Source organism: Blautia sp. HA8986 (assembly GCF_056504635.1).
Genome location: NZ_JBWLUQ010000001.1, coordinates 1,847,991 through 1,963,333, shown reverse-complemented (window position 1 = coordinate 1,963,333; position 115,343 = coordinate 1,847,991). Strand labels below are relative to the sequence as shown.

105 protein-coding genes, 7 tRNA genes, 4 pseudogenes, 1 riboswitch and 1 other annotated feature (2 of these 118 cut by a window edge) are annotated in these 115,343 nt (G+C 44.6%); of the genes and pseudogenes, 96 read left to right on the top strand and 20 right to left on the bottom strand.

The window, feature by feature from the left end:
• Positions 1 to 262: the 5' portion of a helix-turn-helix domain-containing protein gene (locus tag AC04Q4_RS09230; RefSeq protein WP_055057438.1), read on the bottom strand. Its footprint begins 92 nt before the window's first position; 262 of the gene's 354 nt are visible here — the first part of the coding sequence; it begins with the start codon at positions 260 to 262; its stop codon lies beyond the left edge, outside the window.
• Positions 263 to 422: 160 nt separating this feature from the next.
• Between AC04Q4_RS09230 and AC04Q4_RS09225 the strand changes: the two genes are divergently transcribed.
• The 20 genes and pseudogenes from AC04Q4_RS09225 to AC04Q4_RS09130 all read left to right on the top strand — a co-directional run bounded on the left by AC04Q4_RS09225 (position 423) and on the right by AC04Q4_RS09130 (position 17,897).
• The gene (locus AC04Q4_RS09225) at positions 423 to 602 is read left to right on the top strand and encodes a MerR family transcriptional regulator (RefSeq protein WP_117628465.1); all 180 of its coding nucleotides are present in this window, start codon (positions 423 to 425) and stop codon (positions 600 to 602) included.
• The gene (locus AC04Q4_RS09220) at positions 595 to 1,260 is read left to right on the top strand and encodes a response regulator transcription factor (protein ID WP_014081151.1); all 666 of its coding nucleotides are present in this window, start codon (positions 595 to 597) and stop codon (positions 1,258 to 1,260) included. Before AC04Q4_RS09225 ends, AC04Q4_RS09220 begins: the two co-directional genes overlap by 8 nt.
• 84 nt (positions 1,261 to 1,344) lie before the next feature.
• Positions 1,345 to 2,265 carry an ATP-binding cassette domain-containing protein gene (locus AC04Q4_RS09215; RefSeq protein WP_015533989.1) on the top strand — a complete coding sequence of 307 codons (921 nt, stop codon included), beginning with the start codon at positions 1,345 to 1,347 and terminating at the stop codon, positions 2,263 to 2,265.
• Positions 2,258 to 3,064, top strand: a complete 807-nt coding sequence (locus tag AC04Q4_RS09210) for an ABC transporter permease (protein WP_055057437.1) — start codon at positions 2,258 to 2,260, stop codon at positions 3,062 to 3,064. Before AC04Q4_RS09215 ends, AC04Q4_RS09210 begins: the two co-directional genes overlap by 8 nt.
• A 14-nt stretch (positions 3,065 to 3,078) precedes the next feature.
• On the top strand, positions 3,079 to 3,993 hold the full coding sequence (locus AC04Q4_RS09205) for a sensor histidine kinase (RefSeq protein ID WP_014081148.1): 915 nt from the start codon (positions 3,079 to 3,081) through the stop codon (positions 3,991 to 3,993).
• A gap of 685 nt (positions 3,994 to 4,678) precedes the next feature.
• Positions 4,679 to 4,915 (top strand): MerR family transcriptional regulator, encoded by a 237-nt coding sequence (locus AC04Q4_RS09200; RefSeq protein ID WP_015533395.1) that lies wholly within the window; start codon positions 4,679 to 4,681, stop codon positions 4,913 to 4,915.
• Positions 4,842 to 5,120, top strand: a complete 279-nt coding sequence (locus AC04Q4_RS09195; RefSeq protein ID WP_081026366.1) for a winged helix-turn-helix domain-containing protein — start codon at positions 4,842 to 4,844, stop codon at positions 5,118 to 5,120. The genes AC04Q4_RS09200 and AC04Q4_RS09195 overlap by 74 nt, the downstream gene beginning before the upstream one ends.
• Positions 5,121 to 5,392: 272 nt before the next feature.
• Positions 5,393 to 5,833 (top strand): ECF-type sigma factor, encoded by a 441-nt coding sequence (locus tag AC04Q4_RS09190; protein ID WP_055057436.1) that lies wholly within the window; start codon positions 5,393 to 5,395, stop codon positions 5,831 to 5,833.
• Positions 5,834 to 5,889: 56 nt separating this feature from the next.
• Positions 5,890 to 6,390: a DUF3846 domain-containing protein gene (locus AC04Q4_RS09185; protein ID WP_015533396.1), complete on the top strand. Its 501-nt coding sequence runs from the start codon at positions 5,890 to 5,892 to the stop codon at positions 6,388 to 6,390.
• Between the two features lie 524 nt (positions 6,391 to 6,914).
• On the top strand, positions 6,915 to 7,640 hold the full coding sequence (locus tag AC04Q4_RS09180) for a DUF4240 domain-containing protein (RefSeq protein WP_055153011.1): 726 nt from the start codon (positions 6,915 to 6,917) through the stop codon (positions 7,638 to 7,640).
• Positions 7,641 to 7,661: 21 nt separating this feature from the next.
• Positions 7,662 to 9,638: an ATP-dependent DNA helicase gene (locus AC04Q4_RS09175; protein ID WP_055057433.1), complete on the top strand. Its 1,977-nt coding sequence runs from the start codon at positions 7,662 to 7,664 to the stop codon at positions 9,636 to 9,638.
• A 169-nt stretch (positions 9,639 to 9,807) separates the two neighbouring features.
• On the top strand, positions 9,808 to 10,926 hold the full coding sequence (locus tag AC04Q4_RS09170; protein WP_015533399.1) for a tyrosine-type recombinase/integrase: 1,119 nt from the start codon (positions 9,808 to 9,810) through the stop codon (positions 10,924 to 10,926).
• A gap of 12 nt (positions 10,927 to 10,938) precedes the next feature.
• Entirely contained in the window at positions 10,939 to 12,690 is a 1,752-nt protein-coding gene (locus AC04Q4_RS09165; protein ID WP_055153009.1) for a tyrosine-type recombinase/integrase, read from the top strand.
• Positions 12,683 to 14,200: a tyrosine-type recombinase/integrase gene (locus tag AC04Q4_RS09160; RefSeq protein WP_015533402.1), complete on the top strand. Its 1,518-nt coding sequence runs from the start codon at positions 12,683 to 12,685 to the stop codon at positions 14,198 to 14,200. Before AC04Q4_RS09165 ends, AC04Q4_RS09160 begins: the two co-directional genes overlap by 8 nt.
• Entirely contained in the window at positions 14,166 to 14,549 is a 384-nt protein-coding gene (locus AC04Q4_RS09155) for a DUF6262 family protein (protein ID WP_015533403.1), read from the top strand. Before AC04Q4_RS09160 ends, AC04Q4_RS09155 begins: the two co-directional genes overlap by 35 nt.
• A 286-nt stretch (positions 14,550 to 14,835) precedes the next feature.
• Positions 14,836 to 15,258, top strand: coding sequence for a cupin domain-containing protein (locus AC04Q4_RS09150; protein WP_015533404.1), 423 nt, complete (start codon positions 14,836 to 14,838; stop codon positions 15,256 to 15,258).
• Positions 15,259 to 15,283: 25 nt separating this feature from the next.
• Positions 15,284 to 15,598: pseudogene (locus AC04Q4_RS09145) on the top strand (carboxymuconolactone decarboxylase family protein); the annotation flags it as partial.
• Positions 15,599 to 15,725: 127 nt separating this feature from the next.
• Positions 15,726 to 15,998, top strand: a pseudogene (locus tag AC04Q4_RS09140) (cupin domain-containing protein); the annotation flags it as partial.
• 10 nt (positions 15,999 to 16,008) lie between these two features.
• Entirely contained in the window at positions 16,009 to 17,013 is a 1,005-nt protein-coding gene (locus tag AC04Q4_RS09135) for an aldo/keto reductase (protein ID WP_476388870.1), read from the top strand.
• A 20-nt stretch (positions 17,014 to 17,033) separates the two neighbouring features.
• Positions 17,034 to 17,897, top strand: coding sequence for an aldo/keto reductase (locus tag AC04Q4_RS09130; RefSeq protein ID WP_118513265.1), 864 nt, complete (start codon positions 17,034 to 17,036; stop codon positions 17,895 to 17,897).
• A 322-nt stretch (positions 17,898 to 18,219) separates the two neighbouring features.
• On the opposite strand, the gene AC04Q4_RS09125 is transcribed toward AC04Q4_RS09130, so the two are convergent.
• The 3 genes and pseudogenes from AC04Q4_RS09125 to AC04Q4_RS09115 form a co-directional block, all read right to left on the bottom strand.
• Entirely contained in the window at positions 18,220 to 18,429 is a 210-nt protein-coding gene (locus AC04Q4_RS09125; protein WP_118513264.1) for a DUF6219 family protein, read from the bottom strand.
• Between the two features lie 250 nt (positions 18,430 to 18,679).
• Positions 18,680 to 19,111 (bottom strand): annotated as a pseudogene (locus AC04Q4_RS09120) (transposase); the annotation flags it as partial.
• A 67-nt stretch (positions 19,112 to 19,178) separates the two neighbouring features.
• Positions 19,179 to 20,051, bottom strand: a complete 873-nt coding sequence (locus tag AC04Q4_RS09115) for an AraC family ligand binding domain-containing protein (protein WP_476388869.1) — start codon at positions 20,049 to 20,051, stop codon at positions 19,179 to 19,181.
• Positions 20,052 to 20,370: 319 nt separating this feature from the next.
• On the opposite strand from AC04Q4_RS09115, the gene AC04Q4_RS09110 reads away from it, so the two are divergent.
• Positions 20,371 to 21,630: a glycoside hydrolase family 27 protein gene (locus AC04Q4_RS09110; protein WP_117569647.1), complete on the top strand. Its 1,260-nt coding sequence runs from the start codon at positions 20,371 to 20,373 to the stop codon at positions 21,628 to 21,630.
• A gap of 156 nt (positions 21,631 to 21,786) precedes the next feature.
• Here the strand turns inward: AC04Q4_RS09110 and ilvN are convergent, their stop codons facing one another.
• The 3 genes from ilvN to AC04Q4_RS09095 all read right to left on the bottom strand — a co-directional run bounded on the left by ilvN (position 21,787) and on the right by AC04Q4_RS09095 (position 25,770).
• Positions 21,787 to 22,296, bottom strand: coding sequence for an acetolactate synthase small subunit (gene ilvN / locus AC04Q4_RS09105; RefSeq protein WP_476389089.1), 510 nt, complete (start codon positions 22,294 to 22,296; stop codon positions 21,787 to 21,789).
• A gap of 12 nt (positions 22,297 to 22,308) precedes the next feature.
• Positions 22,309 to 24,027, bottom strand: a complete 1,719-nt coding sequence (gene ilvB, locus AC04Q4_RS09100) for a biosynthetic-type acetolactate synthase large subunit (protein ID WP_476388868.1) — start codon at positions 24,025 to 24,027, stop codon at positions 22,309 to 22,311.
• A gap of 100 nt (positions 24,028 to 24,127) precedes the next feature.
• Positions 24,128 to 24,369 (bottom strand) — a binding site (T-box leader).
• Positions 24,370 to 24,483: 114 nt separating this feature from the next.
• Positions 24,484 to 25,770, bottom strand: a complete 1,287-nt coding sequence (locus AC04Q4_RS09095) for a CNNM domain-containing protein (protein ID WP_476388867.1) — start codon at positions 25,768 to 25,770, stop codon at positions 24,484 to 24,486.
• Between the two features lie 231 nt (positions 25,771 to 26,001).
• Between AC04Q4_RS09095 and AC04Q4_RS09090 the strand changes: the two genes are divergently transcribed.
• From AC04Q4_RS09090 to AC04Q4_RS09070, 5 genes are all read left to right on the top strand, one after another.
• On the top strand, positions 26,002 to 26,700 hold the full coding sequence (locus AC04Q4_RS09090) for an ABC transporter ATP-binding protein (RefSeq protein WP_195455843.1): 699 nt from the start codon (positions 26,002 to 26,004) through the stop codon (positions 26,698 to 26,700).
• 9 nt (positions 26,701 to 26,709) lie between these two features.
• Complete coding sequence (locus tag AC04Q4_RS09085) at positions 26,710 to 29,025, top strand: FtsX-like permease family protein (RefSeq protein ID WP_476388866.1); 2,316 nt, start codon at positions 26,710 to 26,712, stop codon at positions 29,023 to 29,025.
• Positions 29,026 to 29,290: 265 nt separating this feature from the next.
• Positions 29,291 to 29,668, top strand: coding sequence for a diacylglycerol kinase family protein (locus AC04Q4_RS09080; protein WP_173755531.1), 378 nt, complete (start codon positions 29,291 to 29,293; stop codon positions 29,666 to 29,668).
• A 41-nt stretch (positions 29,669 to 29,709) separates the two neighbouring features.
• Positions 29,710 to 30,135, top strand: coding sequence for a hypothetical protein (locus tag AC04Q4_RS09075; RefSeq protein ID WP_243251449.1), 426 nt, complete (start codon positions 29,710 to 29,712; stop codon positions 30,133 to 30,135).
• 69 nt (positions 30,136 to 30,204) lie between these two features.
• Complete coding sequence (locus AC04Q4_RS09070; protein WP_476388865.1) at positions 30,205 to 31,806, top strand: AarF/UbiB family protein; 1,602 nt, start codon at positions 30,205 to 30,207, stop codon at positions 31,804 to 31,806.
• Between the two features lie 134 nt (positions 31,807 to 31,940).
• Here AC04Q4_RS09070 and AC04Q4_RS09065 read toward each other — a convergent pair whose 3' ends face one another.
• The gene (locus AC04Q4_RS09065) at positions 31,941 to 32,759 is read right to left on the bottom strand and encodes an AraC family transcriptional regulator (RefSeq protein WP_173755530.1); all 819 of its coding nucleotides are present in this window, start codon (positions 32,757 to 32,759) and stop codon (positions 31,941 to 31,943) included.
• Positions 32,760 to 32,782: 23 nt separating this feature from the next.
• Entirely contained in the window at positions 32,783 to 33,427 is a 645-nt protein-coding gene (locus AC04Q4_RS09060; RefSeq protein ID WP_173755529.1) for a YesL family protein, read from the bottom strand.
• Between the two features lie 726 nt (positions 33,428 to 34,153).
• Here AC04Q4_RS09060 and AC04Q4_RS09055 point away from each other — a divergent pair.
• The 12 genes from AC04Q4_RS09055 (at position 34,154) to larE (ending at position 47,819) form a co-directional block, all read left to right on the top strand.
• Positions 34,154 to 35,407 (top strand): ABC transporter substrate-binding protein, encoded by a 1,254-nt coding sequence (locus AC04Q4_RS09055; protein WP_092070268.1) that lies wholly within the window; start codon positions 34,154 to 34,156, stop codon positions 35,405 to 35,407.
• Positions 35,408 to 35,506: 99 nt separating this feature from the next.
• Complete coding sequence (locus tag AC04Q4_RS09050; RefSeq protein ID WP_021650445.1) at positions 35,507 to 36,409, top strand: carbohydrate ABC transporter permease; 903 nt, start codon at positions 35,507 to 35,509, stop codon at positions 36,407 to 36,409.
• A gap of 15 nt (positions 36,410 to 36,424) precedes the next feature.
• Positions 36,425 to 37,264: a carbohydrate ABC transporter permease gene (locus tag AC04Q4_RS09045; protein WP_173754591.1), complete on the top strand. Its 840-nt coding sequence runs from the start codon at positions 36,425 to 36,427 to the stop codon at positions 37,262 to 37,264.
• 116 nt (positions 37,265 to 37,380) lie between these two features.
• Positions 37,381 to 39,600 carry an alpha-galactosidase gene (locus AC04Q4_RS09040; protein ID WP_476388864.1) on the top strand — a complete coding sequence of 740 codons (2,220 nt, stop codon included), beginning with the start codon at positions 37,381 to 37,383 and terminating at the stop codon, positions 39,598 to 39,600.
• A gap of 151 nt (positions 39,601 to 39,751) precedes the next feature.
• The gene (locus AC04Q4_RS09035; protein WP_173736829.1) at positions 39,752 to 40,672 is read left to right on the top strand and encodes an AraC family transcriptional regulator; all 921 of its coding nucleotides are present in this window, start codon (positions 39,752 to 39,754) and stop codon (positions 40,670 to 40,672) included.
• 311 nt (positions 40,673 to 40,983) lie between these two features.
• Positions 40,984 to 42,309, top strand: a complete 1,326-nt coding sequence (gene melA, locus AC04Q4_RS09030) for an alpha-glucosidase/alpha-galactosidase (protein ID WP_119238936.1) — start codon at positions 40,984 to 40,986, stop codon at positions 42,307 to 42,309.
• A 165-nt stretch (positions 42,310 to 42,474) separates the two neighbouring features.
• Positions 42,475 to 44,079, top strand: coding sequence for a xylulokinase (locus tag AC04Q4_RS09025; RefSeq protein ID WP_173736830.1), 1,605 nt, complete (start codon positions 42,475 to 42,477; stop codon positions 44,077 to 44,079).
• A 70-nt stretch (positions 44,080 to 44,149) separates the two neighbouring features.
• Entirely contained in the window at positions 44,150 to 44,509 is a 360-nt protein-coding gene (locus tag AC04Q4_RS09020; RefSeq protein ID WP_243873768.1) for an inorganic diphosphatase, read from the top strand.
• Positions 44,510 to 44,548: 39 nt separating this feature from the next.
• Positions 44,549 to 45,673 carry a DUF362 domain-containing protein gene (locus AC04Q4_RS09015; RefSeq protein ID WP_173736831.1) on the top strand — a complete coding sequence of 375 codons (1,125 nt, stop codon included), beginning with the start codon at positions 44,549 to 44,551 and terminating at the stop codon, positions 45,671 to 45,673.
• A 112-nt stretch (positions 45,674 to 45,785) separates the two neighbouring features.
• The gene (locus tag AC04Q4_RS09010; RefSeq protein WP_264292053.1) at positions 45,786 to 45,908 is read left to right on the top strand and encodes a hypothetical protein; all 123 of its coding nucleotides are present in this window, start codon (positions 45,786 to 45,788) and stop codon (positions 45,906 to 45,908) included.
• A gap of 232 nt (positions 45,909 to 46,140) precedes the next feature.
• The gene (locus AC04Q4_RS09005) at positions 46,141 to 46,941 is read left to right on the top strand and encodes an MBL fold metallo-hydrolase (protein WP_173736832.1); all 801 of its coding nucleotides are present in this window, start codon (positions 46,141 to 46,143) and stop codon (positions 46,939 to 46,941) included.
• A 50-nt stretch (positions 46,942 to 46,991) separates the two neighbouring features.
• Entirely contained in the window at positions 46,992 to 47,819 is an 828-nt protein-coding gene (larE, locus tag AC04Q4_RS09000) for an ATP-dependent sacrificial sulfur transferase LarE (protein WP_173736833.1), read from the top strand.
• A 143-nt stretch (positions 47,820 to 47,962) separates the two neighbouring features.
• On the opposite strand, the gene AC04Q4_RS08995 is transcribed toward larE, so the two are convergent.
• Positions 47,963 to 49,927: an oleate hydratase gene (locus tag AC04Q4_RS08995; protein ID WP_119238941.1), complete on the bottom strand. Its 1,965-nt coding sequence runs from the start codon at positions 49,925 to 49,927 to the stop codon at positions 47,963 to 47,965.
• Between the two features lie 157 nt (positions 49,928 to 50,084).
• Complete coding sequence (locus AC04Q4_RS08990; RefSeq protein ID WP_119238942.1) at positions 50,085 to 50,669, bottom strand: TetR/AcrR family transcriptional regulator; 585 nt, start codon at positions 50,667 to 50,669, stop codon at positions 50,085 to 50,087.
• Between the two features lie 141 nt (positions 50,670 to 50,810).
• On the opposite strand from AC04Q4_RS08990, the gene AC04Q4_RS08985 reads away from it, so the two are divergent.
• From AC04Q4_RS08985 to AC04Q4_RS08940, 10 genes and pseudogenes are all read left to right on the top strand, one after another.
• Positions 50,811 to 51,839 carry a sugar ABC transporter substrate-binding protein gene (locus AC04Q4_RS08985; protein ID WP_119238943.1) on the top strand — a complete coding sequence of 343 codons (1,029 nt, stop codon included), beginning with the start codon at positions 50,811 to 50,813 and terminating at the stop codon, positions 51,837 to 51,839.
• On the top strand, positions 51,817 to 53,325 hold the full coding sequence (locus tag AC04Q4_RS08980) for a sensor histidine kinase (protein WP_173736834.1): 1,509 nt from the start codon (positions 51,817 to 51,819) through the stop codon (positions 53,323 to 53,325). Before AC04Q4_RS08985 ends, AC04Q4_RS08980 begins: the two co-directional genes overlap by 23 nt.
• The gene (locus AC04Q4_RS08975; protein WP_119238945.1) at positions 53,303 to 54,901 is read left to right on the top strand and encodes a response regulator transcription factor; all 1,599 of its coding nucleotides are present in this window, start codon (positions 53,303 to 53,305) and stop codon (positions 54,899 to 54,901) included. Before AC04Q4_RS08980 ends, AC04Q4_RS08975 begins: the two co-directional genes overlap by 23 nt.
• Positions 54,902 to 54,906: 5 nt before the next feature.
• Complete coding sequence (locus AC04Q4_RS08970) at positions 54,907 to 55,986, top strand: sugar ABC transporter substrate-binding protein (RefSeq protein WP_244092489.1); 1,080 nt, start codon at positions 54,907 to 54,909, stop codon at positions 55,984 to 55,986.
• A gap of 308 nt (positions 55,987 to 56,294) precedes the next feature.
• Positions 56,295 to 57,323 carry a multiple monosaccharide ABC transporter substrate-binding protein gene (gene chvE, locus AC04Q4_RS08965; protein WP_227588556.1) on the top strand — a complete coding sequence of 343 codons (1,029 nt, stop codon included), beginning with the start codon at positions 56,295 to 56,297 and terminating at the stop codon, positions 57,321 to 57,323.
• Positions 57,324 to 57,408: 85 nt separating this feature from the next.
• The gene (gene mmsA / locus AC04Q4_RS08960) at positions 57,409 to 58,947 is read left to right on the top strand and encodes a multiple monosaccharide ABC transporter ATP-binding protein (RefSeq protein ID WP_044960730.1); all 1,539 of its coding nucleotides are present in this window, start codon (positions 57,409 to 57,411) and stop codon (positions 58,945 to 58,947) included.
• Between the two features lie 4 nt (positions 58,948 to 58,951).
• Positions 58,952 to 60,127, top strand: a complete 1,176-nt coding sequence (gene mmsB / locus AC04Q4_RS08955; RefSeq protein ID WP_178773916.1) for a multiple monosaccharide ABC transporter permease — start codon at positions 58,952 to 58,954, stop codon at positions 60,125 to 60,127.
• Between the two features lie 228 nt (positions 60,128 to 60,355).
• Positions 60,356 to 61,147 (top strand): ParA family protein, encoded by a 792-nt coding sequence (locus AC04Q4_RS08950; protein ID WP_092070221.1) that lies wholly within the window; start codon positions 60,356 to 60,358, stop codon positions 61,145 to 61,147.
• On the top strand, positions 61,134 to 61,568 hold the full coding sequence (locus AC04Q4_RS08945) for a hypothetical protein (RefSeq protein WP_476388863.1): 435 nt from the start codon (positions 61,134 to 61,136) through the stop codon (positions 61,566 to 61,568). The genes AC04Q4_RS08950 and AC04Q4_RS08945 overlap by 14 nt, the downstream gene beginning before the upstream one ends.
• Before the next feature lie 238 nt (positions 61,569 to 61,806).
• Positions 61,807 to 61,881: pseudogene (locus AC04Q4_RS08940) on the top strand (DUF6783 domain-containing protein); the annotation flags it as partial.
• Between the two features lie 106 nt (positions 61,882 to 61,987).
• On the opposite strand, the gene AC04Q4_RS08935 reads toward AC04Q4_RS08940, so the two are convergent.
• Positions 61,988 to 63,709, bottom strand: a complete 1,722-nt coding sequence (locus AC04Q4_RS08935) for an ABC transporter transmembrane domain-containing protein (protein ID WP_476388862.1) — start codon at positions 63,707 to 63,709, stop codon at positions 61,988 to 61,990.
• Positions 63,710 to 64,153: 444 nt separating this feature from the next.
• On the opposite strand from AC04Q4_RS08935, the gene AC04Q4_RS08930 reads away from it, so the two are divergent.
• The 4 genes from AC04Q4_RS08930 to AC04Q4_RS08915 are packed head-to-tail and all read left to right on the top strand — an operon-like array spanning position 64,154 to position 67,475.
• Positions 64,154 to 66,007: a PTS transporter subunit EIIC gene (locus AC04Q4_RS08930; RefSeq protein ID WP_476388861.1), complete on the top strand. Its 1,854-nt coding sequence runs from the start codon at positions 64,154 to 64,156 to the stop codon at positions 66,005 to 66,007.
• Positions 65,976 to 66,407, top strand: coding sequence for a glucose PTS transporter subunit IIA (locus tag AC04Q4_RS08925; protein ID WP_476388860.1), 432 nt, complete (start codon positions 65,976 to 65,978; stop codon positions 66,405 to 66,407). The genes AC04Q4_RS08930 and AC04Q4_RS08925 overlap by 32 nt, the downstream gene beginning before the upstream one ends.
• Positions 66,408 to 66,442: 35 nt before the next feature.
• Positions 66,443 to 66,676 (top strand): hypothetical protein, encoded by a 234-nt coding sequence (locus tag AC04Q4_RS08920; protein WP_173736838.1) that lies wholly within the window; start codon positions 66,443 to 66,445, stop codon positions 66,674 to 66,676.
• On the top strand, positions 66,648 to 67,475 hold the full coding sequence (locus AC04Q4_RS08915) for a PRD domain-containing protein (RefSeq protein WP_173736839.1): 828 nt from the start codon (positions 66,648 to 66,650) through the stop codon (positions 67,473 to 67,475). The genes AC04Q4_RS08920 and AC04Q4_RS08915 overlap by 29 nt, the downstream gene beginning before the upstream one ends.
• Positions 67,476 to 67,503: 28 nt before the next feature.
• Here the strand turns inward: AC04Q4_RS08915 and AC04Q4_RS08910 are convergent, their stop codons facing one another.
• Positions 67,504 to 68,382, bottom strand: coding sequence for a LysR family transcriptional regulator (locus AC04Q4_RS08910; protein ID WP_195455782.1), 879 nt, complete (start codon positions 68,380 to 68,382; stop codon positions 67,504 to 67,506).
• A gap of 166 nt (positions 68,383 to 68,548) precedes the next feature.
• On the opposite strand from AC04Q4_RS08910, the gene AC04Q4_RS08905 reads away from it, so the two are divergent.
• Entirely contained in the window at positions 68,549 to 69,196 is a 648-nt protein-coding gene (locus AC04Q4_RS08905) for a YoaK family protein (protein ID WP_173736935.1), read from the top strand.
• A 15-nt stretch (positions 69,197 to 69,211) separates the two neighbouring features.
• Positions 69,212 to 69,967, top strand: coding sequence for a DUF4866 family protein (locus tag AC04Q4_RS08900; RefSeq protein WP_173736841.1), 756 nt, complete (start codon positions 69,212 to 69,214; stop codon positions 69,965 to 69,967).
• Positions 69,968 to 70,062: 95 nt separating this feature from the next.
• On the opposite strand, the gene AC04Q4_RS08895 is transcribed toward AC04Q4_RS08900, so the two are convergent.
• The gene (locus AC04Q4_RS08895; RefSeq protein WP_226843619.1) at positions 70,063 to 71,391 is read right to left on the bottom strand and encodes a threonine/serine exporter family protein; all 1,329 of its coding nucleotides are present in this window, start codon (positions 71,389 to 71,391) and stop codon (positions 70,063 to 70,065) included.
• 321 nt (positions 71,392 to 71,712) lie between these two features.
• Between AC04Q4_RS08895 and pckA the strand changes: the two genes are divergently transcribed.
• The 8 genes from pckA to AC04Q4_RS08855 all read left to right on the top strand — a co-directional run bounded on the left by pckA (position 71,713) and on the right by AC04Q4_RS08855 (position 78,664).
• On the top strand, positions 71,713 to 73,317 hold the full coding sequence (gene pckA, locus AC04Q4_RS08890; RefSeq protein WP_173736843.1) for a phosphoenolpyruvate carboxykinase (ATP): 1,605 nt from the start codon (positions 71,713 to 71,715) through the stop codon (positions 73,315 to 73,317).
• Between the two features lie 218 nt (positions 73,318 to 73,535).
• Positions 73,536 to 73,665, top strand: a riboswitch (NiCo riboswitch).
• Positions 73,666 to 73,866: 201 nt separating this feature from the next.
• On the top strand, positions 73,867 to 74,796 hold the full coding sequence (locus AC04Q4_RS08885; protein WP_476388859.1) for a cation diffusion facilitator family transporter: 930 nt from the start codon (positions 73,867 to 73,869) through the stop codon (positions 74,794 to 74,796).
• Positions 74,797 to 75,115: 319 nt separating this feature from the next.
• Complete coding sequence (locus tag AC04Q4_RS08880) at positions 75,116 to 75,307, top strand: hypothetical protein (protein ID WP_173736844.1); 192 nt, start codon at positions 75,116 to 75,118, stop codon at positions 75,305 to 75,307.
• Between the two features lie 183 nt (positions 75,308 to 75,490).
• Complete coding sequence (locus tag AC04Q4_RS08875) at positions 75,491 to 75,823, top strand: rhodanese-like domain-containing protein (RefSeq protein WP_119238954.1); 333 nt, start codon at positions 75,491 to 75,493, stop codon at positions 75,821 to 75,823.
• Between the two features lie 87 nt (positions 75,824 to 75,910).
• A complete protein-coding gene (gene yfcE / locus AC04Q4_RS08870) occupies positions 75,911 to 76,453 on the top strand; it encodes a phosphodiesterase (protein WP_476388858.1) in 543 nt (180 codons plus the stop codon).
• Positions 76,450 to 77,604, top strand: a complete 1,155-nt coding sequence (locus tag AC04Q4_RS08865; RefSeq protein WP_173736847.1) for a THUMP domain-containing class I SAM-dependent RNA methyltransferase — start codon at positions 76,450 to 76,452, stop codon at positions 77,602 to 77,604. Before yfcE ends, AC04Q4_RS08865 begins: the two co-directional genes overlap by 4 nt.
• On the top strand, positions 77,604 to 78,188 hold the full coding sequence (locus AC04Q4_RS08860; protein WP_178773619.1) for an XTP/dITP diphosphatase: 585 nt from the start codon (positions 77,604 to 77,606) through the stop codon (positions 78,186 to 78,188). Before AC04Q4_RS08865 ends, AC04Q4_RS08860 begins: the two co-directional genes overlap by 1 nt.
• A complete protein-coding gene (locus AC04Q4_RS08855) occupies positions 78,185 to 78,664 on the top strand; it encodes a YfcE family phosphodiesterase (RefSeq protein ID WP_476388857.1) in 480 nt (159 codons plus the stop codon). Before AC04Q4_RS08860 ends, AC04Q4_RS08855 begins: the two co-directional genes overlap by 4 nt.
• 274 nt (positions 78,665 to 78,938) lie before the next feature.
• On the opposite strand, the gene AC04Q4_RS08850 is transcribed toward AC04Q4_RS08855, so the two are convergent.
• Positions 78,939 to 79,712 carry a hypothetical protein gene (locus AC04Q4_RS08850; RefSeq protein WP_476388856.1) on the bottom strand — a complete coding sequence of 258 codons (774 nt, stop codon included), beginning with the start codon at positions 79,710 to 79,712 and terminating at the stop codon, positions 78,939 to 78,941.
• A gap of 247 nt (positions 79,713 to 79,959) precedes the next feature.
• Here AC04Q4_RS08850 and AC04Q4_RS08845 point away from each other — a divergent pair.
• The 7 genes from AC04Q4_RS08845 (at position 79,960) to AC04Q4_RS08815 (ending at position 80,774) form a co-directional block, all read left to right on the top strand.
• Positions 79,960 to 80,034 (top strand) — tRNA-Pro (locus AC04Q4_RS08845).
• 27 nt (positions 80,035 to 80,061) lie between these two features.
• A tRNA-Gly gene (locus tag AC04Q4_RS08840) sits at positions 80,062 to 80,132 on the top strand.
• A gap of 18 nt (positions 80,133 to 80,150) precedes the next feature.
• Positions 80,151 to 80,224, top strand: a tRNA-Arg gene (locus tag AC04Q4_RS08835).
• Between the two features lie 5 nt (positions 80,225 to 80,229).
• A tRNA-His gene (locus tag AC04Q4_RS08830) sits at positions 80,230 to 80,303 on the top strand.
• Positions 80,304 to 80,313: 10 nt separating this feature from the next.
• A tRNA-Gln gene (locus AC04Q4_RS08825) sits at positions 80,314 to 80,385 on the top strand.
• A 7-nt stretch (positions 80,386 to 80,392) separates the two neighbouring features.
• Positions 80,393 to 80,465: transfer RNA gene (locus AC04Q4_RS08820), tRNA-Lys, on the top strand.
• 229 nt (positions 80,466 to 80,694) lie between these two features.
• A tRNA-Leu gene (locus AC04Q4_RS08815) sits at positions 80,695 to 80,774 on the top strand.
• Between the two features lie 63 nt (positions 80,775 to 80,837).
• On the opposite strand, the gene AC04Q4_RS08810 is transcribed toward AC04Q4_RS08815, so the two are convergent.
• From AC04Q4_RS08810 to AC04Q4_RS08800, 3 genes are all read right to left on the bottom strand, one after another.
• Positions 80,838 to 81,884 (bottom strand): transglutaminase domain-containing protein, encoded by a 1,047-nt coding sequence (locus AC04Q4_RS08810; RefSeq protein ID WP_119238959.1) that lies wholly within the window; start codon positions 81,882 to 81,884, stop codon positions 80,838 to 80,840.
• A 264-nt stretch (positions 81,885 to 82,148) separates the two neighbouring features.
• A complete protein-coding gene (locus AC04Q4_RS08805; protein ID WP_195455862.1) occupies positions 82,149 to 84,035 on the bottom strand; it encodes an ABC transporter ATP-binding protein in 1,887 nt (628 codons plus the stop codon).
• Between the two features lie 11 nt (positions 84,036 to 84,046).
• Positions 84,047 to 85,798 (bottom strand): ABC transporter transmembrane domain-containing protein, encoded by a 1,752-nt coding sequence (locus tag AC04Q4_RS08800; protein WP_476388855.1) that lies wholly within the window; start codon positions 85,796 to 85,798, stop codon positions 84,047 to 84,049.
• Positions 85,799 to 86,199: 401 nt separating this feature from the next.
• Here AC04Q4_RS08800 and AC04Q4_RS08795 point away from each other — a divergent pair, with 401 nt between their 5' ends.
• Positions 86,200 to 86,592: a metal-dependent transcriptional regulator gene (locus tag AC04Q4_RS08795; protein WP_173736852.1), complete on the top strand. Its 393-nt coding sequence runs from the start codon at positions 86,200 to 86,202 to the stop codon at positions 86,590 to 86,592.
• A gap of 98 nt (positions 86,593 to 86,690) precedes the next feature.
• Here AC04Q4_RS08795 and AC04Q4_RS08790 read toward each other — a convergent pair whose 3' ends face one another.
• Both AC04Q4_RS08790 and AC04Q4_RS08785 read right to left on the bottom strand, forming a co-directional pair.
• Complete coding sequence (locus AC04Q4_RS08790; protein WP_456298179.1) at positions 86,691 to 87,632, bottom strand: DMT family transporter; 942 nt, start codon at positions 87,630 to 87,632, stop codon at positions 86,691 to 86,693.
• 132 nt (positions 87,633 to 87,764) lie between these two features.
• Entirely contained in the window at positions 87,765 to 88,997 is a 1,233-nt protein-coding gene (locus tag AC04Q4_RS08785; RefSeq protein ID WP_015526007.1) for an argininosuccinate synthase, read from the bottom strand.
• A gap of 430 nt (positions 88,998 to 89,427) precedes the next feature.
• Here AC04Q4_RS08785 and argC point away from each other — a divergent pair, with 430 nt between their 5' ends.
• The 26 genes from argC to AC04Q4_RS08655 form a co-directional block, all read left to right on the top strand.
• Positions 89,428 to 90,468 (top strand): N-acetyl-gamma-glutamyl-phosphate reductase, encoded by a 1,041-nt coding sequence (gene argC / locus AC04Q4_RS08780; protein ID WP_119238962.1) that lies wholly within the window; start codon positions 89,428 to 89,430, stop codon positions 90,466 to 90,468.
• 64 nt (positions 90,469 to 90,532) lie between these two features.
• Positions 90,533 to 91,756: a bifunctional glutamate N-acetyltransferase/amino-acid acetyltransferase ArgJ gene (gene argJ, locus AC04Q4_RS08775; protein ID WP_173736854.1), complete on the top strand. Its 1,224-nt coding sequence runs from the start codon at positions 90,533 to 90,535 to the stop codon at positions 91,754 to 91,756.
• Between the two features lie 310 nt (positions 91,757 to 92,066).
• Positions 92,067 to 92,963 (top strand): acetylglutamate kinase, encoded by an 897-nt coding sequence (gene argB, locus AC04Q4_RS08770; RefSeq protein WP_173736855.1) that lies wholly within the window; start codon positions 92,067 to 92,069, stop codon positions 92,961 to 92,963.
• On the top strand, positions 92,950 to 94,140 hold the full coding sequence (locus tag AC04Q4_RS08765; protein WP_173736856.1) for an aspartate aminotransferase family protein: 1,191 nt from the start codon (positions 92,950 to 92,952) through the stop codon (positions 94,138 to 94,140). Before argB ends, AC04Q4_RS08765 begins: the two co-directional genes overlap by 14 nt.
• 368 nt (positions 94,141 to 94,508) lie before the next feature.
• The gene (locus AC04Q4_RS08760) at positions 94,509 to 95,948 is read left to right on the top strand and encodes a sodium:proton antiporter (RefSeq protein WP_173736857.1); all 1,440 of its coding nucleotides are present in this window, start codon (positions 94,509 to 94,511) and stop codon (positions 95,946 to 95,948) included.
• Positions 95,949 to 95,963: 15 nt separating this feature from the next.
• A complete protein-coding gene (locus tag AC04Q4_RS08755; RefSeq protein WP_119238967.1) occupies positions 95,964 to 96,968 on the top strand; it encodes a cytidylate kinase-like family protein in 1,005 nt (334 codons plus the stop codon).
• Positions 96,969 to 97,237: 269 nt separating this feature from the next.
• The gene (locus tag AC04Q4_RS08750) at positions 97,238 to 97,450 is read left to right on the top strand and encodes a FeoA family protein (RefSeq protein WP_118062708.1); all 213 of its coding nucleotides are present in this window, start codon (positions 97,238 to 97,240) and stop codon (positions 97,448 to 97,450) included.
• Positions 97,451 to 97,696: 246 nt separating this feature from the next.
• A complete protein-coding gene (locus tag AC04Q4_RS08745) occupies positions 97,697 to 97,921 on the top strand; it encodes a FeoA family protein (protein ID WP_118062707.1) in 225 nt (74 codons plus the stop codon).
• A gap of 56 nt (positions 97,922 to 97,977) precedes the next feature.
• Positions 97,978 to 100,161, top strand: a complete 2,184-nt coding sequence (feoB, locus tag AC04Q4_RS08740; protein ID WP_173736858.1) for a ferrous iron transport protein B — start codon at positions 97,978 to 97,980, stop codon at positions 100,159 to 100,161.
• Between the two features lie 218 nt (positions 100,162 to 100,379).
• Positions 100,380 to 100,577, top strand: coding sequence for a FeoB-associated Cys-rich membrane protein (locus tag AC04Q4_RS08735; RefSeq protein WP_173736859.1), 198 nt, complete (start codon positions 100,380 to 100,382; stop codon positions 100,575 to 100,577).
• A gap of 18 nt (positions 100,578 to 100,595) precedes the next feature.
• Entirely contained in the window at positions 100,596 to 100,952 is a 357-nt protein-coding gene (locus AC04Q4_RS08730; protein ID WP_173736860.1) for a heavy-metal-associated domain-containing protein, read from the top strand.
• 471 nt (positions 100,953 to 101,423) lie between these two features.
• Positions 101,424 to 102,254, top strand: coding sequence for a nucleotide-binding protein (locus tag AC04Q4_RS08725; RefSeq protein ID WP_173736861.1), 831 nt, complete (start codon positions 101,424 to 101,426; stop codon positions 102,252 to 102,254).
• On the top strand, positions 102,251 to 103,549 hold the full coding sequence (locus tag AC04Q4_RS08720; protein ID WP_173736862.1) for a nitrogenase component 1: 1,299 nt from the start codon (positions 102,251 to 102,253) through the stop codon (positions 103,547 to 103,549). Before AC04Q4_RS08725 ends, AC04Q4_RS08720 begins: the two co-directional genes overlap by 4 nt.
• Positions 103,546 to 104,583, top strand: coding sequence for a nitrogenase component 1 (locus tag AC04Q4_RS08715; RefSeq protein ID WP_476388854.1), 1,038 nt, complete (start codon positions 103,546 to 103,548; stop codon positions 104,581 to 104,583). The genes AC04Q4_RS08720 and AC04Q4_RS08715 overlap by 4 nt, the downstream gene beginning before the upstream one ends.
• A gap of 22 nt (positions 104,584 to 104,605) precedes the next feature.
• On the top strand, positions 104,606 to 106,990 hold the full coding sequence (hypF, locus tag AC04Q4_RS08710; protein WP_476388853.1) for a carbamoyltransferase HypF: 2,385 nt from the start codon (positions 104,606 to 104,608) through the stop codon (positions 106,988 to 106,990).
• Between the two features lie 11 nt (positions 106,991 to 107,001).
• Positions 107,002 to 107,211, top strand: coding sequence for a HypC/HybG/HupF family hydrogenase formation chaperone (locus AC04Q4_RS08705; RefSeq protein WP_173736865.1), 210 nt, complete (start codon positions 107,002 to 107,004; stop codon positions 107,209 to 107,211).
• Positions 107,211 to 108,254 (top strand): hydrogenase formation protein HypD, encoded by a 1,044-nt coding sequence (gene hypD / locus AC04Q4_RS08700; RefSeq protein ID WP_173755502.1) that lies wholly within the window; start codon positions 107,211 to 107,213, stop codon positions 108,252 to 108,254. The genes AC04Q4_RS08705 and hypD overlap by 1 nt, the downstream gene beginning before the upstream one ends.
• 24 nt (positions 108,255 to 108,278) lie before the next feature.
• Complete coding sequence (gene hypE / locus AC04Q4_RS08695) at positions 108,279 to 109,286, top strand: hydrogenase expression/formation protein HypE (RefSeq protein WP_178774310.1); 1,008 nt, start codon at positions 108,279 to 108,281, stop codon at positions 109,284 to 109,286.
• Positions 109,287 to 109,417: 131 nt separating this feature from the next.
• Positions 109,418 to 109,687 carry a TM1266 family iron-only hydrogenase system putative regulator gene (locus AC04Q4_RS08690; protein WP_173736937.1) on the top strand — a complete coding sequence of 90 codons (270 nt, stop codon included), beginning with the start codon at positions 109,418 to 109,420 and terminating at the stop codon, positions 109,685 to 109,687.
• On the top strand, positions 109,684 to 110,451 hold the full coding sequence (locus AC04Q4_RS08685; RefSeq protein WP_173736868.1) for a nitrogenase iron protein NifH: 768 nt from the start codon (positions 109,684 to 109,686) through the stop codon (positions 110,449 to 110,451). The genes AC04Q4_RS08690 and AC04Q4_RS08685 overlap by 4 nt, the downstream gene beginning before the upstream one ends.
• Positions 110,445 to 111,788, top strand: a complete 1,344-nt coding sequence (locus AC04Q4_RS08680; protein WP_476388852.1) for a nitrogenase component 1 — start codon at positions 110,445 to 110,447, stop codon at positions 111,786 to 111,788. Before AC04Q4_RS08685 ends, AC04Q4_RS08680 begins: the two co-directional genes overlap by 7 nt.
• Positions 111,785 to 113,068 carry a nitrogenase component 1 gene (locus AC04Q4_RS08675; protein ID WP_476388851.1) on the top strand — a complete coding sequence of 428 codons (1,284 nt, stop codon included), beginning with the start codon at positions 111,785 to 111,787 and terminating at the stop codon, positions 113,066 to 113,068. Before AC04Q4_RS08680 ends, AC04Q4_RS08675 begins: the two co-directional genes overlap by 4 nt.
• Before the next feature lie 90 nt (positions 113,069 to 113,158).
• Positions 113,159 to 113,590 carry a DMT family transporter gene (locus tag AC04Q4_RS08670; protein ID WP_476388850.1) on the top strand — a complete coding sequence of 144 codons (432 nt, stop codon included), beginning with the start codon at positions 113,159 to 113,161 and terminating at the stop codon, positions 113,588 to 113,590.
• 108 nt (positions 113,591 to 113,698) lie between these two features.
• A complete protein-coding gene (locus AC04Q4_RS08665; protein ID WP_476388849.1) occupies positions 113,699 to 114,475 on the top strand; it encodes a helix-hairpin-helix domain-containing protein in 777 nt (258 codons plus the stop codon).
• Between the two features lie 10 nt (positions 114,476 to 114,485).
• A complete protein-coding gene (locus AC04Q4_RS08660; RefSeq protein ID WP_173736872.1) occupies positions 114,486 to 115,175 on the top strand; it encodes a response regulator transcription factor in 690 nt (229 codons plus the stop codon).
• 3 nt (positions 115,176 to 115,178) lie between these two features.
• Positions 115,179 to 115,343: the start of a sensor histidine kinase gene (locus AC04Q4_RS08655; RefSeq protein WP_173736873.1), read on the top strand. It continues 1,266 nt past the right edge of the window; 165 of the gene's 1,431 nt are visible here — the first part of the coding sequence; it begins with the start codon at positions 115,179 to 115,181; its stop codon lies off the right edge, out of view.

Below are 115,343 nucleotides of genomic sequence, written 5' to 3'. Positions count from 1 at the left end.
CAAGCTGCCGCCGCTTTGTGTCTTTCTCCGGCTGCGTATCTAAAAGAAACTGGTCTACGGATATATGATAGCGCAGCATAAGCTCAAAGAAAATCTGTAAACTTGGGTGCTGCCCGTTGTTCTCAATGTTTGCAAGGTAACGCGGGGAAATATACATTTCGTCGCTTACTTTCTTGCGGCTCTCTTTGCGCTCTTTCCGCGCGTTCTTTATTGCTTGCCCAAAAGCCTTGAAGTCGTACTTTTCTACTGGTCTTTTTGCCATATTCATTCACCCAGTTACATTTTACTGTTCCCCTTTCTTCTTGGATATGTCTATATACTTCCTATAACGAACCTAAATAATGCCTATTTCCGCACTTGCTATTATTCGCCATACCGTATATAATTATACTGATAAACTTTGAAGAAAGGACGGGTGGCTTATGGAATATATGTCTTGTGCAGAAGCAGCGGGCAAATGGGGCATTTCAGAAAGACGGGTGCAGAAACTTTGTGAGGGGGAGCGCATACCGGGCGTTTCAAAATTTGGCAGTATGTGGCTGATACCAAAGGACGCGGAAAAGCCGACTGATAGACGCAGAAAGGAGTTTCAACATGAATAATGTTTTAATTATCGAAGATGATAAAGAAATTTGCGTTATGATAAAAGACCATCTGGAAAAGTACAATTATCAAGTCTTCTTCACACTTACTGGTGCAAATGCGATTGAACGTATAAAAGAATTATCCCCGGATTTAATTATTTTAGATTTAATGCTTCCTTTTATCAGTGGAGATGAGTTAATTAGAAATATCAGAAAATTTTCAGACGTACCTGTAATTGTTGTTTCTGCAAAAAGTTTAACATTCAACAAAGTCGAACTGCTACGCTTGGGTGCTGATGACTATTTAACAAAGCCGTTTGATTTGGACGAATTACTAGCGCGAATTGAACGCAATTTGCTAAGAAGTCAAAAAGATACTCCCAATCTTTGTTTGACCTTTGGAGAACTTTCCATTAATACATCTTCAAAAATAGTTACTGTTGCAGACGAAATTATTGTGCTTACAGCAAAAGAGTATCAACTTGTAGAACTACTGGCGAAATATCCTGATAAAGTTTTTTCTAAGCAAAATCTTTATGAAAGTATTTGGCAAGAACCATTTGCAAGGGATAATGATGTCATTAACACACATATAAGTAACTTACGAAAAAAATTAAAGGGCGAAGGCTGCCGAATTAAGACCATATGGGGCTTGGGTTACCGATTTGCAAAGTGAGCTTTAGATAATCTTTAGCTTTACCTTTAGATTATTCAAGGAATTGTCTGCGATACTAAATAACAAGAAAGGAGCTGTGAAAAAATGAACGTAACAGTTTTTGAAGCTATCAACATCACAAAAAAGTATCGCAATACACTAGCCCTAAATCAAGTATCTATGTCTGTAATGCAAGGAGATATTTATGGGTTTATCGGAGAAAACGGTGCCGGTAAAACAACAATGATTCGTTTACTAACCGGACTGGCAGAACCTACTACTGGCAAAATTGCTTTATTCGGTGAAAGCAATAAGAAACTTGCAAAGCAGCGTGAGCGCATTGGCTGTATTATTGAAAGCCCTTCTCTTTATCTTGATATGACAGCCTATGAAAATTTGGAGGTACAACGTTTGCAACGCGGTATTCCAGGAAAAGGTTGCATTGATAATGCTTTAGCATTAGTTGGTTTGAAAGATACCGGAAAGAAAAAAGCAAAAGATTTCTCTTTGGGTATGCGGCAGAGACTAGCTCTCGCAATCGCTTTGCTTGGGAATCCTGAATTTCTCGTACTAGATGAACCAATTAACGGACTAGACCCTACTGGAATTATCGAATTAAGAAACTTACTCAAAAGACTAAATAAAGAACGTGGAATCACTATTTTGATTTCAAGTCACATTCTCACGGAACTTCATCAATTAGCAAATAGATATGGTATCTTACATGAGGGGAAACTTTTACAGGAAATTACCGCTACAGAGTTAGACAAACGCTGCAAAAAGCATTTGTTGTTGCAAGTGAATGATGTAGCTGCTGCTAGTGTTTTATTGGAAAGCAAACTGAATACTTCAAATTTTTCTGTTATGCCAGACAAAAGTATTCATCTATATGATTATGTTGAAAATGCCGGAAAAGTATCAGCGTTGCTAAGCGCAAATAACATTACGATTTATCAGTTAGCACAATCTGGAGATAGTCTTGAAACTTATTACACTAATTTGATAGGAGGGTGCCAAAATGATTAACCATTTTAAAGCTGAATTTTATAAATTGCGTCACTCAAAGATATTGATAACTATATTAGGCGTATGTGCGGCGGTTATAATGGTCTCTTTTGCACTTGGTGACATGACTTTTTTTGGAGCCGGAGATGGAACAGAAAGTGTAATCGGATTTCAAGCTAAGTGTTATCTATCTAGTGAAATACCAACGTTTCAAACTGTTGCCCGCTCATCTCTTGCATATACAGCCTTTTTCTGGATTATTGGCATTTTATTTGCAACCATATTTTTTACAAAAGAATATAATACGGGTACAATCAAATTATCTGTTGCATACGGCACTAAACGAACTATTCTCTACTACACCAAAGCGATTACAATATTGGTGGTGTCTCTGATAACGTATCTAATTTTTGTAGCTACATTTTTCGTTATTGAAATCATACAATCCGGTTACATTCCAACTGCGAGTGAAGTAATAAACCTTTTGGGATGGGCTCTTGCTTGCGGAACGGTTTTATTAGCATTAGAAAGCATTTCTATTTTTTTATGTGTCGTTATTCAAAATACAGGGATTGTAACAGGGATTTGCTGCTTATATGTATTCAGTGGAGCGTCTGTTTACTTAATGCTATGGAGTGATATGGAGACGGTTTCAATACCCTTAAAATTTTTTGTATATGGAAATCCTATGTACTATTGGATGAATTTCAGCTCTTGTCGCACAATGGGTATTATTGAGCATTTACCATTCTATTTCATAGGGTGCATTTCTCTTTTGATTGTTGGCGGTCTTATTATGATTAGAAAAGAAATCAAGTAAAAGGGAGGTAGAATATGGGTTGGGCGATTATGTTTCTTGTTCTGATAGCATTGGTCATTATCCTTTCAATTTCTTTAATTAACTGGAAAATACAGATATATAAAGTAATCGTCCAACTAAATGCTATTCTGAATAGAAAAACGAAAAAGTTAGTTACAGTGTCTTTATCTGATAGGCGGTTAGAGCATTTGGTTGAAATCATAAATCAGATTGTATCAAAAGATAATATTTATCTGGGCGAAATTCAAAAAAAGGAGAATGAATTAAAAGAGAATATTTCTTGCCTTTCTCATGATTTACGGACACCACTAACTTCCATTCGCGGATATTTGCAACTTCTATCAAGTGCGCCTGATGAAAAAAGAGCGGAATATATTTCAGCATTATCCGGAAAAGCATTGAGATTAGAACGTCTCATAGATGACTTTTATCAAATCTCTCTTTTAGAAGCAGGACAATATCCATTTTACTATGAAAAGGTTGAGCTATGCTCATTGCTTACTGAAATCCTGCTAGACAATTATTCGATTTTCAGCGTTAATGGAATTGAACCCCAAATAGAAATACCTAATATGGACATCTATCTTAATGCTGACAGAAAGGCGTGTATTCGCATTATACAAAATCTTATATTCAATGCGGTAACATCCACTACAAATAATGTTGTAATTCAACTAATTAATATTGCAGATTCTGTACAACTCTGTATTAAAAATCCTGTTGCATCTATTCCTACAGAAGAATATTCAAAACTGTTGGAACGCTTTTATGTAGCAGATGTTTCAAGAAGTAATGGTACGTCTGGACAAGGACTTTACATTGTGAAAAAGCTATTACTTATGATGAATTGTACAAATCCAATAATTGAAATACATGACCATAATTTTATGATTACGATTGATTTTTCGCCCTTACTCATAAAAAAATAATCTGCCGGACGACGGCAAAAGAAAAAAAGCCGTCGCAAAGCAGAGGTATTTTCACGCGCCATTTCTAAATTACGGCGGCTTTGATTTTCAGAGCCGCCGCTTCTTTTTGCCTATCGGCAAGTCTACGACGACCCTAACACCGTAAAAACGGCGGCTAATGGAGGTAGCCGCCATGATATATAGAGCGTATCGACAAAGTACGGCACATTTCAGCTTATCAAAAAAAGCTCGTCCACCGCCGGGGACACTTCTACCCTCATATATGAACTGTCAAATCATCTAACCCCTTTTCCGTTTCGTATCAATCCGCAGCAGCCCCGTATGTTCCTTGACAAAGAAAGCGACGCAAGATAACGGCGACGCAGTATAGGGCAAACCGGGTACGTCCTTTTTGCGCCGAGCCATACAGAGGGTGCGCCATGACGCTATTTCCTTATCGGGAAAAGCCGAGCGAAAAACACCGCGACGGGAAGCAAGTTAGCAGCTTGCGGGCGACGACACGCATTGAGGGAAGATAAGCCTTTACATCCACAGTCCGAGCGTTCAGAGCGTCGCAGGCAATGGGTAAAGCTGCCTTAAATGAGCAGGGGTGCAATTCCCGCGAGGTTGTGCTAACAGCCGCCCGGTTAAAGCCCACTTTTTGTAACTTGACTTTTTAGCCATTTATGAAAGGGGGTATTTTCCTATGGCAAAAAAGGAAACAACAAGCCCCGCTATCCCTGTATTCCCTATGTTAAAGACCGTTGAGCAAATGAGCAAGATTAGCGGTATCGGGGAAAATAAGCTGCGCGAGCTTATGGATAGCGGCGAGCTTGAATATATACAGAATGGAAACCGCCGTTTGATAGCTGACGCTGCAATCTGGGACTGGTATCACAGGGCAAAGACGACAGCGAAGCCCCCAGCACGACAGGGAGGTTAAGCTATGGCTATACACATTTGAACAGATTTACCAGCTTGTATGGAAAGATTATTCTGTTGGTGATATTAAAAATATCATCTGGTGTCTGGTAAAGCGATTGAGAAAAAAGTTGAATGTCGTTGAAGACGGTGCCGGGAATTGCATTGTCAGTGTCAGGGATATAGGTTACAAATTTGAATTGAATAATGAAAACGAACAGCAGTAAGGCGAATAATCCGTAAAAAGATTGTTCGTCTTATTTTATTTGTGCTGGAAAGAAGGTGATAAAAATTGACCGTCAATTGACAGGTTTCTGACCGTTAACTGACAGGTGCATCCGATACACTGTGCCTTTGTAAAGATATGATTACAAAGGAGATCCGTGTTTGCAGGGAAACAGCAGAGATGCCGGACATTCCTGTGGACAGGAAGAACGAGCCAGATCACCGCCACACTCCGATTTGATTTCACAAAAATTCAGATCGGAGGAAAAGATAAGTGGCTTATAACAAAGCAAAAGAAGAATATAGATGGAACCAGTGGAAAGCAGAGGAAGAGAAGATCCTGCGTGAGCAGGGTGTGGATGAAGAGACGATCCAGAAGCTCCGGGAGTATGACTGGAACGATTTTAACGCAGAGCGGAGATTCCGGGAACATCAGACCTCACTTCTGGACTGTATGGAACTGCTTCTGGAAGAAAAAGAATCAGGAGAGTCTCAGCCAGAGAGTGTGGAAGCCCTGCTCGATACCGTGGAGAATGAGGAATTGCTCCAGATCCTGTTATCGACTGACAAGAAAACTCTTCAGATGGTTGTTCTGAAGATGATGGGATATGCACCAAAGGAGATCAGCCATCACATGGAACTGCCGGAGCAGACTGTTTATACAAGACTGCGGAGGTTACGGGAGAAAATCAAAAAGTCCATGAAATTTGAATAAAACAAAAGGCTCTCATCGGCTGATTATCAGAACGAACAGACAGGAGGATTGATACGATGGATGAGAAAGAAGTGTCCGAAATGCAGGAAGAAATGATGACGGTGCTGGTAGTCGAGCCGATGAAAGCACCCTATGTCAAGAACATCCCCAATGAGCTGGAGGATCTGCAGCAGGCGGTAGGCGGTGACATTGAAATGACCTATCCGTTTGATGATAAAGTTGGAATCCTTTTAAACGGCAATGGAAAATTTGAGGGGCTGCCGTTAAATCGGGCATTGTACGATGACCGAGGACAGGTCTATGATGCCATTGCCGGAACATTCCTTGTAGTAGGACTGACAGAAGACGATTTTACTTCGCTGACACCGGAGCAGATTGAAAAGTTTAAAGAAAAATATCAGTCACCGGAAATTTTCACCCTGTTTAACGGGGAACTTCATGTGATGAAGATGCCGCCGGAAGAAGCCAAAGAGCAGAAAGAAAAGCAGAAGAAAGATGCACAGCAGAAGAATCCGGCAAAAGGAAAAAAGAAAAACAGATCCGGGGAATCACGATAAAAAATTTTTTTGTGAAGTGAATAAAAAAATACACTGCCATCGGCTAGTAAGCAGAGGGACATCCCTCGGCTGTTCTTTGGCAAGTGAATATCGGCACTACAGGTACGTTCCCAACCGTAGAAGCGTGACAGTATGAGCGCCATGATTAAGTATAGGGTAAAGATTCTTAGACTTGGAGCGAGAAAGCATAGCTGTGAATAAGGCGGTGGCAGCCTTTCGCCAAGATCACGGATGGGGGATAATGATACACGTTACCAGCCAGAGAGCGGAAGATGGACTCCGGGTTGTAATCAGAAAGACCCCCAGGACATCTGTGAGCGGCGGCAGGCCAGCCGCCCGCCTGTAGTGTCCCCTTTCCCAGAAGAAATACAGGGATAGTTCCGGGGGTGCGAGGTCAAATGCGGAACAGCAAGATAAAAAAGAAATCAATGAAGAAGTGTGTCGTTGATATCAGATACCATGCGGCTGTGGGAGACTACAGCCGTATTCTTGTGGTATTAACGTCACATCAAGGGGAGAGAAAGATGGAAGAAACAAAAAGAAGTGGGATGAGCAAGGATCAGTTCTGGAATCTGATTGAAAAAGCAAAGGAAGTGTGCGGCACCGATCTGGATGCTTCGGCGGTGTGGATCAAGCAACAGCTTTTCTATATGACACCGGAGGATGTTCTGCAATTCCATAATCTGGTTTACAGTTACCGGGATGCAGCTTATAAGTATGGCTTATGGACAGCGGCAGGTATTCTGATGGAAACAGGGTGCAGTGATGACAGCTTTTCCGATTTTCGGATGTGGTTGATCGCCCAGGGAAAAGATGTATATCTGAATGCCTTAAAAGATCCGGATTCCCTTTCCGGTGTAACTCCTTATGGATACTGTAGTTTTGAATCATTGGGATATATCTCATCGCAGGTCTACAGTGCCATGAAAGGAAAAAATATTTACCAGGATAGTACAGCCAGAATGCAGATGGAAAGCTATGAGCAGGTGATCCGGGATATTGTGTACCATCCCATGATCGAGTATCCGTTGGAATTGCCAGAAGCCATGGTGGTTTATCCGAAACTCTGTGAAAGGCATTTGTCCGAGCAGGTAAGGAATGCTCCACAGAAGGTAAGGACATGGAATGTTTCCCGGACGGATATCCGAAGGATGATGGCACGGGGAAATGCTGCCATAAAGAAAATGCAGGAGCAGGGAGCAAAAGCACCGGAAGCAGTCAGATCCGTCCGTAAGGGTACGGTAAGATAAGCTTCCCGGCAAGGAGAAGTAATGTGTTATAAAAATGAATATCAAAAAAGGGCGCATGGCGAAGTGGAAAGAATCTTTCGGGAACTTCTACCGGAAGTCGGGCTTCACGTAAGAGAAGAACAGATCCGTCTCTGCCATGAAATGCTGGATGCCCTTATGAAAAATGAGATCACGCTCTGTGATGCAGGAGTGGGCATTGGAAAAACCTATGCCTATCTGACTGCCTGCATCCTGATGCGGAAATATAGTGTACTGCATTCCGGTTATTCGGGATGTGACAGGCGGCCTGTGGTGGTATCCACTTCCAGCATTGCCTTACAGAAAGCTATCATAGAGGAATATGTTCCTTTTTTATCGGATGTACTGTTAAAAGCAGATCTGCTTCAGGGAGAATTAAAGGCAGTTGTCCGCAAGGGAAAGGAACATTTTGTATGCGATTACAGGCTGGCCCAAAGACTGGAGGCAGTCCGGGATAAGAATAAAAATCAGGCACAGATGGAGGCATTGAAGTCCCTCCGGCATAACTTTGATTTAGATTCCGTACATAACCTGAGCGGTTTTGACCGCAGGCTGGTGTGCGTACCGAAATTCTGCCCCAGGGAGTGTCCGGGGAAAGCAGGATGCCGTTATCAGAAATATTTGGATGTTTCCAAAAAAGAGGAAGTTTTTATACAGATATGCAATCACAATTATCTTCTGGCAGACGCCATGCACCGGATGAATGAATACCGGCCTCTGCTGGCGGATTACAGAGCATTGGTAGTAGATGAAGCACATAAGCTCCCAGAAGCTGCCAGCCAGATGGATGGGAGAAGTATTGGAAGAGAGGATGTGCAGGAAATCTCGTATTTCTTAAACAGGGAGCATAAAAGTTCGGAAGGTAAGAGACTACAGGATTGGTTTAATACACTTTCAATGGAAATCCGTAAGGATCAGGCCGGGATGGGAGATGACATAGCTGGAAAAGAAAATTTCTATTTTCCGGCAAAGTGCCGATCTTCTCTGGAGCAGGTAAGGGGGAATCTCAGTCTTATGCTTAAAAGACTTGCTGGAAATGTCCCTTACTGGATCTTCCGGCGGCTGGAAGAGATGGAAGAGCTGTTCGGCTGGTTTCTGAAGAAGGATACCAGATACGTTTTATTTCTTCAGCCAGACGGCAGGGGAGATCCTGTGTTTATGGCTGTTAGCAGAGAGATTCCAAGGTTTCTCCATGATTCCTTATGGGACAGGGGATTTCCCTCGATTCTCACCAGTGGAACTTTAAAAGCCGGAAATGGGTTTGTAAGGACCAGACAGATGACCGGGCTGGAAAAGAAAAGCAGAGTCCGGGAGTGTGTAGCAGAATCCCCATTTTGTTACAGAGAGAACTGTCTGCTCTATATTCCTGAGAATTTAAAAGCGACGCTCAAGGGAAGCCGGGAAGAGGTCGAGCAACTTGCAGGCCAGATCCGTGATCTGGTGTGTTCTACTTTTGGGCATACACTGGTACTGTTTACATCTTATACCCTGATGGGAAATGTGCAGCAGCTCCTGCGGGATCAGATCCCGTTCCCGATGGTGCAGGTATGGAGAAACTCACAGGAAGAAATCGCACGGTTTAAGAAGATGGAAAATGCCGTTCTGTTTGCAGCCGGCTCCTGTTGGGAAGGTGTGGATTTTCCGGGGGATATGGTATCGTCCCTGATCATTGTAAAATTGCCGTTTGCTGTACCGGACCCCATCCATGAAGCACAAAGGGAACAATACCGATCACTGGAATCCTACATTCAAAATGTTGTTGTTCCAGATATGCAGAAGAAACTGCGCCAGGGATTCGGACGGGCGATCCGGACGGAGCAGGACACCTGTGTAGTGTCCATTTTAGACCACCGAGCGGCAAAGAAAGGAAAGTACCGGGGAGATGTTCTGGACGCCCTGCCAAAGTGCCAGATGGCAGAAAAAATCGATGAAGTAGAGGACTTTATCCGAAGCCGGAAAGTGGAGCGTTACTACAGCTGATAACATCCGTGGTGTTGTTGGTTCTGCCCAGATCTGGACAGAAAATAAGACAAAAAGTTTAGTGGTATTTCAGGAGCGGTTTTGACCGAATTGGTGGTATTTGTGATAGCTTTATCGGCATGAGTTGGGTATACTGTGTATAGCGTTAGAGGAAAGGAAGTGAGCAGGAATGAGACGATATGAACTGGAAAAAGAAAGAGAGGGTTCCACCGTTTATTTCTTTATCAGAGATGTGGAAACACTGGATATCGTCCTGCTTCCAACCAAATATCTGATGCACAAGATACGGAGTAAATGTTCACCGAATACGGTGCGGCGCTCCGCACTTGCAATCCTGTACTATCTGGAATACATCCATGAAAAGAAAAAGGAATTGACAGACGTATATCAAATGCCTTATGTTGAACAGACAAATCACTTTGTGGAATTTTTATACTGGCTGAAAGCCGGGAAGCATACCAGAGATAAAAATCACAGATCTCCAAACAATGGAACCTGCAACGCATACTTAAGAGATGTGTTCAGGTTCTATCTTTTTATAGAAGAAGAGTACCAGCAGTTCGGGGAGCTGAAAGTCCTGTCCTATAATTATTTTGTAGCCGTGGATGCAGTAGGCGTAAAGAAAAGCATACGATCAAAGAGTTTCAAAGGCTATTTAAAAGAGGAAGAGCATAAGGCGAGAGCAGCAAAGAAAGATGAAATTGTGGAAATCTTGAAAGCGTGTACCAATATAAGAGATCGGCTTCTCATGCTGCTTCTGGCAGAGACAGGCTACCGAATCGGTGAGATCTTAGGAATTGATTACAGTAAGGACATTGATTATCAGAACCACATAATCCGGGTATATTTCCGTGAGGACAATGAAAATGGAGCGAGAGCAAAGAATGCAGAATACCGAAGTGCGAAGATCAGCAAAGATACCTTCGGCTTTTTAAATCTGTATATCGCAGAGTACCGAAAACTACTTCAGCACCAGACAAGCCTGTTTGTGAATATTTCCGGGGATAATATCGGAAAACCAATGAACGTGGAAGCAGTATACTCCATGCTAAAAAGAATGGATAAGAAAACAGGGATTAAGATCACGCCTCATATGCTCCGGCATTACTTTGGAAATGAGCGGAGAAAAGCAGGATGGTCGCTGGAACTGATACAGCTGGCCTATGGACACCGCCACATCCAGACAACCATCAATTATCTGGACATTGTGGATGATGAACTGCTGGATGCCAGCCAGGAATTCTACGAGAAACACTCCTCCCTGTATGGGATTGAGGAATTGCTATAGGAGGTGGTTTTTATGCCTGCGTTTTTACAGTCTTTTATAGAGGCAGAACAAGAACGGAGCAGGCGGATTGAGCAGCTACGAAAAGAAATCCGGGAGTTTGCAAAAGAGGAAGCAGGAAGTTCCATTACAGAACAGATTCTGCTGTTTCTGGCAGATGAGATGGTAGAACATCTTTCGGAAATAGATTATGAACTGCGAATGAAATTTGAATTATACATAACACCGCTGATAAAGCGAAATTACATTTACCGATATACCGGAACGTTCGACCGGATACGGCAGGCGTACATCCGGGAACGGATGAAAACTCCGGCTGGACAGAGGGAATGTGAATGGAAATATAAAAATGAAATACTTTTTGTTCCATACCACTCAGATCCTGTAATCGTAAAGAGTGTGGAAACGGTACGGTGTCGGAGCAACATGGTCTGGAATTTTAAAGCGGCAGCCAGTGAGAAACTGAAACGTCAGATTTTTACCGTGCTGGAATATATTCTGAAGAATTATGAAATTTCCAGACTGAGGGAATATAAACTGACCGGGCTACAGCTTTTTTACGAATTTTGCATCCGGGAGCAGATTACAGATATCCAGCTTCTGGAGCTGGAACAGGAAACAGCATTTCAGGACTACCTGAAGCAGAAAGTCGAGAAAGAGCAACGGCGAAAACGACTGAAGAGCATTGTGGAAACTGCCCGTAAAGTGATTTTTATAGAAACTGATGAAACAAGATGGGATGCTACCATCTGGTATTTAGAGCGGTTTCGTATTGCCAAAGAAAGAATAAACCAGAGTGACAGTATAGAAAAAATATCATTTCAGGAAGTTCTACAGCCCAAGAATCGATTGCTGCTTCAGGAATATATGAAGTACGAAATTGGAATCGGAGAACTGGCGCTCAGCACGGTGTACGAAAGATTCCGAACCATTCGAAATTTTTTGCAGGAGATCAGCGAACTGGAAGTTACCAAGTGTGATGCCAGCCTGATTGATGTATATTTAAAGAATTTGCAGAATGGTGCTATGGGAGCAAAGACATTTAATACCAATGTTTCGGGAATACAGTTTTTTATGAAATTTCTGGAAGTAAAGGGGTATATAAAAAAGGTTCCGTTTTATGCATCGTATTACTTGGAAAAACAGATCCCAGTCCACCATGACAGAAGTGTGGAAGAGGATGTGTATATGGAAATTATCCAAAACCTCTCACAGTTTCCTGAACACCTGAGAATGATGTTTTTACATCTCTGGTGTGTGGGACTCCGGATCAGTGAGGTCTGCACCTTAAAAGGGGATGCGTATTATATCCAGAATGGTGACTGCTGGATGAAGGTCTACCAGGTGAAAATGAAAAATTATAAAAGGGTTCCCATTCCGGTAACATTGTATCGTCTGATGCAGGTTTATCTGAAAAAGCACCCTACCAAAAAAGAAGCATACATTTTTCGGAATCGGAAAGGTGGAGCATTTTCCAAAAGCACCTTCATGGGGCAGATGAAAAAATACTGCTCCCAGATAGGCATACAGAATGGAGAATATATTTTTAAGTCTCATGATTACCGACATACCGTAGCAACCAATTTTTATGAGCATGGCGTATCAATCCAAAGCATCCGGGACTATCTGGGACATACGTTTGAGGAAATGACCATGCAGTATATAGATTATATGCCAAGAAAAATTGCTAAAGAAAATGACGCATACTTTGAGGAAGAGGAAAACAGCCTGCTTGCCTGTATGCAGAAAGGAGAGAAGCATGGATAATAAACTGAAATTCCAACAACTGGAATGTTATAAGCTGGCTACCGATGAGCAAAAGGAAAAGCTGAATAAGGAACAATATTTTGATCTGGATAAACTGCCGGAAAACCAGCTTCAGACAGAATTTGTCGAATACATTTACTACCGTGGAACGCAGGTATCCATCCTGACCATAAAAAGGGAAAGGCATTATTTTAACAGCTTATGTGAATTTTTTCAGAAGTCATCCCATCAGGAAAACAGCCTGCTTGACAGAGAAAAAGACTTCTGGATAAAGCAGTTGAAAATGTGGATGATACAAAACGGTAGGGCTTTGACGAAGCATAAAGTGACGAACATTCAGACTGAATCGGTGGAAAAAGCTGCCCTGATCCGGTATTTTGAAAGCCTTCTGGAATTTACACTGGACCGATCAGAAACCAATGAGCTGGCAAAGGATATCTGGCATCTGGAAAGGCTTCCGCTTATCCTGCGGACAAATCCGATTGTCAACCATAAGACACTAAATTTCAGAGGAATCCGGCAACCAGATATTCGGGAAGAAGTAAAAAAAGCAATTTACCATCATCTGAAAACCGAAGCCCTTGGCAGTATAAAACGTGAACTGTCCGCCATGAATAAATTTTCAAAGTATTTGGATGAAAAGCATTCCAAGATCAGCACCTGCGAAGAGATTGACCGGGAGATCATAGAACAATTTTTAATCAACATCAAGGTAGAATCAAACGGAGGGAATGGCATCCGGGATGACCTGCTAAAGCTTCGAAATGTGCTGGAAACAATCGGAAAAATTTATGATTTTCCACATCTTACAAAACTGTTTTTAAAATCTGATTTTCCGCCAGAACGGAAAGCAGAATTCAAATCTTATTCGGACAGTGAGCTGAAAAGACTGAATGCCCAGATTGTAAAAATGGAAGAGCAGATAGCAAGGGCAATGATCATCCACCAGATGCTTGGAACCAGAATTTCCGACACGCTGACCTTGCGGAAAGACTGCCTTTATAAACATGACCGTCAGGATATGATTATCATATACCAGCCGAAAACAAGAAGATATGAAAAACCGATCAGCCGGGAGCTGGCACAGCTGATTGGAAAGGCAGTCAGTTATGCAAATGAGCATTATCCTGAAAGCATTTATATCTTTGCGGACGAGAACAAACCGGAGAGACCAATCAGTTACCAAACCTTGCAGGATAAAGTGCTTCGAATGATCTATGAAAAAGATATCCGAGATGACAGCGGGAAATTATTCGGATTTGGAACGCATATGTTCCGGCACTGTTATGGGGTAAAGCTGACAGAACTCCATGTGGATGATTGGACCATAGCAAAGCTCCTGGGTCATAAAGGAGTGAAAAGCGTCCAGTACTACCGGAAAATGAGCAATCAGAGACTGGCAGATGAGACAAGGGAAGTAAGAAATCTTATGTCACAGATTATCTTAGCAAATCTGGACGGATGGGGAGAAGAATATGAGCAAATACGACAAGATGCTGGAATTGAATAAAAGAAAGAGCGAAGAAAAAGTGGAACGGGCAGTCCTGACAATACGGACAATGGTGTTGGAGAGAGAAAAGGTGTCCGTACCAGCACTGATGCAAAAGACTGGTTTATCTAGAGGATTCTTTTACAAGAATCCGATTGTAAGAGGTGAGATTGATGCAGCAATGGAACAGCAGGCTGGTATGGTGGATCCAAGGAGAAACATTATCAGTCAGGCGATGGAAGCGGAAATGAATCTGCTCCGGCAACAGCTACAGAAACTGAAAAGCGAAAATGAGAATCTAATAAAGGAAAACCAGAAGTTAAAAAAAGCACTATCCAAGAAAGAGTTGAATCTTATCAAACAGATTTAAGCTATATCATAATGCAAAGTAGGTCTGCCAGAATACAGCAGATCTGTTTTGCATTGTGATATAGAAACAGATTATGCTTAAAAGGCATTAAGCAACCCATAATAATGGGTATTGGACATAGAAAGCAATATGGGAGTATGATGATACCGATAAGAAATAGAGTGTACCTGAAATGCAAACTGTCACAGAAAAATTATGAACTTTATGTAAAAAGTTGCAAAATCTATTGACCTAGAGCTTACTTCAGGTTGTACCATAAAATAAAAAGAGCAAGGAGGAATTTTTTATGGATATCGAACAGATGAAAAAAGACTTAGGTGGAGGTAACGTATTTCCAATCGGTGAAGAAAACGTAGCATTCGCAAAGTATTTTACAGGTGAATGCTATTTGAATATGCTTACAACAGAGAGAGTACCAGTTGGTCTGGTTACTTTCGCTCCGGGAACAATCAATGCATACCACATCCATCATAAAGGTGGACAGATCCTTCTGGTTACTGGTGGAAGAGGATGGTACCAGGAAGAAGGAAAACCAGCTCGTGAATTGAAAGCTGGAGATGTAGTAAATATTTCACCAGAAGTAAAACACTGGCACGGGGCAGCGAAAGACAGCTGGTTCCAGCATCTGGCTGTTGAAGTTCCAGCAGAGGGAGCTTCCAATGAATGGCTTGAGTTTTTACCGGAAGAAGAGTATGACAAATTACCATAAATAAGAAAGATGGAGGTTTGATATCATGGCAAAGATCACACAGATAGCAGGAAGAAATGCTCTGGGAACATTTGCACCAGATTTTGCACATTTTAACGATGACATTCTTTTCGGAGAGAACTGGAATAACGAAGATATTGATTTAAAAACAAGAAGTATCATCACAGTTGTAGCACTGATGGCACAGGGAATCACAGATTCCTCTTTGAAATTCCATTTACAGAATGCAAAGGATCATGGGGTAACACAGAAAGAGATCGCAGCAATCATCACTCACGTAGCATTCTATGCAGGCTGGCCAAAAGGCTGGGCAGTCTTTAATCTTGCAAAAGAGGTTTGGAATGAGGACGAAGCAGAGAAATAACCTGGCAGAAACTGCTCGTCATGAAAGGGTCGCACAAAACACAGACGTGTATGCCGTTAAAGCCCGTAACTATAAGGGATTGCGGAGGGGTAGTCCAGTTTTATGCAGAAATAACTGGCATATTCATCATGCAAAAAGCGGTGGCGGACAGATTTTAGTATGTGTAGCCGGACGTGGATTTTATCAGGAGGAAGGCAAAGAAGCGGTAGAAATGAATCCGGGTGACTGTATAAACATTCCGGCAGAAGTAAAACACTGGCATGGAGCGGCTCCGGATGAGTGGTTTTCCCATCTGGCAATTGAGGTACCCGGGGTAGACTGTTCCAATGAGTGGTGCGAGGCAGTATCAGAAAAAGAGTATGCCAGGTTAAAATAAGGAGTGGACTATGGAATACAGTAAACTTGGGAATACAGATATAGAAGTGTCAAAATTATGTGTGGGCTGTATGAGTTTTGGAAAAGCCGGAACCATGCATGACTGGACGCTGGATAAATCTGAGAGTGAGAAAATTATCAAACATGCACTTAATCTGGGATATAACTTTTTTGACACGGCAAATGGGTATTCTGCCGGAACAAGTGAGGAGTATTTGGGAAGAGCGCTGAAGAAAAATATAGCGAGAGATCAGGTAGTGATTGCATCCAAGGTTTATTTTAATGAAGGGCGTTTATCAAGAAAAGCAATCATGAGGGAGATAGACGGCAGCTTGTCACGTCTTGGAACCGATTATCTTGATTTATATATCATCCATAGATTTGACTATGATACGCCGATAGAAGAAACCATGGAAGCATTGAATGAACTTGTAAAATCAGGAAAGGTCCGGGCACTTGGTGCATCTGCGATGTATGGATATCAGTTTTACAATATGCAGGTGGCTGCAAGGGATCATGGATGGACACCATTTTCGGCGATGGAGAATCATTACAATCTGCTTTACAGAGAAGATGAGAGAGAACTGATACCGATTTGTAAGCAAATGAATGTTTCCCTGATGCCATATAGCCCTCTTGCAGCCGGACATCTGGCAAGACCGCAATGGAAGTCAGATTCTCTTCGTGGAACCACGGATCGGGTTGCTATGGGAAAATATGATAAGACAGAAACAGAAGATATGAAGATTGTAAAACGTGTAGCGGAACTTGCAGAAAAGTATGACTGCAAAATGTCGCAGATTGCTATTGCATGGCAGTGGGCAAAGGGGATTATATCGCCGATTATAGGGGCTACAAAAACAAGTTATTTAGATGATGCAGCCGGAGCATTTAATATAAAATTAACTGCCGAGGATATTGCATATTTGGAAGAGCCATATGTTCCCCATAAGATCATTGGTGCAATTGATAAAAATCTCAAGCAGGGAGTTGTTTTGCTGGATGAAAAGAAATAATGGGAAAAGGAGAAAATGCGATGATTCATAATGTATTGACATTGAACAACGGAATAGAGATACCTCAGTTAGGACTTGGTACATGGTTCATTCGTGATGATATAGTGGCAGATGCGATAAAAGAAGCAGTTAATATCGGTTATAGACATTTTGATACTGCACAGGCATATGGAAACGAGCGTGGAGTCGGTGAAGGAATCAGGAACTGTGGTATTCCAAGAGATGAAATATTTGTAACTTCAAAAGTAGCTGCAGAGCATAAGACATACGATGAAGCCATGGCTGGTATTGATGAAACTATCAAAAAGATAGGACTTGATTATCTTGATATGATGATTATTCATAGTCCGCAGCCATGGGAAAAAGTGAATCAAAGTGAAGACCGTTATGTGAATGGAAACCGGGAGGCATGGAAGGCTCTGGAAGATTCATATAAAGCAGGAAAACTGAAAGCAATCGGTCTTTCAAATTTTCGGATTGGTGATATTGAAAACATTCTTGAGGTATGTGAGATTAAGCCAATGGTAAATCAGATACTTCTTCATATCAGTAATACACCGCTTGAACTTGTAGAGTATTGTCAAGGTAAAGACATTATTGTTGAAGCATATTCTCCAATTGCACATGGAGAGATATTACATCAGAGGGAAATCGCAGTTATAGCAGAGAAATATGGGGTTTCCGTTCCCCAGCTCTGTATTCGATATACTTTGCAGTTAGGTGCAGTCAGTCTTCCCAAAACAGGAAATCCGGAACATATGAGGACAAATGCAGAGGTGGATTTTGAAATATCCCCAGAAGATATGAAAATGCTTAAGAATTTTAAACATATTAAGGATTATGGACAGAGCAGTCACTTTCCAGTATATGGTGGAAAAATGTAGGGGGTGAAAGCCATGAAAAAATAAAAATCTAAATAAGTAAAATAATCAAAGTAGATATTTCAGAAGAGTATTTCGGAAAGAGTAAATTCAAAGGAATAACTCAAAATAGATAAGGGCTTTAGTACCATTTTTAGGAAAAGTTCTGGCAATAAATATCGGCGGGCAAAGATGTCCGCCGTATAATTATGTCAGTTTATTATTTGAGCCTAGGATGGCTCTTGCCAGAGAAATGCCGATTTGTGGGTACAATTCCTGGATTTCTTGATATTTCTCAACAGAATCTTTTCTATTTCTTTACACGTGGAAAAACTCCTTTTTCTGATTATTCAGCAGATTCTTCAGAAGTAGAGTCTTTCTTTTTTCGGGACTTTCCCGAAATCATTTTATGACCGGAGTAGATAGCCATAATCATACAGAGAAGAGAGCTGCAAGCAAAATATTTGTGAGCTGATTTCATGTTTTTATAGCCGGTATAAAAGGTTCCAATCATGGCTGCCAATGCACCAAGTGACCAATATTTATGTGCTTTCATTTGAATATACCTCCTGCGTTTTTTTATATAATACCTCTTTTTAGAAAGCATGAAAACAGGAAATTTATATTGTCCGGTAAAATGTATTTGCTCGTTCACATCTTTAAGTTGCTGTTCTGTATCCTTTAAAGATTTTCTGGCGGCACTGGTCTGATCGGATGCCTGGTCAAGTGCAATATGGAAATCTTCAAGAGAGTCATATCCACATTCCTCTCTGTCTTTTGGGTCAAAGCTGATAATATGGGACCATTATTTTTATCGTATTTCCATAAACGATTTTTATATCATAAAGCAACTCACACTCAGCTACAAAATCAGCAAGTTTCTGCAAAAGTTTTGCCTGGTTTTTTGTTACTGCCTTCTTCCAGACGAAAGTATACTTATTGGCACTGGCTTCAATTTTTGTACCATCAATAAAAATGGTTTCTCCGGAAATTTCTCCCATATCAAACAATGCATTAGACATTTCTGCAAGGATACGTTTAGAACAGGGAGCAAAATGGATACTTCTAAATCTTGCAAATGTTGCATGATCAGGAGCTGGGGAACCTTCTAGAAGAAACATAAAATTGATATCTCTTTTACAATTTAGTTCCATGGAACGAGAGGAGTAATCCCCATTCATGTAAGAATAAAGCACAATCTTCAAAAGTGTTCTGGGCGATACAGAATTTATTCTTTCGAGGTCTGGCAGTTATTTTTTTGCACAAGAAAAGGAGCTACGCACTAATACTTAGTGCGACAGCCCCTTATTTTACCAGAACAATTTGGCGTTCGCGTTTGTGACGGTTTTTTCTATATTCTGTAGGAGAAATTCCGTGGTATTCTTTAAATACTTTTGAAAAATAAGAAGGCGAACTGAATCCACAGATCTGACTGATATAGTCCACGGACCAGTCAGAAGTAAAAAGAAATTCTTCACTCTGGGTGATGCGAAAATCCAGTATATATTTTTTCAATGGAACACCCATCTGCTTTGAAAAGATTTCTGAGAGATAGGATCGATTCAGATTCAGTTTGTCTGCAATATACTGAACTGTCAGGTCTCGTCCGTAGAAATCTTCTACAATAGAAATTGCTTGCTGTACATGACTTTCTGAATTCTGACGACTTTTTCTTTCGGGAAGCTCTTTGGAGTTCTCGATAAAAGTACCAACTTTTGAAAGAAGAAGGAGAAGAATGCCATTGGTATACAGATCATTTTTTGTACTATCATTTTTTATGGAAATCAGAATCTCAAGGAGATCCTTGATTTCCTCAAAGACTTCTGTAGAAAGTCCTTTTGTGAGGGACGGATAACCGAATCCAAGACGATGAATGAAGTATGGAGCGAGTTTGCCATTGAAGCCAACCCACGAATAAGTCCATGGATTCTCCTTATCGGCCTGATAGAAGACCATCTGATCCGGTTCAATCAAAAAAATCTGTTTTTCTTCAATAAGATATTCTGTTTTATTAACAACAAGACGTCCCTTCCCGGAAAGAACAAAATGCATGAGATAATAGGGTCTTGTTCCAGGTCCGTAGGAATGAAGCGGCAGACATTCTGAATGACCGCAGAAACGAAGTTTTATATCATTCCAGCTGGTGTCTCTGTACAGATTCAATTTTTCTAATTCCATAGGATTTCCTTTCGGTAGTTTGTATATTTATATTCGATAGATACAAAATTCTTGCTTTTATTAAACTACAATTTCCGACAAAATTTATAAGTTACCCAACAAAAGTGACTAACATGGTAATAAGATTATAGTATATGATATCAATGTAGACAAGAGAAAGAAAAGACAAAAATAATCTAAAAATTCAGACAGGAAACGAATCGATTCAAATTCACAGAAAAGTAAAAAGCTATAGTTATTAGAAGAAAGAAGTCAGTTTGTAAAAGGTGACCTGTATTTTGTGCACCCTAAAATAAAATGGAAAGGTAAGGAAAGAGATATGTTAGAATTTGCAAAAACACCACCAAAAGGATGGAACAGCTGGGATGTATATGGAGCGTCTGTTACAGAAGAAGAAGTAAAAAGAAATGCAGATATTATGGCAGAAAAGCTTAAGAAATATGGATGGAACTATGTGGTTGTAGATATTCAGTGGTACGAGCCAGGAGCTGAGTCAGCAGCATATCGCAAGTTTGCGGATTTGAAGATAGATGAATATAGTCGTGTGCTTCCGGCTGAAAATCGTTTTCCAAGTTCAGCAGATGGAGTTGGGTTTGCACCACTTGCTGAATATGTACACCAATTAGGGTTGAAATTCGGTATTCACATTTTAAGGGGAATACCAAGACAGGCTGTTCATGGAAGAATGCATATCAAAGGAACGGATAAGACAGCAGATCAGATTGCAATAAACAGTATCTGTCCATGGAATTCAGATATGTATGGAGTGGATATGTCAATTCCAGAAGGACAGTTATATTATGATTCGCTTATGGAATTGTATGCTTCTTGGGGAGTTGATTTCATTAAAGTTGATGATATCGCATATTCAACGATTTACAGAGATTCACATAGAAAGGAAATTGAAGGGATTCGAAAGGCTATCGACAAAACGGGACGGGACATTGTACTTTCCCTTTCGCCGGGACCGGCAAGACTGCAGGATGGAAGTTTTCTTCAAAAAACTGCAAATATGTGGAGATTGACAGATGATTTCTGGGATGAGTGGGAATTGCTGTATGATATGTTTGACCGCTGTAATTATTGGTCACCATTTATTCGTAAAGGAAACTGGCCTGATTGTGACATGCTTCCATTGGGGCATATTGGAATCCGCTCAGGTGAACGTGGAAAGGCAGACCGTATGACCTGCTTTACAAAGCCAGAACAAAAGACAATGATCACATTGTGGTCTATCTTTCAGTCACCATTGATGTATGGCGGAGAACTAGCTGATTTGGATGAGTGGACGCTCTCATTGTTAACAAATACAGAGGTAAACGAGATGCATCGTACACTGGATGGACAGAGACAAGAGTACAGAGACGATGAATGGATTGTCTGGTCAGGAGAAAACGAAGAGAATACATATATTGCAATATTTAATGTATCGGATAAAAAGAAAGAAATTCCTGATAAATTAGCAGAAATATATATCAAAGAGGATGCAAAAGAAATCTGGTCCGGCAAAAAAGCAACTGAAGCAGCAGAAGAAGTAGATAGTCATGGTTGTGTGTTGTATCAGATGAAAAGAATGTGACGAATGTCGGATAGGAGGAATGAAGTGATGGATACAATAGGAAAGAAACTTGCCCTAAAAGAAAAGATGGCTTATGGCTCCCCTCCGCAGCAGCTGGCGCTGTTTGCGGAAGGGATCATCTTCTTGTTGTTTTTATATCGTGGTATTATTCAGCTTTTATCTCTCCATCATACTGATAGACTCAATTCCGACACTTCCGCCGCGGACAACTTCGATATGTTTGAACTCTTCTTTGATAAGCTTGATGACCGCGTCATTTTTGGTTGCGGTCTGGACGAATTCCAGAAGGAGACTGTCTTTTCCATAGTCGATGACACGTGCCTTGAAAGTCTCAGCAATCTGGAAAAGTTCCGCTTTATCTTCCGGGGAGCAGTCCTTTACCTTGATGTAAAGGATCTCCTTCATTCGAACGAACACATCTGTAAAATCAATAACCTTGATCACCTCGATCATACGGTTCAGCTGTTTTTTGATCTGCTCAAAGGTTTCATCATCGCTGACTGTGGCGATGGTCATTCTGGAAACTGTGGGATCCTCCGTAGTTCCAACCGTAAGACTGTCCAGGTTATAGGACTTTCCGGAAAAAAGCCCGGAAATCTTGGAAAGAACACCGACCTGGTTTTCAACGTAGAGAGAGATCCATCTTTTTTTCATTCCTTTATTCATCATTCATTCCTCCTAACAATCCATGATCAGATCAGCCAGGGTGCCGCCCGGCTTGATCATCGGGTAAACCATTTCCTCCGGATCAATGATAAATTCGATGATCGTAGGAGTTTTTGTATTCTTCTTAGCCTCTTCGAAAGCAGCCGCGATCTGATCCTTCTCAGTTACACGGATACCCTTTGCCCCATAGCTTTCTGCAAGACGGATGAAATCCGGTGTGTATTCCGGATACTCCCGGCCTTCTGTACGGCGGGAGAGGGCGCCGGCTTTTAAGTTTGTCATGGCGTAACGTTTTCCGTAAAAAAGCTTCTGCCACTGGCGGACCATTCCGAGATATTCATTATTGAAGATACAGCAGATGATTGGAAGCTCCTCCAGAACTGCGGTAGCCAGCTCCTGAATATTCATCTGCATGCCGCCGTCACCAGAAACGGAGATGACCGGTGTGTCTGGATTACCAATCTTGGCACCGATAGCACCTGGAAGGCCGTAACCCATGGTTCCAAGTCCGCCTGACATGATCAGCTGACGGTTCTCGGTGATGTCCACATACTGGCTCACCAGCATCTGATGCTGACCTACATCGGTAACAAGAATGGCCTTGTCAAACTGGCGGTTGATCTCGCCGATGATATCCAGCGGTCCCATAATACCACGGTCCTTCATGGTAAGAGGATGCTCTTCTTTCCATTCCCGGATCTGCTTCAGCCATTTGCCGGTATTACATTCCTGCACATATTCAGCCATTTTTGTGATAGCCTCTTTTGCATCGGCAACAATGGGGATATCTACATGGATGTTTCTGGAAATGGAAGCGGTGTCAATATCAATGTGGACAATCTGTGCATGTGGAGCAAATTCATGGAGCTTGCCTGTGATACGGTCGTTAAAACGGGTTCCGATGGAAAACAGAAGATCGCATTCATTCACTGCCATATTTGCGGCATAAGCGCCGTGCATACCAAGATTTCCGATAAACAGAGGGTTCTTTGTGGAAATGGCGCCACGTCCCATAACGGTTGTGACAACCGGGATCTGAGTTTTCTCAACAACCTGGGTAAAAATCTCCTGCGCGCGGGAAATGATCACACCGCCGCCGGCAAGAAACAGAGGTTTTTTGGCCTTCTGCAGCATTTTGAGGGCACGCTTCAGCTGTCCGATATGCACGCTGGTGTTAGGCTTGTAGCCACGGATATTGACAGTTTTCGGATACTCAGCACTTCCCAGCTCGGCCATTACATCCTTTGGAAGGTCGATGAGAACCGGGCCTGGGCGTCCGGTGCGTGCGATATAGAAGGCTTCCTTGATGATACGTCCAAGATCCTCACGGTTGCGGACGGTAACACCGTATTTTGTGATGCTTCTGGTGATCCCGACAATATCAACCTCCTGAAACGCATCGTTTCCGATGAGGTGACGGGCAACCTGTCCGGTAAAGCATACAAGCGGAACGCTGTCATAGTTGGCAGTTGCAAGACCTGTAACAAGGTTGGTAGCTCCGGGACCGCTGGTAACGAGACATACGCCAACCTTTCCGGTAGTTCTGGCATAAGCATCTGCTTCGTGTACAAGGGCCTGCTCGTGACGTGGCAGAATGATGTCAATGCCGCTCTGTTTATATAATTCATCGCTGATATCGATGGTGCAGGCACCAGGATAGCCGAACAGAACATCAACGCCTTCTTCTTTTAAGGCTTTTACAAGCAATTTGTTTCCGGAAATCTGTTTCATGAATTGGTTCCCTCCTTTGATGATGTGAAAAGTTAAGCAGATAAGGGCTGTCGCGAGAAATTTTTCCAATAAAAAAGTCCCGGCATATCGGATAAAATATGCTCAGGACGGATAATTCCGCGGTACCACCTGTTTTCAGAGGTAAAACTCTGCTCTCTGTCAGTACAAAATTATACTGCCTCCCTGTAACGTGGGAATGACGATGAAGCCTACTGCATGAAGATTCATGGTTCAGTCCACTGCTCGAGGGCTACTTCCATAGCTCTGTCACGAAGATTCTCACCGGCCATCTTCTCTCTGGGCATCCGGAGACTATGTACTACTCCCTGTCATTGCATTTAGTAAATATAGATAAAAATTTTATATTATTATAATATAAAATATCGGAACTGTCAATCGCAGAAATCGCATATTGCGGTGCGAATGACAGTTCCGATGTCAGAGTATTATTTGCTTTTATGTTTCCGGATTTTCCTCTGTTTCCGGAGCTTTTTCCGGAAGGTAAACATGAACCTGCTCAATACGGTTTTTATCCAGTTTTTCCACAATAAGACGGATACCTTCCTCTGTGATCACTTCATCACCTGCAACAGGCAGGCGGTCCAGATGTTCAATGATAAATCCGCCAAGGGAATCATAATCCTCAGAATCCAGCTCTGTGTGAAGATGGTCGTTCACATCATCCAGATGCATGGAACCTTCAATGATATATTCACGGTCGCTGATCTTCTGGACAAGCTCGTCCTCTTTCTCATCGTACTCATCATGGATCTCACCGACGATCTCCTCCAGGATATCCTCCAGTGTGATAAGACCGGCCATATCACCGTATTCATCCAGCACAATGGCAATGTTAAAGGTGGAATCCTTCATTTCAACAAGCAGATCGGAAATACTCTTGCGCTCGTATGTGAAGTGCGGTTTCCGGAGAAAATTGTCTATTACGAATTCTGTGTCCTTGTCGTAGAGAAGAAGATCCTTCATATTGATAATTCCCACGATATTATTCTGGCTGTCTTTATAAACAGGGAGACGTGTGAATTTGTCTTCACGGAAAATATCGATCAGCTCATCATAGGTGGAAGCCACATCTGCAAAAGTTACATGAACTCTCGGTACCATGATATCTTTGGCTGTGGCATCGCCCAGATCAAACACATTGTAGATCATTTCTTTTTCGTCGGATTCAATGACACCGTCCTCGTGGCTGACGTCCACGATGGTACGAAGCTCCTCCTCGGTCATGGCCTTGCTGGCTGCATCCGGGTCCACACGCATCAGGCGCATCACACCTCTTGAAAAGAGGTTGATGATGAAGATCACCGGTGTCATGATGGTCATAAGAAATTTAAAGACCGGGATATAGCGGAGGGTGATCTTTTCAGAGTTAATGGTTGCGTAGTTCTTGGGGGTGATCTCGCCGAAGATCAGGATCAGAATCGTCAGGATCACCGTTACGATGCTGACCATATAGCCGCCAAAGCTGTATGCAAGTGTGGTTGCAAGGGAAGAAGCCGAAATGTTCACAATGTTGTTTCCGATGAGAATCGCACTGAGAAGCTTGGGCGTCTGGTTCTCCAGGATATCGAGAGCCATGGCTGCGCGCTTGTTTCCTTCGTCTGCAAGAGAGCGGAGACGGATCTTGTTTACCGACATCAGCGCGGTTTCGTTAGATGAGAAAAAGGCTGACAATGCCAGCAGAATAAGTAATATGATTATCTGGTAAGTGTCGCTGGGGTCCACTTTCAATATTCACTCCTTTAAAAATAAAATTATTTGGTTAAAAATATACAGATACTCCCACATTATATACGTTTTACTGGATTTTGGCAAGAGCCGGACCAGTACAGCGGATATAGATATATGAAAAAATACGAAAATAAGTCTGCTTCTTGACAAAAGAGTAAGTTCAGACTAACATATATGTGTATTCATACATAAAGAAGAAATGTATAGAAATGGAAGGAGAGGTTTATGTTTCTGGAGATAAAAGGAATCAAAAAATCCTTCGGGGCAGGAGAGAGCCATGTAGATGTTCTGAAGGGGATCGATCTTGAGATTGAAAAGGGAGAATTCTGCGTTCTTCTGGGACCGTCCGGTTCCGGAAAATCCACACTTCTGAACATTATCGGAGGCATCGACGGGGCAGATTCGGGAAGCATTACCATTCAGGGTGAACGTCTGGAGGATATGAAAGAAAAAAAGCTTTCTCTTTACAGAAGAAAGCATCTGGGATATATATTTCAGATGTACAATCTGATCCCGAACCTGACAGTACGTGAGAATATTGAGGTTGGCGCATATTTAAGTGACAGACCTCTGGATGTGGATGAGCTGCTGGAAACACTGGGACTCTATGAACATCAACGGAAACTTCCGAACCAGCTTTCGGGAGGCCAGCAGCAGAGAACCGCCATTGGCCGTGCCATTGTAAAAAATCCGGATATTCTGCTTTGCGATGAGCCTACCGGCGCATTGGACTACAACACCTCCAAGGAAATCCTGAATCTGATCGAAACAGTCAATCACAAATACGGAAATACTATAGTCATGGTTACTCATAACGATGCCATCAAGGATATGGCAGATCGTGTGGTAAAGCTTCGTGACGGTATGATCCGCAGAAACTATCAGAATGAGCAGAAGATTCCGGCTGCTGACCTGGAATGGTAAGGGGGCATTATGAAGAATCCTTTACGTAAACGTATCCCCAGGGAACTGAAGGGGGAATTTGGAAAATATCTGGTGGTTTTTCTCATGATGGTGCTGACCATCGGATTTGTATCCGGTTTTCTGGTTGCAGACGGAAGCATGCTGAAAGCCTATAATGACAGCTTTGACAAGTACAATATTGAAAACGGAAATTTCCGCACAGCAGAGAAGGTTTACAAATCCCAGTGGAAAGATATCGAAGCTGCCGGTGTTAAGCTTTATGCGAACTACTATATAGAAGAAGATCTGGATAACGGAAGCACCATGCGTTTTTTTAAAAGCCGTGAGAAGGTGAATAAGGTCTGCCTGATGAAGGGAGAAATGCCGTCAGGGCAGGGCGAGATCGCCATTGACCGTATGTATGCGGATAACAACAGTCTTAAGGTAGGAGATACCCTGATCAGGGGTGAAAAATCCTGGAAGATCACAGGCCTGGTGGCACTTTCGGATTACAGTGCCCTGTTTCAGAATAATAATGATTCCATGTTTGATTCTGTAAAGTTTGGTGTGGCGATTGTAACTCCGGAGGAATTTGAAACCCTGGATCAGGAAAAACTCCGGTATAATTATGCCTGGATCTACGATCATCAGCCAAAGGATGAAAAAGAGGAGAAGAAGATTTCCGAGGATCTCGTGGAAGATATTGGCAAAGTGGTAACTCTGGAGGCCTTTGTCCCACGTTATCTTAACCAGGCGATCATTTTCACCGGCGATGATATGGGTGGAGACAGGGCAATGGTCATCACGCTTCTTTATATTGTGATCGTGATCATGGCTTTTGTGTTTGGAATTACCATTAGCAATACGATCCGAAAGGAAGCCGGTGTTATCGGTACGTTACGTGCATCTGGTTATACCAGACGGGAGCTGATCCTTCATTATATAACGCTTCCGGTTTTGGTCACGCTGGCCGGTGCCCTGATCGGAAATATTCTTGGATATACCGTATTTAAGGGTGTATGTGCAGACATGTATTACGGGAGCTATAGTCTGCCGACTTATGTGACGGTATGGAATGCAGATGCATTTCTTCTGACAACAGTTGTGCCGGTTGTGATCATGGTCCTGATCAATTATGCAGTGCTCCGTTACAGGCTGCAGCTTTCTCCGCTTAAATTCCTTCGAAGGGATTTCTCCGGAAAAAAACAGAAGCGTGCGGTATATCTGAGTCCGAAGATCGGAATCTTTTCCAGGTTCCGCCTGCGTGTGATCTTCCAGAATACCAGCAATTATATTGTGCTGTTTATTGGAGTTGTTTTTGCCAATCTTTTGTTATTTTTCGGGATGCTCCTGCCGTCTACGCTGGATCATTATCAGATGGAGATCCAGGAGAACATGCTGGCGAAATACCAGTACATACTTTCGGTTCCGGCAAGTGCCTATTCAGGAAATAAAGCGGATGCCATGAGTTCTCTTATGGAATATTATATGGATACCAGAACGGATAATAAGGATGCAGAAAAATTTTCTGCATATTCCCTGAATACCATGCCTGGTAAATATAAAAGTGAGGAGATCACTCTCTATGGTGTAGAGCCGGATAGCAAGTATATCCGTGCAGATCTTTCGGGAGAGGGTGTTTATATTTCCAGTGCTTATGCAGATAAATTCCGGATCAAGGAGGGGGATACCATAACTTTGAAGGAAAAATACGAGAAGGATGAGTATTCCTTTAAAGTAGATGGGATCTATGATTATGCGGCAAGCCTCTGTGTATTTATGGAACGTGATAAGCTGAATGAGGCGTTTGATCTTGGGGATGATCACTTTGGAGGATATTTTTCCGATACAGAGATCAGGGATATCCCTTCAAAATATATCGGTTCTGTCATTGACCTGGAAGCTCTTACAAAAATATCCAGGCAGCTGGATGTTTCCATGGGAGATATGATGGGAATGATGTATGGATTTTCCGTGATCATTTTTCTGGTGGTGATCTATCTGCTTTCCAAGGTTATCATCGAAAAAAATGCCCAGTCGATTTCCATGACCAAGATCCTGGGTTATACAAATGGCGAGATCAGTCGTTTGTATATACTTTCTACATCATTTGTGGTGATGTTCTGCCTGTTGTTAAGCCTTCCGGTTGAACGGCAGATCATGGAAGTGCTATTCAGAGAGATGATGCTTTCCAGTATTTCGGGATGGATCACTATGTGGGTGGATCCCATGATCTATGTGAAAATGACAGCGATCGGAATCGCAGCTTATGGGGTGGTAGCAGTGCTGGAATTCCGGAGGATCCGTCATGTGCCCATGGATGAAGCACTGAAAAATGTGGAATAATATGTGACATCTGTATATATATCCGGAAAAATAATTCAGGATATCCGGAAATCTTACAGAATATGCAACAGGATCAGGAGTATGTGTGGTTTAACTGAATGCGGATGCTTTTATCCGCTCAAACAGTTATCTGTGAATAGCCACATATACTCCTTAAATATTCATAAATTTTTCGGAATACTGGAAATATTACTACAAACTTGTTATAATAATCCCATACTTCCAGTTGGAGGGAATAATTCAAACAGGAAATCAGGTGAGGAACATGGCAGGCAGAAAGAAGGATCCGCTGTATAAAAGCTTCGGATATGCATTTCAGGGGATTTTTACCTGCATCCGCAAGGAAAGAAATATGAAGATCCACTGTATGGTGGCAGCACTTGTGGTGATCGCAGGACTGATCCTTGGGCTTTCCGTGACAGAGTGGTGCATCTGCCTGGGACTGTTCGGAATGGTGATGGCGCTGGAACTGGTGAATACGGCAGTGGAAGCTGTGGTGGATCTGGTCACAGAGGAACGTCATCCTCTGGCAAAGATCGCCAAGGACACAGCGGCCGGGGCAGTACTGATCGCAGCGATCATGGCAGCAATCGTCGGACTGATCATTTTTGTTCCCAAGGGACTTGCTTTTCTGGGAATATGACAGGAACAGAAAACTTTTGTTTCAGGAAAGGAGAAAATATTATGGAATTAGGTGAAGGACTGAAGAAAATTTTACTGGTGGGTATTGGTACAGCAGCAGTGACAGCAGAGAAATCCAAAGAAATTCTGGATGAACTGGTAAAAAAGGGTGAGCTTACGGTTGAACAGGGTAAGGTTCTCAATCAGGAGCTGAAGCATAACATCAAATCAACGGTTAAGACAGCTGCTGATTCTGTAAAGGAATCTGCAGCCAGAAAGAATGATCAGGAAGAACTGAAGGCAACGATTTCCAGGCTGACACCGGAGCAGCTGGCTGCTGTGAAGACGCAGATCGAGCGCATGCAGGCCGAGGCTGCTGAGGAGAAAGCCGAGACAACAGAAGAACCGGCAGAGGAAGTTGTACAGGAAGCTTCTGCGGAAACAGAAAATGCAGAAGATACCGGGAGCGAAGAACAAGCAGCAGAGTAACCGACTGCGGATCGTAAATATCCGATTGACTAAACGACAACGCAGACGAAGCAGTAAACGGAGAAGCTTATGGGCAGAGAAGAACAGGAGAAGAAAGAAAATAACGGATATGGAGAACGGCTGAGAGAGATCACAGCCGTTCTGAAAAAGCATGCAATCACCCGGGGCGTTTCTCCTGAGAAGCTCCGGCTCATACTGGAAGATCTGGGCCCAACTTATATCAAGTTGGGTCAGATCATGTCCCTCCGTTCTGATATTCTTCCAAAGAGATACTGTGACGAGCTGATGAAGCTCTGCTCTGATGTACCGCCGATGCCTTTTTCCCAGGTGATCGAGGTACTGGAAGAGTCCATGGGCTGTCCGTGGCAGGCAGAATTTCAGTATATTGAGCAGAAACCTCTGGGAGCAGCATCGATTGCCCAGGTGCATCGGGCCACGTTGAAAACAGGCGAAGAGGTTGTGATCAAGGTTCAGCGAAAAGGAATCTATGAGACCATGGCCAGGGATATCGGTCTGATGCACAAGGCTGTACGTCTGATGCCTCCGGTGAGCATTAAGGGCATGGTGGATCTGAACATGGTCTTAAGTGAACTGTGGACTGTGACCCAGGAGGAGATGAATTTCCTGACGGAAGCTGCAAACATGGCAGAATTTGCAAAAAAGAACAAAGATGTGGCTTTTGTGAAAGTGCCGATCCTATACCGTGAGTATATTTCGCCGCATATTCTTGTGATGGAATATATTGACGGTTTTGCTGTCAATGACAAGGCTGCTCTTCTGGCCAATGGTTATGATCTTAATGAGGTCGGAACGAAATATGTGGATAATTTCATCAAACAGGTGATGGAGGATGGCTTTTTCCACGCAGACCCTCATCCGGGAAACGTAAGGATCCAGGAGGGAAAGATCGTCTGGATCGACATGGGAATGATGGGACGTCTGACGGAGCGTGACCGCCAGTTGATCAGCGAAGCCATCGAAGGTGTTGCCATGAACAATATCGGCAAGATCCAGGATGCAGTCCTGGCTCTTGGTGAGTTTAAAGGAAAACCGGATTCCAGCAAGCTTTATGAGGATATCCGTGGACTTATGGATAAATACGGTACTGCAGATATGGGAAACATTGATGTGGCAGAAGTTATGGTGGATCTGATGGAGGTCATGAAAGAAAATAAGATCATGATGCCGCACGGACTGACTATGCTTGCAAGAGGACTGACTCATGTGGAGGGGGTCCTGGCTGAAATCTGTCCGGAGATCAATATGACACAGATTGCCGCAGCAAGGCTCAAGGAGCAGTTGTTCAGCAACGGGAACTGGAAGCGTGAGATCAAAAAAGAAGGAAAAAATCTTGCCTGGTCCCTGAAACGTGCAGTGGATATTCCCTCTTTGGCAGCAGATTTCCTTCAGGGCTGTATGAAAGGGCAGACGAAGATCAATCTGGATCTTCATGCCTCGGATGATCTGGCGTGGCTTTTGCGCCGGCTGGTGCGGAATATTGTGATGGGGTTGTGGGTGATGGCACTTCTGATCAGTTCCAGCATTATCTGTACTACGGATATGAAACCAAAGCTGTGGGGGATTCCGGCGTTGGGCGCCTTTGGTTATGTGTTTGCTTTTATTATTGTTTTGTATGTGTTTATCAAGCATTTCTTTTCAGGAAAAAAATAAAAGACGGAGATCATTTGCAGAGTCTGCAGGATGGTTTCCGTCTTTTTTGCTGTTATGAAATTGTTCCGGACTGTCTGCAGTTAAGAGATATTATCTTTCATCAGGCAGAAAAATGACGGAGTGCAGGTATCTGGTCAGATGTAGATAGTTCCGCTGTAGGCTTTGCGGAATTCCTTTGGAGTGTAGCCGGTTCCCTGTCGGAAATAGTTGCAGAAGGATGGGGCGTCCCGGAAACCGCAGGAGAGTGCTGCTTCTGTGATTGTGCAGGAGGAAGAACAGAGAAGCTGGGCTGCCATCTGGAGGCGGTGTTTCAGGAGATATTGTTTTGGTGATGTGTTTTCGTGTTCCATAAAGATACGGTAAAGGTAGGAACGTTCGATTCCTACGTAGCGTGCCACGTCAGAGATATGGATAGGGTAGGCGTAATTGTTCCTGATGTATTCGGAAGCTTGCTGAAAGTAGAGGGTTGAGATGTCGGTTCTGCTTTCGGAAGGCTTTTTTTGCATGACGGATAGCATCAGGAGGAGGTTTCCTGCGGAGGCAAGGCCGTTTCCGTTGTTTTCGGAAAAGGTGTCAAGGAGGTTTTGCATGTGGGTAAGGAGGCTGTTTTTCAGGGAGGGTGTTTCCGGGGTGAAGATGAGAGAGTCGGAAAATATGGTTTGTTTCAGGATTTCTTTGCAGGTAGAGCCGTCAAAGCCCGCCCAGGCATAGCTCCAGGGTTCGGAGCTGTCAGCGCGGTAGTAGATGGAGTCCATTGGACGGATGAGAAAAGCATCACCTGCTTTCAGATGGTAGGTGTGGCCGCTGCACTGGTAGATGCCTTTGCCGTGGAAGATCACGTGGAGGAGGTAGTGTGGGCGCATGGCCGGACCGAAGGAGTGGTTCGGGCCACAGTCTTCCTGACCGCAGAAGTAGACGGAAAGAGCGTGCTGGGGGTTGGGTTCTTTTTTCATTTGACTGGGCCTCCTGTTTTTTGTCACAAAAGTGTAATATCCTCCTCCGGAGGAAGCAGTTTCTTAAAAAAACGATACAAAAGCATCGAATTGATAAAAGCTACAAGTCCAAATCCGAAGAAAAACCAGCAGCATACGTAAAGTGGCTGCAGCTTTACATCAAGATAAGTCATATATAATGGAAAGATCGTGATCACTGCAATGGCAATCGTTGTGGGAAAATGCATAAATGCCAGCAGAAATGCATTTCTGCAAAGTGCTCCCAGCGTATTGGCAAAGGTTGCGATCACCGGGAAGATGTATAAAGTAAAAATAATCAGCAGAGTCAGGACTCCCACAGAAAGATAAAAGAGCATATGTGCAGCACTTCCTTCTGCATGGAGCAGGAAACGTATATTCAGGATGATCACGGCTCCGGCAGCAAGGATCAGCAGCCATACGATCAGTGACTGTTTGAAGTTTTCCTTAAAAGCTCTGAAAAATGTTTTCGTCGTGCCGTTGTTATTCCCCTTTACTGTACGCATCATGCAGTGATAAAGGGCAGTCAGTGACGGCCCGATGGTGATCACCGGAATACTGAAGAGAATAAAAAGAAGATTGGCGATCACGATGTCGCCCAGTTTGTTAAGAAATACATGAACAACATTATCTTCATTCAAAAGATTCATAACGAAATACCTCCTTATATAGAAATATAAAAATGAAAAACAGACCACAGTTGTAAAGTCCGATACAGGTAATCTTAGCACAGTTTTCGACTGTGTGTAAAGAGAGGGAACACAGATAAGTATCCTGTGCATTATAAAGTGTGTTCTGGTCACAGAGTGAACAGTAATACGCTTCGCAGCGAATATGGATCGTAAATACCCGTCTGACTGTGAGAAAACCGGTGTGGCTGAAAATCTTTTGAGGGAAACCGGAGGATACAGCACATTTTATGGGACTGAATAAAAAACATGGAACTTTGCGTGCATATGTAGAAATAATGGCACGCATGGAATTATGTTAGGAACGGGAAAACAATTTTTTCGTCAAATGACATTTGTACATGTTTTGAGTTAGTAAAAACATACAAAAACAGACATGTAAAAATGTTGGTTTTGCCATAAAGAAACAAAATGGTTTCAAAACATACTTAAAAATAGTGGAAATTATGGGAAAATATAAAAAAACATAAAAATACAGGAAAAAATGACGGATAATTAACAAAGTATGAACAAAAAATAGATAAAATGAACAAATAATAACATTTTTCCATATTGAAATGACAATAATCCATTTATCATTTTTCCATGTGCAATTATAATAATATCAACGGTCAGGGACGTGAAAAAATATAAAAACTGACCAAAGAAAGAGGGAAAATAAGAAAGATTTAAAAGGAGGAAGAAGTTATGAATTTTAAAAGAGTAGCAGCATTATTGTTAGCAGGTGCCATGGTAATGACAGCAGTTCCTGTATATGCAAAAGGTGACGATGTTACACTTTCCGTATCCATCTGGGACACCAACCAGGAGCCGGGAATCAAAGAAATTCTCGCAGACTTCACAGAGAAGACAGGAATCAAGACAGAGATTTCCGTTGTTAAATGGGATGAGTACTGGACAATGCTCGAGGCCGGTGCACAGGGTGGTTCCCTTCCGGACGTATTCTGGATGCACTCCAACGAGAGTCAGAGATACATGTCCAACGATATGCTTCTTGATCTGACCGATAAGATCAAAGACAGCGATCTGATCGATCCGGAGAACTATCCGGAGGATATCTGGGGACTGTATACATACGATGATAAATATTATGCAGTACCGAAGGATATAGATACAATCGCTCTCTGGTACAACAAGACATTATTTGACGAGGCAGGACTTGATTATCCGACAGCTGACTGGACATGGGATGATGTTACAGAGGCAGCTAAGAAGCTTACTAAGGATGATGGTTCCCAGTACGGTCTCGCAATGAGAAATGATAACAACCAGGCCGGATACTACAACCTGATCTATGATAACGGCGGATACATCATCAGCGATGACAAGACAAAATCCGGCTGGGATGATGAGAAGACGATCGCAGCTATGCAGACACTGGAAGGATGGATCAAGGATGGCGTGATCCCGTCTCTTGAGACAATGTCCGAGAACAACGAGGACGTACTTTTCGAGGCTGGCAAGATCGCTATGACATGCCAGGGCTCCTGGATGCTTGCAGCATTTAAAGAGAACGAGTACACAGCAGCTAACTGTGATTGTGTAGAGCTTCCTAAAAACGCTGAGACAGGCAGAAGAGCTTCCTTATATAACGGACTTGGATGGGCAGCATCTGCTTCCGGTGAGCACACAGACGAAGCTTGGCAGCTGATCGAGTACCTCGGATCCAAAGAGGCTCAGGAGAAACAGGCTGAGCTTGGTGTTACAATGAGTGCATACAAAGATACATCTGATGCATGGGCTAAATCCGCAGACTTCAACCTTCAGGCTTATCTGAACATGATGGATGACATGGAGATCCGTCCATACTCCAAATCTACTGTAACATGGGAGAACGAGGACAACGAGATCCTTAAGGGCGTATACACAGGCGACATCACAATGGAAGAGGCTTGCAAGCAGATGGCTGATCAGATGAACGAGAAGCTGGCTGAGGAGTAAGCATTAAGAAACACCGATAATTAAGTGCAGTAATGAGAGGGGCCGCCGCACTCAGGTGCAGCGGCCTCATACATAGAAGGAATAGAAGGAGTGATTCTTATGGCTAAAACTACCAAGTCACAGGCACGGACAAAGAGAGAGCGCAGTGAGTTCCTCTGGGGCTGGCTGTTTATTCTCCCAACAACCATCGGATTGATCGTATTGAACATCATTCCGATCTTCCAGACTATTTACCAGAGCTTTTTCAAAACAGGAGATTTTGGTAAAGGAAATATCTTTATCGGTTTACAGAACTATCAGAAGGTTTTTGCAGATAAAGAGATCTGGCAGGCACTGATCAACACATTCAAATATGCGATCGTGGAGGTTCCTTTTTCCATTGTCATCGCACTTGTTCTTGCAGTACTTCTTAACAGAAAGATGAAGGGCCGTTCTATTTACAGAACCATCATCTTCCTCCCGATGGTAGCAGCTCCGGCAGCGGTAGCCATGGTATGGAGATGGCTGTTCAACTCTGATTATGGTCTTATCAATAACGTTTTCCATGTTCATGTAAACTGGGTTTCTAATCCGAAAATTGCAGTATTTGCAGTTGCGATCATCGGTGTATGGTCTATCATCGGTTACAATATGGTTCTTTTCCTGTCAGGACTTCAGGAAATCCCGAGAGATTATTATGAAGCAGCATCCATTGACGGTGCAACAGGCGTGAATGCATTCTTTAACATCACGGTCCCGCTTCTTTCACCAACCATTTTCTTCGTGCTTGTTACCCGTGTGATCGGATCCCTTCAGGTATTCGACCTGATCTATATGGTTATTGACAAGTCAAACCCGGCACTTACCAAGACTCAGTCACTGGTTTACCTGTTCTATAAATATGCATTTATCAATAAGAACATGGGATACGGCGCTACGATCGTAGTAGTACTTCTTATTATCACCATGATCCTGACAGTATTCCAGATGATCGGTCAGAAGAAATGGGTATTCTACAACTAAAAAGGGGGATTAACCATGGATAGTATGGAAACAAAAAAGAAATTAACCACTATTTTAATACATGTCATACTGATCATTGTGTCCATAACGATGCTTGTGCCATTTATCTGGATGATACTGACAGCTTTTAAAACTGTAACTGAAGCAACATCTGTAGATCCTTTCACCATTTTCCCGAAAATATGGAGAAAAGACGCATTTATTTCTGTTATCAATAATATGAACTTCCTGCTTCTGTACAAGAATACACTGCTTCTGATCTTCTTCCGAGTAGTGTGTGCGGTTCTTACAGCAACTATGGCAGGCTATGCATTTGGACGACTGAACTTCAAGGGCCGTGATCTTTGCTTCGGTCTTGTACTGTTCCAGATGATGGTTCCGGTACAGATCTTCATCATCCCGCAGTACCTGATGGTCAGCAAGATGGGTATGCTGAATACGATCTTTGCCCTTGTATTCCCAGGTATTGTCACTGCGTTCGGTACCTTCCTTCTGAGACAGGGATACATGGGACTGCCGAAGGATCTGGAGGAGGCTGCCAGACTTGATGGATGTAACATCGGTCAGACCTTCCTTTACATCATGGCACCACTTACAAGATCCAGTATGGTTGCACTTGGAATTTTCACAGCTGTATTCGCATTCAAAGATCTGATGTGGCCGATGATCGTTAATACAGATAAGGATATGCTGGTACTTTCTTCCGCACTTGCAAAGATGCAGGGCCAGTACGTATCCAAATTCCCGGAACTGATGGCTGCATCTCTGATCGCCTGCATTCCGATGATCGTGATCTACATGATCTTCCAGAAACAGTTTATCGAAGGTATTGCTACCAGCGGTGGAAAACTGTAATCAGAAATATTACATAAGGTAATACAAGACCGCTGACAATGTATATAACTGAGGATTTGGTTATTAAGGTTGTCAGCGGTATTTTTATCCGCAGTAAACGAAAAAAGGAGAAAATTATGCCGATCAAATTTCATGAGGGATCAAAGACATTCCACATTTATAACAAACATTTAAGCTACATCACCTGTATCATGGAAAATGGCCAGATGGAGAATCTTTACTATGGAAAAGCCATCCGCGATAAAGAGGATTTCAGCTATCTCCACGAGGAGATCATGCGTTCCCTGATGGCTGTATGTGTTCCGGAGCCAGGACTTCTTTCCATGCAGTATACCAAACAGGAGTATCCTGTTTACGGAACCGGTGATTACAGAAACCCTGCCCTTACTGTTCGTCAGGAGAACGGAAGCGAGATCGTAGATTTCAAATATGTTTCTCATGAGATCTATGGTGGCAAGAAGAAGCTTGCAGGTCTTCCGGCAACTTATACAGAAAGTGATGAGGAAGCAACATCTCTGGATATCACACTTCATGATTCTGTGATGGATACAGATCTTATTCTTACATATTCCGTATATGAGGATTATCCGGTGATCACAAGAAGCGCACGCCTTGTTCAGAAAGGGGATCAGAGGATCCGGCTTGAGAATGTGATGAGTGCAGCAGTGGAGTTTCCGGATATGGATTATGAGATGATCCATCTTTCCGGTGCGTGGGCACGTGAGCGTTATGTAAAAACACGCAAACTTGAGATGGGGACACAGGCTGTACAGAGCCTTGCAGGAACCGGTTCCAGCTCTGAGCAGAATCCGTTTATCGCACTGAAACGTCCTCATACAACAGAAGACACAGGCGAGGTTTTCGGCTTCAGCTTTGTGTACAGCGGCAACTTCCTTGCACAGGTTGAGGTTTCCACCTATGAGATGACACGAGTTATGATGGGAATCAATCCTCAGGGCTTTTCCTGGGAGCTTTCCAGAGATGAAGAATTTCAGACTCCGGAGGTTGTTATGGTATACAGTGATAAGGGCTTAAATGGAATGAGCCAGGCTTACCACAGACTGTACCGTGACCGCCTGATGCGTGGAAAATGGAGAAACCATGCACGCCCGATCCTTCTTAATAACTGGGAAGCAACCTATTTTGATTTTGATGAGGAAAAAATCCTCAATATTGCAAAAAAAGCCAAAGAGGTTGGGGTAGAGCTGTTCGTTCTGGATGACGGATGGTTTGGAACAAGAAATGATGATTACCAGGGCCTTGGTGACTGGTTCGTAAATAAGAATAAGCTTCCAAACGGAATTTCCGGACTTTCCCGTAAGATCGAGGAGATGGGCCTGAAATTCGGTCTCTGGGTAGAGCTTGAGATGGTAAACAAGAACAGTGACTGCTACAGAGCACATCCGGACTGGCTCATCGGAGCACCGGACCGTTTTGAGTCTCACTCAAGACATCAGCACGTTCTTGATTTTTCCAGACCTGAGGTTGTGGATTTCATTTATGATTCCATCTCCAAGGTTATCGAGGAATCTTCCATTTCCTACATTAAATGGGATATGAACCGTTACATGTCTGAGCCTTTCAGCCGCGGCGCATCTGCAGCAGATCAGGGTAAGACCATGCATAAATATATCCTTGGTGTTTATGAGCTGTATACAAGACTGACAGAGAGATTCCCTGACATCCTCTTTGAATCCTGCGCAAGCGGCGGAGCAAGATTTGATCCGGGAATGCTGTATTTTGCACCGCAGACATGGACCAGTGATGATACCGATGCTGCTGAGAGAGAAAAGATCCAGTACGGTACCTCCTTTGTCTATCCGATCGTCAGCATGGGATCTCATGTATCGGCAGTACCGAATCATCAGCTGCACCGTACCACACCGCTTTCCACAAGAGCAAATGTGGCATATTTCGGAACCTTTGGCTATGAGCTGGATCTGAACCTTTTAAGTGCCAAAGAGATCGATGAGGTAAAGGCACAGGTTGAATTCATGAAGAAACACCGTGACCTGATTCAGGTGGAGGGTGATTTTTACCGTATCTTAAGTCCGTTCGAAGGAAATGATACTGCGTGGATGGTTGTTTCCAGGGATAAGAAACAGGCAGTTGCCGGTTATTATGAGAGACTGAACAAGGTTAATGCTTCCTGGATGCGTCTGCGCTTCAAAGGTCTTGACGAGGATCAGCTCTACAGAGTAGAATGGGAAGATAAGTGCCTGAAAGCATATGGAAATGAATTGATGTATGCAGGAATCCCGGTTGATCGTGACTACTGCAACAAGACAAACGGTGATTTCCATTCTGTATTGTATACAATTGAGGCAGAGGGTTGATCGGATCGGCTGCAGAACAGTTAGCTGGTACAGACAGACCGCCGGATATGGCGGTCTGTTGCTGAGTTGCCGGCTGTCTGAACAGAGCTGTAGATTACGGATATCCGTTTGATCTGAAAAAAAGAACGCAGAATATCAGGGAGGTGAAAAGTTGCTTCATACAGTTGGTTTTACAAACTCAGACAGCTATAAATGTCTGGAGAATTTAAAGAAAGGTGCGGTGGATCTCTGTCTTACTTACTGTGGGTGGGAAAGCTGTGATCCGGGACATCGATTTGGACCAAATAAAAGGATCTCTCATGTACTTCATATCGTGGAATCCGGAACCGGGGTTTTTGAGATGGATGGCTATCAGTATCATCTGACCGGTGGAGAAGCATTTCTGATCCCACCCGGTGTGGAGGCCTGGTATGAGGCAGACATGGACAATCCCTGGACGTACCGCTGGGTAGGATTTGAGGGAATGATTGCCGAGGAAGTGATTCATGTAAGTGGTTTCAGCCGGGAAAATCCGGTCCGAAGGATCCACTGCATGGAAAATGCTGCGAAGTATATTGATGCAATGGTACGGACCAACAAGCTCGTTTTTGAAAATGAGCTGAAACGAAACGGACTTCTGCTGCTTCTTTTTTCTGACCTGATCACAGATAACCGGGATGCATGTTTGAGAGAAGGCAAGCTTCTTCCATCCCACAGATATCCAAATTCCGTTTATGTGGAGCAGGCAGTGGATTACATTGCAGCCAACTTTGACAAGAGGCTGAAGATCAATGAGCTGGCAGACCGCATTGGCGTCAACCGGAGCTATCTTACCAGTTCATTTAAAAAAAGCCTTGGATGCTCGCCGCAGGAATATCTTATGAATCTTCGCATTGAGAAGGCGAAAACTCTTCTGAAAAACGGAGATATTCAGGTCAGTGAAGTAGCTGCAAGAGTAGGGTATGGAGATCCGCTGGCTTTTTCCAAGGTATTCAAGGCAAGAACAGGAAGAAGTCCGAGAGAATACAAGGAAGAAAAGAGAAGACTTGTAGTGAATGGAAAGAAGGGCGATTATACGGAATCTGAGGCCTGAGCCTGTGATATATTTCACGAAGAAAAAAACTCTCTGTCTGTGCCAGAATATATAAAATTCTGGTATCGGGCAGAGAGTTTTTTATGTCATAAGAAATGTTATAGAAAATTACTTCTGGGTATCTCATGCAACAAAACAACAATTATTAACATCAAAGTACATATTTTAAACAAGTTTCCGGTAGTATGATAAGCTCACAAGGAAAACGAAGCGGGACTGCACCGCAGAAATAGCAGAAAATCAGGAATTTTAAAGAAAAATATAACAATTCCGGATAAGAGATCTAATAAAGAGAACAGGAGGAAACGAACATGATCAAAATTACATTCATGGGAGCTGGAAGCACGGTTTTCGCAAGAAATGTACTTGGAGACTGTATGTGCACACCGGCACTTCGCGAGAGCGAGATCGCACTTTATGATATTGACGAGAAGAGACTGGAGGATTCCAGAATTATCTTAAGTGCCATCAATCACAACGTAAACGAGGACCGCGCAGTGATCAAAACCTATCTTGGTGCCGAGAACCGTAAAGATGCACTTCGCGATGCGGATTTCGTAGTTAATGCCATTCAGGTAGGCGGTTATGAGCCATGTACAGTAACAGACTTTGAGATCCCGAAGAAATACGGCATCAAACAGACAATCGCAGATACTCTGGGAATCGGTGGAATCATGCGTGCACTTCGTACCATTCCGGTTCTGGAAGAGTTTGCCCGGGACATGGAAGAGGTCTGCCCGAACACTCTGTTCCTGAACTATTCCAATCCGATGGCAATGCTTACCGGTTATATGCAGCGCTTCACAAAGATCCGTACAGTAGGTCTCTGCCACAGCGTTCAGGTCTGCTCCCAGAAGCTTCTTGAGGGAATGGGAATGGAAGACAAGCTTGAGGGACGTACCGAGCTGATCGCAGGTATCAACCATATGGCATGGCTTCTTGAAATCCATGATAAAGACGGAAACGATCTGTACCCGGAGATCCGCAGAATTGCAGAGGAGAAGAATACTTCCGGTGAGAAACATGAGGATATGGTACGTTATGAGTACATCCGTCATCTTGGCTACTACTGCACAGAGTCCAGTGAGCACAATGCAGAGTACAATCCGTTCTTTATCAAATCCAGATATCCGGAGATGATCGAGGAATTCAATATTCCACTTGACGAATATCCGAGAAGATGTATCAAACAGATCGAGGGTTGGGAAAAAGAGCGTGAGGATATCCTCAAAGACGGCAAGATCGGCCATGAGAGAAGTAAAGAGTATGCTTCCTACATCATGGAGGCTGTTGTTACAAACACACCGTACAAGATTGGTGGAAACGTTCTTAACAACGGTTATATCGACAACCTTCCGTCAGATGCCTGCGTAGAGGTTCCATGTTATATTGACGGAACCGGTGTACACCCGGTAAAAGTGGGCAAGCTTCCTACACAGCTGGCAGCTATGAACTCATCCAATGTCAGCCCGCAGCTCCTTGCTATTGAGGCAGCAGTGACCAAAGACCGCCAGAAGATCTATCAGGCAGCTATGATGGATCCTCACACAGGTGCAGAGCTGAATATCAAAGATATCCAGGCAATGTGTGATGAGCTGATCGAGGCACATGGAGATTATATGAAGATGTACCGCTAAATGAAAGGTATGTCAGGGGACTCCCGAGCAGTTTTCTGAATAGACAGGCCGGATCATTAAAATGGATGTTCCGGCCTTTTTATGATGTAAAATGTTGATGTTTTTTCACAGGAATATTATAATTGGGATATGTATTTCAGCAAATAATACGGGAGGATTTTTACAATGGGAGCAAATGAGGCAAAAACAGCGATTCTTGAGAACCGCACAGCACTTGGAATCGAGTTTGGTTCTACAAGGATCAAGGCAGTTCTGGTTGATGATAAGAACCAGCCTATCGCATCCGGCGGTTACGGATGGGAGAATCAGTATGTGGATGGTATCTGGACATACAGCCTGGAGGAAATCTGGAAAGGTCTCCAGGCCAGCTATCAGGATATGGCAAAAGATGTCCGGGAAAAATATGGAGTGGAGCTGACAAGCGTAGGGGCTTTTGGAGTCAGTGCCATGATGCACGGATATATGCCGTTTAACAAAGCAGGCGAGCTGATGGTTCCGTTCCGCACATGGAGAAACAATATCACAGGTGAGGCATCTGAGAAACTTGGAGAACTTTTCCATTATAATATCCCTCAGAGATGGAGCATTGCACATCTGTACCAGGCGATCTTAAACGGCGAGGAGCATGTGAAAGATATTGATTATATCACAACTCTGGAAGCCTATGTACACTGGAAGCTTACCGGAAAAAGAGTTCTGGGTATCGGTGATGCGGCAGGTATGTTCCCCATCGACAGCGAAACAAAAGACTACAATGAGGAGATGGTGAAGAAATTTGATGAGCTGGTAGCTCCTTATGGATTCCCATGGAAACTCCGCGATATCATGCCGGAGGTTATGGTTGCAGGACAGGATGCGGGTACTCTTACAGAAGAAGGAGCAAAGCTTCTTGATGTAACCGGCAGACTGAAAGCAGGAATCCCGATGTGTCCGCCTGAGGGAGACGCAGGAACCGGTATGGTTGCCACAAACAGTGTGCGTCAGCGGACAGGAAATGTTTCAGCAGGAACTTCTGTATTTGCCATGATCGTCCTGGAAAAAGCCCTTTCCAAACCGTACAAAGAGATCGATATGGTCACAACACCTGCCGGTGATCCGGTTGCCATGGCACATTCCAACAACTGCACATCTGATTTGAATGCCTGGGTGAATGTGTTTAAGGAATTTATGGAAGCAATGGGCATGGAAGTGGATATGGACAAATTGTTCGGAACACTTTACAATAAAGCAATGGAGGGAGATCCTGACTGTGGCGGACTTCTTTCCTATTGTTATTTCTCAGGTGAGCATATGACTGGCTTTGAGGAGGGACGTCCTCTGTTTGTCCGCTCTCCGGAGAGCAAATTTACACTTGCCAATTTTATGAGAAACAATCTTTATACCTGTCTTGGAGCTATGCGTGTAGGTCTTGATATCCTTCTTAATCAGGAGCATGTGAAGATCGACAAGCTTCTTGGACATGGCGGCCTCTTTAAGACAAAAGGTGTTGGCCAGCAGATCCTTGCAGATGCAGTGAATGCACCGGTTTCCGTTATGTCAACCGCAGGAGAAGGCGGAGCCTGGGGAATCGCGATCTTGGCATCTTATCTCATTAACAAAAATGATGGTGAAGATCTTGCTGATTTTCTGGATGAAAATGTCTTCAAAGGAAATGAAGGAAGTACACTGGCACCGGAAGCAGAAGGTGTGAAGGGATTTGATGCGTTCATGAATCGGTATATGAAAGGCCTTGGCATTGAGCGTGCGGCTGTAGAATCCAGGATCTGGTAAAGAGCAGAACGGATTGAAATATAAATCTTTGATTTACAGGAATAATGAAAATGAAATCAGAGGAATATAAATGAAACAGACAGATCATGAAAAGAAACCGGCTCCAGGCCAGATCGTACATGTCGTGATCGATCGTCCGATGAATACTTACCATCCGGAGCACAAGGAGCTTTTCTATCCGGTAAATTATGGATACATAGAAGGAATCATTGCTCCGGATGGCGAGGAACAGGATGTATATGTTCTGGGCGTGGATTACCAGATAAAGGAATTTACAGGTAAAATCATCGCTGTTATCCACCGTCTTAATGATGTGGAAGATAAATGGGTGGCAGTACCGGAAAACATGACTATGACGGCCGAGGAAATCATGGCACAGGTAAGTTTTCAGGAACAGTATTTTAAGACAGAGATAGAGATGATTGAATAAAAGGCAGCAAGTGATATTAAATAAGGAGAAAACATCACAATGGAAAAATCAACAGTTTATTTTACAGATTTTCGTTGTCCTGTGGGAACCAGCCAGCTTGATAAGCTGAAAAAACTCTGTGTTGCTGCCGGAATCAGAGACATTGACATGGACGGAAAATTTGTAGCCATTAAGATGCATTTCGGTGAGCTGGGAAACCTGGCATTTCTTCGCCCGAACTATGCAAAAGCTGTGGCAGATCTCTGCAAAGAACAGGGCGGGCTGCCATTTCTGACAGACTGCAACACTCTTTACCCAGGAAGCAGAAAGAATGCTCTGGAGCATCTGGACTGTGCAAACCTCAATGGTTTTAATACCATTACTACAGGCTGCCAGATCATTATTGGAGATGGACTTCGAGGAACAGATGAGATAGAGGTTCCGGTAGTAAACGGAGAATACTGCAAAACTGCGCTGATCGGACATGCGATCATGGATGCGGATATTTTTATCAGTCTCAGTCACTTTAAAGGGCATGAGTCAACAGGATTCGGCGGTGCTCTGAAAAATATCGGTATGGGCTGCGGAAGCCGTGCAGGAAAGATGCAGCAGCATGCCAGCGGTAAACCTGCCATCAACGAAGAAGTCTGTCGTGGATGCAAACGCTGCGCGAAAGAATGTGGAAGTGATGCCATTACTTATGTAAACAAAAAAGCAGTTATTGATTATGATAAATGCAAGGGCTGTGGCCGCTGTATCGGAGCCTGCAGTTTTGATGCTGTTTACAATCCGAATAGCAGTGCTAATGAAATGCTTGACCGCAAGATGGCTGAGTATGCACAGGCTGTCTGTCATGGCCGTCCACATTTTCATATTGCACTGGTACAGGATATCAGCCCGAACTGCGACTGCCACGGTGAGAACGATGCGCCGATCCTTCCGGATATCGGAATGTTCGCAAGCTTTGACCCGGTAGCTCTGGATCAGGCATGTGCAGATGCCTGTCTCAAGGCAACGCCGATCGAAAACAGCCAGCTTGGAGAGCATCTGGCAGAGCCAGGATGGCACTGTCATCACGATCATTTCAAAGATTCCAACCCTAATGTAGAATGGAAAGCAACTCTGGACCAGGCAGAAAAGATCGGCCTGGGAACAAGAGAGTATGAGCTGAAGAAGATTAAATAAAAAATATATCAAATGATAAAAAGCAGGAGCAGACATGGATGACATGTGATAGCACCTGCTTTTTATATGCCCAAAATGTTCTTCCACTTCTGCAAAACAGCAGGTGTTGCCTATGGCAAAAAGATGGAAGGAATCCGTATATGAATTTGCAAAAGCAGAGGTACTTGAGGCAGGAAGAGAAGAAGGCAGAAAAGAAGACAGGAAAATGTACCGTGGAACAAAGGTGATAACGTAAGAGAGAATATGCCATTTCCAGCCCTTTGGTTCATGAGATGATCAGTGAAAATTTTATTGAAAATATTTTTCCTTAATGGTATCATGAGACACGAAAAACACAGAAAATAAAAATACCAGGCTGTTAATAGTAAGTACATACGTTACAACAGATTACAGCCAGTCGGACAGCGAAAGAGCAGCAGGTGGCTAACTGCAGAAATTCGCTGTGATATACAGGAGGAGAAAAAATAATGAAATTAACCATGCTTGGAACAGGCAACGCACTGGTAACGGAGTGCTATAATACATGCTTCGTGCTCAGCGATGAGTACGGCCATTTTCTGGTTGACGGCGGCGGTGGAAACACTGTGCTTTCCCAGCTTAAGAAAGCAGGCGTAGATCTGATGGATGTTCATGAGATCTTTGTTACACATAAGCATGTTGACCATATCATGGGAATTGTTTGGGTGATCCGAATTATCTGCCAGAACATGAAGAAGGGTGCTTATCAGGGCGAGGCCAATATCTACGCACATGACGAAGTAATCGGACTTCTGAAAGACATGGCATTTAAGCTTCTCAACAAGAAAGAGACACAGTACATCGGTGATAGACTTCATCTGATCGAGATAAAAGACGGCGAAGAGAAAACGATTCTCAATAAGAAAATAACATTTTTCGATATCGGTTCTACCAAGGCGAAACAGTTCGGTTTCCAGATGATCTACGGAGATAACAAGGTGCTGACATGCTGCGGAGATGAGCCATACAACGAATGCGAGGAGAAATATGCGAAAGGCAGCGACTGGATGTTTCACGAAGCATTTTGCCTGTATGGACAGCGTGACATCTTCAATCCTTATGAGAAACATCATTCCACAGTTAAGGATGCCAGCGAGCTTGCCCAGCAGCTTGGCGTAAAGAATCTTGTACTGTATCACACAGAGGATAAGAACATTAAGAATCGTAAAGAACTTTACGGAGCAGAAGGCAGAGAGTATTATCACGGAAATCTGTTTGTTCCGGATGATCTTGATGTGATCGAAATGTAATTTTTTATGAAGTAAAAAGAAAAGACCGGAAGTGCGAGGTAACATAACACATGCCAGAAACAGACAACATCATACTTGAAAAAAAATACAGAAAACTCCAGGATATCATTCATTCTCTTGGAAGCGTAGCTGTAGCATTTTCCGGCGGTGTAGATTCCACATTTCTGCTGAAAGCTGCACAGGAAACACTTGGTGACAAGGCTATGGCCATCACTGCATGCCCCTGCTCTTTCACAGACAGAGAGCTGAAAGAAACGGAGGAATTTTGCCAGGAGAACCACATCTGCCAGGAAGTCTGCAGGATCAATGAATTTGAGATCCCGGGATTTCGGCAGAATCCACCGGACCGCTGCTACATCTGCAAAAAAGCCATTTTCACAAAACTCTGGGAAGCAGCGAAAGCGCATAATATGAATATGATCGCAGAAGGCTCCAACATGGATGACTTAGGCGATTATCGCCCGGGAAAAAGAGCCATCCAGGAGCTTGGCGTGCGAAGTCCTCTTCAGGAAGCAGACCTCTATAAAGAAGAGATCCGTGAGCTGTCAAAGCACATGAACCTTCCAACCTGGAACAAGCCGTCCTTTGCCTGTCTTGCATCCAGATTTGTATACGGTGAAACCATTACTGAGGAAAAACTTCACATGGTAGACCAGGCTGAGCAGTTTCTGATGGAGCTTGGCTTCCACCAGTTCCGCGTACGCATTCATGGAACAATGGCGAGGATCGAAGTCCCGGAAGAGGATATCCTGAAAATTGCAGATAATGAGACAAGAACAAAGATCACAGAGAAATTCTGCACTCTGGGATTCTCCTACGTAACATTGGATCTTCAGGGCTTCCGGTCCGGAAGTATGAATGAAACACTGGGAAAATAGTATCGGAAAATAAATAATCCCCCGGAAATACCGCACGAGAAGTATTTCCGGGGGATTGCTGCACAAATAGAACCTGAGGCTCAATTACTGTTTTCAAATTTCAAATTTTGAATTGAGAATATCTGCCTGGCGGGCTGTATATCTTACATATAATCCTTCAGAACATTATGATCCCGCAGTACTTTCTCAACCACAGTTCCCTTCACAACATTCAGAAGAGGCTTCTTCAGTGCATTCAGAGGTCCGGGGAGCTGGATCTCAAGAGGAGATTTGCCGTCCATCAGTTTCACGGAGCTGTCCAGAAGCTCACGGATATCGTAAACACTTCCCCATACTTCCGGAACACCACGGTCTACACCAGTGAGGCCATATACAGCCTCCATTGCAGTACGTACAGAATATTCTGTAGTGAAAACAGTATCACGCGGAGTTTCGGCAAACTGTCCGAGGAATGCGAAGTTCACACAGCCATCCGGGATAACATCCGGGCGGTCACCTTTGGCACGCGGCATGAAGAAAGCTGTGATATAAGGCATCATGGTCGGAACGCAGATCGCACTGTTCTCAGCCATATCATCGATCTGATCCACCGGAACACCAAGGTGGTACAGCCACTCTGCAGTGATCTCTTTACCTGTGCAGTCTTTCATCGGCTTCTTGATATAGTCGCCGGGAACATCTGTGAAAAGTCCGTAAACCCATACGCAGACTTTATCAGGATCTTGCTCCTTGAACTGTCCCTGACGGTTGATGGTCCAGCTTAAGAGCCATTTGGAATCCTGGCAGCTTACGATACCACCGGTAACGACCTTGCCGGTACGTGGATCACGCTGACAGATGTTAGTGATATAAGGGATGATACGGTCATCCAGTGTGGTGACGGTAGCAGATTCCCAGTTGGTCTTGGCAATGTCTGAGCAGAATTTCTCCGGATGTCCGAAAGACGGATCCTGAGCTGCGATATTTTTCCACAGGGACCATACTCCGCTGGTACGTACCTCTGCATCACCATTCGGTGCATGGTTCTGATCACCGTAGATCGTGCCCTCTGTACAGCTTCCGTTTGTGACGAAAACAAGATCATTTTCTGTGAGAAGGATACCCTGCTCAACGCCTTTTACTTTGCACTCAATAGCAGAAGCGGTCTTTTTGCCATCCTTGAAATCAAAGATAACATTTGTGACTTCTGTGTTGAACTGGAAGTCAACACCTGCGTCCTCCAGATATTTCTTCATAGGAAGAATCAGAGATTCGTACTGATTATATTTCGTGAATTTCAGGGCACTGAAATCCGGAAGGCCTGCGATATGATGGATAAAACGCTGGAAGTAAAGCTTCATCTCAAGTGCACTGTGCCAGTTTTCAAAAGCAAACATGGTGCGCCAGTACAGCCAGAAGGTGGAATTAAACACCTCATCGTCAAATACATCTTCAATAGTCTTATCGTAGAGATCCTCATCTTTGGTCATGAACAGCTTCATGATTTCCATACAGCCTTTCTGGCTCAGATTGAACTTGCCGTCTGTATGTGCATCCTGGCCACGGTTCACAGTTGCACGGCAGAGAGAGTAGTTCGGATCATGCTTATTCAGCCAGTAGAATTCATCCAGAACGGAAGCACCCGGTTTTTCAAGGGAAGGAATACTGTGGAAAAGATCCCACAGACATTCAAAATGGTTCTCCATCTCACGGCCGCCGCGCATAATGTAGCCTCTTGACGGATCATAGATTCCGTCGCAGGCACCGCCGGCGATATCCATGGCTTCCAGAATGTGGATGTGTTCACCAGGCATCTGTGCATCTCTTACAAGGAAGCAGGCAGCCGCAAGGGAAGCAAGACCGCTTCCTACGATATAGGCATGTTTATCATCAATACCTTCCGGTTTCTCAGGGCGGGCAAAAGCTTCGTAGTTACCGTTGGAGTAATAAATTCCTTTACTGTTTTTGTCATATTTTCCGCGCTCTGTATTGCGGTAATTTTCGGTAGTTTTCTTTACATGTAAAGTTTCCTCTTCATTGATCTCTTTTGTTTTTTTCATCAGTATGGCTGCGCCGGCTCCGGCTGCTGCAAGTGCTGCAAGTCCCATGAATCCTTTTTTATCTGACATATGACATCCACCTTTCATAAATGAGATACCTGTTTGTATCGGATTAACTGTTCTTTGTTGCTGTTGATGCTATGATAGCCCATCCGGAAAAAAGATTCTATTTACAAAACACCGAAAGTGTTCAGTTTTTTATCATTATGTCTGTTTTGATAAGTTTTTATTCTGTATGCATTTCTGCAGTTTTGTTTCTGGCGGCAAAATTACGGATGGCGTTGTCGATGCTTCCGTATAGTGCAGTTGCGGTATCATCCGCGATCCCGCGATAATCTTCACGCATGCCGTTTTTGATCCAGTCCAGCATGATCCCTACAAAGCTGTATTTATACAGATCTGCGATAAAAATTTTCTGTTTATCCGTGATGGGGATGTCTTTTGATCTTTCTGTTACCACGCCCATAAGAAGATTGCAGGTAAGCTGGAACAGATAATTCTCGATTTGTTCCCGTCCCACGCAGCGGTATACATTTAAGATAAATGGCTTGTTTTCCATCACGGCATCAAAGATCTGTAGAAGCCCTTCATGCCAGGTGGAAGAGGTTTTTTTGCCCTGAAGGGCAATTCTGGCATCTTCCAGACAACACCACTCCACAAGATCATAGATATCCTTGAAATGATAGTAAAAAGTCATGCGGCTGATTCCGCAGTCAGTGGTAAGGTCGTTGATGGTTATCTTATCTAAAGGCTTCTTAAGAAGCAGATGTTTCAGGGATTCTTCCAGGGCAAGCTTGGTTGCATTTGTCATAAGTACACCCTCCTTTGGTAGGTTTATGGTTATTAATATAACATGAAAGTGCACAGAAAATCCATGTCAAACAGTGACTTTTCTGTGAAATTATGATAAACTGAAACCCGGAATGTTTTGTGAAACAGAATGGAGTGTATTATGAAAAAGAAATCAGCTTGCATCCTGCTGGTTTTTGCTGCCGTGATAGTACTTACTTATATGACAGGAGAATCCTATTACAGAGGAATCAGTGAAAAAGCAGGGTTGGATGAACAGGAAGAGAAAATATATAAATACCAGTACGACATGATTGTGGATAGCCCTGATTCCCAGTTTTGGCAGGCAGTATATGACAGTGCGAAGAAAAAAGCAGCTTCCAATAATGTACTGCTTGAGATCATGGGGTCGGATAGAGAAACATCCTATAATAAACTTGATTATATGAATATGAGCATTGCGGCCAAGGCGGATGGTATTATCCTGCAGTATAATGGAGAAGCCGGTCTGGAAGAAGCAATCAATACTGCAGTAAGAAACGGAATACCGGTAGTTACAGTCATGAGTGATGCGGTGCACAGCCGCCGCCAGAGCTTTGTGGGAGTCAGCGATTATCAGCTTGGCATGGCTTACGGGGAAATTGTTGCCAGATATGTGAATGAGAACACGAAGAAGATCCTGATCCTGCAGAAACGGGATATTGACGATATGAATGAAAGTCAGATATATACCCAGATCAGTAATGCAGTTCAGACAGCGGTCGGTTCTGCGGATATTGAGATCAAGGGAAGGAATCTTCTGTCAACAGGAACCTTTGAGACAGAGGAGGCAGTTACTGATATTTTTCAGCAGAAGCGGAATATTCCGGATATCCTGGTGTGCATGGATGAAGAGACAACGGAGTGTGCAAGACAGGCAGTTCTGGATTTTAATCTTGCAGGAAAGGTGGAGATCATCGGTTACTATACATCTGAGGATATCCTTGCAGCAGTAGAAAAAGGTGTCATTTCAGTTACCTGTGATGTGGACACGACCCAGCTGGGACAGTACAGCGTGGAGGCAGTTACCAGCTATATAGAAGATGGAAGAACCAATTCTTTCTATAACGTAGACATTAATTTTCTTGACAAAACAGCAGTGGAGAAGATGAGGAGGGAGGCAGTCACAGATGAAAAAAATCCGTTGGAGTGACTTTTCTCTTGTAAGCAAGATCATGCTGGAGGTTGGAGTGCTGGCACTTTTACTGTTCAGCATCAATATGCTGTTTTATGCGCGGATCAACAACTCCATGCAGGAGATGGACGATGTGTATGCCAGTAATGCCCAGATCACAGAGCTTGGGCAGGTTTTTGACGATGTGCAGGACAGCATGTACCAGTATCTGAAGGTAAAAAATTCTCAGGCATTAATGGATTACTATCAGAATGAGGCGAAATACAGGCAGGAGCTGGAGGAGTTAAATGAACAGAATATTGATGATTCCGTGAAACTTCTGGAGAAGAAGATACGTAAGATGTCGGAAGCATATCTTTCCTGTACAGCAGGAACTGTAGCTGCCAAGAGAGGCAGGAATGTGGAAAAATATAAGCAGGAATATGATAAAAGCCTTGAGCTTTACAGTTATATCCAGAGTTCTATGGATGAGCTGAACAAGCAGCTTTTTAAAGAAAATTCCCAGACCTATGCAGCTCTCCGGGCGGTTATGAGATATCTGGAGATCAGTAATATGGTGATCATGCTTCTGGTGGTGGTCTGTGGAATGTTCCTTCTGATCACAGCAACAAGGGAGATGTTCCTGCCGCTGACCAATATGGCGGAAACTGCACAGCTGGTAGGTCAGGGGAATTTTAATGTAAAGATGCCCCCGACAGATTCCAGGGATGAGCTTGGAGAGGTAACAAGAGCTTTTAATACCATGGTGGAGAATCTTAGTCTTTACATTGCCAGGACAAAGGCCGGCATGGAAAAAGAACAGCAGATGATAGAGCGGGAGCTTTTGATGGAAACACATCTCAAGGAAGCGCAGCTTAAGTATCTCCAGTCTCAGATCAACCCGCATTTCCTTTTTAATTCCTTAAATGCAGGAGTACAGCTTGCTATGATGGAGGATGCAGAAAAAACCAGCATCTTTGTGGAAAAGATGGCAGATTTTTTTCGCTACAATGTAAAGAAGGGTGAGGAAGATGCGACGCTTGAGGAAGAATTGGAGGCCGTGGATAATTACATTTATATTCTGAACGTGCGGTTTGCCGGAGATATCCATTTTTCAAAAAAAGTGGAATGTGATGTGGGAAATGTGCGTGTTCCCAGTATGATCCTGCAGCCGGTTGTGGAAAACGCAGTTAATCATGGAATACGGAATATTGACTGGGAGGGACATATTAATCTCAGCGTGGAGCGATGGGACGATCATATTGAGATCAGTGTCCTAGATAACGGACTGGGAATGACCAGAGAACAGATAGAAAGAGTCCTGTCCAAAAAAGTCCACAGCAGTTCGGGCGAGGGTGATTCCACGGGAATCGGAATGAACAATGTGATCAGCCGTCTGGAACTGTATTATGAGTGTGACGGATTGATGGAGATATACAGTGAAGGTGAAGGAATGGGAACAGAGGTAGTGATCAATATTCCTCTGGAGAGGAGTGAAAAAAATGTACAGAATCCTGCTTGCTGATGACGAAGGGATCATGCTGGAATCCCTGAAAAATATTATAAGTTCCAATTATGGAAATGAATGTGAGATCCACACAGCCAAGACAGGCCGTGTGGTTGTGGAAGAGGCGGAGAAATATCCGCCGGATATCTGCTTTATGGATATTCAGATGCCGGGCTTAAGCGGAATCCAGGCAATCCGGGAAATTCAGAAATTTAACAGATCTGTGGTCTTTGTAATAATTACAGCCTATGATAAATTTAATTATGCCAAGGAAGCGGTAAATCTCGGAGTTATGGAATTTCTTACCAAGCCGGTAAACAAAAAGGTGATTCTGGAAATATGCTCCAAAGCTATGGAAAGGGTAGATTCCACAAGACAGAAGCGAAGCGACGATCTCCGTATCCGTGAAAAGCTGGAAACAGTTGTGCCTATGATCGAAAGCGGATATATCAATAATATTCTTCTGCAGGATGATTTTCAGACATACCAGGATAATTACAGGGAGCTTCTGGATATCCGGGAAGAATACGGATATATGATCGTGGCTGAATTCGGTGATTCTACGGAAAATGGCGTTCTTACAAATGCAGTGGGGGCCAGTGTGAAGGCAAACAAATTTTATTCCACATTCCGGGAAATCGCTCAGGGATTTTTTGAATGTCTGGTAGGACCTATTATGGGAAACCGTATTGTACTGCTTGTTCCGTACCGTAATTCCAGGGAGTCCTATGAGGAACGTGTGGAGGTTGTAACAAGAACCAGAAACATGGTACATAAGCTGGAAAGCAGGATTGACAGTAAATTTCGCTGTGGTATCGGCCGGGTGAAGGAGATGGGAAGCACCATGAAAGAATCCTTCAAGGAGGCCATGATCGCACTTCGGGAAAGTACCAGCCATGTGATACATATTGAGGATGTTCCGGCTGCACAGAAATATGACGGCGAATATCCAAGAGATCTGGAACGTCGCTATGAAAAGCGGGTGATGGATAAGGATGTGGCAGGAGCTTTAAGCTGTGCCGAGGAATTTATCCGGTGGATGGAGAAGCAGCAGGGAGTAGATCTGGAGGACATGCGCATCAAGATTCTGGAGCTTGTGATGGGAGTGGAAAAAAAGGCTTTTTTTGCAGGTACCGTGAAATATGCGATCAGCTACCGCAGAAATTATATTCATGAGATTCAGGAATATACAGACATAGAAGGGATAAAAAAATGGTTCCTGGGCAAAACATCAGAAATTTGCAGCAACATGGAAAGCGCAAGGGAAAAAGAAGCGGTTTCCATTATTGAAAAAGCAAAGTCCTATATTCGGGACAATTACAAAAAAGATATTTCACTGGATGAGGTATCACGGGAGGTGGATATCAGCCCTTATTATTTCAGCAAGCTTTTTAAGCAGGAGACCGGAGGAAATTTTATCGAGTATCTTACAGAAGTGCGGCTTCGGAATGCAAGAGAACTTCTCAAGGATTCAGGGCTTTCCATCAAGGAAATCTGTGCGGAATCCGGATACAGCGACCCCAATTATTTCAGCAGGATATTCAAGAAATACGAAGGCGTGACACCAAGTGAATTCAGAGAGAGGTTGAGGTAGACAATATGAGCGGGGGGAAAATGATCAGGAAGCTGTTGATTTTACTGTGTTTGCTGACATTGATGCTAAGTGGCTGCACTTCCGAAAAAACAGAGCAGGCAGCTACGCAGGAAATAGATACAGAGGAAGACGGAGTAGAAAAGAAAATTCAGATCGGTCTTACAGTGGATTCTTTTGTTATTGAGAGGTGGATCCGTGACAGGGATGTATTCGTGGCAACAGCAAGGGAGCTGGGAGCGGAAGTGAATGTTCAGGATGCGGGAGCAGATACAAAAGAGCAGATCAGCCAGATCGACTATTTTATCAAGAAGCATATGGACGTGATCGTGATCATTGCCAGAGACTGCAAAGCATTATCTGAGGCCGTGGAGCGTGCCCACAATGTAGGAATCAGGGTGATCTCCTATGACCGCATGGTAAATGATGCGGATACAGACATGTATATTTCCTTTGATAACCGGAAAGTCGGAGAGGTCATGGCACAGTCCATGATGGAAGCAATCCCTGATGGCGGAAAGATTTTTATGATCCAGGGATCTGCTTCAGATAACAATGTAGACATGGTAAAAGAGGGATTTGAAGACACTCTGAAAAATAGTGCTCTGAAGGTAGTTTACGAAGCCAACTGTGAGGGCTGGATCGCAGAGCTGGCAGCTGATTATGTGGAGGAAGCACTGGAAGAATATCCTGATGTAAAGGGAATCATGTGCGGAAATGATGATATTGCCAGCCAGGTGATACAGGTTCTTGCGGAAAACCAGCTTGCCGGACAGGTGATCGTGGTAGGCCAGGATGGTGATCTGGCTGCATGTCAGCGTATTGTGGAAGGAACCCAGTACATGACAGCATTTAAATCTATCGAAGATCTGGCACGCCAGGCAGCTGAATATGCGGTGAAGATGGCAGAAGAGGGAAAGATTTCGTCAGATGTGACAGATACCATGAGCGATGGAAGCTATGATATCCCGGCGAAGGTGCTGGAACCGGTTGCCGTTACAAGGGATAATATTGATGAGGTGATCATTGACGGCGGTTTCCACAGACGAGATGAAGTATATCTCAATATAGATTACGATACAGAGTAATGCAGAACAGATTGCATACCGGCATATATGTGGCGGTGAAATTCTGCAAGTAATGTGGCAGTGTATCCATATGCGCAATAATACACAATTATGACAAAAATCAATAGCAGATTTTTGGTGCAAAAATGTCTTGCCTGATGCAGGGCATTTTTCTTTTGCAAAAAAATGTCTCTGTCCTTGCCAACTATGTCCAGACAGTCCTGTGCTATAGTAACATCATCAAAGGAAACGTGATTCCAAAAACAAATAATGAAACGGAGGATTTTACAATGAAAAGAAAAATGGTATCTGCACTTCTTTGCGCAACAATGGTAGCTGGTATGGTGGTAGTTCCGGCAGCAACAGCACAGGCAGCAGACAAGAAACTGATCGGTGTTACCATGCCGACCAAGGATCTCCAGAGATGGAACCAGGATGGCGATAACATGAAGAAAGAGCTGGAGGCAGCAGGATATGAGGTAGACCTTCAGTATGCATCCAATGATGTAAGCACACAGGTTTCCCAGCTTGAGAACCAGGTAGCAAACGGATGCGACCTTCTGGTTGTGGCATCCATCGATGGAAGCAGCCTTGGCGAGCCTCTGAAACAGGCCAAAGAAAAAGGAATTCCGGTTATCTCTTATGACCGTCTTCTTATGAATTCCGATGCAGTAACCTATTATGCAACATTTGATAACTACAAAGTAGGTCAGAAACAGGGCGAGTACCTGGTAGATGCACTGGATCTTGACAATCAGGACGGACCATTCAATATTGAGCTGTTCACAGGAGATCCTGGTGATAACAACTGTAACTTCTTCTTCGGTGGTGCAATGGATGTTCTCCAGAAATACATCGATGACGGTAAGCTGGTAGTAAAATCCGGACAGACAGAGTTCGAGCAGGTTGCTACCGCAAACTGGGACAGTGCAAAAGCACAGGACAGAATGGATACTATCATCGCAGGTAACTACTCTGACGGAACAAATCTTGACGCAGTTCTCTGCTCCAATGATTCCACGGCACTTGGTGTTGAGAATGCACTGGCAGCTTCCTACACAGGAGAATATCCGATCATCACCGGTCAGGACTGTGACACACCAAACGTTAAGAACCTTGTAGCAGGAAAACAGGCAATGTCTGTATTCAAAGATACAAGAGCTCTTGCATCTGCAGTAGTAAAAATGGTTGACTCCATCATGAAAGGTGAGGAGCCGGAAGTGAACGATACAAAATCCTATGATAACGGAACAGGTGTCATCCCGACATACCTTTGCGATCCGGTTGTTGTTACAACAGATAACTACAAAGAAATCCTGATCGACTCCGGATACTACACAGAGGATCAGATCAAATAATCAGAATTTTCAAGAAAGAAATTTATCACATGCAGGCGGGGAATATAACCGCCTGCATGAACAGTGGAAAGGGAGGGAAATTGAGTTGGCTAAGATACTTCTGGAAATGAAAAATATCACCAAAACTTTCCCAGGTGTAAAGGCACTGGATAATGTTAATCTCCAGGTCGAGGAAGGCGAGATCCACGCACTGGTAGGTGAAAACGGTGCCGGTAAATCTACATTGATGAATGTATTAAGTGGTATTTATCCGTACGGTTCGTATGAAGGAAATATTATTTATGATGGTGAGATCTGTAAGTTTAACACTATCAAGGACAGTGAACATAAAGGAATTGTAATCATCCACCAGGAACTTGCTCTGATCCCGTATATGACCATCGGGGAGAACATGTATCTGGGTAATGAAAGAGGCAAAAGCTTTTCCATCAACTGGAATGAAACTTATGGAGAAGCAGATAAATATTTGAAAATAGTAGGACTGGAGGAATCCTCCAGAACTTTGATCAAGGATATTGGTGTAGGTAAACAGCAGCTGGTTGAGATCGCAAAGGCACTTGCAAAGAATGCAAAGCTGCTCATTCTGGATGAGCCTACCGCATCACTGAATGAAGATGATTCCAAAGCTCTTCTGGATCTTCTTCTGAAATTCAAGAAGCAGGGAATGACGTCTATCATCATTTCCCATAAATTAAATGAAATCTCCTATGTAGCAGATAAGATCACAGTTATCCGAGATGGATCTACCATTGAAACACTGGATAAAAAGAAAGACGATTTTTCTGAGCAGAGGATCATTCAGGGAATGGTTGGACGTGAGATGACAGATCGGTTCCCGAAACGTCCAAATGTAAAGATCGGCGATGTTTCCATGGAGATTAAAAACTGGAATGTTTATCATCCGCTGTATACAGAACGTAAGGTGGTAAATAACGTATCCTTTAAAGTACATAAAGGAGAGGTTGTCGGTATTTCAGGACTGATGGGAGCAGGACGTACAGAACTGGCCATGAGTATTTTTGGCAAGAGCTATGGAACTAAGATTTCCGGACAGGTGTTCATGAACGGAAAAGAAGTGAAGCTGAATACAGTTCAGGAAGCCATCGACAACAAGCTTGCTTATGTTACAGAGGATCGAAAAGGAAACGGGCTGATCCTTTCCAAGTCCATAAAGATGAACACTACGCTTGCAAACATGTCCGGTATCAGTAATGGAAAAGTGATCGATACGGACAAAGAATACGCAGTTGCTGAGGAATACAGGAAGAAACTGAAAACCAAGTGCCCGACAGTTGAGCAGAATGTCGGAAACCTGAGCGGTGGTAATCAGCAGAAGGTTCTTCTTGCAAAATGGATGTTTGCAGAGCCGGATATTCTGATTTTGGATGAACCTACAAGGGGTATTGATGTAGGTGCCAAATATGAAATCTACTGTATCATCAATGACCTGGTCGCAGCAGGAAAATCTGTGATCATGATCTCTTCTGAGCTTCCGGAAGTGCTTGGAATGTCAGACAGAATCTATATCATGAACGAGGGCAGATTCGTAGGAGAGGTAAGTGGTGAGGAAGCTACATCTGAGCTGATCATGTCCAGGATCGTGAAGTCAGGTAAAGGAGAGTAAGAAGATGGAGAAAAAGATTAGTTTTTCAGAAATATTAAAAAAATATACCATGGTCATTGTTCTGGTATTTGTTGTGATCATGTTTTCTGTGAACACAAAGGGCGTTATGCTTCTTCCGCAGAATGTAAATAACCTGGTAGCCCAGAATGCATATGTATTTATTCTTGCAACCGGTATGCTGTTCTGTATTTTAACAGGTGGTAACATTGATTTGTCAGTTGGTTCTGTTGTATGCTTTGTTGCTGCTGTCGGTGGTAAGATGATGGTTCTCAACAGTATGAATCCGTATCTCACTATGATTGTGATGCTTCTCGTGGGTATTGCCATTGGTGCATGGCAGGGATTCTGGATCGCTTATGTACGAATTCCTCCATTTATTGTTACTCTGGCAGGTATGCTTGCTTTTCGTGGCCTTTCCAACGTAGTTCTGGAAGGACAGACCCTGGCTCCGATGCCGGATGCTTATCTGGCTCTGTTCAATAACTATATTCCGGACTTCCTTGGTGGAGGTGAAGGATTTAACAGAACATGTTTCGTAGTTGGCATTATTGTCTGCATCGTCTATGTTGCACTTGTTATGAAAAACCGTGCAGACCGTGCAAAGAAAGGCTACAGTGTTGAGTCTTTCGGTGGTGTTGCAGTGAAGATGATTCTGATCTGTGCAGTTGTTCTTGCATTCATGTTCAGACTTGCTCAGTACAAAGGTATCCCGAATTCCCTTCTCTGGGTTGTAGTGATCATTGCAATTTATACATACATTGCTTCCAAGACTACAACAGGTCGTTATTTTTATGCAGTTGGCGGTAATGAGAAGGCAACAAAGCTTTCCGGTATTGATACAAACAAGGTTTATTTCCTTGCTTACCTGAACATGGGCCTTCTGGCAGCTATTGCAGGTATGGTTACTATGGCGAGACTGAATTCATCCAACCCACAGGCAGGTACAAACTTTGAGATGGATGCGATCGGTGCATGTTTCATCGGTGGTGCTTCTGCTTATGGTGGTACCGGTACAGTTCCCGGTGTTATCATCGGTGCCCTCCTTATGGGTGTTCTGAACCTTGGTATGAGTATCATGGGTATTGACCAGAATATCCAGAAGGTTGTCAAAGGTATGGTTCTTCTTGCAGCCGTTATCTTTGATGTTGTAAGTAAGAGAAAATCCTTTATCGTAAAATAATAAAAATGAATGAAGTTTAGCAGCAGGCTTTCGGAAAGATTTGAAGTCTGCTGCTTTTTTGCATAGGAAATTGTTCCGCAACAGGATTCTTTTTTTGTTGTTGTTTTATGTGAGAGTTTTTTGCCAGATTTTGTGGTTTTATGGGTGATATGCTTGTTTTTAGGGGAGCGTTATATTATAATAAGGGAAAGTTAGTGATTTACGATTTTGTGTTGTCGGGAGGCTGTGATGGGAAATACAGTGACGATTTGTTTTGCGAATAATAAGGGCGGCAGCGGAAAGTCCACCAGCTGTTCCAATGTAGGTGCGGCACTGGCCGGTATGGGGAAGAAGGTTCTTCTTGTGGACGGCGATATGCAGCTGAATCTTTCCCTTTCATTTTTTGATGAAGAAGAAGTTCTGAAAATGGCTGCCGGGGAAAAAAATCTCTACTATGCCATTGGTCATCAGTCGGATCTCAGCGATTTTATCGTGCATACGAAGTATGAGAATCTGGATCTGGTTCCGTCATCCACGCTGATGAGCTCCGTGGAATATGAGCTTTTTACGAAATGGCAGAGAGAATTTATCCTGCGGAAATGTCTGCAGAAGATCAAGGATTCCGGGGTGTACGATTACATTCTTATTGATGCACCGCCGACTCTTGGCGGCTGGGTGATGAATATCCTGTGCGCATCGGATTACGTTCTGGTTCCGGTGGAGGCAAGCCCGTGGGGGATGTTTGGTCTTGCAAATATGTTCGATTTCCTGAATGAGGTACGTGAGATCGCTCCGGCCCTTCAGGTCCTGGGAATCGTTGTGACAAAGGCAGATGCCAGAAAGAATTATTTCAAACAGACCATGGAGACTCTCAAAGAGATGGAGGGAATCTATCTTTTTGAATCCTTTATCCGTGTGGACAGCTCCATCGAATGGTCACAGGACAGCAGCGAGCCGGTTGTGGAATTCAAAAAAAGCAGCCGCAGCGCAAAAGAATACATAGCATTGGCAGAGGAGGTAATGGATCGTGTCAGTAGGTAAAGCAAGCATCGCAAGAGCAGTAAATGCAGAGAAAACAGCAAAGACAGAAGAGAAAGTTACAGAGGTAAAAGTGACAGAAAAGCCGACAGAAGTAAAGACAGAAACAGGAGAGAAAGCTGCTGAAAAACCAGTCGAAAAGAAAACCACAGCGAAAGCTCCGGCAAAGAAGACCACAGCAAGGAAAGCAGCCACAACAAAAACCACAGCAAAGAAAACCACCACCAGAAAGACAACAACACGAAAAACTGCAGCTAAGAAAACAGTCGCCGCAGAAACCACAACAGGAACTGTAGCTCAGAATGTGATCAGTGGAGGAAACGCCGACGAACTCCAGGCCAAGTTCCTCACCCCAAAGAAAGACGAGCCGGACAACAACCAGCCGGTAGGAATCAAGGATGAGCTTCCGGTTTATCTGCTGTAATTGTAATACAGAAGAAATATTCACAAAGTTCATTAAAAAAACTGTCGCAGACTCTGTGCCATAATCCAGACACAGCGTGTGCGGCAGTTTTTATATATTGCTACATCCAGTGGGACAGCGAAGCGCCTCCCACGTCCGTCTGCGATCAGTCAACATTCAACCCGTTCCGGCATGAAACACCAGGCGTGCCCAAGAGGGTGGGAGCTTTAGCGTTGGGACGAAAAATCATTCCGACAAGCTGCACGCCCCAAACAGCGGAAAATCTGTCCCGAATTCAGTTGGTGTAGTCCGCTACGCCGCCCTCATCCGAAACAGATTTTCCACAGTTTGTGACGCACATCTTGCCGAAAGCATTTTTCGTCCCAACGCTAGGAGGGTCTTCGGGTTTCGCAACTCTGAGATGACCCTCCCTCGTATCTTTACATATTGTAATACGCAGCATACAATCCATTCTTCTCAAGCAGCTTAGCATGAGTGCCTCTCTCGGCGATACCATCCTCCGTGATCACAATGATCTCATCCGCATCGCGTATTGTAGACAATCGGTGTGCGATCGTAATGGTAGTACGATTTTTTGAAAGTTCCTCCAGACTCTTCTGAATCCAACGTTCACTTTCGTTATCCAGTGCACTGGTGGCCTCATCCAGGATCAGGATCGGAGGATTCTTAAGGAATACACGGGCAATGGAGATCCGCTGCTTCTGTCCGCCGGAAAGGCGTGTGCCACGTTCTCCGACATAAGTGTCATATCCATCCGGCAGCTCCATGATAAAGTCATGGATACTTGCACATTTGGCGGCATTAATGATCTCCTCATCGGAAGCTCCGGGCTTTCCGTAGGCAATGTTAGCCTTGATGGTTCCGTCAAAAAGATAGACATCCTGCTGTACCATACCGATCTGGCTTCGAAGACTCTTAAGAGTCAGCCCACGGATATCCTTTCCGTCTACAGTAATGGAACCGCCGGTCACATCATAAAATCTGGGCAGGAGAGAGCAGATCGTGGTTTTTCCGCTTCCGGAAGGTCCCACCAGGGCAATGGATTTTCCCGCCGGGATATCAATAGAGATATCGGAGAGCACAGGAGTTTCATCATCGCTGTAATGAAAAGAAACATGGTCGTAACGCACATGGCCTTTTACATCCGTAAGCTCAACAGCGTTGTCTGCATCCCTGATCTCGGATTCTGTTTCCATCACATCCAGAAAACGGCGGAAGCCGGAAAGACCCTTCTGCATCATTTCCACAAGCTCTACCAGAATCTGGATGGGGCTGATAAAGATTCCGATATACAGGGCATACATGGCAAGATCTGAAGTCTGCATTTCACCCTGGGCAATCAGATAGCCACCGTAAACCAGAGTTACCAGGTACATCATACCCTGGAAGAAAAGATTAGAACTCATGAAGCTTCCCATGCAGTGATAATTATCTCTTTTGGAAACAAGGAATGCCTCATTACTTTTCTTAAATTTGGCACGCTCGATGTCCTCGTTTGCGAAGGACTGTACTACGCGGATTCCGGAAAGCGTATCCTGAAGACTGGCATTTACATCTCCGATCTTACGACGGTTTTCCATGAAGGTTTCCTGCATTTTGGCATTCTGACGAAAAGAAAAAACAAACATCACGATCACCAGGAGGATCAGAGGCAGTGCAAGCTTCCTGTTGATAAAGAACAGGAAGATAAAAGCACCGACAATCTTTACCAGAGAGATAAAAAGATTTTCAGGACCATGATGTGCAAACTCGGAAATGTCAAAAAGGTCACTGACCAGTTTGCTCATCATCTGACCGGAATTATTCCTGCTGTAATAGGAAAAAGACAGCTCCTGGTAATGGTCAAAAAGCTCCCGGCGCATATCACGTTCCATCTTTGCACCCATCATATGTCCCTGATAGGTTACATAATATTTGCAGAGACTCTGCACAATGTACATAACAAAAAGAGAAGCTGCAATCACAGGGAGGGCATGAAGAATAATATCCTTATCCTGTGTAAAGAGAGTTTTTGTCATGGTACGAAGAATCTGGGGATAAGCAAGATCTACCAGACTGATAACGGCTGCACAGATCAGGTCAATAAAAAAGACCGCTTTGTACGGGCCGTAGTAGTGGATGAATTTCTTGATGGTATTCATCGGAAAAAGTACCTCCGTTTTTATGAAATGTATAGTGTTGTCTGAGCAAAAAACATTGCTTCCGGACATTCTATGTTCATCTTATCATAAGTAAGAATAAAGTCAAGATAAGTGAATTTCTGGTCTGTTTCGTTTCTGCATACTTTCTGAGAGCAGGAACTATATGGCTGCTGTTCACAGGAAATATTCCGCGAGGGATTGTTGGCAACGGAGCGGATAGTGATATGAGGAGATATCTTTTTTGGAAAAAATCAAATTACTCCTTGACACAGAAGAACAAAACCCGTATAGTGTATTTCAGATTTGGTGTGTAACTGATAAGCAGGCATTAACCAGTCATAAATGTTATTATTTTTTATTTGACGTTTATGGGGGTTGGTGTCTTTTTTTGTTGCCCACTTAAAAGATTCCTCTCCAGAACGTCGAAAGAAAAGGAGAGAAAACATGAAAGACAAGATTTTCGGAGTTTTGCAGCGTGTGGGACGTTCCTTTATGCTCCCCATCGCAATCCTTCCTGTGGCAGGCCTGCTTCTTGGATTCGGCAGTTCCTTCACAAATGAGACGACCATTGCAACCTATGGACTTCAGAAGATCCTGGGAGACGGAACCATTTTACATGCACTCCTGATCATCATGAACAAAGTCGGAAGTGCGGTATTTGATAACCTGCCCCTGATCTTTGCAGTAGGAGTTGCCATCGGTATGGCAAAAAAAGAGAAAGAGGTAGCAGCTCTTTCCGCACTGATCGCTTACTTCGTTATGAACGTAGCCATCAATGGTATGCTGGTAGTAAATGACAAGATCACAGCAGACGGACAGATCGCAAAAAGCGTTCTGGAAGGTACCGTAACTTCTGTCTGCGGCATCCAGTCCTTACAGATGGGTGTGTTCGGCGGTATTATCGTTGGTCTTGGTGTCGCGGCACTGCACAACCGTTTTCATAAGATCGTGCTTCCAAACGCACTTTCTTTCTTCGGCGGTTCCAGATTCGTGCCGATCATTTCCACCATTGTATATATGTTTGTGGGAATCCTGATGTATTTTGTATGGCCGGTAGTTCAGAATGGTATTTATGCTCTGGGCGGCCTTGTAACAGGCAGCGGTTATATCGGAACCCTGATCTTTGGTATTATCAAGCGTGCGCTGATCCCATTCGGACTTCACCACGTATTTTATATGCCATTCTGGCAGACAGCTGTAGGCGGAACTATGGAAGTTGCAGGCCAGATGGTACAGGGCGGACAGAACATCTTCTTCGCCCAGCTTGCAGATTCTGCAAATGTAGCGCATTTCAGCGCAGATGCAACAAGATATTTTTCCGGAGAGTTCATTTTCATGATCTTCGGTCTTCCGGGAGCAGCCCTTGCCATGTACCGCTGTGCAAAGCCTGAGAAGAAAAAAGCAGCAGGTGGACTTCTTCTTTCCGCAGCACTGGCATGTATGCTCACAGGAATTACAGAGCCGCTGGAGTTCTCCTTCCTGTTCGTAGCCCCTGCACTGTTTGCAGTACAGGTTGTTCTTGCAGGTGCGGCTTATATGATTGCACATATGCTGAACATTGCGGTAGGACTTACGTTTTCAGGCGGTTTTCTTGATCTGTTCCTGTTCGGAATCCTTCAGGGAAATGAAAAGACAAGCTGGCTCAGAATTATCCCGGTTGGTATTATTTACTTTATTCTCTACTATGTGATCTTTACTTTCCTGATCAAAAAGTTTGACTTCAAGACTCCGGGACGTGAAGATGACGACACAGAAACAAAGCTTTACACAAAAGCAGATGTAAACGCAAGAAAAGAAGCCGGTAAATCCGGTGAAGCAGCAGGAAGCGCATCCGCAGATCCGGTAAGCGAAGCAATCACTGCCGGTCTTGGCGGAAAGAAAAACATCAGCGATGTGGACTGCTGTGCAACAAGACTTCGTATCACTGTCCATGATGCTGCAAGAGTCAACGACGACATTCTGAAAACAACAGGCTCCAGAGGAATCGTGAAAAAGGGCCAGGGTATCCAGATCATCTACGGTCCGCAGGTAACTGTGATCAAGTCCAAACTGGAGGATTATCTGGAGACAGCGCCGAATGAATATTTTGAAGGCGCAAATGAGGCAGTAACAGACAATGCAGAAAATCAGGCTCAGTCTGATACAGAGCATACAGCAGAAAGTACAGGTGAGGCTGCTCAGAATACAGCTCCGACATCCGAAGCCAACACGCAGCAGGAGAAAAAGGTTCTCAGAACAGCTATCGTCTACAGCCCGGTAACCGGTATTGCAGGCAGACCTTTCCACAGCACCGGATGAAGGCTTCGCAGAAGGAATGATGGGCGAGGGTGCTGTAGTCACACCGAAGGATCCGGTGATCTGTGCTCCGGAAGACGGCGAGGTAGAGTTTATTTTTGACACAAAGCATGCCATCGGATTCCAGACAGATACAGATCTTCCAATGCTTCTTCATATAGGCATTGACACTGTAAAGCTGGAAGGAAAAGGCTTCGAGATCCTGGTAGAGCAGGGACAGCATGTGAAAAAAGGCGAGCCGCTGATGAAGATCGACATCCCGTATCTCACAGAAAACGCTCCGTCCTTATGTTCTCCGATCCTCTGCACAGAGATCGAGGATAACCAGAGAGTACGCCTTCTTGCAAATGGAGAGATCAAGGCAGGAGAGCCGCTGTTCGCAGTGGAGACTGTGGAAGAATAGGAAATTTTTCAGCAATAATATAGAGGATTGTTTTTGTGAAAAGCGCGCCTAATGCCCGGGCGCGCTTTTCCTGTAGCAAAGAAAACAACTGTCCGTCAGAAGGACTTTACACAAAAGACAGATTCTGTTACGATAAAGAAAATCAACAGCTGCAGACAAAAATGTTGACTGAAAATCCGGGGCAGACAGTGGTGGAATGTGGAAAAGCAGCAGGATATATAAAAATGGTGGGGAAAAAAGATGTACAGAGTGAGCAAGGTATTGAATAATAACGGCATCATTGCCATAAATATGGAAGAAAACCAGGAATATGTGCTTCTGGGGAAGGGGGTTGGATTCGGAAAGAAGGTCAGCCAGCGTTTTGAGGCTCCGGCAGACTGTACCCTTTACAGGCTGGCTCAGGAGACAGAACGTGGCTCAGCAAAAGAACTGGCAAAGAGCGTGGCACCGGAATTTCTGGAGATCGCAGATGAGATATTAAGAGAAGCGGAGAAGACCTTCGGGGATACTATAGATAAAGGGATTATTTTTCCGCTGGCTGATCATATCTCTTTTGCAGTGGGACGTATCCGTAATCATGAGCAGATCAGCAATCCCCTGACTGATGACATCAAGGTGCTTTTTTACAGCGAATTCAAGGTGGCGGAGGTACTGAAGAAGATCCTGAAAGAACAGATGGACATTGAGATCGATGATCATGAGGTGGGATATGTGGCACTTCATATTCACTCTGCACTGGGAGATGAGAAGGTGTCCGTAGCCATGCAGACAGCAAGAGCTGTCCGGGAATGTATCGCCATGATCGAGATGGCTACAGGTAAGAAGATCGATGTGATCTCCCTGTCCTACAACCGTATGATGAACCATATTAAATATATGGTAGCCCGTGTCTCCACAGGGGAGACACTGAAGCTGGATATGAATGATTATATAGAAGAAAAATATCCGGAATCCTACAGGATCGCGGAGGATGTATGTAAGAGCCTGGGCAAAAGCCTGGGTAAAGAGCTGGATCCTATTGAAATTGGTTATCTTGCCATGCATATTGAGAGGACAGTGGAGCAGTAAACATAAATGGCTGAGCAGTCTCAGAGATTTACACAATAAATTCAATGGCTTTTTTGACAGCAGTACTCATGGTAGTACTGCTGTTTGTGACCAGGCAGACTTCTCGCTGGGGAAGTGGCTCCTTAAGCTGAAGGGCAAAAATTTTACCGTCATTGATTACTTCCCGGGCAAGGGGTTCCGGGTAAAAGCCGATTCCCAGATTATGGACGATCATGGGAAGAACCTGGTCTGTAGTTGCTGCCTCGATGTCAGGATGAAAAGAAACACGGTTTTCCATAAAGTAATTCATATACATTTCTCTGGTGCTGGTCCCTTCCGCAAGACCCACAAAGGGCAGGTCCTGAAGCTCATGGATGCTGATGGGGGCAGTGGTCAGATCCTTATATTTGCTTCCGCACACAAGAATCTCCCGGTAACGCAGGAGACTTTTTTTCTGTAAAGGCTTGCGGATGGAAATCGGAGTGGTGATAATTGCGAAATCCACCGCATAATTCTTCAGTGCCTGTACAGCCTGTGGAGTGGAATGGTTGAAGAGGCGCAGGCGAACATGGGGATATTGCTCGCGGAACAGCTCCAGCTTTTCCAGAAGGATCAGACGCAGGGCATTTTCGCTGGCACCGATGGAAACCAGACCATGCTCCAGCTCACCGTTCTGGCGGATCTCCTCCTCACCGATGGAAAGCTGCTCAAAAGCCAGGGCAACGTGTTCATAAAGCTGGCGGCCTTCCGGTGTAAGTGCGATTCCCTTGTTGGAGCGGAGAAAGAGAGTACATTTCAGCTCCTGCTCCAGGTTGTTCATACAGCGGGTGATATTTGGCTGGTTGTTGTGAAGAGCTCTTGCTGCCTTGGTAAAGCTCTTATACTGGGCTACATAATAGAAAATTCGATAGTAGTCGTAAGTGATCATGTGTGTTCTCCGTCTTATAATATGATTTTAATATGTTTACGATATTAATAATACTTTTTACATTTGCTTCTGAGCAAACTATAATACACCCGAGGAAAAAAATCAATGACAGGAGTGATTTAGAGTGGTTTCAGGAGGCAGAAAGCTGCAGAGCGCAGACCGGCAGATGTCAGAAGCTTTTATCACAAGTGTATTTCTGGCAATGTCCGGCGGATTTCAGGATGCCTACACATACTTTACAAGAGATGAGGTGTTTTCCAACGCCCAGACAGGCAACGTGGTTCTGATGAGCCAAAATTTTATGACAGGACAGTGGGGAGAGGGCTTAAGGTACCTGTTCCCTGTTTTAGCCTTTGCCATTGGTGTTGTAGCGGCGGAGCGGATCCAGAGTACCTTTAAATATGCAAAAAAACTTCACTGGAGGCAGATGATCCTGCTGATCGAGATCCTGATCCTTTTTGTTGTGGGATTTATGCCGGGAGAATTGGATATGCTGGCAACCGTACTGGTATCCTTTTCCTGCGCCATGCAGGTACAGACCTTCCGGAAGGTGGGCGGTTATTCCTATGCAAGCACTATGTGCATCGGAAATTTACGAAGCGGCACGGCGGCGTTGTCCGTGTATTGTCGTGAAAAACGTCCGGAACAGCTGAAGCAGGCTCTTTATTATTTCGGAATAATTTTCTTTTTTGCCATTGGAGCCGGTGGCGGAGGAAATCTGTCCATGAGGCTGGGGATCCCGGCAATCTGGGTATCGGATGTTTTGCTTCTGCTCAGCTTTATTCTGATGTTTTCCAGTAAACATAGAGATTAGAAAGGGTGAGGAATTGTGGAAAACAGCACATTATTCCCAAGAGAGGAAAAGGCGGAGCTTTTATTTGAAAAGATCCTGAAGGATCCGGAGGCGTGCAGACGGCTGACGGAGACCTTCTATGAATCCATGGATGCGGATACAGACATAGAATGCGGATATCTTCCTCCGGAAAAATTCGCTTATGCATTGCTGGACGCATATAAAAACCGTGATCTGACAGCTCTCCTTATGGCGATCTGCCAGAACAGTATGTTTGATCTTCTGCGCAATTCTTTTCTGGCACCGTTCAGGTTCAATGCAGATGGACAGGAGAATCCGGTGTTTCTCACAGATGAAAAAGGAAATTTTCTGCGGGAAAAGGGAATCCATGTAAGTGACAGGGATTACGACCGGTTCCGCAGGATATACAGGGAGAAACCTGGTGTAAAGATGTATCTGGCGTATGGCTACCGGAAGCGACATGCCTATGATGAAGCTACCATGGAAGTAGAAGAGTACAAAATGGGCGAACATATCGGTGTGCTGCTGGTGTATGAGCTTCCGGACAGCGTAAAGGAAAAAGAAACGGAGGCACAGGCCTATGCGGCTGTATGGGATATCATGATGGCAATTCAGAAGAAGCTTCCAAGAGCTTTTGTGTATTATGGGCAGGATTCTGTGGAGGATGGTGGAAAACGTTATGACGGACTGGGCGTTTTTCTCCCCATCCATAAATTTGCGGACCGCCTGGAAAAAATGATCGGGATCGCTGATGAGATCGTAATGAAATAGAGTGTACAAAAAAGGACTGCTTTTGTATTGCTCCGGTTATCAGAAGGATAGCTGATGACCGGAAGCTACAGAAAGCAGTCCTTTTTGTATGCTCATCAGGTGCAGTAGCGGAACATTTTGTCTGTAAGAATCCTGGCGAAAATAAGGCCCAGAGGAAGAGCAACGATGATCAGGATCGCAGCTGCAAACCAGGAGGCGGAAACATTCAGGGACATGATCCCCAGATTGTAGATCGCCCGGTAGAGATAAAGCCCGGGAACCATGATCACAATGGATGGTACAGTAATGGAAATCCTGGGATATCCCACTTTTGTTTTGATGAGGGAAGCCAGAAGTCCGGCTGTCAGTGCTCCGAGAAAAGCTGCGGCAGCAGGTGGAAAACCGGCAAGATCAACAAGCTCCAGACGCAAAGTGTTGGACAGTGCACCAATGAAGGCGGCAGCTGCGGCGAGCCGGAAAGGACTGTTGAACATGACTGAAAAGCCGAATACCCCGCAGAAGCTTGCCAGAAGCCGGAACAGGATCCTCTGAGCTGCCGAAAGCTTCAGAGGCAGGAAATCCACAGGCTTCAGATGAAGAAGCAGTGCCATCAGCCAGGCAGAGACAGCAGCCACCATTACAACAATAATGGCGTAGGCCAGTCGTTCCAGTCCGGAACGCATATCCAGCTTGGCAAGGTCGATCCCGCTTGTGATAAACGGAAAGCCCGGAATGATAAACAGCATGGAACAGATGTATCCGGCCTCATGCTGGACGGAAATGTGGAACAGAAGCTCTGCCAGTTTCAGGAAACCTGCATATACAAGACAGGCGGAGGAAACAGAAACTGCAATGCACATAAACAGAGTAAAATGATGCTTGCCAAGCTTGCAGCGGATGGCGTTTCCGATACCTGCGCCTGCAAAAGCCAGGATCATCTCCAGTGGGCCACCGCCCAGAAGAAAAGTAAATGCACCACAGGCCAGTGCAGAAGCCAGTCCCAGGGCTGCAGGGGAATAAAGCCCGTGGATTCGCTCAATCTCATCTAACTGACTGTGCAGTGCTTCACCGCTCATATGGATACCTTCCGCAGGAAAATCACTGACAAAATGTTCCAGCCTGTTCAGCCTGGAAGTATTTACGCCGGTGGTAGTCAGGCTAAGGGCATGGGAAAAACTGCTCTCACCGTCAAAGCAGGTGTAGCTTATAGACATCAATCCGATATCTGCGGAGCAGGTGATGCCAAGTGCTTCTGACAATGTATTCATGGAACTCCGTACCCGCCAGGCACCGGTCCCACAGGAGAGAAGCATCATGCCTGTACGGCCGATCAGGGAAGCTTTTTCGGAAAGAGAAGCTTCGGTGATGGGCTGGCTGTTCCTGGTACTTACGTAGTTGTGCCAAGGGATTTCCATATGATTACGTTTGATCAGAATATCTGACATAGAAATCACTTCTTTCTATATATTAAAATCATATAGTTGCTATTATAAATATATATAATAACTATAATCAGATATATTGTAGCCATTATTCTGAAAAAGTCAAGTATAGATGGAGTAAAATCTGACAGTACCAAAACGTCACTGTTAAAGATTTATCATTTTTTTGCGGAAAATGAATTTTTTTGGTTGCTTTTACGTACAATTTATGTATAATTGTGGATAGGGATGTTGGAATGACCAATTCCTATGGCAGGATGACAAAAACCTGCAGCAGTAGGTGGCTATCATAATTACTATTAAAGAAGAGAGGTAAATGTTAAGATGGCAAAAATCGATTTAACAAAGTATGGTATTACCGGAACAACTGAGATCGTGTACAATCCTTCCTACGAGACATTATTTGAGGAAGAGACCAAACCGGAGCTTGAGGGCTTTGAGAAAGGTCAGGTCAGCGAGCTTGGTGCTGTCAATGTAATGACAGGTATCTACACAGGACGTTCTCCTAAAGATAAATACATCGTTATGGATGAGAACTCCAAGGACACAGTTTGGTGGACATCCGATGAGTACAAGAACGATAACCATCCGGCAACTCAGGAAGCATGGAATGCAGTTAAAGATCTTGCCAAGAAGGAGCTTTCCAACAAGAAACTTTTCGTAGTAGATGCATTCTGCGGAGCTAACAAAGACACACGTATGGCTATCCGTTTCATCGTTGAGGTTGCATGGCAGGCACACTTCGTAACAAACATGTTCATTCAGCCGACAGCTGAGGAGCTTGAGAACTTTGAGCCGGATTTCGTTGTTTACAACGCATCCAAGGCTAAAGTTGAGAACTACAAAGAATTAGGACTTAACTCTGAGACAGCTGTAATGTTCAACATTACAAGCCGTGAGCAGGTTATCGTTAATACATGGTACGGTGGAGAGATGAAGAAAGGTATGTTCTCCATGATGAACTACTATCTGCCGCTTAAGGGCATCGCTTCCATGCACTGCTCTGCAAACACAGACCTTAACGGAGAGAACACAGCAATCTTCTTCGGTCTTTCCGGAACAGGTAAGACAACACTTTCCACAGATCCTAAGCGTCTCCTGATCGGTGATGACGAGCATGGCTGGGATGACAACGGAGTATTCAACTTCGAGGGCGGATGCTACGCTAAGGTTATCAACCTTGACAAAGAGTCTGAGCCGGACATCTACAATGCGATCAAGAGAAACGCTCTTCTTGAGAACGTAACACTTGATGCTGAGGGCAAGATCGACTTCGCTGACAAGAGCGTAACAGAGAACACACGTGTTTCCTACCCGATCAACCACATCGAGAACATTGTTCGCCCTGTATCTTCTGCACCGGCAGCTAAAGAGGTTATCTTCCTGTCCGCAGATGCATTCGGCGTACTTCCTCCAGTATCTATCCTGACACCGGAGCAGACACAGTACTACTTCCTTTCCGGATTCACAGCTAAACTTGCTGGTACAGAGCGTGGAATCACAGAGCCTACTCCTACATTCTCCGCTTGCTTCGGACAGGCATTCCTTGAGCTTCATCCGACAAAATATGCTGAGGAGCTCGTTAAGAGAATGGAGAAGAGCGGTGCGAAAGCATACCTCGTTAATACAGGATGGAATGGAACAGGAAAACGTATCTCCATCAAAGATACTCGTGGTATCATCGATGCTATCCTTGACGGATCTATCCTTAAAGCTTCTACAAAGAGCATTCCGTTCTTCAACTTCGAGGTTCCGACAGAGCTTCCGGGCGTAGATCCTGCAATCCTTGACCCACGTGACACATATGCAGATGCTGCAGAGTGGGAGACAAAGGCCAAAGATCTTGCTGCAAGATTCGTTAAGAACTTTGCTAAATATGAGGGAAATGCAGCTGGTAAAGCACTCGTTGCTGCTGGCCCGCAGGCATAATCAGTCATTCCAACTGAATACAGATCGTAGACTTAACCGGGAGCGGATTTATCCGCTCCCGATTTTTTTGACAAACTATCCATCTGTAAAATAAAAAATCTTTGGCTTGACTAACAAAGGGTACAGGGTGTATCCTTTCTGGGAAGTTGAGCGGGAGACCCGTAAGACTGCAAAAATTCTCTTTGCACTGCATTACATTCGAACAGGATGCGAGATCAACAGTACAAACTGAGCAGGCGATGCCTTTCGGAATCGAAAATATTTATTCGAAGGCATGGGGCCGGGCCGCAGGAAGTGGCAGCGGATATGGAATGTGACTTTGCTTTCAGACATATCTGCGGGACAGTGTATGTTTCGCAGGTATGTCTTTTTTACTGCAAAAATATGGATGGTACAGATGGTAGAAGCTGAGATATCCATATATATAAAAGAAAGAACACCGGCGGAAAATCGCACTGCAGCGAGTAGTGAAGAAACCGTCGGTTTTTTCACGGAAAATGTTGTGCCATAAGAAGAACCTGATCATATATTTAAAAGGAGGTCCTGTTTATGGAACACACAGAAAACAAAACAATTATACATGATACAGAAAAAACAGCTTCATGGGAACAGCAGACAGCAATGAAGGTATCCGGGATCAGTATTCTGGTAAACCTTTTATTATCTGTATTTAAACTGATCGCAGGTATTGTGGCACATTCAGGAGCAATGATCTCTGATGCCATTCATTCTGCATCAGATGTGGGAAGCACCTTCATCGTAATTATCGGTGTCCGCCTTTCTGCAAAGAAATCAGACAAAGAGCATCAGTACGGACATGAAAGAATGGAGTGTGTTTCTTCCATTGTCCTTGCAGGAATGCTGCTTGTAACAGGTCTTGGAATCGGAGTTACCGGTGCCCGTGACATTGTAAAAAGCACATCCGGTGGAACAATTGCCATTCCGGGAACACTTGCACTGATTGCAGCAGTGGTATCCATTGTGGTAAAAGAGTGGATGTTCTGGTATACAAGAGGTGCTGCAAAGAAGCTTAATTCAGGAGCTTTGATGGCAGATGCATGGCATCATCGTTCGGATGCGCTTTCCTCCATAGGAGCGTTTATCGGTATTTTCGGAGCAAGACTGGGATATCCGATCCTGGATCCGATCGCCAGCATTGTGATCTGCTTTATGATCGCAAAGGCATCCATCGATATTTTCAGGGATGCCATTGACAAGATGGTAGATCATTCCTGTGATGCAAAAACCGAGGAATCCATGAAGAGAGAGATCCTCAGGGTACCGGGAGTCAGAAGAGTAGACCTTCTTAAAACCCGCCTTTTCGGATCCAAGATATATGTGGATATCGAGATCGCAGCAGATGGAAATATTTCCCTTCGCGATGCACATGATATTGCGGAAAATGTACATCATACGATCGAGAACAAATTCAAAGATGTAAAGCACTGTATGGTGCATGTGAATCCTATCAACGGATAAAAAAACAAGCTGCCGGAATGAACTTATGAGCGTCACCCGGCGGCTTGTTTTTGTATAGAGAAACACCCGGTAGGGGAGCTACCGGGTGTTTCGAGGGGAGTATAAATAATTAAATAAGGGGTTATGTAAAAAAAATTTTTGAAGGGTAAATTCTTTTTACAAGAATGATTATAATATAAACTGGAAAAAAAAGCAATATGATTTTGGCGAATAATCTCCAAACTTTTTGGGATACTAATTCCTGTAATAAAAAGTGGCAAAAATGTTTGATAAACGTTTAAAAAGCCACAAAATCAACTTCATCAGGAGGTAAATTCAAATGGCAAAAAATTATGAAACAAACAGAAACGAATCAAACTATGCGGGCAAAAATTTCGGGGAAAGTGATTCCAGAAACTGCGGAAAAAACAGTTCTAAGAACAAATCCAAAAACAGCTATGGCAACAGTTACGGAAACAAAACGTCCGATGAATACGAATCTGAGAAAAACAGCGAATCTGACAGATATTGATCTGCCGGAGGGAATTTTGGACAAATAAAGAATAAGGTGAAAATGTACAGATTGCAAATATCCGTCTGACATCTATCCGATTGAAGCAGGGAAAAGCCAGAAGTAAGCTTTTTCCTGCTTTTTCTACAGGGAACCTTCTTCTTGAACATACCATATAATATAGCAAAAAGAGGAGTTTTTTCCATGTTTCAGATCGAAACTATCTCTGCGAAAATGCTGGACTATTATGTGGAGCGAAGTGACGCCATTATTATAGATCTCCGGGACCTGGCTTCCTACAGGAAGGGACATGTCCGGAATGCAATAAACATCCCATACCGTGAGCTGGAAGAATATCTTGAGAAAAAACAGGATCAGAAGTATCGGTTTCCGCGAGATAAAACGCTTGTTTTTTACTGTGACCGGGGAGGGGCCAGCATGCAGGCAGCCAGGAACCTGGCAAGACAAGGCTGCCGTACCAGATCCGTAATTGGCGGTTTTGCGGCATATAGAGGAAGAAATCTTGTGAGTGGATAAAACAACAAATCTTGTATTTTAAATGAAATCATGATAATGTAAAGAACAGAAATAGAAAATCAGCAAAAATCACAAGGAGAAAAGATTATGAAATATATGTTTGCGTCAGATGTACATGGTTCGGCATATTATTGCCGGAAAATGCTGAAAGTATATGACGAAGAGAAGGCGGAGAGACTGGTACTTCTGGGAGATCTGCTTTATCATGGACCGAGAAATGATCTTCCCGTGGAGTATGCACCGAAGGAAGTCATCCGCCTTTTAAATGAGAGAAAAAACCAGATCTATGCAGTACGCGGAAACTGCGAGGCAGAGGTAGACCAGATGGTACTGGAGTTTCCGGTAATGGCAGACTACTGTATCCTGGCTCTTGATGGAAAAACTTTCTATGCAACACACGGCCATGTCTACAATAAAGATCACCTTCCGCCAATGATGGACGGCGACATCCTTATCCATGGCCATACACATGTGCTGAAAGCAGAGAATATGGGAAATTACATCCTTCTGAATCCTGGCTCCGTGTCTATCCCGAAAGAAGGCAATCCACCAACTTATGCGGTATATGAGAACGGAATTTTTACGATCAAAGACTTTGAAGGAAATACAGTACGGGAGATTATTTTATGAATCTGTGGGAATTAACTGCGCCCTGCCATTTCGGAACAGAGGCGGTACTGAAACGAGAGATACTGGATCTTGGATACGACGTGACCAAGGTGGAAGACGGAAGAGTAACTTTTCAGGCTGATGCTCAGGGTGTGGCAGATGCTAATATGTTCCTGCGGACAACGGAGCGTGTACTGCTGAAAGTAGGCGAGGTAAAGGCAGAGACTTTTGATGAGCTTTTTGAGAAAACCAAGGCTCTTCCATGGGAGAATTACATACCGAAGAATGGAAAATTCTGGGTAGCCAAGGCAAACTCCATCAAGAGTAAGCTGTTCAGTCCGTCCGATATCCAGTCCATTATGAAAAAAGCCATCGTAGAACGTCTCAAAGGCATTTACGGAATATCCTGGTTCCCGGAAGACGGTCCGGAATTCCCAATCCGAGTGGCATTTATGAAAGATATCGCACTGATCGGAATCGACACATCAGGTGTTTCTCTTCATAAGAGGGGATACCGTCAGATGACGGTCAAAGCGCCGATCACAGAGACGCTTGCCAGTGCACTTTTGATGCTTACCCCATGGAAAAAAGACCGCATTCTGGTAGACCCGTTTTGCGGAAGTGGCACCTTCCCGATCGAGGCAGCTATGATGGCGGCGGACATAGCACCTGGAATGAACCGTCATTTTCTGGCTGAAAACTGGGAACATCTGATTCCGAAGGAATGCTGGGAAGACGCCAGAGAGGAAGCCGGAGACAGGGTAAATCTTGATATTGAGACAGATATCCAGGGTTTTGACATTGATGCGGCAGCCATCAAAGCAGCTCGCGCCAATGCAAAAATGGCAGGAGTGGACAGGCTGATCCATTTCCAGCAGCGTCCGGTGAGCGAACTCCGCCATTCCAAGCCTTTTGGTTTTATTGTGACAAATCCACCATATGGTGAGCGAATCGAGGATAAGGCCAATCTTCCGGCACTTTACCGCGAGATCGGAGAGAGCTATGAGCGTCTGGATCGCTGGTCCATGTATCTGATCACTGCTTATGATAAAGCTGAGAATGATATCGGACGGAAGGCCGATAAGAACAGAAAAATCTACAACGGAATGATGAAAACCTACTATTATCAGTTCCTTGGACCGCGTCCGCCAAAGAAAGGAAGTATGAAATAATGAAAAAGATTATTTTTGCCACCGGAAATGAGGGGAAAATGAAAGAGATCCGCAGGATCCTGGCAGATCCGTCTCTTGAGATCCTTTCCCTGAAGGATGCCGGAATCCATGCAGACATTGATGAGAATGGAAAAAGCTTCGAGGAGAATGCCATGATCAAGGCTGAGGCCATCTGTAAGATGACCGGCGAGATCGTGCTGGCTGATGATTCCGGGCTTGAGATCGACTTTCTGAACAAAGAGCCGGGTATTTATTCTGCGCGTTATATGGGCGAAGATACTTCCTATCATATTAAGAATGCAAATCTGGTTGAGAGATTGGATGGTGTGCCGGATGAGAAGCGTACAGCAAGATTCGTCTGTGCCATTGCAGCAGCTTTTCCGGATGGAAGAAGAAAGACAGTACGTGCTGCCATGGAAGGCCGTATTGGATATGAGGAAAAAGGGGAGAACGGTTTCGGATATGATCCGATCTTTTATCTTCCGGAATATGGATGCACATCTGCAGAGCTTTCCATGGAAGAGAAGAACAAGATCAGCCACCGGGGAAAAGCTCTTCGCATGATAAAGGAAGAGCTGGTATGAAGGTACTGATCGTAAGTGACACCCACGGAAGAGACGAAAATCTGGAACTGGCAGTGAACAGGGAAGCACCTTTTGACATGCTGGTACACTGCGGAGATGTGGAAGGACGGGAGTTCTATATCGAAGCTCTTGCGGAATGTCCCTGCAGCATTGTTTCCGGGAATAATGACTTTTTCTCAGATCTTCCCAGAGAAGAAGTGATAGATATTGAGGAAAATAAAGTACTGGTGACACATGGACATTATTATGGAGTGTCCATGGCTTTTGACCAGCTTGCAGATGCGGCAAAACAGCGCGGCTGTAACGCGGCATTTTTCGGACATATACACATGCCGGTGCTGGAGACAGAAGACGGAATACTTCTTGTAAATCCTGGAAGCTTATCATTTCCAAGACAAAGAGGTCGCAGGCCAAGCTATGCGGTGCTGGAGACAGACGGGAATGGAAAGATGAATGTGGAGATCCGGTATCTGTAATATAATATGATCAGTTATCTGATCCAGTGTAAATGGTGAAACTACTGTTATGTAAAAATAAAAACGGCGGCAGAGAAAAAAAGCATCTCTGCCGCTGTTTTTGAACGCAGATAAGCATTCCCCCGCTTCAAGTGCGCGGAGCACTAAGCGGCGGGTGAGGGGGGATGCTTATGTCAGTGGGAGTTGAAAGCTTCCACTGACAGATCGCGAAGCGACTGCGTTCATGAGCAAGTAGCGAAGCGGATTGCGAATGTCCGCTTTACTGTGATACTGATTATTTATCATCTCCGGTAAGACGCAGTACATCCCGGATCTCGTCTACGTTCATATCCAGGATCACGGCAAGCTCATCGATGGTGAACCTGGTGGTGTCATCATCGTCTGTGAGTTCTTTTACTGCAGATTCCAGGTTTTCTACCTTGGATACAAGATAATCATCGCGGAATTTCTGCTGTGTCTGTTCTTCGATAGCGTGGAGGATTCCGCTGCGGATACGGCCGCGCATCCAGGTATCGTCTTTCACCAGCGGCTCAGATTCTTTGAGAGCAGCTAGAAGTGCCAGATTCGCCTCCTGGATCAGGTCAGCCAGATAAATCTCCTCGCAGTTCAGTTCAGCTGCCATCTGGGCTGCCTGAGCCATGTAGAACTGTGTAAGTTCACCCTCAGCAGCAGTGTCGCCATCGGCAAAGGCCTGGAAGAGAGAAGAGAGGTCTTCGGAATCAAGTCCTTCCGGTGAAAAACTCTCCATATAATCCCTGAGATACGCCTGTTCCTCTGCTGTAAGAGCTGTACGGGTACCGGGAAATTCTTCCTGCTTTGCATCCCGGGTGCTTGCAGCATCAGGCGCAGAAGTACCGGCAGCTTTTTCTGCGCCTTCGATAGTAATTCCTTTCAATTTAAGATACTGCAGGATCTTCACGAGCTGTGAAGTATTCAGGTCAGATTCATCGAAATGTTCACGGATCTGCTGCTGGGAGAGCTGTTTGCCGTTCTCCTCCGCGATCTCACAGATTTCGTTAAGTTTCTGCTGAAATAGTTTTATATCCATAAAAACATCTCCTTAATTTTCCAGATTTTCTTCTTGACTTTATTATCAGGAATATGATAACATAAGCAAGTCGCAAATGACAAGAAAACCTTTGAATAGACGGAAAAAACGTGAAAAAAAGTTTTTTTAAAAAAATTCAAAAAAAGTGTTGACATTTGTAGATCGCTATTATATAATATCACTTGTCGTCAGGCAAGAGAAATAAAAACGACAACAACTTAATAAAGACCATAAGTAAATGGTATATCGGGGTGTGGCTCAGTTTGGCTAGAGCGCCTGGTTTGGGACCAGGAGGCCGCAGGTTCGAATCCTGTCACCCCGACTGCTGTAAACTTATTACCGCAAGCATGCGGGTGTAGTTCAATGGTAGAACACCAGCCTTCCAAGCTGGATACGTGGGTTCGATTCCCATCACCCGCTTCTCTGAAAAGAGAGCATGTGTCTGTAGCTCAGCTGGATAGAGCAACGGCCTTCTAAGCCGTGGGTCGGGGGTTCGAATCCCTTCAGGCACGCTGTGGTGGGTATAGCGCAGTTGGTTAGCGCGCCAGATTGTGGCTCTGGAGGCCCAGGGTTCGAATCCCTGTATCCACCCTTCGCCCATTGGGCTATCGCCAAGCGGTAAGGCACAGCACTTTGACTGCTGCATTCGCTGGTTCGAATCCAGCTAGCCCAGTCCTTATGGGGTATTAGCTCAGTCGGTAGAGCACTTGACTTTTAATCAAGTTGTCCGGGGTTCGAATCCCCGATGCCTCATTGAATTTTAAAAGCACTGTCGAGCTGACAGTGCTTTTTTGTCCGAAAAACCTGTTTTATGCGGGTTTTCTGGTTTTTGTAATTTTTTTGCACAGGTGGTTACATTTTATTACGGGGACTTTTATTGAGAAATTACTTGTATCAATTTTGAATATGTCCTTGCGTTATTTGAGAATTTCCTGTAAAATATCTTTTGTTGTAATAATTCATGTCTGAAGAAATGACATATGCGGATATGGCGGAATTGGCAGACGCGCTGGTTTTAGGTACCAGTGGGCAACCGTGCAGGTTCAAGTCCTGTTATCCGCATCAATAAACAATCACATGAAGACCTTCTGTAAATTCTGAAATTTACAGAAGGTCTTCATGGTTTTATAATTTCTCACCTTCATTTACTTCCTCAATAAATACCTTGTCCTCAGCCTGCTGATCTGTGAAGTGGAATCTCAGTATGGCCTGGGGCCAGTTAAGTGTAATGATGGCTTTTTTATCGCGGGTCTTTCCTGCGGCCTGGATCTGGTCGACAAGATCTGCAAGGACTTCGCGGGTGAGATAACTGCCTCTCCAGTGAAAAGTGAATTCACGGCCTTTTCTGGCAGCCTGCAGAGCACGCTTGTAAACATCTTCGATTTTGGTGAAAGAAAGCTTTTTTTCGCGGTAGTAGGAGTGGCTGCCGTCCGGGCAGGCGGGAGCAGGAGCGATCAGTGGCTCATGGTCACGGAAGATGTTTTTGTCATCCAGATTAAAATAATCGTAGCGGATACTGACAGAATCATCCTCGTTTCTGCCAAGTGTATTGTCAAAAGTGGCATCCAGATGATAATATTGTCCGTTGATTCGGACAATGTTCCAGGTATGGCGGTATTTGATACCTTTTTCGGGATTATTTCCGCAGATGGCGATAACACACCAGACTCCGAGGGCATCGCAGAGAATTTTTACGGATTTGGCGATTCCCTCACAGACGCCGACACCATGGCCAAGAGGTCCGATGATCTCATGGGAGTATGGCTTTTTCAGTTTGTCATAGCGGATATTTTCGCAGATAAAGTCGTGGACATATTTTTCCTTATCCCATTCCGAAAACTTCGCTGCAGGGCGTACAAGCTTCTCTACGCGGGCGTGCAGAGCTTTCTTGTGCTCGCGGATTTTGTTTTTGTCAAAAATGTATTCGGGGATCAGGATGAGGTTGGGAGAATCCTTATAATGACGGTATTTAAATCCCACAGCCCAGAAGATCTCCGGATGATCCAGACGAAGCTGAAAAAAAACGTCATAGAGCCAGTTTCCGTCAGTAGTAGGGACCTGGGGCAGCAGGATCTCATCAGAAAGATCCATAAGTCCTGCCAGCATTGCCCGGTATGTATTCTGTTTATCCTTCGGCATTCTGCCGTAGTAATATTCTTCAGCCTGTTTCATATATAAATGGTCTGCAGCAGCTCAAAAATTTAAGATACTGCAGAAACTCCTTTCTGAAAATTTTACAAAATTATTTTTCAGCTCAACTCAGTTCAGTATTATCATATTTAAAGTGAATAAAATATTAAGCGAAGAGAATGAACCGGAAAAATAACAGAAAAATTATAACACATATGATCCCGGAGTATATAAAAAACATGCAGAACCATCTGGAAAAGATGTATCCTGCATGTTTTTTTATGTGACAATAACTGTGGTACGGGATCAGCCATTATACAGCTGGTAATACCGTCCTTTCTGCGCAAGCAGCTCCTCATGGGAACCACGTTCGATAATATGTCCCTGTTCCAGAACCATGATACAGTCACTGTTGCGGACAGTGGAAAGACGGTGGGCGATAACAAAAGTCGTTCTGCCTTCCATCAGCTTATCCATGCCATCCTGAACCAGCTTCTCGGTACGGGTATCAATGGAACTGGTAGCTTCATCCAGGATCAGAACAGGCGGGTCAGCAACAGCTGCACGGGCGATGGATAGAAGCTGACGCTGTCCCTGGCTCAGGTTTGCGCCGTTTCCTCGCAGAAGCGTGTTATAACCCTGGGGAAGTCTGCGGATAAAACCGTCTGCATTGGCAAGCTTTGCGGCAGCAATAACCTCTTCATCTGTAGCATCCAGTTTACCGTAGCGGATGTTTTCCATAACGGTTGCAGTGAACAGGTTGGTATCCTGAAGAACAATACCCATGGAACGGCGGAGATCGTCTTTTTTGATCTTGGTGATGTTGATACCATCGTAGCGGATCTTGCCTTTCTGAATATCATAAAAACGGTTCAGAAGATTGGTGATGGTGGTTTTTCCTGCACCGGTGGAGCCTACGAAAGCGATCTTCTGGCCGGGTTGTGCATACATATTGATATCGTGAAGAACGATTTTATTGGAATTGTAACCGAAATCAACATCCTCCAGAACCATGTCACCTTTCAGTTCAATATAATCCGTGGTGCCTTCTGCCTTGTGGAAATGCTTCCATGCCCAGCGTCCGGTACGCTTATCGGATTCTGTGAGAACGCCGTTTTCTTCTCTGGCATTGACAAGAGTAACATAACCTTCATCTGCTTCCGGTTTTTCATCCAGGAGATCAAAGATACGTTTGGCACCTGCAAGAGCCATAACAATACTGTTGAACTGCTGGCTGACCTGGTTAATCGGCATGTTGAAGCTCTTGTTGAAAGTCAGGAAGCTGGCAAGTCCTCCAAGGGTGAAATTGCCGATTCCGTTGATTGCCAGGATACCGCCTACAATAGCACAGACTACATAGCTGACATTTCCAAGCTGAGCAACAACAGGCATCAGGATGTTGGCGAAACGGTTGGCGTTGTCTGCGCTGGTAAAAAGCTGGTCGTTTAGCTCATTGAATTTCTCGATACTTTCATCTTCATGGCAGAAGACCTTGACAACTTTCTGGCCTTCCATCATCTCTTCGATATAACCGTTGACAATGCCGAGATTGGTCTGCTGCTCCAGGAAATATTTTCCGCTTAAGCCTGCGAGCTTACGGCTGGCGGCAAGCATAACAGCAACCATGATGAGAGTAACAACAGTAAGCGGTACATTAAGGATCAGCATGCTGATAAAAACGCTGACAATTGTGATCACGCTGGAGAGCAGCTGAGGGAAACTCTGGCTGATCATCTGGCGCAGGGTATCGATATCATTCGTGTAGATAGACATGATATCGCCATGTGCATGTGTGTCGAAATATTTGATCGGAAGAGTTTCCATTTTTGCGAACATATCGTTACGCAGGTTGCGCAGGCTTCCCTGGGAAACATTGATCATAATGCGGTTATAGGTATAAGTAGCAATAACGCCGATGGCGTAAAAGCATGCCACACGTGCGATTGCGGCAGTCAGAGGACCGAAGTCCGGTGTATCTGCCTTGAGAAGCGGTGTGATGTACTGGTCGATCAGAGTTTTCATGAACATGGTTCCCTGGACATTAGCCAGAACGCTGACAAAAATACAGATCACAACAATTACGATATGAATACTGTAGCTTTTTAAAATATAGCGGGCAAGACGTCCGAGAAGCTTACCCGGCTGTTCAGGTGTTCCCATACCTTTCGGACCAGGACCGCCAGGATTTTTCATATTCTGTTTCTTCAAGCCGGCTCACCTCCCTCGTCAAAATCACCGGCACCGCCGGTCTGTGAATTAAATACTTCCTGATAGATAGCGTTGGTCTTAAGAAGCTCCTCGTGAGTGCCGAAACCGTTGACTGTACCGTTATCCATGACAATAATGCGGTCAGCATTCTGGATACTGGAGATACGCTGTGCGATGATCAGCTTGGTAGTATCCGGGATATCTTCTGCAAAAGCACGTCGGATCCTTGCGTCAGTGGCTGTATCAACTGCACTTGTGGAGTCGTCCAGGATCAGTATCTTAGGCTTCTTCAGAAGGGCACGTGCAATACAGAGACGCTGTTTCTGGCCACCGGAAACATTGGAACCACCCTGTTCAATGAAGGTGTTGTATTTATCCGGCATTTTTTCGATGAAATCATCGGCACAGGCAAGCTGGCATGCACGGCGGCATTCTTCCTCTGTGGCGTTTTTGTCACCCCAGCGGAGATTTTCAAGAATGGTTCCTGAGAAAAGTACGTTTTTCTGAAGGACTACGGAAACCTGGTTTCTCAGAGTTTCCAGATGGTATTTACGGACATCAATGCCACCCACGCAAACCGAACCGTCAGTTACGTCATAAAGACGGCTGATCAGGTTTACAAGGCTGGACTTGGCACTTCCCGTACCGCCGATGATTCCGATAGTTTCGCCGGAACGGATTGAGATATTGATGTCTTTGAGAACAGGCTCTTTGCTGTCTTTTTTGTAGCTGAAGTCAACATGGTCAAAAGTAATGCTTCCGTCCGGGACTTCTGTTACAGGATTCTCCGGGTCTGTAATGTCAGCGGTGTCATTGATAACTTCTGTGACACGTTCCGCACTTGCAATACTCATTGTTACCATAACAAAAACCATGGAAAGCATCATAAGACTCATGAGAATATTCATGCAGTAGGTGAGGAGACTCATAAGTTCACCTGTAGTCAGAGAGCTTCCTACGATCATTTTGGCTCCAAGCCAGCTGATACCAAGGATACAGGCATAAACAGTAAACTGCATCAGAGGCATGTTCATGACAACGATCTTTTCAGCGCTTAAGAACATTTCGTATACTTTATTGCAGGCTTTCTGGAATTTACTGATTTCGTAATCTTCACGGACGTAAGCCTTGACAACACGGACAGCACCGATATTTTCCTGTACACTTGCGTTCAGGTCGTCATATTTACGGAATACGGCCTGGAAATATACAGTAGCTTTTCGCATGATAAAGATCAGGCAGCCTCCAAGGAAGATAACTGCAACAAGATAGATGCTTGCAAGCTTCGCATTGATAAGAAATGCCATGACCATGGCACAGATCAGGCTGGCCGGTGCACGGGTGCACATGCGCAGGATCATCTGATAGGCATTCTGCAGATTGGTGACGTCTGTTGTAAGACGGGTGATCAGACCGGCAGTGCTGTACTTGTCGATGTTAGAAAAAGAAAAGGTCTGGATGTTGGTGTACATGGCTTTCCGGAGGTTTCTGGCAAAGCCGGTTGATGCCAGTGCTCCGTATTTTCCGCCCATGACACCGGCCCACAGGCCGCACAGGGCAAGAGCTGTCATAATTGCACCCATCCGATAGATATGGCCGATATTTCCGACTTCCACACCTTTATCAATAATGGAAGCCATGGACAGGGGGATCAGAGTCTCAAAGAGAACTTCGAGGATCATAAAAAAAGGCGTGAGAAATGATGCCTTTTTAAATTCCCTGACCTGGGCCAACAGGGTTTTGAGCATAAAAAAAACTCCTTTCTTCTACTGTTCAAAAAGATAGCACCTCAGAAAAAATAAGAGCTGCTACAGAACAGATGTATTGTCCAGATATTATTATCAGGGAAAATATTTTTAATGTCAAGATAAATGTGTGTGAAAAGCTTGACATAATTCGGGTTAAGCGGTATATTAAAAGTTAATATTCACCTGTAAAATAGGGAAATAATGTGTGATTCAGATCCCTTGTTGCAGCAGAGTCGATGAACCCTGGAACTGCTATAGGGTTATATAGGATAACCGGATCAGGCAGGTTTCTGTGGGATTGCGAAAAGCAATAAACAGTGAGAAAAGCAGATATTCGGTTATAAAAAAAGCAGTGAACGCGGATTTTTATCCGCTGGAATTTATGTGAGGGAGGATTTTATATGGAAATCAGACAGTCAGCAGAGGATTATCTGGAATCAATTCTGGTTTTATCCAAGAAAGGCGGAGGGGTCCGTTCTATTGATATTGCTACCAGACTTGGCGTTTCCAAGCCAAGTGTCAGCCACGCGATGAAACTTCTCCGTGAGGATGGTTATATTGCAATGGACCGTTACGGCACTGTAACACTTCTGGAGAAAGGCGCAGAGATCGCCAACCAGATCTATGAGCGTCATACAGTCCTTTCCAAGATGCTTGAGGGACTTGGCGTTCCGTCCGATATTGCACTTGAGGATGCCTGCAAGATGGAGCATGATATCAGTCAGGAGAGCTTTGAGAAGATCAAGGCACATTATAATAAATTCGTTAAGAAAGAAGAAACAGAGGCAAAATAAAAAGCGTAAGCTTACATAAAAAAAGAAGTGTATGAGAGTTGGATGCTGAAAACTTTCATACACTTCTTTTTTAAGGTGATTTCCGGGAGTGCTATAGTTTATTTTGCAGTGTTTTTCTCAGGCAGCTGTGCCAGAATTATGGCCGCAAACATGATGACGCATCCGATCAGCTCTTTTAAGGAAAGCTTCTGTCCAAGGAGCATCCAGCCGGCGAGCACGGAGATGCAGGACTCCAGGGAAAGGATCAGGGAAGCTACTGTCGGGTTTACATTTTTCTGGCCTACAATCTGCAGGGTGTAGGCAACACCACAGGACATGATGCCGGCATACAGGATTGGAAGCCACGCGGTAAGGATAGAGGAAACCTGAGGGTGTTCCAGGATCAGAGCCGGGATCATGGACAGGATTCCGCAGACCAGAAACTGGATGCAGGAAAGCTTTACCCCGTCTGCTTTCGGGGAAAAATGATCAATGACCAGAATGTGCAGGGAAAAGAGAAAAGCACATATCAGCACCAGAATATCTCCGAGTCCAATGGAAAAACCGTCCGTGATGCAGAGAAGATAAAGTCCGACCAGAGCCATAACAACGGCTGCCCAGATAAAAGGGCTGCATTTCTTTTTCAGGAAAAGTCCGATGATCGGGACAATGACAATGTAGCATGCAGTGATAAAACCGGCTTTTCCGACAGTTGTGTACTGGATACCGAACTGCTGGAAGCTGCTGGCAGCAAAGAGGGCGGCTCCGCAGGCGATTCCGCCCGTCCACAGGTCGCGGCGGTTATATGGAGTGGCAGACGAAGCTTTCTTTGAGGGCTCTAATGAGGAGTCCGGTATTACGGAATCTGTGCCAGCAGATGAATTATTTCCGGAACGGTTCAGGATAAAGAGCACCGGTACCAGAACAGCGGCACCGATCAGGGAACGCACGCCGTTAAAGGTAAAAGGGCCGACATATTTCATACCAACACTCTGGGCTACAAAGGCGATTCCCCAGATAGTGGCAGCCAGGAGCAGACAGAGAGAATTTTTCAGAGGCATTTTCTGTGAGTTCATGATAAAAAATCCTTTCGTTTATTATGAGATCGAAGCGATATATAACAAAAGACCCCGGGGAACTTATATAGCTTCCCGGGGCATTTTTATGATCTGTCGAAGCAGCCTTCGGCAAAATCAGTTCTGATTCTGGTTGTTCTTAACTTCTGCAAGCTTCATAGCACGAACCTTCAGCGGCAGACCGAATAATGTGATGAATCCGTCAGCATCATGGTGGTCATACATATCGCCGGTTGTAAAGGAAGCAAGGGACTCATTGTAAAGGCTGTACGGAGAAGTTGTACCATTTTTGATGATGTTGCCTTTGTAAAGCTTGAATTTAACTTCACCTGTAACATATTTCTGAGTGGACTCAACAAATGCCTGGATAGCCTCACGAAGAGGTGTATACCATTTTCCTTCGTAAACAACCTGTGCAAACTGGCTGCCAAGTTTCTTCTTGGCTTCCATTGTTTCACGGTCAAGAATCAGCTCTTCAAGCTGGTCATGAGCTGCCATCAGGATTGTTCCGCCAGGAGTCTCATAAACACCACGGGATTTCATACCAACAACACGGTTCTCAACGATATCTACGATACCGATTCCGTTCTCGCCGCCAAGCTTGTTAAGCTCTGTGATGATTTCGGAAACCTTCATTGCTTTTCCGTTAAGAGTCTTCGGAACACCCTGCTCAAATGTCATGGTAATCTCAGTTTCTTTATCCGGAGCCTTCTCAGGAGTTACGCTTAATACAAGCATGTCGTCATAGTTTGGAGCCTGGGATGGATCCTCAAGCTCAAGTCCTTCATGGCTGATGTGCCAGAGGTTTCTGTCACGGCTGTAGCTGTGGCTTGCATCGAATGGAAGAGTGATGCCGTGAGCTTTACAGAATTCGATCTCATCCTCACGGGACTGCATGGTCCACAGATCTGTCATACGCCATGGAGCGATGATCTTGATGTCAGGAGCAAGAGCTTTAATACCAAGCTCAAAACGGATCTGGTCATTTCCTTTACCTGTAGCACCGTGGCAGATAGCAACTGCGCCTTCTTTACGTGCGATCTCAACAAGTTTCTTGGCGATGACCGGACGGGCCATGGATGTTCCGAGAAGGTAAGAATGCTCGTAAACAGCACCGGCTTCTACACATGGCATAATGAAGTCATCGCAGAACTCATCAACGATATCTTCGATATATAATTTGGAAGCGCCGGACATTTTGGCTCTTTCTTCAAGACCGTCCAGCTCGTTTCCCTGTCCGCAGTTTACACAGCAGCAGACAACGTCATAGTCAAATGTTTCTTTCAGCCACGGGATCAGGGCTGTGGTATCAAGACCACCGGAATACGCTAAAACAACTTTTTCTTTCATAATATATGTCCTCCTGAGATTTTTTGGAATTTTGTATCGTTCCGGAATATTTCCGGGACGGTGAGATTTCTTTAATTTTATCCGGAAAAATTATGCTGTTTTATAACTTTACCAGAGTGAATAAATATTCATGAACAGCAATACAAAATTTTCTGCTGTCCTGTTGACATGGCTTAATATACACCAGATTTTATAAATATGCAAGAGATAATTTGAAAAATATAAAAATAATTTTGCATAAAAATACAACATAAAATAAGGATTATTATAAGAAAATACAAGAAAAACAGAAAAGACCGTGAAAAATCAAAGAAAATGACTATTGCATAATATGCACAGAAGATGTATAATCTATCCATTGACAAGGCGGACATAAGAAACGCCTTTTTACTGAGACCGTAAGAGATACGGCAGAGGAGGAATGTGAAAGATGGTTAAAGCAGGAATTATCGGTGCTACAGGATACGCCGGAAATGAGATCGTAAGACTTCTTCTTGGACATAAGGATGTTGAGATCAAGTGGTTCGGATCCCGAAGCTATATAGATCAGCAGTATGCAGATATTTATCAGAACTTTTTCAAACTGGTAGATGCCAAATGTATGGATGACAATATGGCAGCACTTGCAGATGAGGTAGATGTGATCTTTACCGCAACACCGCAGGGTCTGTGTGCATCCCTTATTAATGAAGAAATCCTTTCTAAATGTAAGGTGATCGATTTAAGCGCGGATTTTCGTATTAAGGATGTGAAGAAATATGAGAAATGGTACGGAATCGAGCACAAATCCCCGCAGTTTATTGAGGAAGCTGTTTATGGCCTCTGCGAGATCAACCGTGAGGATATCAGGAAGGCAAGACTGATCGCCAACCCGGGATGTTATCCGACATGTTCTACATTATCTATTTACCCATTGTTAAAGGAAGGTCTTATTGATCCGAACACGATCATCATTGATGCCAAGTCCGGAACATCAGGCGCAGGAAGAGGAGCGAAAGTTCCGAATCTTTACTGCGAAGTCAATGAGAGCATCAAGGCATATGGTGTTGCAACACACAGACATACTCCGGAGATCGAGGATCAGCTTGGATATGCCTGCGGACAGGAAGTGATGATCAACTTTACACCACATCTTGTTCCGATGAACAGAGGAATTCTGGTGACAGCTTATGCTTCCCTTACAAAGGACGTTACATATGAGGAAGTGAAGGCAGCATATGACAAATATTATAAAGATGAGTTTTTTGTACGTGTGCTGAACAAAGATGTATGCCCGCAGACAAGAAATGTAGAGGGCAGCAACTTTGTAGACGTAAACTTCAAGATCGACCCGAGAACAAAGAGAGTCATTATGATGGGAGCAATTGACAACCTTGTAAAAGGTGCAGCAGGACAGGCAGTTCAGAACATGAACCTGATGTTCGGATTCGATGAGAATGAAGGACTGAAGCAGATCCCGATGTGTCCGTAAATCAGACAGACTATAAATATATGTGATGGTTGCCAAAAGGCACCATCGTTGAGAGGAGATTAATATGAAGATAATTGATGGCGGTGTAACAGCTGCAAAAGGTTTTCAGGCTGCCTCAACAGCTGCACAGATCAAATATAAAGGCCGTACAGATATGGCTATGGTGTTCAGTGAAGTTCCATGCGTGGCTGCAGGAACTTTCACAACCAATGTGGTAAAAGCTGCTCCTGTAAGATGGGATCAGGATATTGTATACAATCATCAGGGAGCAAGAGCAGTGATCTGCAACAGCGGAATTGCCAATGCATGTACCGGTGAGGAGGGATTTAGCTACTGCCGTGCAACAGCAGAGGCAGCGGCAAAAGCACTTGGAATTCCGGAAGACAGCGTGCTGGTAGCATCCACCGGTGTTATCGGAATGCAGATCCCTATCGATCGTATTGCAAACGGTGTAACTGCTATGGCTCCGAATCTTAAAGGAACCCGTGAGGCAGGACTTGAGGCTGCAAAAGCCATCATGACAACAGACACCGAGAAAAAAGAAGCAGCTGTTGAGATTGAGATCGGCGGAAAAACAGTTACAGTTGGCGGTATGTGCAAAGGATCAGGAATGATCCACCCGAACATGTGCACAATGCTCGGATTTATCACAAGTGATGTGGATATCTCCAAAGAACTTCTTCAGGAAGCACTCAGTGAGGACATCAAGGACACCTACAATATGGTATCCGTTGACGGAGACACATCCACAAACGACACAGTCCTTCTTCTGGCAAACGGCCAGGCCGGCAACCCGAAGATCACAGAAAAAAATGCAGACTATGAAGAGTTCAAAAAAGCACTCAACTACGTAAACACAACCCTTGCAAAAAAAATCGCAGGAGACGGTGAAGGAGCAACAGCACTCTTCGAAGTCAAAGTTATCGGCGCAGCAACTAAGGCAGAAGCCGTAACCTTAAGTAAGTCTGTAGTGACTTCATCCCTTACAAAGGCAGCAATCTACGGCCACGATGCCAACTGGGGCAGAATCCTCTGTGCTCTTGGTTATTCCGGAGTCCAGTTCGATCCTGAAAAGGTAGACCTCTACTTCGAAAGCAAAGCAGGAAAGATCAAGATCATCGAAAACGGAGTTTCCACAGGATACAGTGAAGAAGAAGCGACAAAGATCCTCTCCGAAGATGCAGTAACAGCCATTGCTGATATGAAGATGGGTGATGCAGCAGCAACCGCATGGGGATGCGACCTCACTTATGACTATATCAAAATCAATGCAGATTACCGTTCTTAATATAAGAGCCCTGTAGAATGGTGTTCGAACGGTGTTTCGTAGCCATTCACACAGGCGCTTTGCCCGCAAAGCGGGCAACAGCCCGTTTCCCGTGGCCAGAGGGGAGGAGCGCGAGGAGGGGAAACGGTCTTTGGAACTCTGAGTGCTTCCCCTCCTCGCAAAGTTACACAGCTTACAAGCTGGAATTGATTCGGAACTTAGTTCACAGCTCCTTCAGCAAGAGAACACTAAAACCAATTAAAGAAAAAAGTACAACATACACAAAAACCTTTTTCAAACCATATCATTTTTCAAAAAAGGAGATACCACTATGGTGAATCAGAAATATCTTGACAAGGCGGAGGTTCTCATTGAGGCCCTTCCATACATCCAGCGGTTTAACCGCAAGATTGTAGTTATCAAGTACGGCGGAAGCGCAATGCTTGATGAAGAGCTGAAGCGCAACGTCATCAAGGACGCAGTTCTTCTGAAGCTGGTCGGCTTTAAACCAATCATCGTTCACGGCGGCGGCAAGGAAATCAGCCGCTGGGTTGGTAAAGTCGGTATGGAGCCACGTTTTATAAACGGTCTCCGCGTAACAGACAAAGATACCATGGAGATCGCAGAGATGGTTCTTGCAAAAGTAAACAAAGAACTGGTAACTCTGGTAGAATCTCTCGGTGTACAGGCAGTTGGTGTCAGCGGTAAGGACGGCGGCCTTCTGCAGTGCAGAAAGAAACTTTCCAAAGGCGAAGATATCGGTTACGTAGGCGAGGTAACAAAAGTTAATCCGAAGATCCTTCAGGATCTTCTGGAGAGAGACTTCCTTCCTATTGTATTTCCAATCGGCTTTGATGAGAATTTTGACACATACAATATCAATGCAGACGATGCAGCCTGCGCCATTGCAGAAGCTGTCAATGCAGAGAAACTTGCTTTCCTTTCAGATATCGAAGGTGTTTACAGAGATGCAGAAGATCCATCAACTCTGATCTCCGAGCTTCGCGTAGACGAGGCGCAGCAGTTGATCACAGATGGACATGTAGGCGGCGGTATGATCCCGAAACTGAAAAACTGCATTGATGCAATTGAGAACGGTGTAAACAGAGTCCATATCCTTGACGGAAGGATCCCGCACAGCTTGCTGCTTGAGATCTTTACAAACAAAGGTATCGGTACTGCAATTTTAAAAGATGACGGGGAGAAATATTACAATGAACATGCATGATCAGATGGAAGAATCCGAAGTTAGTATTCTTCATACATATAACCGTTTTCCGGTAGTATTTGAAAAAGGTGAGGGCTGTCACCTTTATGATTCTGAAGGAAAAGAATATCTGGATTTTGCAGCAGGTATTGCTGTAAATGCTCTTGGATATCACTATCCTGGATATGATGAAGCTCTTAAAAGCCAGATCGACAAACTGACACATATTTCCAATCTGTACTACAATGAGCCGATCATTGATGCAGGTGCGAAGCTTGTACAGGCCAGTCATATGGAGAAGGCTTTTTTCACAAACTCGGGTACAGAGGCAATCGAAGGTGCCCTGAAAGCTGCCAAGAAATATGCTTATGCAAGAGATGGACATGCAGATCATGAGATCATTGCCATGAACCATTCTTTCCATGGCCGCAGCATCGGTGCTCTTTCTGTAACAGGAACTGCACATTACAGAGAGCCGTTTGAGCCTCTGATGGGTGGTGTGAAATTTGCAGATTTCAATGACCTTGAAAGCGTAAAAGCCCAGGTGACAGATAAGACTTGTGCGATCATCGCAGAGACAGTACAGGGCGAGGGTGGTATTTATCCGGCTACAAAAGAATTCCTGGAAGGTCTTCGCAAGCTCTGTGATGAGAAGGATATCATCCTGATCCTGGACGAGATCCAGTGCGGTATGGGACGTACCGGACATTATTTTGCATGGCAGGCATACGGCGTACAGCCGGATATCATGACCTGTGCAAAAGCTCTCGGCTGCGGTGTTCCGGTAGGTGCTTTTGTCCTCAATAAAAAAGCGGCAGCATCATCCCTGGAACCGGGCGATCATGGAACTACATACGGTGGAAACCCATTCGTATGTGCAGCGGTCAGCAAAGTATTCGATATCTTTGAGAAAGACCAGATCCTTTCCCATGTACAGGGATTAACTCCGTATCTGGAGAAAAAACTTGATGAACTTGTTGAGAAATATGATTGTGCAGAAGCCAGAAGAGGAAGCGGTTTCATGCAGGGAATCGTGATCAAGGGACGTCCGGTGGGCGATGTGGTAAAGAAAGCCCTTGCAAAAGGTCTTCTTGTGATCTCAGCAGGAAGCGATGTACTCCGTCTTGTACCTCCGCTTGTCATCACAAAAGATGACATCGACAAGATGGCTGATATCCTTGCAGAGTGCATGGAATAAGTATAAACAGAAAAAGTTCTGAAATTGCTGTATAAAAAGCAGACAGAGGAACAACAAACCTGAAAACAAAGCAGCAGTATTTTTTCATGAGAAAAGTAAAATTTCGAATGTAAGATACTGCTGTTTTTATGTTGCCGGGAAATAGTTAAGCTTACCAATATATATAAAAATATATAATAGATATATCATATAATACCAAAAAATCTGATTATGGGTTGAAAAATAAACAAAACCGGGAAGCACCTACCAACAAAATGCACAAAAAAACGAGTGATTCTGAGCTTAAATTGCACATCCACACAGTTGATTTTGATACCCCATATGTTATAATTTCTCTGGTTAAAAAATTTATGTGAGGGGTGAAAATTTTGAAAAAATTATTAACCGTCATATGTACTTTTCTGACAGTATTTCTGGCATGTCCTGTGGGTGTATGGGCAGCAGGAAACAGTGAGAAAACAGCAGCTGTGCCGCTGTGGCTTTGTATTCCTTTTGCAGGTCTTCTTCTGTGCGTTGCAGTGATGCCTCTGGTAAAAGGTGAGTGGTGGGAGTCACATCAGCCGATTGTGGTTGCATTTTGGATCATTCTTATGATCATTCCGTTTGCAGTTGTTTACGGTGCCGGAAAAACTGCAGAAACAGTACTTGAGTGCGTGATCAATGATTACCTTACATTTATTATCCTGTTATTCGGATTGTTCTGTGTATCCGGTAACATTACGGTTGAAGGCGATTTTGCGGGTTCGCCAAGAGTAAATGTAGGTCTGCTGGCACTGGGAACTTTGCTTTCTAGCTGTATCGGAACTACCGGAGCCAGTATGCTGATGGTCCGTCCTGTTATTAAGATGAATTCCTGGAGAAAGAGAAAGGGTCATATCATGATCTTCTTTATCTTCATGGTATCCAACATGGGAGGCTGCCTGACTCCGATCGGTGATCCGCCACTTCTTATGGGATTTATGCGAGGCGTTCCGTTTTTCTGGAGCCTGCATCTTTTCCCGGTACTGATCTTTAATATGGTGATCCTTCTGTTTGTGTTCTATCATCTGGATATGCGTTCTTATAAGAGAGATATTGCAGACGGACGTAAACCGGACATCAGCAAGCCTGGTACAGAGTTTAAGATCGAAGGTCTTCACAACATTATTTTTCTTGTGATGATCGTTGTGGGTGTTATCTTAAGTGGTATGCTTCCAGGTATGCCGGCATTTCAGGATGCAGCCGGAAATGTAAAAGGAATCCATATTTTTGGTGAGGTTACTTTAAGTTATCCGTCGATCATCGAGATTATTTTGATCCTTGCAGCTGCGTTTTTGTCCTTTAAGACAACAGACAAAAAGATCCGTGTGCGGAACCATTTTACCTGGGGTGCGATCCAGGAGGTTGCGGTACTTTTTATCGGAATCTTTATTACCATGCAGCCGGCTCTGATGCTTCTGAAAGCAGTTGGACCGAACCTTGGAATCACCGAGCCTTATCAGATGTTCTGGGCTACAGGAGCACTGTCCAGTTTCCTGGACAATACACCAACCTATCTTGTATTCCTGACAACTGCAGGAACTCTTGGATTTACAAATGGAATTGCCACAACGCTGGGAACAGTTCCTGTGAAGCTTCTTTCCGCGATCTCCTGCGGCGCCGTATTTATGGGAGCTAATACATATATCGGTAATGCACCGAACTTTATGGTCAAGACACTTTCTGACGAAAATGGTATCAACATGCCTTCCTTCTTCGGATACATGGGCTGGTCCATTTGTTTCCTGGTACCGGTGTTTATCATCGATATGCTGGTATTCTTTTTATAAGGGAGGAGGATCAATATGCAGGAAAACAACATTCGAGAGAAATGCAGAGAGCTTGCCACCAGGCTTTACGAGCTGGACGGCGAGGTTTATGAAAGCGTAGGATCTTCCCTTGGACGTACCTTTACCGGTGACAGAGAGAGTACCATCCGGAATTTAAGTGCCCTGATGTACACGAAACCGGATGGACATCTTCTTCGAAGCGAGATGGCGCTGATCAGCAACATGGCCAGAACCATCAAGGATAAAGAGGAAAAAAGCCGTCTGATGAAGAAGTATGACGAGATCTTTCAGGAGATCCTTACACTTCCGGAAACTTTTGTTGCTACGGATATCATGGATAAGGAACGTGTGGCGCTGAACCATATGATCAAGCGGAGAGAGAAGATCTCCGAGAATGACCATCTTGTTATCTGCATCAGCCGTACACAGGGAAGTGCAGGTAATGATATCGGATTCGGACTGGCAGATAAGCTTCGCGTCAATTACTATGATGTTGAGATCTTTGACCAGGTTTTAAGAAGGCTTGAAGCAGAAAAAGGCGCAGTCAATGATGCGGAATATTTTGCGGACTTCAATAAATATGAGAAGAAGCACAGGTTTGATCCTAAGGGATGGCTCCGGGAATTTAACAGATATCATGGCCTTCCGAAACAGGATGCAGTATTTTTCAATATGAGTGATCTGATCTGTGATCTGGCTTCCAGAGAGGACTGCATCATTATGGGACGATGCGCAGATGCAATCCTGAAAAATAATCACATTCCGCACATCAGTCTGTTTATCACAGCACCTTTTGCCATCCGTGTGCAGCATGTCATGGATGTGAGAAAGATGGATATAAAACAGGCAACGCGATTCTTAAAGAAGATGGATAACCAGCACAGAAAATACTACAATTTCTATGGCGGTGCGCACTGGGGAAAACCGGATAATTATGACTTGTGTATCAACAGTGCAAGTTATGGAATCAATGAAACAGAGAACCTGATCCTGAAACTTCTGGATGATCAGATACATTAAAATCAGACAGCGTCCGGCTGGATTTTTCAAAGGCATGTCGTAAAAGAATTGAAAATAATGCTAACAGAGCTCCTGCAAAATGTCACCTGTCCGTAAGGCAGAGACATTTTTGCAGGAGCTTTTTATATATTTTTTATAAAAAATTAATTTTGATTAACTTTTTTCATTTTAGGGATTGACATTTAAAAAAACTTAGTATAAACTAACCTTTGAGTTAGAATTAACTAATTAGATGAAGTTAATTAATAGGAAGAAACGGAGGGACTTCTATGCAGCCGATTTTATTTTTACAGTCAGGTGATACCGGCACGATCAAACGTATTTCCGGAGCAGAGGATACAAGAAGATTTCTTGCAGGACTTGGATTCGTGGAGAATGCAGAAGTAACAGTCGTTTCCCAGTTTGACGGTAACCTGATCGTGAACATCAAGGATTCCAGAGTGGCAGTCAATAAGGAAATGGCGAGACACATTATGGTGTAATCGCACTGTATCTCGTAATCCGGTAATGAATTTGCCCAAGACTGTACAGGAATACAGTTGAGGATAGATTACGAACGGATCTGTAAACAGCAGAGTACGTTCAATGACAAATGAACAGCAGACAGACCTGAGAGGCCTGTTTTACTGTGACTGCTCCGCAAGATGGGCAGCTTTCAGGATCTTTGGAGGCTGATGCAGCCGAGGATCAGTAATGGATTTGGAATATAAACAGGGAGGAAAAGAGAAATGACTTTACGTGATGCAGCAGTAGGTTCTACAGTAGTTGTGTCCAAAATCACCGGTGACCCGGCTTACAAGCGCCGTATCATGGACATGGGAATCACAAAAGGCAGCGAGGTTTATATCCGCAAGGTAGCTCCTCTTGGAGATCCGGTTGAGATCACCATCAGAGGTTATGAGCTTTCCCTGCGTAAGCATGACGCAGCATGTGTGGAAGTAAAGCAGAAATAAACTTCGAAAAATGACAGAGCGGCAGGCTCTGATCTGAACAAAAAGGAGGATGCAAAATGTCTGTAACAATAGCTCTTGCCGGAAACCCGAACTGTGGTAAGACTACAATGTTCAATGCTCTTACAGGTGCTAACCAGTACGTTGGTAACTGGCCAGGCGTTACTGTAGAAAAAAAAGAAGGCAAACTGAAAAACCAGAAGGATGTAACAGTAACAGACCTTCCGGGTATCTATTCACTTTCCCCGTATACACTTGAGGAGGTTGTCAGCCGTGATTACCTTCTGAAAGAAAAACCGGATGTGATCATCGATCTTGTTGATGCAACAAACATCGAGAGAAACCTGTACCTTGCCACACAGCTTCTTGAGATTGGTATCCCGGTTGTTATCGCACTTAACATGGTGGATCTTCTTAAGAAGAACAACATCAACATCAATGTAAAAGGCTTAAGCTCCGCGCTTGGATGCCCGATCGTTGAGACATCTGCTCTTAAGGGAACAGGCCTTAAGGAGGTTGTTGATGAGGCGATCAAATGTGCTAACCAGCACAGAGTACCATCCAAACAGATGGAGTTCCCGAAAGCAGTTGAGAAAGCTGTAAACGAGATCGAGGGATTCGTTCCTGAGACGATTTCACAGGAGAACAGAAGATGGTATGCAGTTAAGCTTCTTGAGAGAGACAGCAAGGTAAAAGAAGGACTGAGCCTTCCGGCTTCTGCACAGTCTAGGATCGAAGAGATCGCTTCCAATCTTGAGAAAGCAGAGGATGATGATACAGAGAGTATCGTAACTGACGGAAGATATCAGTATATCCAGAAGGTTGTTTCCGCAAACGTTAAGAGAAGCGGAAATAAGATGACAGTTTCCGATAAGATCGACCGTATCGTAACAAACCGTGTTCTTGGTCTTCCGATCTTTATCCTTACCATGTTCATCGTTTATTATGTATCTGTAACAACAGTTGGTACTATGGTAACAGACTGGACAAACGACAGCTTTGTTGGAAGTATTCAGGGTATCGTATCGGATGGGCTTGGTAATGCTGGCGTTGCTGACTGGCTGGTAAGCCTTGTATCTGATGGTATCATCGGTGGTCTTGGTGCAGTGCTTGGATTCGTTCCGCAGATGGCGATTCTGTTCCTGTTCCTTTCCATCCTTGAGGACTGCGGTTACATGGTTCGTATCGCATTCGTCATGGACCGTGTATTCCGTCATTTCGGACTTTCCGGAAAGAGCTTTATTCCGCTCCTTATCTCTTCCGGCTGTGGAATCCCTGGAATCATGGCTTCCAAAACGATCGAGGCTGATAATGACCGTCGTCTGACAATTATGACAGCAACATTTATTCCCTGCGGTGCAAAACTTCCTGTTATCGCTCTTATGGGTGGTATCATGACAGCTTATGCAACCGGTGACTATGTAGCTGCTGGTTTCATCACACCACTGATGTACTTCATCGGTGTTGTAGCAGTTCTTGTATCTGCTATCATCCTGAAGAAAACAAAACCGTTCTCCGGTAAACCTGCTCCGTTTGTAATGGAGCTTCCGCAGTACCATATTCCGTCTGTAAAGACAGTTCTGCTTCACGTTTGGGAGAGACTGAAAGGCTTCATCATCAAAGCCGGTACAATTCTTTTCCTTGCAACAGTTATCATGTGGATCCTTTCCAGTATCGGAAATACAGGAAGCGGAATCGGATTTGTTGAGGACAGCAACGACAGTATCATGGCTATCCTTGGCGGTATCCTTGCTCCGATCTTTGCTCCTCTTGGATTTGGCAAATGGCAGCCGGTTGCAGCATCCATCTCCGGATTCTCCGCAAAAGAGTCCATCGTCAGTACAATGGGTGTTCTTGCAAACGTAGCTGGTGATGATGCAGAAGATACCATGATTGTTGGTGCAGCGATCAAAGCATGGTTCCCGACAGCAGTAGCAGCATTTTCTTTCCTGCTGTTCAACCTGCTTGATTCTCCGTGCCTTGCAGCTATTTCCACAATGGCACATGAGATGCAGTCCAGAAAATGGTTCTGGTTTGCAATTCTCTTCCAGAACATTTTTGCTTATGTTGTAACACTTTGCGTATATCAGATCGGCCTGGTTGTTACAGGCGCCGGTTCCTTTGGAATCGGAACGATCGTAGCTCTGATCTTTGTAGCAATCATTCTCTTCCTTCTGTTCAGACCAGATCCGTACAAGAACCAGAACGATGTTACAAGAAGATCAGTTCAGGCAACAGAGTAATTGATAACCGGTCATACAGCAAAGATCCGGTACATATGATAGCTTTGAAATGATACTGTGAAAACAGATGAATGATAAGAACATAGGAGGCCGGGTATATAAATACCTGGCTTTCTGTGTTATAATGAACCTGAAGAAACATGAAATTTTTTATAAAAGGATTCATCAGAAGCTGGCAGCGGCTCATAGGCTGCACAGCAAAAGAAAGGGTGACAGATATGAGTATGATAGCGGATATTATTGTACTGGCACTGGTGATCGCATATGGCGTATTTGTGATCAGTTATCTCTATTCAAGAAAGAAACAGGGGCTCAGCTGTGTCGGCTGTGCAGGTAATACACGTACAGGCGGCTGTGGCGGCGGCTGCTCCGGCCATTGTTCCGGCTGCTCCGGATGCAGCACAATGAAGAAGTAACCAGGAGGTAGAAAGATCATGGCAAATGCAATTGTCATTATCATTGTTGTTATTATTATGTTGTTTGCCGGAAAGGGTGCATATAAACATCTGAAGGGCGAAGGTACCTGCTGCGGAGGCGGCAGCAAGCCGGAAATCCCGAAGAAGAAACTGGATGGAACCAAGCTTGGTGAGAAAACCATGAAGATCACAGGAATGCACTGTGAAAACTGTGTGGCCAGCGTCACAAGAGCTATCAACCGTATTGACGGTGCGGCAGCAAAAGTAAGCCTAAAAAAGGGTGAGGCAGTGGTTTCCTACGACAGAGAGATCTCCAACGAGGAGCTGAAAAAGGTCGTTGAGGATCGGGGATATCACGTAGTTTCTATTCAGTAAAGATATACAGGAAATATAAGTTTGCCGGAGTTTCTTATCTGGCAGATCAGAGAAAGAACCTCTCGTCGAAATGCTTAAAAATATTTCGGCAAGAGGTCTTTTTTGTATGAAAAGTCAGAGTTACAATTGACTCACTAATAAACGATATTGTATAATAAAAACAGAAAAATTCAGACGGAATGAAAAAAATTCTTTCTATCCGGATGATGTGTGATGAAAACAGAATACAGCAGGAAACATACTTTGACGGCAAGGAATATCCGAGCGGTAATCGTTGTTCATCTGGCACAGTTTAACCGAATCAACTGCTATGCAGCTATTCGGCGCAGAGCTGCATAGCAAATGCGGATGATTTTATCCGTTTGGCTATGCTTTGTGAGTGGAATACGGGACTCTTTCACCTTGTGCGTGGAAGAGCTTTTTTTATGAAAAAATTTGTGGGAGCGGAAGTATTCTGTAAGGGAGGATTATATGCTGAAGATAGCAATATACGGAAAAGGCGGCATCGGAAAGTCCACAGTGACTTCCAACCTGGCGGCAGCTTTTGCAGCCATGGGAAAAAGAGTGATACAGATAGGGTGTGATCCAAAGGCAGATTCTACTATCAATCTGCTGGGCGGGGAACCACTGCGGCCGGTGATGAATTACATGAGGGAAGAAGATGAGGAGCCGGAGAGACTGGAAGATATTTCAAAAGAGGGCTTTGGCGGTGTTCTCTGTATTGAGACGGGTGGGCCGACACCTGGGCTTGGATGTGCAGGAAGAGGAATTATCGCAACTTTTCAGCTACTGGAAGATCTGAAGCTTTTTGAGACCTGGAAGCCGGATGTTGTACTTTATGATGTGCTTGGTGACGTGGTGTGTGGCGGTTTTGCAGCACCGATCCGGGAGGGATATGCAGAAAAAGTCCTGATCGTTACATCGGGCGAGAAGATGGCACTTTATGCGGCCAATAACATTTCCAGTGCTGTGAGGAATTTTGAGGACCGCAGCTATGCAAGAATCTTCGGAATCGTGCTGAACCACAGGAATGTGGAAAATGAGACTGAGAAAGTGCAGGCTTTTGCAGAGAAAAGTAATATTCCTATTGTCGGTGAGATTCCAAGAAGCGACGAGATCATCCGCTGGGAGGATCAGGGAAAGACCGTGATTGAGGGAGATGGGAGTTCTGAGATCAGTGAGAAATTTTTTGCGCTGGCGCGAAAGCTGCTAGAAAGTGATGGTGAAGCTGCAGAAGAAAATGCAGTAGAGAAAGTCATTGCTGTTTCAGAAACAGATTCAGATAAAAAGGAGGGCGTATGAAAAAGGAAGCATATTTTGCAACAGTGGAAGACCTGGCCCGGGGCGGACTGGAAGCGATTCCGTCTCAGATGATCTCCGGGAAACATCTGATCTACAGTTCTCCGGCAACTTTGGCATTTAATTCGCCAGGTGCAGAAGGATTCGGCGTGAAGCGTGCAGGGCTTGCAGTGCCGGACTCTATTATGCTCATTGTGGCACCAGGATGCTGTGGCAGAAATACATCGCTTATCAGTTCCATGCCGGAATACAATGACAGATTTTTTTACCTGATGATGGATGAGACGGATATTGTTACTGGCCGTCATCTGAAGAAAATCCCAAAGGCAGTAAAGGAGATCTGCGACTGTTGTGAGAAAAAGCCTTCTGTTGTGATGATCTGCATCACTTGCGTGGATGCACTTCTTGGAACTGATATGGAGCGTGTCTGCCGAAAAGCAGAGGAGAAGGTAGATATTCCGGTGCGGCCATGCTACATGTACGCGCTGACCCGTGAAGGCAGAAAGCCGCCGATGGTCCATGTGCGGCAGTCTCTGTATTCTCTTCTGGAACCGCAGAAGAAAAAAGGAAATGTGGTCAATCTTCTTGGATTTTTTTCTCCGCTTGTGGATGACTGTGAGCTTTACGAGCTTTTGCATCAGGCCGGGGTGAAGACTGTTCATGAGATTTCCAGATGCAGGGATTACGAAGAGTATCAGACGATGTCCCAGGCTAATTTTAACCTGGTGCTGCATCCGGAAGCCAGGTTTGCAGCGGAGGATTTTCATGACCGGCTGAAGATTCCGTTTATTGAGCTTCGAAGACTTTATCAGATGGATAAGATCGAGAATCAGTACCGTGCACTTGGGCAGGTTCTTGGAGTTGATTTTGACCAGAAAAAGTATAAGGCAGAAGCACTGGAAGCAGTGGAACAGTTCCGGGAAGACTGTCCGGATGCGGTTTTTGCAGTTGGGGAGTGCATGAACGGAGATCCGTTTGAGCTGGGGCTTGCACTGGTGAGATATGGATTTAAAGTGCCGGAGATTTACGGAACCATTACTGCTGAGAATTTTGTATACATACGGAATCTGGCAAAATTGAGCCCGAACACCAGAGTTTTTTCCAATATGGAGCCTACCATGCTGTATTACGATCCGGTTTCAAGTGGCGTGAATATTACAATAGGAAAGGATGCCGGCTATTATCATCAGGATCAGCCAAATGCAGTGTGGAACCAGGATCGTCAGCCATACGGCTACGCAGGCGTGCGAAGGCTGTTTGAGACGCTGACAGCAACGGTGAAGGGGGAAAAAGAATGAGAGGACTTCGAAAATATCTGACACCTTTCGCACCGGATCAGTCGGGCGCAGTGTCAGTTTTGTATGAACTTGGCGGGATCATCGTGATCTGTGATGCGGGAGGATGCACAGGAAATGTATGCGGTTTTGATGAGCCAAGGTGGTTTGAACGGAAAAGCGCGGTGTTCAGTGCAGGACTTCGGGATATGGATGCCATCCTGGGGCGTGATGACAGGCTGGTGGACAAGCTTGTGGACGCGGCAGAGAAAGTAGAAGCAGGTTTTGCAGCGATTATCGGAACACCGGTGCCGGCAGTGATCGGAACGGATTATCAGGCATTGAAGCGTATGTGCGAGAAAAAGACAGAACTACCTGTTCTGACTGTAGATACGGACGGAATGGAGCTTTATGATGTGGGCGAACGGAAGGCTTATGTGGAGCTTTTTAAGGGGTTTGCAAAAGAAAAGCTGCCTGTGGAGCCTGGAAGGATCGGGATTCTGGGAATGACACCTCAGGATGTCAGTGATCTTGGCGCATCAGATAAGATCCAAGAGAAATTCCGTGCGCAGGGGCTGACGGCAGTTTGCTATGGAATGGGTGATGGCCTGGACGAGGTAAAAAAAGCTTCTTCCGTGGAGAAGAATATTGTAGTTTCTCAGGCAGCTTTGGAATGTGCGAAGTACCTTAAAAAAACCTTTGGAACTCCTTATGAAGCTGGTTATCCTCTTGCGGACGAGCTGGTGCCAGATATGGATTATGCAGGGAAAAAAGTCCTTGTAGTGCATCAGCAGGTGATCGCGGATTCTATAAGAGCGGAGATCAGGAAGCGTGGCGAAGGGGCAGCAGTTACTGTGGCCAGCTGGTTTTCCATGGAAAAGGATCTTCTTGAGGAAGGGGATGTATCTCTGAGAGATGAGGAAGACTATATCGAACTGGCAGAGAGTAATGGATTTGATGTGATTTTTGCAGATCCGTGCATGAAGCGTATGACACCGGGATTTGACGGAGAATTTGTGGATGCGGTGCATTTCGCAGTGTCGGGGAAGTGCCGGTAAATAACAGGGAACGGAGAAATATATGGAGCGTGAAATTACAAAAATGATCCGTGTTTACGGGATCGTCCAGGGAGTGGGATTTCGCCCTACTGTGAGCAGACATGCCATGGCAAGGGGAATTCGGGGAAGCGTTTCCAACAAGGGACCTTATGTGGAGATTTTTGCCCAGGGAAAAGAGGGGGACGTAGATGGTTTTATTTCGGATATCGAGGAGAAACCGCCGAAGCGTGCGGCAATCCTGAAGCTTCTTGTGGAGCCTGTGGAGGACGCGCCGGAGTTTGGACAGTTTGATATTATTGAAAGCGAGAAAACGAAAGGCGAGATTTTTGTCTCTCCGGATATTGCGATCTGTGATGAGTGTAAAGAGGAGATGTTCGATCCGAAGAACCGGAGGTATCTGCATCCTTTTATCAACTGTACCTGCTGCGGGCCGAGGCTGACGATCCTGGATTCCCTTCCTTATGACAGGGAGCGGACAAGCATGAAAGAATTTCCCATGTGTCCGTCCTGTGCAGACGAGTATAATGATCCGGACACCAGACGTTATGATGCACAGCCTGTCTGCTGTAACGACTGCGGCCCGGAGGTGTATCTGATCGGAAAAAAAGAGCGGGGGCGGGAAGCAATTACTGAGACAAGGCGCGTGATCGCTTCCGGCGGAATCGCAGCGATCAAAGGAATCGGCGGTTTTCATCTCTGCTGTGATGCCACAAGTCAGGAAGCAGTAGAAAGACTGCGAAAACTGAAACGCCGGCCAATGAAACCATTTGCGGTTATGGCACAGGATCTTGAGACAGTGAAAGCCATCTGCGAAGTCAGTGAAGAACAGGAGAAGATACTTACAGGGCATCAGAAACCGATCCTGCTGCTGGATAAGACAGGAAAAGTGGATGGGACAGGGTATGACAAACATCCGGAACTCTGTGAGAGTATCGCTCCCGGAAATCCGAAGGTTGGTGTAATGCTTCCGTATGCACCGGTTCAGCTTTTACTTTTTCATTATGATGATGGAATCCAGATGCCGGAACTTCTGGTTATGACAAGCGGTAATACATCCGGTGCACCGATCTGCCGGGATGATGAGGAAGCGGTGGAAGAGCTTTCACACTTATGTGACGGCATTCTTTCTCATGACAGGAAGATCCGCATCCGGGCAGACGATTCGGTGATGGATTTTTATAAGGGGAAGCCGTATATGATCCGCCGCTCCCGTGGCTATGCACCGCTTCCGTTTATGGTTTCCACACCATGGAGCGGACAGGTGATCGCAGCAGGTGGAGAGCTTAAGAATACTTTCTGCATTGGTGTGGACAACCGCTTTTATCCATCCCCATATGTGGGGGATCTGGAAGATATTCGTACTGTAAAAGCTCTGAAAGAAACGATGGGAAGGCTGGAAACTCTTCTGGAAGTTCAGCCTGAGGTGGTTGTCTGTGATCTTCATCCGAAATATAATTCTGCAGTAGTGGCAGAGGAAATAGGGCTTCCTGTTCTGAAAGTGCAGCACCATTACGCGCACATTTTATCCTGTATGTCTGAGAATGACTGTGAGGAAAAAGTGATAGGTGTTTCCTTTGACGGAACAGGATATGGAACGGACGGAACCATCTGGGGTGGAGAGATCCTGCTGGCAGATTATCAGGGATTTACCCGTCTTGGAAGCATACGGCCTTTTATCCAGGTTGGGGGTGATGTTTCAGCAAAAGAAGGCTGGAGGATTGCTGTTTCCCTGATCTGGCAGAATACAGGAAATCTGGCAGAAACTTTATCCACTGTTCAAAAACTCGGACTTTGCACAGAACAGGAATGTAGGGTACTGGTGACAATGGCGCAGCGAAAGATCAATGCAGTGACATCCACCAGTGCAGGAAGACTTTTTGACGGAGTCAGCGCGATCCTGGGAATCCGGAAAGCTTCTACCTTTGAGGGGGAGGCATCCATGGCATTGGAATTTGCGGCTGAAGAGTGGAGAAAAAGTCCGCAGAGGAATCCGGAAACGGATAATCTGGCAGCCCCCGGCAATTTAGCAGATCTCGCAAAGAATAGTGAGGATGCCCCGGAGGATCTGAGGAAATTTATTTTAAATACTGGTGAAATCGTTCGCCATCTGACAGAAAACAGACTTGCAGGAGAGGATCCGCGGAAACTTGCGTATGAATTCCACGCAGAGCTGGCAGAGCAGATCATTGCAGCCTGTGAGGAAGCAAAGCGGCAGACAGGAATCCGTAAAGCAGCATTGAGCGGTGGTGTTTTCCAGAACAGATTGCTTCTGGAACTGGTGGACGAAGGCCTTCAGAAAAAAGGCTTCCAGGTTCTGAAGCATAGCCTGATTCCGTCAAATGATGGAGGAATCGCACTGGGACAGGCTGCGTATGGGATGGCATATCTGAACAGAAATATACGATAGGAGGCACAAATATGTGTGTAGGATTATCAGCAAAAGTAGTAAAGATCAGTGACGGCACTGCCGTTGTAGATGCAGGAGGCGCGAAGCGAGAAGTCTCCGCGCAGCTTCTGGGAGATCTGGAGCCTGGTGATTATGTAATGGTTCATGCTGGTGTGGCCATTGCAAAGATCACAGATGATGACGAAGATGAAACAGACCAGCTGATGGAGGAACTGCTGTAATGGAAGAAAAGAAAAAAACAGCGCGAGAGATCATAGAAGGTTATCAGGGGCCGCCTGTGCGGATCATGGAAGTCTGCGGAACCCATACACATGAGATATTCCGTCTGGGAATCCGTAAGCTTCTTCCACCCCAGGTGGAACTGATCTCCGGACCAGGATGTCCGGTGTGCGTGACTCCGGTAGGATTTATTGATGAGGCTGTATATCTTGCTCTGGAGAAAAAGGCAACGATCTGTACATTTGGAGATCTTGTCCGCGTACCGGGGACAAAAAAGAGCCTTGCAGATGCCAGGGCAGAAGGTGCAAAGATCCGTATTGTCTATTCCCCTGCTGATGCGGAAAAATATGCAGCAGAGCACCCGGAGGAACAGGTGGTATTTCTTTCCGTGGGCTTTGAGACCACCACACCGGCAGGATGCCTTTCAGTAAAAAAAGCGAAGGAAGACGGTATTTCCAATTATTCCCTTCTTGTGGCAAACAAAACCATGCCTCAGGCATACCAGGCGTTAAAAGGAAGTGCAGATGTATTTCTTTATCCGGGACATGTGAATGCTATCACAGGAACAAAACTCTGTGAGCAGCTGGCAGAGGACGGAGTCAGTGGTGTGGTGGCAGGTTTTACTGCGAAAGAACTGTTAACTGCACTGGCTGTTGCATTGGTACGTTTTCAGGAGGGGAAGCCGTTCTTTGTGAACTGTTATCCCCGTGTGGTGAAAGAAGAAGGAAGTCCGGAGGCACAGAAGCTGATGGAAGAGCTGATGGAACCCTGCGATTCCGAATGGAGGGGGCTTGGCGTGATCCCAGGCTCAGGACTTGTATTAAAAAAAGAATGGGAAAATTTTGACGCGAGAAAAAAATATGCAGTGCCGCCGATCCAGGGCAAACCGAATCCGGCCTGCCGCTGCGGCGATGTGCTCCAGGGAAAATGTAAGCCATCCGATTGTAAAGTATTTGGAAAAGTCTGTACCCCGCAGCATCCGGTAGGAGCATGTATGGTGTCAAATGAGGGAGCATGTTCTGCGTATTTTATGTATGGAAATTAATATCATAGAAAGAAGATGACAATTATGGACAATAAAACAGTAACCATGGCTCACGGTGCCGGAGGCCGCCAGACCTCGGAACTGATCGATGAAGTATTTAAAGCACATTTTGCAAACCCGGATCTCACTGCAGATGATGCGGCAGTTCTTGTTCCGCCGACCGGAAAAATGGCTGTGTCAACAGACGGATTTATTGTATCGCCGGCATTTTTTCCAGGGGGAAATATCGGTAAACTTTCTATCTGCGGAACTGTCAATGATCTTGCATGTATGGGAGCGAAGCCAATGTATCTCACCTGTGCATTCGTGATCGAAGAAGGTTTTCCAATGGAAAAACTGGAGGAGATCGCGTCCGCAATGGAAAAAACAGCAAAAGAAGCAGGCGTCCGGATTGTTTCCGGTGACACGAAAGTTGCGGGAAAAGGACAGGTTGACGGCGTATTTATCACTACCACCGGAATGGGAGAGATCCAGGACGGAGTCCAGGTAGGCGGTGAGCTTGCAAAACCAGGAGATGCCATTATTGTTACCGGCGATGTGGGAAGACACGGTTGTACCATTCTTCTTGCCAGGGAAGATTTTGGAATTGATGCGGATGTGACAAGCGACTGTGCACCACTTTGGGGAACTGTAAAAGAAGTGATGGATGCAACACATGATATCCATGTGATCCGTGATGCAACAAGAGGCGGCGTGGGAACTGTTCTCTATGAGATTGCAGGGCAGAGCAATGTAGGAATCCGCCTGGATGCGGCAGCAGTGCCGGTAGCTCCTGGGGTAAAAGGTGTTTGCGGAATGCTTGGTCTGGAGCCTCTTTATCTTGCATGTGAAGGCCGCATGGTCATCATGGCTCCGAAATCAGAGGCAGAGAAGATCGTGGAAGCACTGCATAAATGTCCGTACTCCAAAGATGCAGCCATAATCGGTGAAGTTACAGATGATCAGCCGGGAAAGGTTGTCATGACTACAGAAATCGGAACCCAGGCACTGCTTCCCCAGCCCGGCGGCGAGCTGCTGCCGAGAATCTGCTGACAGATAAGTTTAGAATATGAAAGGCGGTCAGGAAGAAAGATTCGCCTTTTACAGAGAAAAAATCAGCGATAGAAGCAGAGTACGATAAAATGGATATTAATACAGAATGCCGGAAAGGAGAGCCAGACCTTATGGAGACAAGAGTGGCACTGATTTCGATCATTGTGGAAAACAATGACGTGATCGATGATATCAACCGTTTTCTTCACGAAGCGGGAAAATATATTATCGGGAGAATGGGGATCCCCTATCGGGAAAAAGGTATCAACATTATAAGTATTGCCATTGATGCACCGCAGGATGTGATAAGCTCTTTATCCGGAAAGATCGGACGGCTGAATGGTGTTTCTGCAAAAACAGCATATTCTAATGTGATCACAAAGGCGGAGGACAGAAAATGATCAGAATCGCAGTATATGGAAAGGGCGGCATCGGAAAATCCACAACAGTTTCCAATGTGGCAGTTGCCCTTGCGGAAAAAGGAATGAAAGTGATGCAGATCGGCTGTGATCCAAAGGCGGATTCAACGATCCTGCTCCGCCATGGGAAAGAAGCTTCCACAGTTCTGGATCTTTATAATAAGAAAAGACAGGATCTGAAGCTTGAAGATATGGTGCAGATCGGATATGGCGGTGTGGTATGCGTAGAGGCAGGAGGACCTGCTCCGGGACTTGGCTGCGCTGGCCGCGGGATCATCACAGCTCTGGAAAAACTTCAGGAAACAGGGGCATATGAGACTTATAAACCGGACATTGTTTTTTATGATGTACTGGGAGATGTTGTGTGCGGCGGTTTTTCCATGCCAATGCGAAAGGGGTATGCAGATAAAGTTTTTATCATTACTTCCGGTGAAAATATGGCCATCCATGCAGGCGCGAACATTGCCATGGCAGTGGAAAATTTCCGGAACAGAGGCTACGCTTCCCTTGGCGGTATCATTCTGAACAGACGGAATGTGCCGCGGGAGGAAGAAAAAGTGCAGGAGCTGGCAGAAGATTTTCATACGAAGGTGATAGGAACTCTTTCACGAAGCGAGCTGGTGCAGGAAGCAGAAGTACTGGGAAAAACTCTTCTGGAAGTCTACCCTGACAGTGAGATGGCAGAAGAATATCGGACATTGGCAGAGCAGATCCTGGAAGCATGCAGGGAGGAAGCTCCATGTTAAAAAGAATTGGAATCAGAGCGATTTCGGAGAAAACAGAGGTAACGATAGGAGAGGCTTCTTTTCCGGCACCGTTTCAGGCGGGATTGGAATTTAATTCTCCTGCCCATGGAAACTGGAATATTGTACATACAGGAATGCTGGTTCCGGAGGCACAGCAGATCTATGTCTGCGCGGATAACTGTATGCGAGGTGTTGTGCTGACAGCGGCAGAGATGAATGCGGTGGAGAGGTTTTCTTTTGTGATCGTGGAGGAAAAGGATCTTCTGGGCGGGAATCTGGAGGATATTACCATTGAGGGTGTGACAGATGTGCTGAACCGCCTGCCGAAGAAGCCGAAAGCGGTTCTGCTTTTTACAGTGTGTCTGCATCATTTTCTGGGAAGTGATCTGGACCGGATTTATGGAGAGCTGGAAAGCCGTTTTCCGGAGATCTTTTTTATGAGATGTTTTATGGACCCGATCATGCAGAAAACCGGTCCCACACCAGACCAGAAGTTACGGCGTGCCATGTATGATGCAGTGCCGGAAGCTGAGGCAGACCCTGGATGTGTGACGCTTCTTGGAAGTGATTTTGTGCTGGACGCAGATGCAGATATTAGAAGAATATCAGAGCATAACGGATTTAAGCTTCGCGAGACTGCTGCCTGTGAAACATGGGAAGAGTATCAGAAACTGGGAGAAGGAAGCCTGATCATTGACTGTTACCCGGCAGGAAAATTCGGAGTGCAGCAGCAGGCTGAAAGACTTGGAAGGCCTTTTCTGTATCTGCCGGGAAGCTTTGATTATGAGGAAATACAGTGGCAGGAGGAACAGCTGCTGGAGAAATTGAAAGAATTAAAGGGAGAAATCACAGGTCCGGATATAAAAAAAGAAATCCGGTTCTGCGAGGAAGCACTTTCTCATGCAAAGAAAATTATCGGGGATACACCCATCGCACTGGATTATCTTTTTCATCCAAGACCGCTGGGGCTGGCAAAGCTTCTGCTGACCCATGGATTCAAAGTAGAGTCCATTTATCTGGACAGTATCAGTCCGGAGGAAAAAGACGTATTTTTCTGGCTGAAAGAGAATATTCCGGAATTGAAGCTGATCTCAACGATACGGCCTGAGATGCGTGTGAGAACACGATGCTCTGAAAATAAGATCCTTGCCATTGGACAGAAAGCAGCCTGGTTTACCGGAAGCAGGAATTTTGTAAATATGGTTCAGGGTGGTGGGCTTTATGGCTTTGACGGAATCCGCCGGACTGCTCAGCTGATGATCGAAGCTTTTGAAGCAGAAAAAGATCCGGAAGATCTGATCGTGCGAAAAGGATGGGGGTGCGAAAGCTGCATATGAGACAGGCATATCGAATCATACCAATTTATACAGCAGATGTGTCAGGTGTCTGCTCAGCCTTGTATGAGCTGGGGGGAATGACGGTGATGCATGATCCTTCCGGGTGTAATTCTACCTATAATACACATGATGAGATCCGGTGGTACGATCAGGATAGCCTGATCTTTATTTCGGGGCTGACGGATATTGATGCGATCATGGGAAATGATGAGAAATTTCTTCAGGATATTGAGGACGCAACAGAAGAATTGCAGCCGAGATTTATTGCCCTTGCCAGTTCGCCGATTCCTTTTATGAATGGAACCGATTTTCCGGGACTTGCCAGGGCATTGACAGTGGGGACGGGAATTCCGGCTTTTTCTGTTCCGACCAGTGGAATGCATGATTATGTGTACGGCGCCGGGCTTGCGCTGGCAGAGATTGCGAAACATTTTACAGGAGCAGGAGAAGAGAAGAACAAGGGAGGATCCGAACATTCAATAAAAACTAATGATGAGAAAATCCCTGGTAGTACCGGAAAATCTGTGAAATGTGTGGGAATAAAGTCAGAAATGAACAGACGAAAATTAAATCTTCTGGGTGTAACTCCCCTGGATTTCGGCCCGCAATCCATTGTAGATATCATGAAAAAACGTCTGGAAAACCAGGGCTGGGAGATAATTTCCACCTGGGCCATGGGTGACACGCTGGAAACACTGGCAAAGGCCGGTGAAGCAGATGTGAATCTGGTGGTATCCTCAGTGGGAATTCCTGCGGCTAATGTGCTGAAGGGAAAATTCGGAACTCCTTTTCTGGTGGGGACACCTGTAGATGGATATGTGGAAAAAATATCTGATGCACTTGCGGAGATGGCGGAAAAAGTTACGGGAGAATGCCGGATCAGCGAGGAAATTCCTGATCTTTGGAAAGTAACTCCGGATCAGGTGATCTACATTTCCACAGAATCATCTCAGCCCGACATCACAGTAATCGGTGAGCCAGTCACCATGGGTTCCCTGGCAGCTGCCATAGAGTATAAATATGAAAAAAAAGTTCAGCTCCTCTGTCCCCTGGAGATCACAGAAGGGCTTCTCCGGGAAGGGGATCAGGCTATTCGGGGTGAGGAGTCCATAGAAGAAAGGCTGAAAACTGCAAAGATCATTATAGCAGATCCCCTCTATCGTCCCATCTGCCCGGAAACCGCCAGATTTTATGAGCTCCCGCATATCGCTTTTTCCGGCAGGATCTACCTCAGGAAAATAAAAGAGATGTATGCGCATAATCTCATAAAAACCACATAAACTATAAGAAACCGTAAAGGCGTTGCAGAACATGCAGCGCCTTTTTATAACGGCGGAACTATTGAACGGATGGATATGGAGGGATTTTTTATGTGGGGATTTCTGTCGGCTTTGATTTCCGGGGCTTTGATGAGTATTCAGGGAGTATTTAACACAAATGTAACAAAACAGACCAGTTTGTGGGTATCAACTGGCTGGGTGCAGTTTTCAGCATTTCTGGTGTGTGTTGCTGCCTGGCTTTTTACAGGGCGGGAAAGTATTGGCTCACTGTGGCAGGTGGAGAATAAATACACGCTTCTTGGGGGTGTGATAGGTGCATTTATTACCATAACAGTAATCAGGAGTATGGGAAGCTTAGGCCCTGCCAGGGCAGTTATGCTGATCGTGATCTCTCAGCTGGCTGTTGCGTATCTCATAGAACTGATGGGACTCTTTGGCGTGGAGAAAGCAGATTTTCAGTGGAGAAAACTTTTGGGAATGCTGATCTGCATTGCCGGCGTGGTGATTTTCAAATGGAAATAAAATATTAGTATTGTAATATTTGTAATATTTCGTTAAAATAAGATATGGTTTTGTATGAGTAAGGGGACACTTACCACTGCACAAGCGGAAAGGAGTGCCCACCATATCATGAGAAATAAATTAAATATCAGAAATGTTCAGCTTATTTTTTCAGTGATCATGTTCCTGACCTTTGCAGGACTGACAGGCTGCCGGGACAAGGATTCGGAATTTCTGGAAAAAGAACTGGAGCAGGAAGAGAACAGCCAGGATTCCTCTGAGCAGGAAAGCCGGCAGCAGCCGAAAGCCGATTCACAGAAGAGTTCCGGTACACAGTCAGAGTCCGGAGATGTCCCAGAGACAATCTACGTAGATGTCTGCGGTGCAGTGGCAGAGCCCGGTGTCTATGAGCTTTCATCTGACAGCCGGGTATTTCAGGCCATTGAGAAAGCAGGAGGATATCTCCCGGAGGCAGCAGTCAGCTATCTTAACCGCGCAAGGAGTCTTTCAGATGGACAGCAGATCTATGTGCCGACCCGGGAGGAGGTGGACAGCCGGACGATTCCACCGACTCAGGACGGAACGACTCAGACTGGAACCATTGCTAACAATAATGTCAACGGTACAGGCAGTACTGACAGTACAAAAATCGGTAAGGCATCAGGAGATAATCAGCAGCCGACATCCGACAGCGCAGGAGGTTCTGCCGATTCCAGGATCAATCTGAACACAGCTGATGTATCCCAGCTTACCACTCTCACAGGAGTAGGGGAGTCCAAGGCTCTGGCTATTATCGCTTACAGGGAAGAGAACGGCCCTTTTACTTCCGTCGAGGACATTATGAATGTTCCCGGCATCAAGGAAGGCACCTATGAGAAGATCAAGGATAAAATAGCAATAGAATAAGGAGCGTTAAATGAGCAGGAAAGTATTGGTAGTAGACGACGAGAAACTGATTGTCAAAGGACTCCGCTTCAGTCTGGAGCAGGATGGAATGGAAGTAGACTGCGCTTATGACGGAGAGGAAGCTCTGGAGAAGGCGAAGGCAGGAGAATATGATATTATTCTTCTTGACCTGATGCTGCCCAAGATGGATGGCCTTGAGGTATGTCAGCAGATCCGGGAGTTTTCCAATGTCCCGATCATCATGCTTACCGCAAAAGGAGAAGACATGGATAAGATCCTGGGTCTGGAATACGGAGCAGACGATTATGTGACCAAGCCTTTTAACATTCTGGAAGTAAAAGCCCGCATCAAGGCAATCATCCGCCGGGCAGGAAACAGCCAGGATAAGAAAGAAAAGGCCAAGACAGTTGAAGTTGGCGAGCTGAAGCTGGACTGTGAAGGACGTCGCGTATTCATTGGCGGGAGAGAGATCAATCTGACAGCCAAGGAATTCGATGTTCTGGAACTCCTTGTATTTAATCCGAACAAGGTATACAGCAGAGAGAACCTTCTGAATATCGTGTGGGGATATGAATACCCGGGCGATGTACGTACTGTAGATGTACATATCCGTCGTTTGAGAGAAAAGATCGAGGCCAATCCCAGTGAGCCGAAATATGTACACACCAAATGGGGTGTAGGATATTATTTTCAGGCATAATCCATGAAATTCAGAAAAAGCGGAAAATTCTTTAAAAGTCTTCGCTTTCGTATCATGATAATCCTGATCATACTGGGAATCGTACCAAGTGTCATTGTTACGGAAATGGTGATCGCCAATTATGAAGACCGGGCCATTGCCAACCGTGTGCAGAGTATGGAGAATATC

Excerpts from the sequence above, each read along its gene's own strand:
- AC04Q4_RS09225 (WP_117628465.1), top strand. The coding sequence starts at position 423 with ATGGAATATATGTCTTGTGCAGAAGCAGCGGGCAAATGGGGCATTTCA.
- AC04Q4_RS09220 (WP_014081151.1), top strand. The coding sequence starts at position 595 with ATGAATAATGTTTTAATTATCGAAGATGATAAAGAAATTTGCGTTATG.
- AC04Q4_RS09215 (WP_015533989.1), top strand. The coding sequence starts at position 1,345 with ATGAACGTAACAGTTTTTGAAGCTATCAACATCACAAAAAAGTATCGC.
- AC04Q4_RS09210 (WP_055057437.1), top strand. The coding sequence starts at position 2,258 with ATGATTAACCATTTTAAAGCTGAATTTTATAAATTGCGTCACTCAAAG.
- AC04Q4_RS09205 (WP_014081148.1), top strand. The coding sequence starts at position 3,079 with ATGGGTTGGGCGATTATGTTTCTTGTTCTGATAGCATTGGTCATTATC.
- AC04Q4_RS09200 (WP_015533395.1), top strand. The coding sequence starts at position 4,679 with ATGGCAAAAAAGGAAACAACAAGCCCCGCTATCCCTGTATTCCCTATG.
- AC04Q4_RS09185 (WP_015533396.1), top strand. The coding sequence starts at position 5,890 with ATGGATGAGAAAGAAGTGTCCGAAATGCAGGAAGAAATGATGACGGTG.
- AC04Q4_RS09180 (WP_055153011.1), top strand. The coding sequence starts at position 6,915 with ATGGAAGAAACAAAAAGAAGTGGGATGAGCAAGGATCAGTTCTGGAAT.
- AC04Q4_RS09175 (WP_055057433.1), top strand. The coding sequence starts at position 7,662 with ATGTGTTATAAAAATGAATATCAAAAAAGGGCGCATGGCGAAGTGGAA.
- AC04Q4_RS09170 (WP_015533399.1), top strand. The coding sequence starts at position 9,808 with ATGAGACGATATGAACTGGAAAAAGAAAGAGAGGGTTCCACCGTTTAT.
- AC04Q4_RS09165 (WP_055153009.1), top strand. The coding sequence starts at position 10,939 with ATGCCTGCGTTTTTACAGTCTTTTATAGAGGCAGAACAAGAACGGAGC.
- AC04Q4_RS09160 (WP_015533402.1), top strand. The coding sequence starts at position 12,683 with ATGGATAATAAACTGAAATTCCAACAACTGGAATGTTATAAGCTGGCT.
- AC04Q4_RS09155 (WP_015533403.1), top strand. The coding sequence starts at position 14,166 with ATGAGCAAATACGACAAGATGCTGGAATTGAATAAAAGAAAGAGCGAA.
- AC04Q4_RS09150 (WP_015533404.1), top strand. The coding sequence starts at position 14,836 with ATGGATATCGAACAGATGAAAAAAGACTTAGGTGGAGGTAACGTATTT.
- AC04Q4_RS09135 (WP_476388870.1), top strand. The coding sequence starts at position 16,009 with ATGGAATACAGTAAACTTGGGAATACAGATATAGAAGTGTCAAAATTA.
- AC04Q4_RS09130 (WP_118513265.1), top strand. The coding sequence starts at position 17,034 with ATGATTCATAATGTATTGACATTGAACAACGGAATAGAGATACCTCAG.
- AC04Q4_RS09125 (WP_118513264.1), bottom strand. The coding sequence starts at position 18,429 with ATGAAAGCACATAAATATTGGTCACTTGGTGCATTGGCAGCCATGATT.
- AC04Q4_RS09115 (WP_476388869.1), bottom strand. The coding sequence starts at position 20,051 with ATGGAATTAGAAAAATTGAATCTGTACAGAGACACCAGCTGGAATGAT.
- AC04Q4_RS09110 (WP_117569647.1), top strand. The coding sequence starts at position 20,371 with ATGTTAGAATTTGCAAAAACACCACCAAAAGGATGGAACAGCTGGGAT.
- ilvN (WP_476389089.1), bottom strand. The coding sequence starts at position 22,296 with ATGAATAAAGGAATGAAAAAAAGATGGATCTCTCTCTACGTTGAAAAC.
- ilvB (WP_476388868.1), bottom strand. The coding sequence starts at position 24,027 with ATGAAACAGATTTCCGGAAACAAATTGCTTGTAAAAGCCTTAAAAGAA.
- AC04Q4_RS09090 (WP_195455843.1), top strand. The coding sequence starts at position 26,002 with ATGTTTCTGGAGATAAAAGGAATCAAAAAATCCTTCGGGGCAGGAGAG.
- AC04Q4_RS09085 (WP_476388866.1), top strand. The coding sequence starts at position 26,710 with ATGAAGAATCCTTTACGTAAACGTATCCCCAGGGAACTGAAGGGGGAA.
- AC04Q4_RS09080 (WP_173755531.1), top strand. The coding sequence starts at position 29,291 with ATGGCAGGCAGAAAGAAGGATCCGCTGTATAAAAGCTTCGGATATGCA.
- AC04Q4_RS09075 (WP_243251449.1), top strand. The coding sequence starts at position 29,710 with ATGGAATTAGGTGAAGGACTGAAGAAAATTTTACTGGTGGGTATTGGT.
- AC04Q4_RS09070 (WP_476388865.1), top strand. The coding sequence starts at position 30,205 with ATGGGCAGAGAAGAACAGGAGAAGAAAGAAAATAACGGATATGGAGAA.
- AC04Q4_RS09065 (WP_173755530.1), bottom strand. The coding sequence starts at position 32,759 with ATGAAAAAAGAACCCAACCCCCAGCACGCTCTTTCCGTCTACTTCTGC.
- AC04Q4_RS09060 (WP_173755529.1), bottom strand. The coding sequence starts at position 33,427 with ATGAATCTTTTGAATGAAGATAATGTTGTTCATGTATTTCTTAACAAA.
- AC04Q4_RS09055 (WP_092070268.1), top strand. The coding sequence starts at position 34,154 with ATGAATTTTAAAAGAGTAGCAGCATTATTGTTAGCAGGTGCCATGGTA.
- AC04Q4_RS09050 (WP_021650445.1), top strand. The coding sequence starts at position 35,507 with ATGGCTAAAACTACCAAGTCACAGGCACGGACAAAGAGAGAGCGCAGT.
- AC04Q4_RS09045 (WP_173754591.1), top strand. The coding sequence starts at position 36,425 with ATGGATAGTATGGAAACAAAAAAGAAATTAACCACTATTTTAATACAT.
- AC04Q4_RS09040 (WP_476388864.1), top strand. The coding sequence starts at position 37,381 with ATGCCGATCAAATTTCATGAGGGATCAAAGACATTCCACATTTATAAC.
- melA (WP_119238936.1), top strand. The coding sequence starts at position 40,984 with ATGATCAAAATTACATTCATGGGAGCTGGAAGCACGGTTTTCGCAAGA.
- AC04Q4_RS09025 (WP_173736830.1), top strand. The coding sequence starts at position 42,475 with ATGGGAGCAAATGAGGCAAAAACAGCGATTCTTGAGAACCGCACAGCA.
- AC04Q4_RS09020 (WP_243873768.1), top strand. The coding sequence starts at position 44,150 with ATGAAACAGACAGATCATGAAAAGAAACCGGCTCCAGGCCAGATCGTA.
- AC04Q4_RS09015 (WP_173736831.1), top strand. The coding sequence starts at position 44,549 with ATGGAAAAATCAACAGTTTATTTTACAGATTTTCGTTGTCCTGTGGGA.
- AC04Q4_RS09010 (WP_264292053.1), top strand. The coding sequence starts at position 45,786 with ATGGCAAAAAGATGGAAGGAATCCGTATATGAATTTGCAAAAGCAGAG.
- AC04Q4_RS09005 (WP_173736832.1), top strand. The coding sequence starts at position 46,141 with ATGAAATTAACCATGCTTGGAACAGGCAACGCACTGGTAACGGAGTGC.
- larE (WP_173736833.1), top strand. The coding sequence starts at position 46,992 with ATGCCAGAAACAGACAACATCATACTTGAAAAAAAATACAGAAAACTC.
- AC04Q4_RS08995 (WP_119238941.1), bottom strand. The coding sequence starts at position 49,927 with ATGTCAGATAAAAAAGGATTCATGGGACTTGCAGCACTTGCAGCAGCC.
- AC04Q4_RS08990 (WP_119238942.1), bottom strand. The coding sequence starts at position 50,669 with ATGACAAATGCAACCAAGCTTGCCCTGGAAGAATCCCTGAAACATCTG.
- AC04Q4_RS08985 (WP_119238943.1), top strand. The coding sequence starts at position 50,811 with ATGAAAAAGAAATCAGCTTGCATCCTGCTGGTTTTTGCTGCCGTGATA.
- AC04Q4_RS08980 (WP_173736834.1), top strand. The coding sequence starts at position 51,817 with ATGAAAAAAATCCGTTGGAGTGACTTTTCTCTTGTAAGCAAGATCATG.
- AC04Q4_RS08975 (WP_119238945.1), top strand. The coding sequence starts at position 53,303 with ATGTACAGAATCCTGCTTGCTGATGACGAAGGGATCATGCTGGAATCC.
- AC04Q4_RS08970 (WP_244092489.1), top strand. The coding sequence starts at position 54,907 with ATGAGCGGGGGGAAAATGATCAGGAAGCTGTTGATTTTACTGTGTTTG.
- chvE (WP_227588556.1), top strand. The coding sequence starts at position 56,295 with ATGGTAGCTGGTATGGTGGTAGTTCCGGCAGCAACAGCACAGGCAGCA.
- mmsB (WP_178773916.1), top strand. The coding sequence starts at position 58,952 with ATGGAGAAAAAGATTAGTTTTTCAGAAATATTAAAAAAATATACCATG.
- AC04Q4_RS08950 (WP_092070221.1), top strand. The coding sequence starts at position 60,356 with ATGGGAAATACAGTGACGATTTGTTTTGCGAATAATAAGGGCGGCAGC.
- AC04Q4_RS08935 (WP_476388862.1), bottom strand. The coding sequence starts at position 63,709 with ATGAATACCATCAAGAAATTCATCCACTACTACGGCCCGTACAAAGCG.
- AC04Q4_RS08930 (WP_476388861.1), top strand. The coding sequence starts at position 64,154 with ATGAAAGACAAGATTTTCGGAGTTTTGCAGCGTGTGGGACGTTCCTTT.
- AC04Q4_RS08915 (WP_173736839.1), top strand. The coding sequence starts at position 66,648 with ATGTACAGAGTGAGCAAGGTATTGAATAATAACGGCATCATTGCCATA.
- AC04Q4_RS08910 (WP_195455782.1), bottom strand. The coding sequence starts at position 68,382 with ATGATCACTTACGACTACTATCGAATTTTCTATTATGTAGCCCAGTAT.
- AC04Q4_RS08905 (WP_173736935.1), top strand. The coding sequence starts at position 68,549 with ATGTCAGAAGCTTTTATCACAAGTGTATTTCTGGCAATGTCCGGCGGA.
- AC04Q4_RS08895 (WP_226843619.1), bottom strand. The coding sequence starts at position 71,391 with ATGTCAGATATTCTGATCAAACGTAATCATATGGAAATCCCTTGGCAC.
- pckA (WP_173736843.1), top strand. The coding sequence starts at position 71,713 with ATGGCAAAAATCGATTTAACAAAGTATGGTATTACCGGAACAACTGAG.
- AC04Q4_RS08885 (WP_476388859.1), top strand. The coding sequence starts at position 73,867 with ATGGAACACACAGAAAACAAAACAATTATACATGATACAGAAAAAACA.
- AC04Q4_RS08880 (WP_173736844.1), top strand. The coding sequence starts at position 75,116 with ATGGCAAAAAATTATGAAACAAACAGAAACGAATCAAACTATGCGGGC.
- AC04Q4_RS08875 (WP_119238954.1), top strand. The coding sequence starts at position 75,491 with ATGTTTCAGATCGAAACTATCTCTGCGAAAATGCTGGACTATTATGTG.
- yfcE (WP_476388858.1), top strand. The coding sequence starts at position 75,911 with ATGAAATATATGTTTGCGTCAGATGTACATGGTTCGGCATATTATTGC.
- AC04Q4_RS08865 (WP_173736847.1), top strand. The coding sequence starts at position 76,450 with ATGAATCTGTGGGAATTAACTGCGCCCTGCCATTTCGGAACAGAGGCG.
- AC04Q4_RS08860 (WP_178773619.1), top strand. The coding sequence starts at position 77,604 with ATGAAAAAGATTATTTTTGCCACCGGAAATGAGGGGAAAATGAAAGAG.
- AC04Q4_RS08855 (WP_476388857.1), top strand. The coding sequence starts at position 78,185 with ATGAAGGTACTGATCGTAAGTGACACCCACGGAAGAGACGAAAATCTG.
- AC04Q4_RS08850 (WP_476388856.1), bottom strand. The coding sequence starts at position 79,712 with ATGGATATAAAACTATTTCAGCAGAAACTTAACGAAATCTGTGAGATC.
- AC04Q4_RS08810 (WP_119238959.1), bottom strand. The coding sequence starts at position 81,884 with ATGAAACAGGCTGAAGAATATTACTACGGCAGAATGCCGAAGGATAAA.
- AC04Q4_RS08805 (WP_195455862.1), bottom strand. The coding sequence starts at position 84,035 with ATGAAAAATCCTGGCGGTCCTGGTCCGAAAGGTATGGGAACACCTGAA.
- AC04Q4_RS08800 (WP_476388855.1), bottom strand. The coding sequence starts at position 85,798 with ATGCTCAAAACCCTGTTGGCCCAGGTCAGGGAATTTAAAAAGGCATCA.
- AC04Q4_RS08795 (WP_173736852.1), top strand. The coding sequence starts at position 86,200 with ATGGAAATCAGACAGTCAGCAGAGGATTATCTGGAATCAATTCTGGTT.
- AC04Q4_RS08790 (WP_456298179.1), bottom strand. The coding sequence starts at position 87,632 with ATGCCTCTGAAAAATTCTCTCTGTCTGCTCCTGGCTGCCACTATCTGG.
- AC04Q4_RS08785 (WP_015526007.1), bottom strand. The coding sequence starts at position 88,997 with ATGAAAGAAAAAGTTGTTTTAGCGTATTCCGGTGGTCTTGATACCACA.
- argC (WP_119238962.1), top strand. The coding sequence starts at position 89,428 with ATGGTTAAAGCAGGAATTATCGGTGCTACAGGATACGCCGGAAATGAG.
- argJ (WP_173736854.1), top strand. The coding sequence starts at position 90,533 with ATGAAGATAATTGATGGCGGTGTAACAGCTGCAAAAGGTTTTCAGGCT.
- argB (WP_173736855.1), top strand. The coding sequence starts at position 92,067 with ATGGTGAATCAGAAATATCTTGACAAGGCGGAGGTTCTCATTGAGGCC.
- AC04Q4_RS08765 (WP_173736856.1), top strand. The coding sequence starts at position 92,950 with ATGAACATGCATGATCAGATGGAAGAATCCGAAGTTAGTATTCTTCAT.
- AC04Q4_RS08755 (WP_119238967.1), top strand. The coding sequence starts at position 95,964 with ATGCAGGAAAACAACATTCGAGAGAAATGCAGAGAGCTTGCCACCAGG.
- AC04Q4_RS08750 (WP_118062708.1), top strand. The coding sequence starts at position 97,238 with ATGCAGCCGATTTTATTTTTACAGTCAGGTGATACCGGCACGATCAAA.
- AC04Q4_RS08745 (WP_118062707.1), top strand. The coding sequence starts at position 97,697 with ATGACTTTACGTGATGCAGCAGTAGGTTCTACAGTAGTTGTGTCCAAA.
- feoB (WP_173736858.1), top strand. The coding sequence starts at position 97,978 with ATGTCTGTAACAATAGCTCTTGCCGGAAACCCGAACTGTGGTAAGACT.
- AC04Q4_RS08735 (WP_173736859.1), top strand. The coding sequence starts at position 100,380 with ATGAGTATGATAGCGGATATTATTGTACTGGCACTGGTGATCGCATAT.
- AC04Q4_RS08730 (WP_173736860.1), top strand. The coding sequence starts at position 100,596 with ATGGCAAATGCAATTGTCATTATCATTGTTGTTATTATTATGTTGTTT.
- AC04Q4_RS08725 (WP_173736861.1), top strand. The coding sequence starts at position 101,424 with ATGCTGAAGATAGCAATATACGGAAAAGGCGGCATCGGAAAGTCCACA.
- AC04Q4_RS08720 (WP_173736862.1), top strand. The coding sequence starts at position 102,251 with ATGAAAAAGGAAGCATATTTTGCAACAGTGGAAGACCTGGCCCGGGGC.
- AC04Q4_RS08715 (WP_476388854.1), top strand. The coding sequence starts at position 103,546 with ATGAGAGGACTTCGAAAATATCTGACACCTTTCGCACCGGATCAGTCG.
- hypF (WP_476388853.1), top strand. The coding sequence starts at position 104,606 with ATGGAGCGTGAAATTACAAAAATGATCCGTGTTTACGGGATCGTCCAG.
- AC04Q4_RS08705 (WP_173736865.1), top strand. The coding sequence starts at position 107,002 with ATGTGTGTAGGATTATCAGCAAAAGTAGTAAAGATCAGTGACGGCACT.
- hypD (WP_173755502.1), top strand. The coding sequence starts at position 107,211 with ATGGAAGAAAAGAAAAAAACAGCGCGAGAGATCATAGAAGGTTATCAG.
- hypE (WP_178774310.1), top strand. The coding sequence starts at position 108,279 with ATGGACAATAAAACAGTAACCATGGCTCACGGTGCCGGAGGCCGCCAG.
- AC04Q4_RS08690 (WP_173736937.1), top strand. The coding sequence starts at position 109,418 with ATGGAGACAAGAGTGGCACTGATTTCGATCATTGTGGAAAACAATGAC.
- AC04Q4_RS08685 (WP_173736868.1), top strand. The coding sequence starts at position 109,684 with ATGATCAGAATCGCAGTATATGGAAAGGGCGGCATCGGAAAATCCACA.
- AC04Q4_RS08680 (WP_476388852.1), top strand. The coding sequence starts at position 110,445 with ATGTTAAAAAGAATTGGAATCAGAGCGATTTCGGAGAAAACAGAGGTA.
- AC04Q4_RS08675 (WP_476388851.1), top strand. The coding sequence starts at position 111,785 with ATGAGACAGGCATATCGAATCATACCAATTTATACAGCAGATGTGTCA.
- AC04Q4_RS08670 (WP_476388850.1), top strand. The coding sequence starts at position 113,159 with ATGTGGGGATTTCTGTCGGCTTTGATTTCCGGGGCTTTGATGAGTATT.
- AC04Q4_RS08665 (WP_476388849.1), top strand. The coding sequence starts at position 113,699 with ATGAGAAATAAATTAAATATCAGAAATGTTCAGCTTATTTTTTCAGTG.
- AC04Q4_RS08660 (WP_173736872.1), top strand. The coding sequence starts at position 114,486 with ATGAGCAGGAAAGTATTGGTAGTAGACGACGAGAAACTGATTGTCAAA.